This window comes from Chryseobacterium sp. YR221, assembly GCF_900176315.1.
In the GTDB taxonomy this organism is placed as follows: Bacteria; Bacteroidota; Bacteroidia; order Flavobacteriales; family Weeksellaceae; genus Chryseobacterium; species Chryseobacterium rhizosphaerae.
Genome location: NZ_FWXM01000006.1, coordinates 288,358 through 400,815 on the forward strand (window position 1 = coordinate 288,358; position 112,458 = coordinate 400,815).

The 112,458-nt window shown below is 36.5% G+C and carries 95 protein-coding genes and 1 riboswitch (1 of these 96 only partly in view); of the genes, 55 read left to right on the forward strand and 40 right to left on the reverse strand.

Features of this window, described 5'->3' with window-relative positions; genetic code table 11:
* From B8967_RS18395 to B8967_RS18410, 4 genes are all read left to right on the forward strand, one after another.
* Positions 1-249, forward strand: partial view of a thiamine phosphate synthase gene (locus B8967_RS18395; protein ID WP_084087045.1) — the 3' end only. 378 nt of this gene lie to the left of the window's left edge; 249 of the gene's 627 nt are visible here — the last part of the coding sequence; its start codon lies beyond the left edge, outside the window; the stop codon is at positions 247-249.
* Positions 250-320: 71 nt separating this feature from the next.
* On the forward strand, positions 321-1,097 hold the full coding sequence (locus tag B8967_RS18400) for a thiazole synthase (RefSeq protein WP_047491694.1): 777 nt from the start codon (positions 321-323) through the stop codon (positions 1,095-1,097).
* Between the two features lie 9 nt (positions 1,098-1,106).
* A complete protein-coding gene (thiH, locus tag B8967_RS18405; protein WP_084087047.1) occupies positions 1,107-2,225 on the forward strand; it encodes a 2-iminoacetate synthase ThiH in 1,119 nt (372 codons plus the stop codon).
* A 25-nt stretch (positions 2,226-2,250) separates the two neighbouring features.
* A complete protein-coding gene (locus B8967_RS18410) occupies positions 2,251-2,961 on the forward strand; it encodes a HesA/MoeB/ThiF family protein (protein ID WP_084087049.1) in 711 nt (236 codons plus the stop codon).
* A 167-nt stretch (positions 2,962-3,128) separates the two neighbouring features.
* Here the strand turns inward: B8967_RS18410 and B8967_RS18415 are convergent, their stop codons facing one another.
* Entirely contained in the window at positions 3,129-5,345 is a 2,217-nt protein-coding gene (locus B8967_RS18415) for an outer membrane beta-barrel family protein (protein ID WP_084087051.1), read from the reverse strand.
* Positions 5,346-5,465: 120 nt separating this feature from the next.
* Positions 5,466-5,563, forward strand: a riboswitch (SAM-I-IV-variant riboswitch).
* Between the two features lie 291 nt (positions 5,564-5,854).
* On the opposite strand from B8967_RS18415, the gene B8967_RS18420 reads away from it, so the two are divergent.
* Positions 5,855-8,599, forward strand: coding sequence for a TonB-dependent receptor plug domain-containing protein (locus tag B8967_RS18420; protein WP_084087053.1), 2,745 nt, complete (start codon positions 5,855-5,857; stop codon positions 8,597-8,599).
* 65 nt (positions 8,600-8,664) lie between these two features.
* Here the strand turns inward: B8967_RS18420 and B8967_RS18425 are convergent, their stop codons facing one another.
* Positions 8,665-10,788: an outer membrane beta-barrel family protein gene (locus tag B8967_RS18425; RefSeq protein ID WP_084087055.1), complete on the reverse strand. Its 2,124-nt coding sequence runs from the start codon at positions 10,786-10,788 to the stop codon at positions 8,665-8,667.
* Between the two features lie 177 nt (positions 10,789-10,965).
* Between B8967_RS18425 and B8967_RS18430 the strand changes: the two genes are divergently transcribed.
* Together B8967_RS18430 and B8967_RS18435 are read left to right on the forward strand one after the other, a co-directional pair.
* Positions 10,966-11,994, forward strand: a complete 1,029-nt coding sequence (locus tag B8967_RS18430; protein WP_084087158.1) for a sensor histidine kinase — start codon at positions 10,966-10,968, stop codon at positions 11,992-11,994.
* Complete coding sequence (locus B8967_RS18435) at positions 11,981-12,658, forward strand: LytR/AlgR family response regulator transcription factor (protein ID WP_084087057.1); 678 nt, start codon at positions 11,981-11,983, stop codon at positions 12,656-12,658. Before B8967_RS18430 ends, B8967_RS18435 begins: the two co-directional genes overlap by 14 nt.
* A 50-nt stretch (positions 12,659-12,708) precedes the next feature.
* Here B8967_RS18435 and B8967_RS18440 read toward each other — a convergent pair whose 3' ends face one another.
* Positions 12,709-14,976, reverse strand: a complete 2,268-nt coding sequence (locus B8967_RS18440) for an aconitate hydratase (protein ID WP_047492335.1) — start codon at positions 14,974-14,976, stop codon at positions 12,709-12,711.
* Between the two features lie 310 nt (positions 14,977-15,286).
* Positions 15,287-18,067 (reverse strand): bifunctional aconitate hydratase 2/2-methylisocitrate dehydratase, encoded by a 2,781-nt coding sequence (locus B8967_RS18445; RefSeq protein WP_084087059.1) that lies wholly within the window; start codon positions 18,065-18,067, stop codon positions 15,287-15,289.
* Between the two features lie 302 nt (positions 18,068-18,369).
* Between B8967_RS18445 and B8967_RS18450 the strand changes: the two genes are divergently transcribed.
* From B8967_RS18450 to B8967_RS18490, 9 genes are all read left to right on the forward strand, one after another.
* Entirely contained in the window at positions 18,370-19,140 is a 771-nt protein-coding gene (locus B8967_RS18450) for a WG repeat-containing protein (RefSeq protein WP_228406252.1), read from the forward strand.
* A 265-nt stretch (positions 19,141-19,405) separates the two neighbouring features.
* The gene (locus tag B8967_RS18455; protein ID WP_084087063.1) at positions 19,406-21,541 is read left to right on the forward strand and encodes a TonB-dependent receptor; all 2,136 of its coding nucleotides are present in this window, start codon (positions 19,406-19,408) and stop codon (positions 21,539-21,541) included.
* Positions 21,542-21,770: 229 nt separating this feature from the next.
* On the forward strand, positions 21,771-22,523 hold the full coding sequence (locus B8967_RS18460; RefSeq protein ID WP_047492347.1) for a hypothetical protein: 753 nt from the start codon (positions 21,771-21,773) through the stop codon (positions 22,521-22,523).
* Positions 22,511-23,053 (forward strand): acyl-CoA thioesterase, encoded by a 543-nt coding sequence (locus B8967_RS18465; protein ID WP_047492349.1) that lies wholly within the window; start codon positions 22,511-22,513, stop codon positions 23,051-23,053. Before B8967_RS18460 ends, B8967_RS18465 begins: the two co-directional genes overlap by 13 nt.
* A gap of 183 nt (positions 23,054-23,236) precedes the next feature.
* Positions 23,237-23,518: a GxxExxY protein gene (locus B8967_RS18470; protein ID WP_084087065.1), complete on the forward strand. Its 282-nt coding sequence runs from the start codon at positions 23,237-23,239 to the stop codon at positions 23,516-23,518.
* Between the two features lie 46 nt (positions 23,519-23,564).
* Positions 23,565-24,494, forward strand: coding sequence for a 2-hydroxyacid dehydrogenase (locus B8967_RS18475; protein WP_084087067.1), 930 nt, complete (start codon positions 23,565-23,567; stop codon positions 24,492-24,494).
* Positions 24,495-24,622: 128 nt separating this feature from the next.
* The gene (locus B8967_RS18480) at positions 24,623-25,885 is read left to right on the forward strand and encodes a serine hydrolase domain-containing protein (protein ID WP_084087069.1); all 1,263 of its coding nucleotides are present in this window, start codon (positions 24,623-24,625) and stop codon (positions 25,883-25,885) included.
* Between the two features lie 25 nt (positions 25,886-25,910).
* Positions 25,911-27,683: an Ig-like domain-containing domain gene (locus B8967_RS18485; protein ID WP_084087160.1), complete on the forward strand. Its 1,773-nt coding sequence runs from the start codon at positions 25,911-25,913 to the stop codon at positions 27,681-27,683.
* Positions 27,684-27,687: 4 nt separating this feature from the next.
* Positions 27,688-28,146: a heme-binding domain-containing protein gene (locus tag B8967_RS18490; RefSeq protein WP_052188702.1), complete on the forward strand. Its 459-nt coding sequence runs from the start codon at positions 27,688-27,690 to the stop codon at positions 28,144-28,146.
* Positions 28,147-28,324: 178 nt separating this feature from the next.
* Here B8967_RS18490 and B8967_RS18495 read toward each other — a convergent pair whose 3' ends face one another.
* The 5 genes from B8967_RS18495 to B8967_RS18515 all read right to left on the reverse strand — a co-directional run bounded on the left by B8967_RS18495 (position 28,325) and on the right by B8967_RS18515 (position 32,632).
* Positions 28,325-28,837 carry an NUDIX hydrolase gene (locus tag B8967_RS18495; protein WP_047492358.1) on the reverse strand — a complete coding sequence of 171 codons (513 nt, stop codon included), beginning with the start codon at positions 28,835-28,837 and terminating at the stop codon, positions 28,325-28,327.
* A gap of 42 nt (positions 28,838-28,879) precedes the next feature.
* Entirely contained in the window at positions 28,880-29,794 is a 915-nt protein-coding gene (xerD, locus tag B8967_RS18500) for a site-specific tyrosine recombinase XerD (RefSeq protein ID WP_047492361.1), read from the reverse strand.
* A gap of 6 nt (positions 29,795-29,800) precedes the next feature.
* A complete protein-coding gene (locus B8967_RS18505) occupies positions 29,801-30,223 on the reverse strand; it encodes a deoxycytidylate deaminase (RefSeq protein ID WP_047492363.1) in 423 nt (140 codons plus the stop codon).
* Positions 30,224-30,271: 48 nt separating this feature from the next.
* Entirely contained in the window at positions 30,272-31,039 is a 768-nt protein-coding gene (locus tag B8967_RS18510) for an enoyl-CoA hydratase/isomerase family protein (RefSeq protein ID WP_084087162.1), read from the reverse strand.
* A 105-nt stretch (positions 31,040-31,144) separates the two neighbouring features.
* A complete protein-coding gene (locus B8967_RS18515; RefSeq protein ID WP_047492364.1) occupies positions 31,145-32,632 on the reverse strand; it encodes a catalase in 1,488 nt (495 codons plus the stop codon).
* Between the two features lie 133 nt (positions 32,633-32,765).
* Here B8967_RS18515 and B8967_RS18520 point away from each other — a divergent pair, with 133 nt between their 5' ends.
* The 9 genes from B8967_RS18520 to B8967_RS18560 all read left to right on the forward strand — a co-directional run bounded on the left by B8967_RS18520 (position 32,766) and on the right by B8967_RS18560 (position 40,464).
* Entirely contained in the window at positions 32,766-33,716 is a 951-nt protein-coding gene (locus B8967_RS18520; protein WP_047492366.1) for a LysR substrate-binding domain-containing protein, read from the forward strand.
* A 228-nt stretch (positions 33,717-33,944) separates the two neighbouring features.
* Positions 33,945-35,225, forward strand: coding sequence for a methionine adenosyltransferase (metK, locus tag B8967_RS18525; RefSeq protein ID WP_047492368.1), 1,281 nt, complete (start codon positions 33,945-33,947; stop codon positions 35,223-35,225).
* 82 nt (positions 35,226-35,307) lie between these two features.
* Positions 35,308-35,799: a hypothetical protein gene (locus B8967_RS18530; protein WP_047492371.1), complete on the forward strand. Its 492-nt coding sequence runs from the start codon at positions 35,308-35,310 to the stop codon at positions 35,797-35,799.
* A 196-nt stretch (positions 35,800-35,995) separates the two neighbouring features.
* Complete coding sequence (locus tag B8967_RS18535) at positions 35,996-36,586, forward strand: RNA polymerase sigma factor (RefSeq protein WP_047492373.1); 591 nt, start codon at positions 35,996-35,998, stop codon at positions 36,584-36,586.
* Between the two features lie 202 nt (positions 36,587-36,788).
* The gene (locus tag B8967_RS18540; RefSeq protein WP_084087071.1) at positions 36,789-37,484 is read left to right on the forward strand and encodes a YjjG family noncanonical pyrimidine nucleotidase; all 696 of its coding nucleotides are present in this window, start codon (positions 36,789-36,791) and stop codon (positions 37,482-37,484) included.
* Positions 37,485-37,648: 164 nt separating this feature from the next.
* Positions 37,649-38,098 (forward strand): PepSY-like domain-containing protein, encoded by a 450-nt coding sequence (locus B8967_RS18545; RefSeq protein ID WP_084087073.1) that lies wholly within the window; start codon positions 37,649-37,651, stop codon positions 38,096-38,098.
* Between the two features lie 34 nt (positions 38,099-38,132).
* Positions 38,133-38,339: a PepSY-like domain-containing protein gene (locus B8967_RS18550; RefSeq protein ID WP_179140085.1), complete on the forward strand. Its 207-nt coding sequence runs from the start codon at positions 38,133-38,135 to the stop codon at positions 38,337-38,339.
* Between the two features lie 170 nt (positions 38,340-38,509).
* Positions 38,510-39,181: a response regulator transcription factor gene (locus B8967_RS18555; RefSeq protein ID WP_047492385.1), complete on the forward strand. Its 672-nt coding sequence runs from the start codon at positions 38,510-38,512 to the stop codon at positions 39,179-39,181.
* Positions 39,181-40,464 (forward strand): sensor histidine kinase, encoded by a 1,284-nt coding sequence (locus tag B8967_RS18560; protein WP_084087077.1) that lies wholly within the window; start codon positions 39,181-39,183, stop codon positions 40,462-40,464. The genes B8967_RS18555 and B8967_RS18560 overlap by 1 nt, the downstream gene beginning before the upstream one ends.
* Before the next feature lie 74 nt (positions 40,465-40,538).
* Here B8967_RS18560 and trpS read toward each other — a convergent pair whose 3' ends face one another.
* The 8 genes from trpS to ileS all read right to left on the reverse strand — a co-directional run bounded on the left by trpS (position 40,539) and on the right by ileS (position 48,216).
* On the reverse strand, positions 40,539-41,507 hold the full coding sequence (trpS, locus tag B8967_RS18565) for a tryptophan--tRNA ligase (protein WP_084087079.1): 969 nt from the start codon (positions 41,505-41,507) through the stop codon (positions 40,539-40,541).
* A gap of 182 nt (positions 41,508-41,689) precedes the next feature.
* Positions 41,690-42,331: a SanA/YdcF family protein gene (locus B8967_RS18570; protein WP_084087081.1), complete on the reverse strand. Its 642-nt coding sequence runs from the start codon at positions 42,329-42,331 to the stop codon at positions 41,690-41,692.
* Between the two features lie 13 nt (positions 42,332-42,344).
* Positions 42,345-43,178: a GNAT family N-acetyltransferase gene (locus B8967_RS18575; RefSeq protein ID WP_228406253.1), complete on the reverse strand. Its 834-nt coding sequence runs from the start codon at positions 43,176-43,178 to the stop codon at positions 42,345-42,347.
* A 30-nt stretch (positions 43,179-43,208) separates the two neighbouring features.
* On the reverse strand, positions 43,209-43,847 hold the full coding sequence (locus B8967_RS18580; RefSeq protein WP_047492398.1) for a lipoprotein signal peptidase: 639 nt from the start codon (positions 43,845-43,847) through the stop codon (positions 43,209-43,211).
* A complete protein-coding gene (locus B8967_RS18585) occupies positions 43,847-44,041 on the reverse strand; it encodes a DUF2683 family protein (protein WP_047492401.1) in 195 nt (64 codons plus the stop codon). The genes B8967_RS18580 and B8967_RS18585 overlap by 1 nt, the downstream gene beginning before the upstream one ends.
* Before the next feature lie 16 nt (positions 44,042-44,057).
* Positions 44,058-44,303, reverse strand: coding sequence for a DUF6576 domain-containing protein (locus tag B8967_RS18590; protein ID WP_047492404.1), 246 nt, complete (start codon positions 44,301-44,303; stop codon positions 44,058-44,060).
* Between the two features lie 78 nt (positions 44,304-44,381).
* Positions 44,382-44,762, reverse strand: a complete 381-nt coding sequence (locus B8967_RS18595) for a TraR/DksA family transcriptional regulator (protein ID WP_002983772.1) — start codon at positions 44,760-44,762, stop codon at positions 44,382-44,384.
* A 58-nt stretch (positions 44,763-44,820) separates the two neighbouring features.
* Positions 44,821-48,216: an isoleucine--tRNA ligase gene (gene ileS / locus B8967_RS18600; protein WP_084087083.1), complete on the reverse strand. Its 3,396-nt coding sequence runs from the start codon at positions 48,214-48,216 to the stop codon at positions 44,821-44,823.
* 428 nt (positions 48,217-48,644) lie between these two features.
* Here ileS and B8967_RS18605 point away from each other — a divergent pair, with 428 nt between their 5' ends.
* From B8967_RS18605 to B8967_RS18615, 3 genes are all read left to right on the forward strand, one after another.
* Positions 48,645-50,333: a M23 family metallopeptidase gene (locus B8967_RS18605; RefSeq protein WP_047492411.1), complete on the forward strand. Its 1,689-nt coding sequence runs from the start codon at positions 48,645-48,647 to the stop codon at positions 50,331-50,333.
* 84 nt (positions 50,334-50,417) lie between these two features.
* Positions 50,418-51,710: a flexirubin biosynthesis putative acyl-CoA ligase FlxY gene (locus B8967_RS18610; protein ID WP_047492413.1), complete on the forward strand. Its 1,293-nt coding sequence runs from the start codon at positions 50,418-50,420 to the stop codon at positions 51,708-51,710.
* A 71-nt stretch (positions 51,711-51,781) separates the two neighbouring features.
* A complete protein-coding gene (locus B8967_RS18615; RefSeq protein ID WP_084087085.1) occupies positions 51,782-52,390 on the forward strand; it encodes a hypothetical protein in 609 nt (202 codons plus the stop codon).
* Between the two features lie 33 nt (positions 52,391-52,423).
* Here B8967_RS18615 and B8967_RS18620 read toward each other — a convergent pair whose 3' ends face one another.
* Positions 52,424-53,680, reverse strand: a complete 1,257-nt coding sequence (locus tag B8967_RS18620) for an NAD(P)/FAD-dependent oxidoreductase (protein ID WP_084087087.1) — start codon at positions 53,678-53,680, stop codon at positions 52,424-52,426.
* Positions 53,681-53,777: 97 nt separating this feature from the next.
* Here B8967_RS18620 and hutH point away from each other — a divergent pair, with 97 nt between their 5' ends.
* The 9 genes from hutH (at position 53,778) to B8967_RS18665 (ending at position 65,117) form a co-directional block, all read left to right on the forward strand.
* Positions 53,778-55,298 (forward strand): flexirubin biosynthesis tyrosine ammonia-lyase FlxA, encoded by a 1,521-nt coding sequence (hutH, locus tag B8967_RS18625; RefSeq protein ID WP_084087089.1) that lies wholly within the window; start codon positions 53,778-53,780, stop codon positions 55,296-55,298.
* Between the two features lie 81 nt (positions 55,299-55,379).
* Positions 55,380-56,111 carry a flexirubin biosynthesis SDR family reductase FlxB gene (gene fabG / locus B8967_RS18630; protein ID WP_084087091.1) on the forward strand — a complete coding sequence of 244 codons (732 nt, stop codon included), beginning with the start codon at positions 55,380-55,382 and terminating at the stop codon, positions 56,109-56,111.
* 1 nt (position 56,112) lies between these two features.
* On the forward strand, positions 56,113-57,333 hold the full coding sequence (locus B8967_RS18635) for a beta-ketoacyl-[acyl-carrier-protein] synthase family protein (RefSeq protein ID WP_047492434.1): 1,221 nt from the start codon (positions 56,113-56,115) through the stop codon (positions 57,331-57,333).
* Between the two features lie 4 nt (positions 57,334-57,337).
* On the forward strand, positions 57,338-57,592 hold the full coding sequence (locus B8967_RS18640; RefSeq protein ID WP_047492437.1) for an acyl carrier protein: 255 nt from the start codon (positions 57,338-57,340) through the stop codon (positions 57,590-57,592).
* A 132-nt stretch (positions 57,593-57,724) separates the two neighbouring features.
* Positions 57,725-58,609: an LpxL/LpxP family acyltransferase gene (locus tag B8967_RS18645; protein WP_047492440.1), complete on the forward strand. Its 885-nt coding sequence runs from the start codon at positions 57,725-57,727 to the stop codon at positions 58,607-58,609.
* Positions 58,610-58,744: 135 nt separating this feature from the next.
* Entirely contained in the window at positions 58,745-60,262 is a 1,518-nt protein-coding gene (locus tag B8967_RS18650; protein ID WP_084087093.1) for a phytoene desaturase family protein, read from the forward strand.
* 12 nt (positions 60,263-60,274) lie between these two features.
* Entirely contained in the window at positions 60,275-61,960 is a 1,686-nt protein-coding gene (locus tag B8967_RS18655; protein WP_084087095.1) for a C45 family autoproteolytic acyltransferase/hydolase, read from the forward strand.
* Positions 61,957-62,322, forward strand: coding sequence for a hypothetical protein (locus tag B8967_RS18660; protein ID WP_047492443.1), 366 nt, complete (start codon positions 61,957-61,959; stop codon positions 62,320-62,322). Before B8967_RS18655 ends, B8967_RS18660 begins: the two co-directional genes overlap by 4 nt.
* Positions 62,323-62,483: 161 nt before the next feature.
* On the forward strand, positions 62,484-65,117 hold the full coding sequence (locus B8967_RS18665) for a T9SS-dependent M36 family metallopeptidase (RefSeq protein ID WP_084087097.1): 2,634 nt from the start codon (positions 62,484-62,486) through the stop codon (positions 65,115-65,117).
* A 60-nt stretch (positions 65,118-65,177) separates the two neighbouring features.
* Here the strand turns inward: B8967_RS18665 and B8967_RS18670 are convergent, their stop codons facing one another.
* From B8967_RS18670 to B8967_RS18750, 17 genes are all read right to left on the reverse strand, one after another.
* Positions 65,178-66,347, reverse strand: coding sequence for a DUF2062 domain-containing protein (locus tag B8967_RS18670; RefSeq protein WP_084087099.1), 1,170 nt, complete (start codon positions 66,345-66,347; stop codon positions 65,178-65,180).
* A gap of 4 nt (positions 66,348-66,351) precedes the next feature.
* Positions 66,352-66,828 carry a hypothetical protein gene (locus tag B8967_RS18675; protein ID WP_047492450.1) on the reverse strand — a complete coding sequence of 159 codons (477 nt, stop codon included), beginning with the start codon at positions 66,826-66,828 and terminating at the stop codon, positions 66,352-66,354.
* A complete protein-coding gene (locus B8967_RS18680) occupies positions 66,825-67,205 on the reverse strand; it encodes an ApeI family dehydratase (protein WP_081989131.1) in 381 nt (126 codons plus the stop codon). The genes B8967_RS18675 and B8967_RS18680 overlap by 4 nt, the downstream gene beginning before the upstream one ends.
* A 4-nt stretch (positions 67,206-67,209) precedes the next feature.
* Entirely contained in the window at positions 67,210-67,806 is a 597-nt protein-coding gene (locus B8967_RS18685) for an outer membrane beta-barrel protein (RefSeq protein ID WP_084087100.1), read from the reverse strand.
* 4 nt (positions 67,807-67,810) lie between these two features.
* Entirely contained in the window at positions 67,811-68,452 is a 642-nt protein-coding gene (locus B8967_RS18690) for a flexirubin biosynthesis protein LolB2 (RefSeq protein WP_084087101.1), read from the reverse strand.
* A complete protein-coding gene (locus B8967_RS18695) occupies positions 68,418-69,044 on the reverse strand; it encodes a flexirubin biosynthesis/transport protein LolA2 (protein ID WP_047492453.1) in 627 nt (208 codons plus the stop codon). Before B8967_RS18695 ends, B8967_RS18690 begins: the two co-directional genes overlap by 35 nt.
* A complete protein-coding gene (locus tag B8967_RS18700) occupies positions 69,037-69,792 on the reverse strand; it encodes a polysaccharide deacetylase family protein (RefSeq protein ID WP_084087103.1) in 756 nt (251 codons plus the stop codon). The genes B8967_RS18695 and B8967_RS18700 overlap by 8 nt, the downstream gene beginning before the upstream one ends.
* 195 nt (positions 69,793-69,987) lie before the next feature.
* A complete protein-coding gene (locus tag B8967_RS18705; protein WP_084087105.1) occupies positions 69,988-71,049 on the reverse strand; it encodes a beta-ketoacyl synthase N-terminal-like domain-containing protein in 1,062 nt (353 codons plus the stop codon).
* Positions 71,046-72,245, reverse strand: coding sequence for a beta-ketoacyl-[acyl-carrier-protein] synthase family protein (locus B8967_RS18710; RefSeq protein ID WP_047492462.1), 1,200 nt, complete (start codon positions 72,243-72,245; stop codon positions 71,046-71,048). The genes B8967_RS18705 and B8967_RS18710 overlap by 4 nt, the downstream gene beginning before the upstream one ends.
* Before the next feature lie 76 nt (positions 72,246-72,321).
* Entirely contained in the window at positions 72,322-72,579 is a 258-nt protein-coding gene (locus tag B8967_RS18715; RefSeq protein WP_084087107.1) for a phosphopantetheine-binding protein, read from the reverse strand.
* A gap of 80 nt (positions 72,580-72,659) precedes the next feature.
* Positions 72,660-73,199, reverse strand: a complete 540-nt coding sequence (locus B8967_RS18720; protein WP_084087166.1) for a beta-ketoacyl-[acyl-carrier-protein] synthase family protein — start codon at positions 73,197-73,199, stop codon at positions 72,660-72,662.
* 10 nt (positions 73,200-73,209) lie between these two features.
* The gene (locus B8967_RS18725) at positions 73,210-74,343 is read right to left on the reverse strand and encodes a beta-ketoacyl synthase N-terminal-like domain-containing protein (RefSeq protein WP_084087109.1); all 1,134 of its coding nucleotides are present in this window, start codon (positions 74,341-74,343) and stop codon (positions 73,210-73,212) included.
* Positions 74,340-74,768, reverse strand: coding sequence for an acyl-CoA thioesterase (locus B8967_RS18730; protein WP_084087111.1), 429 nt, complete (start codon positions 74,766-74,768; stop codon positions 74,340-74,342). The genes B8967_RS18725 and B8967_RS18730 overlap by 4 nt, the downstream gene beginning before the upstream one ends.
* Before the next feature lie 53 nt (positions 74,769-74,821).
* Positions 74,822-76,090 (reverse strand): ABC transporter permease, encoded by a 1,269-nt coding sequence (locus tag B8967_RS18735; RefSeq protein ID WP_084087113.1) that lies wholly within the window; start codon positions 76,088-76,090, stop codon positions 74,822-74,824.
* On the reverse strand, positions 76,077-76,835 hold the full coding sequence (locus B8967_RS18740) for an ABC transporter ATP-binding protein (protein ID WP_047492478.1): 759 nt from the start codon (positions 76,833-76,835) through the stop codon (positions 76,077-76,079). The genes B8967_RS18735 and B8967_RS18740 overlap by 14 nt, the downstream gene beginning before the upstream one ends.
* Before the next feature lies 1 nt (position 76,836).
* A complete protein-coding gene (locus B8967_RS18745) occupies positions 76,837-77,832 on the reverse strand; it encodes a BtrH-related acyltransferase DarH (RefSeq protein WP_047492484.1) in 996 nt (331 codons plus the stop codon).
* Between the two features lie 56 nt (positions 77,833-77,888).
* Entirely contained in the window at positions 77,889-78,293 is a 405-nt protein-coding gene (locus B8967_RS18750) for a flexirubin biosynthesis protein DarG (RefSeq protein WP_084087115.1), read from the reverse strand.
* A 379-nt stretch (positions 78,294-78,672) separates the two neighbouring features.
* On the opposite strand from B8967_RS18750, the gene B8967_RS18755 reads away from it, so the two are divergent.
* Entirely contained in the window at positions 78,673-81,585 is a 2,913-nt protein-coding gene (locus tag B8967_RS18755; protein ID WP_084087117.1) for a M16 family metallopeptidase, read from the forward strand.
* Between the two features lie 420 nt (positions 81,586-82,005).
* Here the strand turns inward: B8967_RS18755 and B8967_RS18760 are convergent, their stop codons facing one another.
* From B8967_RS18760 to B8967_RS18780, 5 genes are read right to left on the reverse strand one after another with little or no spacing between them, the layout of a single operon-like run.
* Entirely contained in the window at positions 82,006-82,449 is a 444-nt protein-coding gene (locus tag B8967_RS18760; protein WP_047492491.1) for a hotdog family protein, read from the reverse strand.
* Positions 82,450-82,454: 5 nt separating this feature from the next.
* Positions 82,455-82,886 (reverse strand): hotdog family protein, encoded by a 432-nt coding sequence (locus B8967_RS18765; protein ID WP_084087119.1) that lies wholly within the window; start codon positions 82,884-82,886, stop codon positions 82,455-82,457.
* A complete protein-coding gene (locus tag B8967_RS18770; RefSeq protein WP_047492497.1) occupies positions 82,886-84,025 on the reverse strand; it encodes a dialkylresorcinol biosynthesis protein DarB in 1,140 nt (379 codons plus the stop codon). The genes B8967_RS18765 and B8967_RS18770 overlap by 1 nt, the downstream gene beginning before the upstream one ends.
* 1 nt (position 84,026) lies before the next feature.
* Entirely contained in the window at positions 84,027-84,941 is a 915-nt protein-coding gene (locus B8967_RS18775; RefSeq protein WP_084087121.1) for a hypothetical protein, read from the reverse strand.
* A gap of 42 nt (positions 84,942-84,983) precedes the next feature.
* Positions 84,984-88,637: an MMPL family transporter gene (locus tag B8967_RS18780; RefSeq protein ID WP_084087123.1), complete on the reverse strand. Its 3,654-nt coding sequence runs from the start codon at positions 88,635-88,637 to the stop codon at positions 84,984-84,986.
* Positions 88,638-88,832: 195 nt separating this feature from the next.
* On the opposite strand from B8967_RS18780, the gene B8967_RS18785 reads away from it, so the two are divergent.
* The 17 genes from B8967_RS18785 to B8967_RS18865 all read left to right on the forward strand — a co-directional run bounded on the left by B8967_RS18785 (position 88,833) and on the right by B8967_RS18865 (position 112,092).
* Positions 88,833-89,843, forward strand: coding sequence for a hypothetical protein (locus B8967_RS18785; RefSeq protein WP_084087125.1), 1,011 nt, complete (start codon positions 88,833-88,835; stop codon positions 89,841-89,843).
* The gene (locus B8967_RS18790) at positions 89,840-90,979 is read left to right on the forward strand and encodes an EpsG family protein (protein WP_228406254.1); all 1,140 of its coding nucleotides are present in this window, start codon (positions 89,840-89,842) and stop codon (positions 90,977-90,979) included. Before B8967_RS18785 ends, B8967_RS18790 begins: the two co-directional genes overlap by 4 nt.
* 303 nt (positions 90,980-91,282) lie before the next feature.
* Positions 91,283-94,648, forward strand: coding sequence for a T9SS type A sorting domain-containing protein (locus tag B8967_RS18795; RefSeq protein WP_179140086.1), 3,366 nt, complete (start codon positions 91,283-91,285; stop codon positions 94,646-94,648).
* Positions 94,649-94,923: 275 nt separating this feature from the next.
* The gene (topA, locus tag B8967_RS18800; RefSeq protein WP_084087129.1) at positions 94,924-97,485 is read left to right on the forward strand and encodes a type I DNA topoisomerase; all 2,562 of its coding nucleotides are present in this window, start codon (positions 94,924-94,926) and stop codon (positions 97,483-97,485) included.
* Positions 97,486-97,643: 158 nt separating this feature from the next.
* On the forward strand, positions 97,644-98,714 hold the full coding sequence (locus tag B8967_RS18805; protein WP_084087131.1) for a formimidoylglutamase: 1,071 nt from the start codon (positions 97,644-97,646) through the stop codon (positions 98,712-98,714).
* A 3-nt stretch (positions 98,715-98,717) separates the two neighbouring features.
* Positions 98,718-99,719 carry a glycosyltransferase family 2 protein gene (locus B8967_RS18810; protein ID WP_084087133.1) on the forward strand — a complete coding sequence of 334 codons (1,002 nt, stop codon included), beginning with the start codon at positions 98,718-98,720 and terminating at the stop codon, positions 99,717-99,719.
* Between the two features lie 110 nt (positions 99,720-99,829).
* Positions 99,830-100,948 (forward strand): glycosyltransferase family 4 protein, encoded by a 1,119-nt coding sequence (locus B8967_RS18815; protein WP_047492511.1) that lies wholly within the window; start codon positions 99,830-99,832, stop codon positions 100,946-100,948.
* Positions 100,949-100,986: 38 nt separating this feature from the next.
* The gene (locus B8967_RS18820) at positions 100,987-101,859 is read left to right on the forward strand and encodes a polysaccharide biosynthesis/export family protein (protein WP_374726280.1); all 873 of its coding nucleotides are present in this window, start codon (positions 100,987-100,989) and stop codon (positions 101,857-101,859) included.
* A gap of 4 nt (positions 101,860-101,863) precedes the next feature.
* Entirely contained in the window at positions 101,864-104,365 is a 2,502-nt protein-coding gene (locus B8967_RS18825) for an exopolysaccharide transport family protein (RefSeq protein WP_084087136.1), read from the forward strand.
* Positions 104,366-104,578: 213 nt separating this feature from the next.
* A complete protein-coding gene (locus B8967_RS18830) occupies positions 104,579-105,469 on the forward strand; it encodes a type IX secretion system protein PorG (RefSeq protein ID WP_047492521.1) in 891 nt (296 codons plus the stop codon).
* Positions 105,470-105,474: 5 nt separating this feature from the next.
* Complete coding sequence (locus tag B8967_RS18835; RefSeq protein WP_047492522.1) at positions 105,475-106,224, forward strand: isoprenyl transferase; 750 nt, start codon at positions 105,475-105,477, stop codon at positions 106,222-106,224.
* A 28-nt stretch (positions 106,225-106,252) separates the two neighbouring features.
* The gene (gene bamA / locus B8967_RS18840) at positions 106,253-108,796 is read left to right on the forward strand and encodes an outer membrane protein assembly factor BamA (protein ID WP_047492525.1); all 2,544 of its coding nucleotides are present in this window, start codon (positions 106,253-106,255) and stop codon (positions 108,794-108,796) included.
* 8 nt (positions 108,797-108,804) lie between these two features.
* Positions 108,805-109,353, forward strand: coding sequence for an OmpH/Skp family outer membrane protein (locus tag B8967_RS18845; protein WP_047492528.1), 549 nt, complete (start codon positions 108,805-108,807; stop codon positions 109,351-109,353).
* A 73-nt stretch (positions 109,354-109,426) separates the two neighbouring features.
* Positions 109,427-109,930, forward strand: coding sequence for an OmpH/Skp family outer membrane protein (locus B8967_RS18850; RefSeq protein ID WP_047492530.1), 504 nt, complete (start codon positions 109,427-109,429; stop codon positions 109,928-109,930).
* A 70-nt stretch (positions 109,931-110,000) separates the two neighbouring features.
* A complete protein-coding gene (locus B8967_RS18855) occupies positions 110,001-110,486 on the forward strand; it encodes an acyl-CoA thioesterase (RefSeq protein ID WP_084087138.1) in 486 nt (161 codons plus the stop codon).
* A gap of 43 nt (positions 110,487-110,529) precedes the next feature.
* On the forward strand, positions 110,530-111,393 hold the full coding sequence (rfbD, locus tag B8967_RS18860; protein ID WP_047492537.1) for a dTDP-4-dehydrorhamnose reductase: 864 nt from the start codon (positions 110,530-110,532) through the stop codon (positions 111,391-111,393).
* A gap of 12 nt (positions 111,394-111,405) precedes the next feature.
* Positions 111,406-112,092, forward strand: coding sequence for a hypothetical protein (locus tag B8967_RS18865; RefSeq protein WP_084087140.1), 687 nt, complete (start codon positions 111,406-111,408; stop codon positions 112,090-112,092).
* Positions 112,093-112,458: the final 366 nt, after the last annotated feature.

Below are 112,458 nucleotides of genomic sequence, written 5' to 3' on the forward strand. Positions count from 1 at the left end.
AGGTTTACAGCTACCAAAGAAAAACTGAGCCCTGTTCTGGGCTTTGAAGGATATCAGAAGATCATTGATCACCTGAAAGAAAGATCCTTAGAGATTCCTAAAATATTTGCCATTGGAAGTGTTACCCTTGAAGATATTGTGCCATTACAGCAAATCGGGATTTATGGGATTTCCGTTTCAGGAAAGATCACAAAACAACCATCTATTATTAACACATTAAAAAAGGCAATGATATACAATTGCCAGTAACGAAACTTTTAGACAAGTAAAGAAAAGTCTAAAATAAAGACTGTACTTCTTGGGAAAAATAAATAGAGAATATGAATAATCAAAAATTGATAATAGCAGACAGGACCTTTGAATCAAGATTGTTTTTAGGAACAGGAAAATTCGGAAGTCTTAGAGATATGACATCATCTGTTGTCGCTTCAGGAACAGATATGGTGACCATGGCATTGAAAAGAATTGACGCGCAGTCGGCAGAAGACGATTTGCTTGAGTCATTAAGAGAAACCCATGTTCATCTCCTTCCTAATACTTCAGGGGCCAGAACGGCAAAAGAGGCCGTATTAGCAGCCCAATTAGCGAGAGAAGCACTGGAGACCAATTGGGTGAAACTGGAAATTCATCCTGATCCCAAATATTTGCTGCCTGATCCTATTGAAACCTTGTACGCTACGGAAGAGCTTGCAAAACTGGGATTTATAGTGATGCCTTATATCCATGCAGATCCCGTTTTATGTAAACGTCTTGAAGATGCCGGAACGGCCGTGGTTATGCCTTTAGGAGCACCTATCGGAACCAATAAAGGGTTAAGAACATTAGATTTTTTAGAAATTATCATCAGCCAAAGTAATGTACCCGTTGTTGTAGATGCAGGAATAGGAGCACCTTCTGACGCTGCAAAAGCAATGGAAATGGGGGCAGATGCCGTTCTTGTGAACACGGCTATTGCTGTAGCAAGAAATCCGGTTAATATGGCAGTTGCATTTAAAGAAGGGGTTATTGCCGGAAGAAGAGCCTTTGAATCCGGATTGGGAGCAATTGCCGATCATGCAGAAGCATCAAGTCCTCTTACTTCCTTTTTATTTGAATAAAATCATGATATGAAAAGCTTTAAAGATGTTTTTGAACAATTTCAATGGGATGAGGTAAAGAATAAGCTTGAAAAAGTAAGTCTGTCTGATGTTCAAATCAGCCTTCAGAAAAAAAATAAAACCCTTGAAGACTTTCTGAACCTGCTTTCTCCGGCTGCCGCTTCAGAATTGGAACAGATGGCGAGAATGACACAGGTGCTAACCCAAAAACGTTTTGGGAAAACCATTCAGTTATATGCGCCCCTGTATCTCAGCAATGAATGTCAGAATATCTGTACCTATTGCGGCTTCAGCCTGGATAATAACTTAAAGAGGAAAACACTATCCGATACAGAACTCATGGTAGAGGCTTCGGTACTGAAGTCTATGGAAGTGAATCATATATTGCTGGTAAGTGGAGAAGCTAACAAAATAGTGGGGGTTCCTTATTTTCAGAATGCGGTCCGTTTATTAAGACCACATTTTTCCAATATTTCCATCGAAGTACAGCCTTTAGCAGAAGAGGAATATAAACTTTTGCATGAAGAGGGAGTCCATTCGGTATTGGTATATCAGGAAACTTATCATCAGGAAGTATACAAAGAATACCATCCGAAAGGAAAGAAATCCAATTTTGATTTTCGTCTGGATACCCCGGATAGAATAGGGAGGTCAGGTATTCATAAAATAGGACTGGGAGTACTGCTAGGGCTGGAAGATTGGCGGGTAGACAGTTTTTTCAATGCATTGCACATAGATTATCTTCAGAAGCAGTACTGGAAAAGTAAATTTTCAGTTTCATTTCCCAGACTGAGACCCGCAGAGGGAATTATTGAACCCAATTTTATAATGGAAGATAAAGATCTGCTTCAACTGATCTGTGCCTACAGAATATGGAATGAAGACCTTGAAATCTCAATCTCTACCAGGGAAAATGAAGTTTTCAGAAATAATATTGTGTCTCTGGGAGCTACCGCGATGAGTGCAGGATCCAAAACCAATCCCGGAGGATATTCTGTGGACAAAGAATCTTTGGAACAGTTTGAAACCAGTGATGAACGGAGTATGGAGGAGATCAGGAATATGATTAGAAAATCAGGCTATGATCCTGTCATGAAAGATTGGGATTCCATATATAGCGGTGTTTAAATGGTAAATATGTTAATGACCAACGATGAAAAACGAAGATACATTTGCGAGGTATAGCCGTCAGATCTTTATTGAGGAAATAGGACTGGAAGGACAGAAGAAAATAATGGCTTCAAAAGTTCTTGTCATAGGAGCGGGAGGTCTGGGAAGTCCCATTATCCAATATTTGGCTGCCGCTGGAGTAGGTAGTTTAGCTGTGATGGATTTTGATCATCTGGAGCTTCATAACCTAAACCGGCAGGTAATCCATAATGAAAATAATATGGGAATGCCTAAAGTAAAAAGCGCAGAAATATTTGTGAAAAACCTTAATCATCAGGTAGCGTTTATGGGGATCAACGAGAAAATTAATGCTTCAAATGCAGAACATGTGCTGTCCCAATATGATGTAGTAGTAGATGGTTCTGATAATTTCTCAACAAGATATCTGGTGAATGATACCTGTGTAAAGCTGGGAAAAACATTGGTCTATGGAAGTATTCTTGGATTCTCAGGACAGCTGGCGGTATTCAATCATAAAGGAAGCAAAAACCTGCGCGATCTGTTTCCGGAACCTCCTTTTGATGAAGATATGCCGGATTGTGACAGCCTTGGAGTGTTGGGTGCTTTACCGGGAATCGTTGGAAGTATGATGGCTCTTCAGGTTCTGAAAATAATCAGCGGGCTTCCCGTGAATCTGAACCAGCTAACACTCATTGATACATTGGATTGGAGGTTTCAAACACTGGATTTTTAGAAATGGGTCTTAGTTCATTGAGCAATAAAATATCATTTCCATTGGCTTCATTCTAAACTTAGATTTCCACAAATCTTACAGATACCTGTTGTATCACGTAAAAAGCAAAAAGTAGATAAAAAAAGACAGTGAAATAATCACTGTCTTTTAATTTTTAACAAATTTATTTATTGTCCCTGCTGCATGACACCGGTATCTTCTTTTTTAGTTTGGTTTAAGATATTGGGATCTTCTTTTGCCAGTTTGTTTCTGGTAGGAATTTTATAATTGATTGAAAAACCGAAGTTTCTTGAATCATATTTAGATCGTATCATCACCCTTTCTCCCTCAGGTGGGCTGGAATAAGCCTGCATCACCTGGCTGTTGAAAATATCATTAGCAAATATGGAAACCGTAAGGCGCTTGTCCAAAAACTTTTTAGTCAGTGTAATATTAAGGGAGTTATTGAACGGTTTGTCTGCTGTAAAATAGAAATATCCTCCTTTGGGTGTTAAATAGCTGTAATTAACATTCATATTGATTTCCTTAGGAAGGATAATTTGAGTCATCACATTAAAAATCCAGAACCCTTTATTGTTGAGGTTTTCAATGTCATGTTTCTGATATCCTGCATACAGATACATAAAGTTGATTTTATCAGGATTAAAATTAAACTTCATGATTTCACTTATCGGTTTGCTGAATATCATAAAAGGAATAGGAAGACCTACATTGAAATTGTGGATTTTCATATTAGAAATATTAATCTGCTCATTGTACAGATTTTTACCGTCTTTTCTGATAATCTGTGCTACCTGGTTGCTTGCCGAACTTACACTATAGCCGATAAATGCATAATCAAAAGCAGAAACCTTAAGCTCATAGTTATCAAAAATGGTCGGCTGAAGATTCGGGTTACCTGTTATTTGGGTATTGGGACCTGCAAATGTGGTATTGTTGGGGTTAAGAGCAGAAATACTTGGTAAACTGATTTTTCTGTTATAGTTTGCCGCAACATACACCTGATTCATCATGCTATACTGAATGCTGGCATTTGGGAAAAACTTAAACTTATTAAAAGGAATTAAATCATCCTGAACAAGCTTTTTATCTTTGTTAATGTATCTTGTTACTCCGGAAATATCATAGTTTTCAGCACGTCCTCCTAATGTAAAATCAAACTTCTTAAGTTTTGCCTGAAATTCTAAATAGGTAGATGCGGTTTGTCTTTGATATTCTAAATTAGTCAATCCAAAGCTTTTAGTATCATAATCCTGTCTTTCATATAACCCTCCTGCACTTAGCTTTCCACCATCAAGAAGTTTAATGGGTTGTGAGTAATCAACTTTGAAGTTGGCTATTCTCATATCCGATTTGTTGTTGAGAATATCATTCCCTCCTACATAGCCAAAAGGTTTCCCATTTTCTGTATAAAAACCTTCCCGAAAGAAATTATCCTGAGAAAACTTGGTATCAGACTTTGTATAGCCAAACTGAAAATCCAGCTTTTGGGACTTGTCTGCAAAACGCTTTTGATAGGTCACCACAGCTTCTTGTCTCAGGCTGTTGGTACGTGCTGCATCAAAAGCATCAAATTTAGCTTCTTTATAAACATCAGGATCCTGGCTGACAAGGAGATCAGCAAGACCATTACTTAGAGTATAGTTATCATTATTATTGTGGTAAATGTCGTAGTTAAGCAATAATCTGTCCTGCCCAAGCTCAAAGGTTACCCCTGATTTTGCAAAATATCCACGGGCATATCGGTCTGTATTTCCAGACAGAAGGTTGTCCTGCTGAGTATTAAGCATACTTTCACGATAGTTTTGGCCAACATTAAGCTGCCATCCGAAGAGTTTATTTCTGGCGTTGAGGTTAATTGAGTTAGTTACCCTGTTTCTATACTTATCATAGTTTGTGAACGTGTAATTCCCGGAATAAGTAGCTGTTAAGTATTTGTTGGCATTTTTATTCGTAACAATATTCATGATGGCTCCTCCGGAGGTTGCCGGAAATTCTGCGCCCGGTTGGGTAATCACCTCAATTTTCTCTACAGAATTGGCAGGCATGCCTTCAAGAAATGAGTTTAATTCATTAGAAGTAATGTTTAAAGGTCTTCCGTTAAGATAAACATCCAGCATTTTTCCCTGATACATCATTCCCGCGATGTCTGTAGCTACAAGTCCCGGAAGTTTTTTAATCCCTTCCAATACATTCCCGTTGTTGAGCTGAGGCTGTTCAGAGAAATCAAAAACAGTACGGTCTGCTTTTTGTTCAACTGCTTTTTTAGTTTTGGTGATCACTACACCGTCAATTTGTTTTTCTTTAGGCTGGTTATTATTTTTTTCCTGAGAAAAAATTAAAACCGAGCTTACAAGTGATAAAGCGAATACAGTTTTTTTCATAATGTTTTTTACTACTATTCCGTTAGACGCTCAAAAGGAGAATTTGTTACGATAAAATGATGGAAATTAATTTTTTATGTCAAATATTTTTTTATTTCTGAAATAATTATATCTTTGCCAGGTAATTATCAAGAATCTCTAGATGGGATAGCAACCTGCAAAAACAAGCAAGGTGCTGCAATCGATAAGCCGGATCTTCCGGAAAAAATGTTTATCATTCTATCATTTCTCCCATCTTGAATTTTTGTTTTAAAGTTAAAATCAATGTTTAAAGACACGGGAAATCTCATTACGCATGTCAATTTTTATTCCTCAGATTATGAAGACGGGCTTCATTATTCTGATATCTTCTCATGCCATTTCTACATGGGCATGTATTGTTGTTGCTAGCCTTTTCCATTTCTAAAAAATAATACTAACATTTCAAACATTTATGCTAACCTTAAAATTTAAGGTTACAGGATTTGTAGTGCTCAAAAGTAGATCCTCACAACAAAAAAATAAAACACATGTATCATTTCAATAAAAAAATCCTTATCACTTCAGCTGCCTTTATTACAACATTTTATTACGCGCAGTCTGATACAGTACAGTCCAAAAAAATAGACGATGTGGTAATCCTGGGATCACGAGGTTCCGGAAGATCATTAACTGATACTCCGGTTCCGGTAGATATCATTAATATTTCAAAAATTCTAAAACAAAGTCCTGTCAATAATATCAGTCAGGCTTTAAACTATATCGTTCCCTCATTTTCATCTACTTCACATACCGTTAATGATGGTACTGATTTCGTGGATCCTGCCCTTTTAAGAGGTTTGGGTCCGGATCAGGTTTTGGTGTTGCTAAACGGAAAAAGACGATATCAGTCTTCTTTGATTAACGTAACACTTACTCCGGGAAGAGGTTCTGTAGGAACCGACCTTAATGCAATTCCTGCTTTTGCTTTAGATAAGATAGAGGTGCTAAGGGATGGCGCTTCCGCTCAATATGGATCTGATGCCATTGCCGGTGTTGTTAACCTGGGGCTGAAAAAAAGATTGGGACTTTCCGGACAGGTATTTTTAGGAGGATATGCTTCACCTGTTGCTAATAATTTTTCGGGAGGAGTTGACGGGCAGACCATTTCTGTGGATCTTAATTACGGAGCAAAAATCGGAAAAGCCGGTTTTTTTAATATTACAACCTCCGCACAATACCGCGATCCTTATTCCAGAGCAGGTGTTCGGGAAGGAGATATTTTCAATGCTTACAACGCTGTCAATTACAGAGCTTTGCAGGATGGTGTTAATATTGATGGGCTGTATAAGAATATCAAAAACACGTCCAATACCCAGCAGATCATCAGTACCATTAAACAATATGCAACAAAAGTTGATTATTTCTCCTCCGGTTTTCAGTCTCAGATTTCCAATGCAAACAGTATTTCTGACCTTCAGGGGCTATTAGGTGGTGATTTTACCAGTCAGGAGCTTGCTTACAGGGGACTGGAAAGAAAAGACTTCAGTCTTAGAGCCGGGCAGTCTAAATTACAGTCGGCACAGCTTTTCTTTAATTCTGAAATACCGGTTAATGACGATTGGAAAGTCTATTCTTTTGGGGGATACAGCTACCGTCTTGGAAATGCTGGTGGTTTTTATCGTCTTCCAAATAACGAAAGAAACATCAATGCAGTTACTCCTAATGGATATCTGCCTCAGATTGAAGCGACAGTGAATGATTATTCCCTTGCAGCAGGAATTAAAGGAAAATGGAATGGCTGGAACGTAGATTTCAGTAATACATTTGGGAAAAATGCCTTTAGCTTTGGTGTTGTGAACACCTTTAATGCCTCTCTGACAGACTATTCTCCAAGAAGTTTTGAAGCTGGAGGATCTGAGTTTTCACAGAATACGGTCAATCTTGATTTTTCGAAGAAATATAATGTATTGCATGGCCTTAACCTCGCGTTTGGAGGAGAATACAGATATGAAAACTACAAAGTAAACGCCGGAAAGGAAAACTCTTATGCTTCTTATGATATTTTTGGGAATGTGGTTACTGCCAATACACCTGAAAATGAAAAAGTAACAGACTTTTTTGGAAATATAAGACCGGCAGGAGCTCAGGTTTTTCCTGGTTTCAGTCCTGAAAATGCTGTTTCCGGAAGTCGGAATAGTGTAGCGGCCTACGCTGATGTGGAGCTTGAAGTAACAAACAGATGGTTACTGGAAGGTGCTCTGCGCTATGAAAACTATTCAGACTTTGGATCTACATTTAATTATAAGCTGGCAACAAATGTAAAACTGGCACCCAATTTCAATTGGAGAGGTGCCGTGTCTACAGGATTTAGAGCACCCTCTTTAGCTCAGATTTATTACAGCTCTACTTCCACATTGATTCAGCAAGGGAAAACAACACAGGTAGGTACTTTCAGGAATAATTCTGAGGCAGCACAGGCTCTTGGTATTCCAAAATTAAAGCAGGAAACATCACAATCCTACAGTACGGGAATTACATGGAGAATTCCGGCATTAAGCCTGGCATTCACAGCCGATGTATATTATATAAAAATAAAAGACAGGGTAGTCCTTACGGACCTTTTCTTCCGTCCTAATGGTAGCTTTACCCCAGGTTCAGATCAGGCAGTTCTTCAGGATGCTTTTGACGTGGCAAGAGCAAGCGCTGCTAATTTTTTTGCCAATGCTGTGGATTCTCAGACAAAAGGACTAGATATTACAGTTTCTCAGACTTCGAAAATTTCATCAGGTGTTTCCCTGGAAAATAATTTGGGCATCAACCTGAACCAAACCAAAAGAATTGGAGATATCCACGCATCCCCGAAATTAGTAAGCCAGATAGATAATTATTTTTCTGAGCCGAACAGAGTCTATTTCGAAGAGGCTGTACCCCGGATAAAAGCAACATTATCCAATACCCTGAAATTATCAGACTTTAGTCTTGTACTTCGAAATTCTTTTTTCGGTAAAGTGACAGATGCAGATGTTGTGGATGCCAATTTTGATGGCATCACAGAAAGTGGGGAGCATTTTGTATTAAATAGCCGCTTTGTGACGGATCTTTCGGTGGGTTATGATTTTAATAAGAATATTTCAGCAACCATTGGAAGTAATAATCTCTTCAATATACTTCCTTCCAAAAGCCCTAATATAAGCTCATTAACGGCAGATAATCAGTTTGTTTATTCCAGACAGGTTTCTCAGTATGGTATCGGAGGACGCTTTGTGTTTGCGAGAGTAGAATTTAAATTTTAAGCAGAAGACAGCAAAAGCAGAGACTTAATCTCTGCTTTTTTGTTTGAATAAACAGGTGGATTTCATTATTGTGCCCGGTTTTTTTCTTCAAAATTAATTTTTCTCTCCTCATTTTTCAGCTTCTGGTTGCCGAAATTATAGGTGATACTTAAGGTCAGCCTTCTGGCGTCCCAATAATTATTGAAAGACTGTGTATTATCGGAGAAATACATATTGGCTTTATATCCGGATTGTTTAAAGATATCACTTACCGAAAGGTTAATCTGCAATGCTTTTTCTGCAAAGCTCATTTTTATTCCGGCATCAGCACTGGCCCTGTTTCTGACGGACATATACCCATCCCTTGATGGAAGATTATGCCAGTAATTTAAAAACAGAAAAAACGTTTTGGCTTTATTGAGTCTGAAAGTATTGTTGGTAGAATAATAGAAGGCTTGCCCACTTTTAGGGACGGCATTGAATTGGGTAATCTGGGTTTCATTATAGCTGAAGGATGCAGAAAGATTGCTTTCCCAGATTTTGAAAAAAGTATCTGTATAGTTAAGATTGATCCCATAATTGTTTTGATTGTAATAATTTTGATAAGTACTGGTTAGCTGGATTCCATCTAAAAATGTGATCTGGTCAAAATTATTCAAGGTTCTCTGGTAGTAGAGATTAGCTGAGAATTTATTTTTAAAGATATAATTGACTTCAATATTATGGTTGAATGAAGGCTGGAGGCTTGGATTTCCGGTATAATAAGTATTTGGATTGGAGTACCAGCGGAAAGGATCTAAAGCCCGGAAATAAGGGCGGTTAATCCTTCTGGAATAGGTAAGACTGAATTGATGGTTAGCATCAGCCTTATAAGAAATATAGGCAGTGGGAAATAGTTTTCCATACCTATTGTCAGACTGAGACTCTGTGGTGGGTGAAAATCCTTTTGTATCGGTATATTCGTAACGTAGGCCTATTTTTGCAGACCATTTTTCACCAAAATCTTTACTTGCACTGAAGTAACCTGCATAATTTTTTTCATTATAATTAAAAAGATTGCTTTTTTTCGGGTCAATGGTATAATTTCCACTGATCATATTATAATACTCAATAGCTGAGTTGTTCGAAAACTGGCTGTACTTGGTACCGGCTTCAACTTGAATATTTTTAAGATTTAAAGTCAAATCAGCCTGTCCGGAATAGATTTTATAGTCCACCGAAGATAGATTTCTGACCATTTGTTCTGAATGATCTGCCATATTTATGGTTTTAAAATTGACCTGAGTATCCGGAAGGTTTCCATAATAATTAGCTCCAAAACTCAGCTTATGATCTCCTAGCTTTTGATCAAAATAAAGGTTCAGCATTTGGGAAGTAAAATCAGAACGGTGTTTAGAATCAGTTTGGGTCTGGAAGTTTAGAGTGTCGTCGGTAAAGTAGTTTTGCCCCGAATGAATATCCATATTGGAGTGTCCTTTCAACATATCATAAACCATTCCTATATTGGATTTTTCGGATAATGAGTAATCCAGTGTCGCATTAAACCCAAGTCCATCATTCATATCCCTTCTGTCATCTCTGTTAACCGAAGAACTTTTTCCCATAACCTGATAATTTTCTACAGAACGTTTTTCTTCATCAAATCCCTGTAGTTTTATTGCTGCTTTTGATTTTTCATTCTGATAATTAACCCCTGCCACACTCCCAAATCCGGCATAGGTTTTTTGTTTATAATACGTGGTCAGATAACCGTTCCATCCAAGAAGTTGATTTTTTTTTAAAACAATATTAATAATCCCACTATTTCCCTGAGCTTCATACTTTGAAGGCGGAGTAGTGATGACTTCAATTTTCAGAATGTTCTCAGAACGTAAGTTTCTTAAATAATTGATGAGTTCGGTACCGGAAAGGTTAAGCATTCGGTCATTAACCATAACAGAGACTCCATTTTTGCCGGCAATAGAAAGAAGACCTTTATCTTCATCCACTTTAAGAAAAGGAGTTCCTGCTAATACTTCTGTTCCTGAGCTTCCCTGAGATAGCATAGAGTTTTGAACATTATAGACAAGACGATCTACTTTACGTTCTACCAAATTTTTTTTAGCGTTTACCGTAACCGTTTCGATCTTTTTTACCATTGCAGAGTCTTTAGTCTGCCCTACCGCAAAAGAATAAAATAACACTGAGATATAGAAAATAGTTCTTTTCATTGTATGTAAGAGAGGTTTTATTACAGCTCTGGGACAAAGGTATAAGGTGGATATTCTTGTAAAAACAGGGATTAGACGAAGGCTTGTTTCATGGGTGTGAAAATAGTTTTATCGGAAAAAAAGAGCCTTTCATCGAAAACTGTAGATAAATTCCTTGGCGGAGCTTTATATTTGAGTATGAAAAAACAGCAAATTATCTGGCTTCAGATTATCTATTGGAGTTTTGATTTTTTTGGAACGGTTATTACTCCTAATTTCTTTTTTCCGGAGAGAAGCAGCTATGAAGTAAGTATTCTCAGGATTACTTTTTTTATGGTAAAGATTCTGAGTTTCTATATTTCATATATATTTATTTTCCCAAAGTTCTTCAAGCTGGATAAGCTTTACTCAGCTGTAATAGTTTTTGTATTGACTCTTCTTTGCTTTGCAGGACTGCGTTATATTCTTGAAGAAATAATTTTGCAGGAGATCGTTGGATTTCGAAACTATGGTGAGGGAACAGGACTTACGTACTATTTTTTTGATAATATTTATAGCAGCTCTCTCACCACTTTCATAGCAGGAATTTTATGGATATTAGAGAAATACGGGGTGGCTGAAAATGATAAAAAACGACTCCTGATAGAGAAGAAACAAGCAGAACTTCAGGCATTGAAAACACAGATCAATCCCCACTTTATTTTTAATTCTTTAAATAATATTTACTCCCTTGTTTATCAGAATTCAGATAAATCATTACCCGCAATTGAAAAGCTGAGTGAGCTGCTCAGATACAGTACGAAAGATCTTGAAAAAGATGTGATCAGCCTGGATAAAGAAATTGGATATATTGAGAGCTTGATCGGGCTCGAAAAACTGAGAATAAAAAACGCTGAAATGCTGGTTTTCGAAAAAGATATCACCCATCCAAAACTCAATATTTCTCCTATGCTCTTGGTTCCATTTGTAGAAAATGCTTTTAAACATGGTGATTTCAGAGATAAAGGTTTTGTTCTGAAAGTTTCCGATAAAAACCGAAGCCTTCATTTTTCTCTTCACAATTTTAAAAATCAAAGGATGAAAGATACAGCGTCTGGGATAGGTATTGAGAATGTGAAAAAGAGACTGGAAATTCTTTATCCTCAGAAATATGAACTGAATATAAAAGACTCAGAAACAGAATTTATAGTAGATTTAAAGATTGATTTACGAGATGAATACAATTAAATGCGTCATTGTAGATGATGAGCCCTTGGCCATATCTCTCCTTGAAAACTATATCCGGAAGATCCCTTTTTTTGAACTGGTATTTTCTACTGAGAATCCTATATTGGCTTTGGAATATATTAAAGATAATGATTCTGACCTTATTTTTTTAGATATCCAGATGCCGGAGCTTACAGGGATTAATTTCATGAAAATTGTGGGATCCAGGCAAAAGTATATTTTAACTACTGCTTATTCGGAATATGCACTGGAAGGATACGAGCATAATATAATTGATTATCTGCTGAAGCCTGTTTCTTTTGACCGGTTTCAAAAAAGTGCCCTAAAAGCCAGAGAACGTTTCTCGGTTAATGAGGAAACAGATTCCCATTTCTTTGTCAAATCTTCCGGACAGCAACATCGTTTGCTCTTTAATGATATTCTTTATATTGAGAGCATTAAAGACTATGTAAATATCAGGACAGAGGATGAAGAATATATTGTTCTGGACACGCTTAAATCAATGGAAAATCAACTTCCTGATCAATTTATACGCATTCACAAATCCTTTATCATAAATCTGGATAAAATAAAAAGCATAGGAGCAAAAAAGGTGATGCTTTCTAAGCAGGAAATTCCAATTGGAGATATCTACAGAGCTAACCTTTTGGATAAACTGAAATAAAAAGACGGCTTCAACAGAAGCCGTCTTTTATATTAATCTAACAAGTAATCTTAATTTTCCTGTTGCTTAATCAGGTTCAGTGCAGAACCAGCCTTAAACCACTCGATTTGTTGATCATTGTATGTATGGTTGGCCATAATAATATCTTTAGTTCCGTTAGCATGAACGAATTCTAACGTCAATTGCTTGCCTGGAGCAAACTGATCAAGATCTAAGAAATTAACTGTATCATCTTCTAAGATTTTGTCATAATCAGCCTCATTAGCGAAAGTTAATCCAAGCATACCTTGTTTCTTAAGGTTGGTCTCGTGGATTCTCGCGAATGATTTTACCAGTACGGCTTTTACACCCAGGTGTCTAGGCTCCATGGCAGCATGTTCTCTTGAAGAACCTTCACCATAGTTTTGATCCCCTACAACAATAGTTGGAATACCTGCTGCTTTATAAGCTCTTTGTACAGCCGGAACTTCACCATATTCACCGGTGATTTCGTTTTTCACGTGGTTCGTTTCCATGTTGTAAGCATTTACAGCTCCAATCAACATGTTATTTGAAATATTGTCAAGGTGACCTCTGTATTTCAACCATGGTCCAGCCATAGAAATATGGTCGGTCGTACATTTTCCGAAAGCTTTGATCAATACCTTAGCCCCTTCAATATTTTTACCGTCCCAGGCAGGGAATTCTTCCAATAGCTGAAGTCTGTCTGAAGTAGGGCTTACATTGACCACAATACCGGATCCATCTGCTGATGGAGCCTGATAGCCATTGTCATCTACTGCAAATCCTCTTGCAGGAAGCTCAGAACCTTTAGGCTCATCAAGTTTTACCTGCTCACCGGCTTCGTTGGTTAACGTATCAGAAATTGGGTTGAAGTCTAATCTACCGGATATTGCTACAGCAGCTACCATTTCTGGAGAAGCTACAAAAGCGTGAGTATTTGGGTTACCGTCAGCTCTCTTTGCAAAGTTTCTGTTGAAAGAATGGATGATAGAGTTTTTCTCACCTTTATCAGCTCCTTCTCTGTCCCATTGTCCGATACATGGTCCACAGGCGTTCGTGAAAATTCTTGCGTTTTCAAATTTTCTGAAAGAATCTAAGAAACCGTCTCTTTCAGCAGTAAATTTCACCTGCTCAGAACCTGGGTTGATCCCTAAAATAGCCTTAGGTTTTACACCTTTTGCTACCGCATCTTCAACGATAGAAGCAGCTCTTGATAAATCTTCATAAGAAGAGTTGGTACAAGAACCGATAAGAGCCCATTCCACTTCTATTGGCCATCCGTTTGCTTCAGCTTTAGCTCTGAATTCAGCAACCGGAGTTGCCAGGTCCGGAGTGAAAGGTCCGTTTAAATGAGGTGTTAATTCAGAAAGGTTAATTTCTATTAATTGATCAAAATATTGTTCTGGGTTTGCATAAACTTCAGCATCCCCTGTTAAATGTTCCGCAATTTTATCAGCTGCATCTACAACGTCCTGTCTTCCTGTTGCAGTCAGATATCTTCTCATAGAATCATCATATCCGAAAGTGGAAGTTGTAGCGCCGATTTCAGCACCCATGTTACAGATAGTACCTTTCCCTGTTGCAGAAAGAGATTCTGCACCTTCACCGAAGTATTCTACAATACATCCTGTTCCTCCTTTTACAGTAAGGATTCCGGCTACTTTCAGGATCACATCTTTTGCAGAAGTCCATCCAGACATTTTACCCGTCAGTTTTACCCCGATAAGTTTAGGCATTTTAAGCTCCCATGCCATTCCCGCCATTACATCTACTGCGTCAGCTCCTCCTACACCGATGGCAACCATTCCAAGACCTCCTGCATTTACGGTGTGTGAATCTGTACCGATCATCATCCCTCCCGGGAAAGCATAATTTTCCAATACCACCTGGTGGATAATACCAGCTCCGGGCTTCCAGAAACCAATTCCGTATTTATCACATACAGAACTTAAGAAGTTGAATACTTCAGAGTTTTTGTTGATTCCTTCCTGCAAATCTTTATCAGCACCTACTTTCGCCTGAATAAGGTGATCTGCATGAGCCGTTGACGGGACAGCTACTTTCGCTTTTCCTGCCTGCATGAATTGCAAAAGTGCCATCTGTGCAGTTGCATCCTGCATGGCTACTCTATCTGGTGCAAAGTCTACATAAGAGTTTCCTCTTTCATGTGCCTGTGTAGCATTTCCTTCCCAAAGGTGGGTGTAAAGGATTTTTTCTGAAAGGGTAAGAGGTTTTCCCACGATCTGTCTTGCTGCTGCAATTCTTTCAGGGTAACGCTCGTACACTTTTTTGATCATATCAATATCAAAAGTCATATCTAAATTTAGTTTTTGTTCTTTTTCTGTTAATGTTTCTTTCTCTGATTTTGAGAGATAAAAACCGTTCTACAAACACATCAAAAAATGTTCCTATAATCTATAAATGAGCATACTTTTGATGATAAATCAAGAGATTTTATAACTTTCAATTTAAGAAAAAATAGAATTTATTTTGTTGATTTTCTTGAAAAAAAATTGTATTACCCTTAAAATGGAAGTATTCTAAACAAAAAATTGAAAGATTTTAAATCCTTACAGGACCAAAATCTTTCAATTATATAATTTTTAAAGCTATTGTTATACTTTATTAATGACCTACCTGAACCAACTCCTTGATTGGAGGGGTAAACTTAGTAAGATCAATACCTTCAACGGCTGCTTTATATTCATCTATATTAGGAATACGTCCGATAATAGCTGAAAGAACAACAACCGGAGTGGATGCAAGTAATGATTCTCCTTTTTTACGTTCAGAATCTTCAACCACTCTTCCCTGGAAAAGACGGGTTGACGTTGCCAATACAGTATCTCCTTTAGCAGCTTTTTCCTGGTTACCCATACAAAGGTTACATCCAGGACGCTCAAGATACATTACGTTTTTGTATTCCGTACGAGCTTCACCTTTAGGAGCTTTATCATCAAATTCAAAGGCAGAGTATTTTTCTAACAATTCCCAGTCTCCTTCTGCTTTTAATTCATCGATGATGTTGTAAGTAGGTGCTGCCACTACAAGAGGAGCATTAAATTCTACTTTACCTTGTTGTTTTTCAATATTTCTAAGCATTTGAGAAACAATTTTCAAATCTCCTTTGTGAACCATACATGACCCCACAAAACCTAGATCTACTTTTTTCTCACCTCCATAATATGAAAGGTCTCTGATGGTATCGTGAGTATATCTCTTGGAAACATCATCATTGTTTACATCCGGGTCAGCAATCATTGGTTCAACGATTACATCAAGATCAACCACTACTTCAGCATAATATTTAGCATTAGCATCAGGAGTTAAAGCTGGCTTTTCACCAGATCTGATCTCTGCAATTCTCTTATCAGCTTTATTAATTAATCCCTGAAGAACTTGGTTATGATTGTCCATACCTTTATCAATCATGATCTGGATTCTGCCTTTTGCAATTTCCAATGATTCGATTAGGGTATTGTCTTCAGAAATATTGATAGAAGCTTTTGCTTTCATCTCTGCAGTCCAGTCTGTAAATGTAAATGCCTGGTCAGCAGGAAGCGTTCCGATGTGAACCTCAATGATTCTACCCTGGAATACGTTTTCACCTCCAAACTGCTTAAGCATTTGAGCCTGAGTTGCATGAACAACATCACGGAAATCCATATGCTCTTTCATGTCTCCTTTGAAAGTTACTTTTACAGATTCAGGAATTGGCATAGATGCTTCTCCGGTAGCCAGTGCAAGAGCCACTGTTCCTGAGTCAGCTCCAAAAGCAACACCTTTGGACATTCTTGTGTGAGAATCCCCACCAATAATGATTGCCCATTCGTCTACTGTAATATCGTTAAGAACTTTGTGAATTACGTCGGTCATAGCATGGTATTCCCCTTTAGGGTCACGGGCTGTGATCAATCCGAATTCGTTCATGAATTTCATTAGTTTAGGGATATTTGCCTGTGCTTTTTTATCCCATACTGAAGCTGTGTGACATCCTGATTGGTATGCACCGTCAACAATTGGAGAAATTACTGTAGCCGCCATAGATTCAAGCTCCTGAGAAGTCATAAGACCTGTTGTATCCTGAGATCCGACGATATTAACTTCTACACGAACGTCTGAACCAGCATGTAGTACTTTTCCAGGTGTTGTTCCTACAGCATTTCTATTGAAAATCTTTTCTACGGCTGTAAGACCTTGTCCTTCGTGAGAAATTTCTTTTGACGGAGCAAAAACAACCGGAGCTTCAACTCCTAAAAGCTGTGCTGCGAATGTCTGTAATTTTTTACCAAATACGATAGCGTAAGATCCTCCAGCCTTAATGAATTCCATTTTCTGAGGGGTCAATGCCTTAGAAATGTCAATCAGCTCCTGATCTCCGTTATATAATTTTTTCTCTTTTATATTAATCGTAAGTACAGTTCCTGTAGCAACAGAGTAAGCCTCTTCAAGGATCGGCTCCCCATTTTCATTACGAATCGGGTTTCCTTCTGCATCCAGTTTTTTCACCCAGTTTTTAAGGTCGATACCGATACCACCGGTAACATCAACTGTGGTAAGGAAAATAGGAGAAATTCCGTTTGTTCCTCCAACAATAGGAGCGATATTTACAAATGGAACATAGGGACTTGCTTGTTTTCCTGTCCAAAGAGCTACGTTGTTTACTCCGGACATTCTCGATGACCCTACACCCATTGTTCCTTTTTCAGCAATAAGCATAACGCTTGCGTCAGGATGTTTAGCCTGTAAAGCCTTGATTTCTTCCTGAGCCTGAGGGGTGATCATACACTTACCATGAAGTTCACGGTCTGATCTGGAGTGCGCCTGATTTCCCGGAGATAATAAATCCGTTGAAATGTCACCCTCACCGGCAATAAATGTTACCACTTTAATTTCTTCAGCTACTTCCGGAAGCTTAGTGAAAAACTCAGCCTGTGCATAGCTTTCCAGGATTTCTTTGGCGATTTCGCTGCCACTGTTGAATGCTTCTTTCAGACGGTTAGTATCCGCTTCATAAAGGTAGACTTGTGTCTTAAGAACTTTAGCCGCTTCTTTGGCAATAGCGGCATCATTACCTAAGGCAAGGTCCAGTAATACTTCAATAGAAGGACCTCCTTTCATATGAGATAACAATTCAAAGGCGTAAGCCGGTGATATTTCTTCTACTACGGATTCACCTAGAATGATTTCCTTTAAAAATTTTGCTTTAACACCTGCTGCACTTGTTGTTCCAGGTAAAGTGTTGTAAATGAAAAATTTAAGAGAATCTGTTCGATCTGCATTACCTGAATCTTTAATCTGTGCAATGATTTCGCTTAGTAATTCAGCACCATCAATTGGCTTTGGATGAAGCCCCTGGTTTTTTCTTTCTTCAATCTCTTTGATGTAATCCTTATAAATATTCATAATAGAAGTCTTTCTCTTTTAAAGGTAGATATATGAAACAGTTGTTAGTACTGTCACTTCTTTTTACCGGTCTTTATAAATAACATTTTGAGTTCCCGCATTTTGAGTGTAGGGTATGATCCGGAGAAAAGTAAGTATAATCTACAATTTTTTTAAAGTTTTAAAATTATCAAACAATTCAAAATGTTCCCCAAAATTACGAAATTTTACTATTTTATGGGAATGAAATTATTTAGATTCTTTATAAATATGAATTTGATAAATTCTATATTTGGCCGTAATTTTGCAGACAAATGACGAATATGAAAAATATCCTGAATGTTTTGTGCGTTTTTATTTCGATTTTCATTTTCTCACAGACTAAATCTGTGAAGAAAGTGCCGGTTAAAAATATTGCGAAAACCACGGTAAAGAAAGGGCGTAAAGTATCTAAACCTAATTCTGATCTGGTAGTTATTAATGAGAACCTGCCTCTTCTTATTCCAAAAAAGAAAGAAGATAAGTTTGGATATGTCAACCAAAAAGGGAAATTTATTATCCAGCCGGAATATCATATTGCCGTATTTTTTTATGAGGATTGTAATCTTTTGAACTCCCCGAATGAAAAAATCAGGAAATTCGGGACAAAAAACTATGCCACAGTAGAAAAAGATATGATTTCTTACCGGGTTGATGTAAAAGGAAAAAGAGTCTATCAGTTCAAAGATGCAGATCTTGGAAAATGTAAGTTTGGAGACTACAAGCAGCAGCTATTTCAGGCCTATGTTCTGAATGGATTTTACGGGATCATTGAAAAAGCAAAATTCGTCAATGCGGCAGATTACAGAGATTATCAGATTTACCCTCAATATCAATACCTGTACATCATGGAGGGTGATGATGTGGCAGACCCCATGATTGTGGCTTCCCAGAATGATAAATTTGGTGTGATAGATGTAAATAATAAAGTGATTGTTCCTTTCGAATATTCCAATATAAAAAGAAATTTCAGCTGGAAGCTGGGTAAAATGTTTGAAGTAACCAAAGATGGCAAAGAATATTACTATATTGACTCAAATAACAAAACCTACTAGAGATGAGCCATGACTCATTACTTGCCGATCACCCCTATTTTGTAAAATAAAAAACTTAGTATCCCGCCACCAGACCCCATTCCTACATCTCATATATTTTTTGTAATTTCGCGGCTGAAATAAAGGGGTGCTTTAACAGGCTGAGATTATACCCAATGAACCTGGAACAGGTAATGCTGTTTAGGGACACACCGACTGTTGTAAGTCGAAATGTATAATATCTTATCGATCCCCTTTTATTCATTAAATGTTAAAGATTTATAGAATGAAAGGATTATTTTTTTTAGGGCTTACCGTAGGCTCAGCAGCCTTTATGCAGGCTCAAAATAAAGACTCTCTTAAAACAAGGGAGATTGAAGGGGTTAGCTTTACCAAAAGACTTCCGGTTGCGAAGGAAATTATTAATGTCCAGAAAGACTTAGACGGGAAAAACCTTGGGCAGGATCTTCCTATGCTTTTAAAAAATCAAACTTCTGTTATTTCGACTTCAGATGCTGGTAACGGTGTAGGCTATACTGGCCTTAGAATTCGTGGAGTAGCAGGAAGAGGGATTAATATCATGATGAATGGTGTTCCTTTTAACGATTCAGAAAGTCAGGGTGCATTTTTTGTGAATGTTCCGGATTTAACGAGTTCTGCGTCACAGATTGTTATTCAGAGAGGGGTAGGAACTTCCAATAATGGAGTTTCATCATTTGGAGCCAGTATCAACGTGATCTCAAAAGATCCGGAAGAGAAGTTTTATATTAAAACGGATGATAGCTATGGTTCGTTCAATACCTATAAATATTCAGCTGAGGTTGGAACCGGAAAGTTCTGGAAAGACAGGCTTTCTGTGATGGGGAGATATTCTCATATCCATTCTGACGGATATATTGACAGAGCTTCAGCGAATCTGGATTCTTATAATTTTACTGCTTTATTTGAAGAAGGTAAAACAAGATTACGATTGATGGCTTTCGGAGGTAAGGAAAGAACTTATCAGGCCTGGAATGGTATTGATAGAGAAACCTGGGAAACCAATCCAAAGTACAATAGCTCAGGGGGATATAAAGACCTTTTTACCGGAGAAAAGAAATTTTATGATGGTGAAACGGATAACTACCGCCAAAATCATTATCAGTTTCTGTGGGAGCAGAAGTTTAATGATATCTGGAGCTTAGAAACGACTTTGCATTATACCAGAGGAAAAGGATATTACGAAAATTATAAAAGAGTAAACGAAGGAGATAAGGAATCTACTCATTATGCCGACTATAATCTGGAAGTTCCTATCGTCAACGGGGTAGCTGTTGAAAAAACTGACTTTATCAGAAAAAAATGGTTGGATAATCATTTCTATGGTTTGGTTTCTACATTGTATGGGAAGTTTGAAAATATTGATCTTAACTTCGGAGTTGTGGCTAACCAATATTATGGGAAGCACTATGGAACGGTAACGGGAGTTTATTTTCCACAGATTAATGATTATGAGTATTACAGAGGTCGTTCCGTGAAAAATGAAGCAGCAGGATTTGCAAAAGCTTTGTTGAAAGTAGAGGATTTCGAATTCTTTGGAGACTTACAGCTGAGAAGTATTCATTATGATACAAAAATTATCCTTAGCGGGGATGGAGAAGGAGGGAATATAAAGAAAAACTGGTTGTTTTTTAACCCTAAGGCTGGGGTAAATTATAAAATAGGAAACGGAAAAATATTCCTGTCCTACGCCCATGCCCACCGGGAGCCAAACAGGGACGACCTGCTTGCGGATCAAAATGTGAAAGCTGAAAAACTTCACGATATTGAAGCTGGTCTGGAAAAACAGTTTGGATTTTTATCATTGACAGCCAACTTATATTATATGTATTATGTCAATCAACTGGTTTTAAATGGAGAGCTTAATAACGTAGGAGCATTTATCAGAACAAACTCCGGAAAAAGTTACAGAAGGGGAATTGAGCTTGGTGCTTTGGCAAAACTGTCAAAACAATGGGAGATCTCAGGGAATGTAAGCTTGAGCCAGAACAGGAATCAGGATTTTAATATTAAAAATGAAGGGGTGCTTAAAAACCTGGGAAATACACAAATTTCCTTTTCTCCGGATGTAGTGGCTAACGTCGGATTGAAATTCAGCCCATCCAAGAGCTTCCAGTTTGCTTTAATGAATCAGTATGTGGGAAAACAGTATCTGGATAACACAGAAGATAAAAACTTACAGCTTAAAGATTATCTGCTGACAGATTTTAATGCGGAATACCAGTTTAAAATTGCTAATAATGACATTGCATTGAAATTATTGGTCAATAACCTGTTTAATAAAAAATATGTCAATAACGGTTCTGTGTATGAAGGAACACCTTATTATTTTTCACAGGCAGGAACAAATTTTATGTTTGGAATAAGCTGGAAAATTCAATAATTTGTAAAGATTTATGATAAAAAAAGTATAGAATCAAATAGTGATTTATATTGATCATGTAATTGATTTTGAATCTTAATACTATTTGCCTTTTTATAGTTAAAGGGGATTATAGGTAACATTATCGCTATTTTAATAGATAATAAGCAAAAGACTGTTTCGGCAGTCTTTTTTTATATAAGATTAAATGTCTTAAAAAGTCATGAAAAAGTTATAAATTTGCTGCCAAATGAATATTTCAGCATATATTTTAGAATACTTGAAACAATTTGGAACTGCTACAGTTCCAGGCTTTGGCGTGTTTTCCCTGAAAAATTCTAAGGCCATTATTAATTCTGAAAACGGAAGTATTCTTCCGCCAGCCAGTCAGATTGATTTTACCATAGATTATGAAGTACAATCTGAAGAATTAACTGCTTTTATAGCCGGACAAAAACAGATGTCTCTGGAGGCTTCCCGAAGCGATCTGAAGATACAGACTGATTTTTGGAAGAAAAAGCTACAGGCAGAACAGATTCTTGAAATTCAAAATCTTGGAAACATCTTCATTGAAGAAGGGCATACCCATTTCAAAGGAAAAAGAATAGAATCAGGACATCCCGATTTTTATGGATTAGAAGAAATACGATTTTCAGATATCAATAATGGAGAGAAAGTTCATGCTTCAGAAAACAGGGAAAAGGATTATAAATTCAAGAAAACAATCCTATGGACTTTTTTGCTGATTATTCCGGTGGCAGGAATCCTATACCTGGCCTATGCTAAACAGGAGTTTATTTTTGGAAAGAAATCCTTTAATAATGTTTCCGTACAGACTTCTACCCATAGAATTGTGAAAGATACGGTAAAAGTAGTGGCCCATACACCGGACATGACCGTTTCAGATTCTCTGAAAAAAGATTCATTAGTAAAACCTGCCGTAAAAGGAACAAAACCTGCTCCGGCTGCCCGAAACAACACTAAGACTAGATGGCAAAAATAAAAAAAGCGTCAGAATCTCTGACCATTATGACTAACATTGTTCTTCCGAACGAAACAAATTCTTTAAGAAACCTTTTTGGTGGTGAGCTTTTAGCAAAAATGGACCGTTGTGCGTCTATCTCAGCAGCAAGACACTGTGAAAGAAGAGTGGTAACAGCTTCTGTAAACCATGTTTCCTTTAATCACCCAATTCCGGAAGGTGGAGTAGTAGTGCTGGAGTCTAAAGTTTCCAGAGCATTTTCCACGTCTATGGAAGTATATGTCGATGTATGGTTGGATGACCCTATCAACCAGAAGAAGATTCATACCAATGCAGGTATTTATACCTTCGTTGCTGTAGATGAATTTAACCGTCCTATTCCTATCCCGGAGATGGTTCCGGAAACAGAGGAGGAAAAAGAAAGATTTGCTGCAGCATTCCGTAGAAAAGAACTTTCTTTAATTCTATCCGGAAGAATGAAACCTCTGGAATCTGTGGAACTTAAAAAGTTATTTCAGGAACCACAAGAGCCAAAGAAGGACAAAAAATAAATAAAACACCAATATCACAAATGCCCGGCACAAATTCTCACAAATGATTGGTGTCGGTTAAGATGAAAAATTAGTACAAATGGATATTTCTGAAAATGATATATCAAGAATTGTTTACGAAGCAGGATATCTGGTTCATAAAACACTAGGCTCGGACTTTTAGAAAGTGCATATGAAGAATGTATGTTTTATGAACTGAATAAGCATAATCTTCTTGTGGAAAAACAAAAGCCAATGCCTTTGATTTATGATGAGGTAAAATTGGATGTAGGCTATAGACTCGATTTTCTGATACAGAAAAAATTGGTGTTAGAAGTAAAGTCGGTAGAAACCTTAAATGATGTTCATTTGGCTCAAATACTTACCTATCTTCGGCTGAGTAACTGTAAACTTGGAATGTTGATTAACTTTAATACTCTTCAATTTAAAAACGGAGTAAAAAGAGTGATCAATGGTACATTATAATCTGTGTTATTTGTGAAAAATAATTTGTGTCATTCGTGTTTAAGCTATGAAAATACTTCTTTTAGATAAAAATCACCCTCTTATTACCGAACAGCTTCTGGCAAAAAACTTTATATTGGAAGAAGATTTTACTTCTTCTTATGATGAGGTTTGTCATAAAATTGAACATTATGATGGTATTATCATCAGAAGCAGAATTCCATTAGATAAAAATTTCCTTGAGAAAGGTAAGAACCTGAAGTTTATTGCAAGGGTAGGAGCCGGAATGGAGAATATTGATATTCCTGTTGCTGAAGCATTGGGAATTCAGCTGATCAACTCTCCTGAAGGAAATAGAGATTCTGTTGCAGAACATGTAGTAGGAATGTTGCTGGTTATAATGAACAGATTGTTTATTGCTTCTCAGGAAGTAAAGAACGGTGTCTGGAAACGTGAAGAGAATAGAGGGGATGAATTGCTGGGGAAAACAGTAGGTCTTATAGGATACGGAAATATGGGAAAAGCTACTGCCAAAAGATTCTCAGGTTTTGGTTGTAAAGTGATTTTTCATGATATCCTTCCGGGGCTTTCTGATGAATTTGCTACACAGGTCACTTTAGAAGAACTGAAGCAGTCTGCGGATATTTTAAGTCTTCATATTCCTCTCACTTCACAGACTCATTATCTGATTGATGAAGCCTTTATTGCTGAGATGAAAAATGAGTTTTATTTTGTGAATACCGCAAGAGGAAAGAATGTAAAGACTAAAAGCTTAGTAGAAGCTTTGAAATCCGGAAAAGTGAAAGGAACCTGCCTGGATGTCCTGGAATATGAAAAATCCTCTTTTGAAAATATAGAAACGGAGAATGAAGATTTAAAATTTCTTCTCGAATCAGAAAAGACGATTGTAACTCCTCATATTGCCGGCTGGACTCATCAGAGTAAAGAAAAGCTGGCACAATTCATTGTAGATAAAATAATAGCCGCTTTTGGCTAGCAAAATAAAGAATCAGTAAATTTTCCTATTTGCTGATTCTTTCGTTTATGTTAAATAATTCATAATATCACTCTATATTTATTATTTTTTTTTGAGTTTTATTAAATTGCCGCTCATTTTTGAATCTCATGAAGACGCGTAATTTTGTATTTATTTTAACTGTTCTTTTATCCCTATTTTCCTGTAAAAAAAAGTCTGAAGCCCAAGAAAATTCAGCGGAAAATACGACGAATCTCCCTAACTACGGAAATGTAGATCTTGGGAAAATTTTTACCCAAACAGACAATCAGGTTTTAGATAAACCAACCACGATAAATTATATAGATCAGTATTACAAAAAGATATGGGATGGAGGAGATCTTAGTGGCGGAATACTTGTGGCGAAAGGCGACGAGATTTTATACGAAAATTACAGAGGTTTCGGAAGAGAAGGAAACCAGATGCCTATAGATAAAAATACACCTTTGCATGTGGCATCGGTATCAAAAACATTAACGGCAATGGCGATGATGAAGTTGGTGGAAGCAGGGAAAATAAAGCTTTCAGACCATCTGAGCCAATATTTTCCAGGATTTCCATATCCTAATGTTACTATTCAAACCTTACTGGATCAAAGAAGTGGACTTCCGAAGTACGAATATTTTATTACCAAAATACAGCCTGCACCGGCTGAACTTTCCAAACCATTTATTACCAATCAGGATGTTCTGAATATGATCATCAAGTACAAACCGGATCTGGCAAGAGATACAGATACAGGATTCATGTATTGTAATACGAATTTTGCTTTATTGGCTTTGTTGATTGAAAAAGTGACGAAAACTCCGTTTCCTCAGGCTATGAAAGAAATGGTGTTTACGCCGTTAAAAATGACCAATTCTTATATTTTCCAGGAAAAAGACATTCCTACGGCGGCACAGTCGTTCTATTATGGAGGGAGTAAGCTATATCCTTTAGATAGGTTGGATCTTATTTACGGAGACAAAAATGTATATACTACACCAAGAGATTTATATAACTTCTCAAAAGCCATGTTCTCAAAAGATTTCCTAAAGCCTGAGCTGATGCAGATGGTATTTACCCCGTACAGCAATGAAAAATCGGGAATGAATAACTACGGATTAGGGTTTAGGATGAAAATTTTTGACAACGGTGAAAAACTAACCTATCATAATGGGTGGTGGCATGGCAGCAATTCCGTATTTGCTCACCTTCTGAAGTCTAAAGTTACTATTGTAGCCATTGGTAATAAATATTCAAATAAAGTATATACAGCGCTTGCATTATCCGGATTATTTGAGGATTTCCCTTTACAGAAAGATAAGCTTCACTCGGTAATGAACGACAATAAAGATACTTTGAATTCAGGACATGAAGTTTTTGGAGAATAATGTTTACTTTTGCTTAAACATTTTCATGAAAAGGTTTCTTCTATTATTCGTTATCTGTTTTCTTGTTCATTCGTGTGCAAGAGTAGGCTCTCCTGTTGGAGGTCCGAAAGATACTTTGGCCCCTAGATTTTTAAGTTCAAATATTGATACCACAAGAATCAATGTGAAAAAAGATATTCACGAGCTCCGCCTGGATTTTGATGAATATGTAACATTGAAAGATATCAATAAGAATCTGATCATTTCGCCACCTATCAAGAATATAAAGCGAATTCTTCCTTCCAATATTGCCAATAAATTTGTTCTGATCCAATGGACAGATACTTTACAGGCCAATACCACATATAATTTCAATTTTGGAAATTCAATTGTAGATAATAATGAATCCAATCCACTTCGGTATTTTAATTTTGCTTTTTCCACGGGCGACAAATTGGATGATTTGTATGTAAGTGGTGAAATTAAAGATGCTTTAGACATCAAAAAGAAAACAGGAAGTACTGAAAACAAATTGGTGGTCGGGCTTTATCAGGTGAAAGATACCATGAATTATAAGCAAAAGCCGTACTATATCACCAAAGTGGACGATGATGGATATTATGAGATGAATTACCTTTCTCCGGGGAAATATAAGATTATAGCCTTTGCAGATGAGAATGGAAATTCTGTGTATGATCCGGGAAAAGAGAAAATAGGATTTCAGAAAGAAACTGTAGAAGTTGAAAAATCTGTTTCAGGATTAAACTTAAAAGTATATCCTTCTAAAAAGCCATTGAAATATTCTGAAATGAAAGAGGTTCCGGGAGGAATTCTTATGATATTTGATGGGCATCCGGATGATGTGAAAGTAACATCGCTGAATGACAAACTTAAAGATATAAAAGTAACACACAGCCCAAAATCAGATTCTGTGAAGATTTGGTTTGATGCTGTGAAAAATAATGTAGGGCAGGAGACCACAGAAAAACTGATGTTTACGCATGATAAAGGTCCGAAAAAGGACAGTGCCTATACGGTTTCCTTATTTTACAAATACAATAAGAAAAATGTAATGGATCTCAACAGTGATAACGGAGGAGGTTCATTAGCTCCAAAAACTGACTTCAAGATTTCCTCCAATTATATCATTGACAAGATTGACCCGGCAAAGTGGGTACTGAAAAGTGATAGCTTAACTACTCAGGAATTTACAGCCAAAATCTCCGAAACCAATCCGTATCAGATATTAATTCAGTCTGACTTCGTGAGCGGAAAAAAATATCAGCTTACGGTTCCAAAAGAAACTGTATCATCGTTCTATGCTAAAAATACACAGTCAAAACGTTTTGATTTTGATGTCGCTAAGGTAGACCAGTTCGGTAGCCTGGAATTTAATATTCTGAATGCGCCATCTTCCAGCTATTGGATTCAGCTTCTTGACTCTTCTGAAAAAGTAGTCTACCAGAGATATACCAAAGGAGATAAAGTGAAATTTGATATTCTGAAACCTGATGAATATATTGTAAGAATATTGGTAGACAACAATGAAAATAAATATTGGGATGAAGCTGATTTTGCTACCGAAACCTTTGCTGAAGATGCCTATATTTTCTATAAAAAAGTTGTGATAAGAGGACTGTGGGAAACAAGAGAAGAATGGGACCTGAAAGATACCAGAACGCTTGATAATCCTAAAGGAGCTGTGTCTCCTGCTGTGCCTGCAGGTACGCCTGAAGCTGACGAAAAGAAGGAAGCGTTAGAGCAGAGCGTAAAAAAAGAAATTAAATCTGAGAATGCCGTTCTAACTCCGGTAAAGTAAACGTATGAAAATCGCAAAAAAAATAGTCTTTTGGAGTTTGGTGGCCTTTGCCCTGGTTCAGTTTATTCCTATTGACAGAGTAAACAAACCGGTAGATTCAAAAGTAAACTTTGTAGATTCCAGGAAAGCTCCGGAAAAGATTCGAACATTACTTAAGGGAGCATGCTACGATTGTCATTCCAACGAAACCATATATCCTAAATATGCTTATATAGCCCCTGTTTCATGGTCTGTAAAAAGCCATGTAAATGAAGGCCGTCAGCATCTTAATTTTTCTGTTTGGGGTACCTATAATAAGGAATTAAAAGAGAATATGCTTGACAGGTCTATTGAGGCTCTTAAACATAAAACAATGCCGATGCCTGGTTATATTGTGTACCATAAAGAAGCAAATCTTTCGGAAGCAGAAAGATCACTGTTGATTCAGTACTTTGAAGAAATGCTGAAGACTAAAACGTATTGATTTTAATAGAAAATTTCGATATTTTCTCTCTGTTTTTTCTGTTGAAAACAAATGAGAACCACTTTCAGGAACGAAGCAGACTGTAAAAGTAATCCTCTGCACGAGATCCGAAAAATCTGTAAGAACATAAAAAAAACTCCCGCAGATTTAAAATCTGCGGGAGAATATATTACAAAAATTATTTCTTTATATAATCTTCAAAAAACCTCTTCTGAGAATCAAAAGCAATATCATCAAGGTTAAGCTCCTTTAAAGGAATCCATACCGCTTCTGATATTTCTGAAAGCTCAAGGCTTACCTCAAATTTTTCCGAAACATTATACTCATAAAAAAGATCAATCGTGTTATAATCAATTTCTTTATATTGATAAACGTTTGGAAGGCTGGTAAGATATTTTAAGTTTGAAATATTGATACTAAGCTGAAGTTCTTCAAAAAGCTCTCTTTTGCAGGTTTCTTCTGCGCTCTCTTTAGGGTCGACAAATCCTCCGGCCAGATCGAGTTTTCCCTTTTTAGGGTCTCTGTTTCTTCTGGTAAGGTAAATTTCGTCACCACATCGGATCACTACAGCTACAGCGCCTGCTACATTATTATACAATCTGAAGTCACATTCAGGGCAGCTCCATTTCTTTTCACCATCCCAGTGTAAAGATTCTTTGCCACAGCTAGGGCAATATTTCAATAATTTCATCTGTTTATAATTACTTTTTTAAAGTTCAGATGGAACTTCATTTCATTGAGTAATATTAATATTTCTCGGGTGATAACTCAAAATAACATCCCTCAATTCTTCAGTTTTTAAATGAGTGTAGATTTCCGTCGTTGTAATACTGGAATGTCCAAGCATTTCCTGAATATAACGCAAGTCTGCTCCATTCTGAAGCAAGTGTGTTGCAAAAGAATGTCTGAAGGTGTGTGGAGATATCTTTTTGTTAACCCCTGCCTTATCCGTAAGTTCTTTGATGATAAGAAATACAATAACCCTTGACATCGAGGTGCCACGGCTGTTCAGGAACAGTGTGTCTTCATATTTCTTATTGATTTTACCTTTAGAACGTACTTCTTTGATATAATTTTCCAGTAATTCAGCTGTATAATCAGCCAGTGGAACGAAACGGGTTTTGTTTCCTTTTCCATGGACTTTGATATATTGCTCTTTAAAATTGATATTGGATATTTTCAAATCAATAAGTTCAGAAACACGGAGTCCGCAACCATAGAGTACCTCAATGATACAGTTGTTCCTTTTCCCCAGGTCTGTATTGATTTCAATAGCCGCAATAATTTTGTTGATATCAAGCAGGCTTAAAGTGTCTGGTAGATAGAGTCCTAGTTTAGGACCTTCGAGTAACGCTGCGGGGTTGTCTTCCCGGAATTCATCCTCAAGCAGAAATTTAAAGAAAGCCTTAATAGAAGAGATCCATCTTGCTTGAGATCTCTCACTGAATTTCTGTTTAGAAAGATTGAAAATGTATTCCTGCAGGTTTTCGTAACCGATAGAATCTGGACCGACGTTTGCCAGATCTTCTTCTGCGTAATCTTTTAGTTTTTTAATGTCCCGAACATAGGCGTCGAGCGTGTTGTCTGAAAAATTTCTTTCGAAGCGAAGAAATATTTCAAAATCTTTGATCTTTTCATCCCAAGTCATTTGTGCTTATTTTTTTAGTTCACAGTCCGATATTTGTTCTATTTCAATACCATGGTTTTTCAGGAACGAGATGCCGTCTTCATCCGAATACTCATTAATATACACCAGTCTTGTAATTCCTGCCTGCAGGATTAGTTTACTGCATTCTTTACAAGGCGACAGCGTTAGATATAGCGTTGCCCCTTTTGCAGACTGAGTGGAAGCTGCCAGCTTTAATATAGCATTAGCCTCCGCATGCAGTACATACCAGTGCGTTTTCCCCTCTTCATTTTCACAGCAGTTCTCAAACCCCGAAGGAGTTCCGTTGTAACCGTCTGAAATAATCATCCTATCTTTTACGATAAGAGCTCCCACCTGTTTTCTCTTACAGTAGGAGAGTTTTGCCCATTCCTGAGCCATTTTTAGATAAGCCTTGTCAAACTTATTCATACCGCAGCATTAGTTTTTTCGAAATAATTGGATTAAAAGCTTGAAAGTTTAGAAGTTTGGCTTTCTTTTCTCTAGGAAAGCACTTACTCCTTCTTTCTTATCGTCCATTTCAAAAAGCTCCCCGAAATACTTGATTTCAGTTTCAAAACCTTTCTCCGTATCAGATAAATTCACGGCGTGGATAGCCTTAGATATTGCCATTGGTGAATTGTGGGCAATAATGTTCGCTAATTCTTTCGTTTTGGTTAATAATTCGTCAATAGGGTATACTTCATTCACCAGTCCGATTTCTTTTGCCTTTTGAGCAGGAACCATTTTGGCTGAGAAGATCATTTCGTTGGCAATACCTTTTCCGACAAGCTTAGGAAGCCTTTGTGTTCCTCCGTATCCCGGGATTAATCCCAGCGTTACTTCAGGAAGACCCAATCTGGCGTTTTCCGATGCATATCTGATGTGGCATGCCATAGCAAGCTCTAAACCTCCTCCCAATGCAAAACCGTTAACGGCTGCAATGACAGGTTTAGACATATTTTCAATTTTGTTAAACAGTGAATTTTGTCCGTTTCGGGCAAGCTCTTCAGCTTTTTCTTGTCCAAACTCGCTAAATTCTTTGATATCTGCACCTGCTACAAAAGACTTCTCACCACTTCCCGTAAGGATAATAACCCTGCAGGAATGGTCGGAATTAAGTTCGTCCATTGCTGTACTGATCTCCTGAATAGTTTTTGCATTTAATGCATTTAAACTCTCAGGTCTGTTTATGATAATGATAGATACTTTATCTTCTTTTTTTAATAATATATTTTCGTAACTCATTTTTCCACTTTGAAATATCATCCTCTGCAAATTATGAATTTTTTACAAAAAAAAGGAAAAAATATTATTTTTTTTTCCTTTTTTTTAATTTATTGTTCAATATGATTATTTGGAATGATTCATCATATTTGCATCGATATTGACATTTAATTGGGAAGCCACTCTCATGCCAAGTTCGATATTAGCCCTAAAAAAGTGACATAATTGCCTGTTGATGATCTCTTCTCCCTTAGGTCCTGATATCCCTTTCATGCTTCCTACGATGTTGTTAATCAGGTGTTCTCTGTCTTCAGCGTTCATTGCTTTTGAATAAAGAAGCCCTGGCTGAGTATAATGATCACTGTCGTTTTCATTTCTGTTATAGTTGGCCACATGGGCGCTATCTAATTCATACTCATAGTTCTTATAAGATGGATCAGGCGTGATGTCATCAAAACTGTTGGGGTGATAATTAGGTTTATCCTGATACTGGCTTGAATCTGCCATATAGCCATCTCTCTGATAATTATTAACCGCAAAAGGACATCTGTTCACCTCCAGCTGATGGGCATTTACTCCCACTCTGTATCGGTGAGCGTCAGGATAAGAGAACAATCTTCCCTGAAGCATTTTGTCCGGTGAAAAGCTGATCCCGTTTATCAGGCTGCTGGGAGAAAACGTAGACTGCTCAACATGGGCAAAATAATTGACAGGAACTTCATTGAGTTCCATTTCACCTACTTCAATAAGAGGGAAGTCATCATGGAACCAGACTTTAGTAACATCAAAAGGATTCCATCTGAAATCTTTTGCCTGGTCTTCTGTCATCACCTGGATATACATAGTCCATTTCGGGAAATCTCCATTCTCAATAGAATGGCAAAGATCTTCCTGTGCAAAGTCAGGATTTTCTCCTGCCATTTTTACAGCTTCCTCATCCGTGAAGTTTTTTACCCCCTGCTTTGTTTTGAAATGGAACTTTACCCATACTCTTTCATTCTGCTCATTGATCATAGAAAAAGTGTGAGATCCGAAACCATGCATATGTCTGAAACCATAAGGGGTTCCTCTGTCTGACATTAAAATAAGAACCTGATGAAGAGATTCCGGGTTGAGACTCCAGAAATCCCACATCATAGTGGCACTCTTTAAATTGGTTTTAGGAAGTCTTTTTTGAGTATGTATAAAATCCGGAAATTTCTTGGCATCCTTAATAAAGAAAACAGGAGTGTTGTTCCCTACAAGATCCCAGTTTCCATCTTCTGTATAAAATTTTAAAGCAAAACCCCGTGGGTCTCTTGCCGTATCTGCACTTCCTTTTTCTCCTCCTACCGTAGAAAATCTGGCAAACATCCTGCATGAATTGCCTACTTTTGAAAATAGCTTTGCTTTTGTATATTTACTGATATCATGGGTTACGGTAAAGGTTCCGTAAGCTCCGCTTCCTTTAGCGTGTACAATTCTTTCAGGTATTCTTTCCCTAACGAAATGAGCAAGGTTTTCCTGAAGAACAAAGTCTTGCAGCAATACCGGGCCTCTTGGTCCTACCGTCTGGGAATCCTGATGCTCAAAATAAGGCGTGCCGTTACTTAACGTTAATTTTTTAGAATCCATATATCGATGATTTGAATAATTGTTTTCTTATTTTCTAAATACCACTGTAAAGGTAGTGAATATCAAATTTACTTGAATTTTTAATTGCTAATAGCAAAAACATTATATCTTTGTAATAGATAATATTAATCAAATGAACATTCAGCAACTGGAGTATCTTATCGCTGTTGATAAGTATAAACATTTTGGTAAAGCAGCCCAGGCATGCTTCATTACCCAGCCTACCTTAAGTGCCATGATACAGAAATTTGAGGATGAACTGGATGTGAAGGTTTTTGACAGAACTACACACCCGATCCGTACTACAGATGTAGGGCTTCAGATCATTGATCAGGCTAAGGTTATTATAGAATCTGTCAATGAGCTGAAAAACAAAGCGAATCTTTTGAATAATATTTTAGGAGGAACCATCAACCTGGGGATTATCCCAACTGTTTCTTCTTTTATTCTGCCTACGGAAATCTTTAAATTTTTGGAGGATAATCCTAAAATTCAGATGAATGTAAAGGAGATGACAACGGATAATATTATCAAGGCGTTAAAAGCAGGGGAACTGGATGCCGGAATTATTTCAACTCCTTATGATACCGCTGATGAGTTTTATCAGGATTTCTTATTCAATGAAGAACTGATGATCTATAGCTCCAATACTGAAGCGAACAAAAAGAATGCTTATATTATTCCTGAAGACCTGAATGTAGAAAAAGTGTGGTTACTTGAAGAAGGAAACTGCCTTAGAAATCAGTTCGAAAATATTTGCCACCTGAAAGAAAATACATTAAAGCCTAAAAACTTGGATTTCTTAGCTTCCAATATCCAGACTTTGGTACATATGGTAGATAAAGTAGGAGGGATTAGTATTTTACCGGAACTGGCCCTGAGTCAGCTTTCAGAAGAGCAGAAAAAAAATGTCTTCAGATTTAAGAAGCCATTCCCATACAGAGAGATCAGTATTATATATTATAAGCCGACCTTTAAACAAAAAATTATTGACGAATTATCACATTCTATCAAAACTTCTTTAGAGCTTAAATTGAACTATCATGAAAGTCCTAAAGAATTTGTAAGCATAAAGCCACAATAATCAGAATGTTCTAAAATGATATAAGTCATTAATTTAAACAAAATTATAATTAGTAAACAAAATTTTTGAGTATTAGAAAAATAGTGCTTAAATTTGCTGACGTTTACGACGAGGAAAAATTTGACCTGATTGCAACCTCTATAAAAAAATGCTAAAACAGTATTCTTTTTGGGCAATTTTATTCTTATTTTTCTTCAAAATTTTTTAATCTAAAAAACAAAGAATAATATGTCTTATTTATTTACATCTGAATCTGTTTCAGAAGGACATCCGGATAAAATCGCCGATCAGATTTCCGACGCATTAATCGACCACTTTTTAGCATACGATAAAAGTTCAAAAGTTGCCTGTGAAACTCTTGTGACGACAGGGCAGGTAGTATTGGCAGGAGAAGTAAAATCCGATGCCTACCTTGATGTTCAGACAATTGCCAGAGAAGTAATCAATGGAATTGGATATACAAAAGGGGAATATATGTTCAATGGAGATTCTTGTGGAGTGATCTCCGCCATCCATGAGCAGTCTCCCGATATCAACCAGGGAGTAGACAGAGCTGTAACAGATGAGTCTTTCGAAGCTAAAGCTAACGCACAGGGAGCTGGTGACCAGGGGATGATGTTCGGTTATGCAACTAATGAAACGGCAAACTATATGCCTCTTGCTTTAGATTTAGCTCATACAATCCTTAAAGAACTTTCCAATATCAGAAGAGAAAATAAAGAGATCCCTTATCTTCGTCCGGATGCAAAAAGCCAGGTAACTATTGAATATTCTGATGATCACAAACCAATCAGAATTGATTCTATTGTAGTTTCTACGCAGCATGATGACTTCGGAACTGAAGAAGAAATGCTGAACAAGATCCGTGAAGATATCAAGAATATCCTGGTACCTAGAGTGGTTGCACAGCAGACTGAAGAGATCAAAGCTTTATTCAACGATCAGATCAAATACCATATCAACCCGACAGGTAAATTCGTTATCGGAGGACCTCACGGAGATACCGGTCTTACAGGTAGAAAAATCATTGTAGATACTTACGGTGGAAAAGGAGCTCACGGTGGTGGTGCTTTCTCTGGAAAAGACCCTTCAAAAGTAGACAGAAGTGCTGCCTATGCAACAAGACATATTGCTAAAAACTTAGTAGCTGCTGGTATTGCTGACGAAGTTTTGGTACAGGTTTCTTATGCAATCGGTGTAGCAGAACCTTGTGGATTATATATTAATACCTATGGAACTGCAAAAGTGGATCTTCATGATGGCGAAATTGCTAAAAAAGTTTCAGGAATCTTTGATTTGAGACCTTATGCTATTGAGCAGAATCTAAAATTAAGAAACCCTATCTATTTGGAAACGGCTTCTTACGGTCACATGGGTAAAGATCATTATGTAGCTGATAAAACGTTCAATAAGGGACATAAGAATGAACTTACGCTGAAAGATCTTGAATTCTTCACGTGGGAAAAATTAGACAAAGTAGAGGAAATTAAAGCCGCTTTCGGAATTTAATTTTTTCTTTACCATAATAAATGACTGCTTTATCTTTTGATAAGGCAGTTTTTTTTAATTTTACACTTTAATTAATTGAAAGATGATGAATTTTCGAACTGCAGTTGCTGTACTCTCCCTGTTTTTTCTAAGCACATTAGTAAAAGCCCAATATACCATGCATAAAATGATCAGTGTGGGATATACCTACCAGAATCAGAGTTTTGGGGAATTAGGAGGTAAATTGCTTTTCCTGAAAAATGATGATGTAATTTATAGATTAGGCGGTTCTGCGCTGATGGGAGTTGCAGACTCCAAGTTTGCTATTATGCCAAAGTTGCAGGCTGATGTACTGCTCAATTTTGCAAAAAATGTTGACTTCTACCATTCTTATTATTTTTTAATGGGTGCAGAGGGAACAAATAAATATATTGCTCCGAAAATTGGAGTTACCTTATTTGGAATGCTGGATCTTACAGGAGGGTATGCTTTTCCTATCGGAGACGCCCGTTTAAACGGAAAAGAAATGAAAGGGTTAAATATTAATTTTACATTAAATATCCCAACTGTATTTATTCATGACATGTTTAAGTAACTTTTTTTAAATTTTTCTTGTGAAAATTTAATAATAAGTTAACAGTTATTAAAAAATGATTATATTTACATCATAATATAATTGTGCCGCCTATTGAAGAGACTCTACTCTAGAAAACTGTTTTGTATATACAGCAAAAGCCAGATGAAATATCTGGAGGAATACCTGTCTACAAATATTTATATTGAGAAGAGTTATGAAATCAAAATCGGATAGTTTACTAATTTCATTGTACCAGAAAGGTGATGAGGAAGCGTTATCGACCCTCATTCATCGCCATCAGAGAGAACTGTTTACATTCATTTTTTACAAAATTAATGATGAAGATTTAGCCAACGATATTTTTCAGGATACATTCATGAAAATCATCGTTATGCTGAAAGAAGGACGCTATAACGAAGAAGGGAAATTTATTCTTTGGGCAAAAAGAATCTCTCACAACCTGATCATCGATCATTTCAGATCTAAAGCAAAAAACATTAAAGTTTCAGAAACAACTTTTGAAACCGACGAATATTCTATTTTTGATTTAATACGGGAACCTTCGGAAAATATTGAAGATCAGCTTGTAACCAATCAGATCCAGGAAGATCTGTTGAGAATGCTGCAATTCCTTCCCCAAAACCAGCAGGAAGTGATCAAACTGAGGTTTTTTGACGGTCTGAGCTTTAAAGAAATTGCAGATCATACTGATATGAGCATTAATACTACCTTAGGCAGAGTAAGATATGCATTGATTAACCTGAGAAAAATCATGGATGAAAATAATATAATCTTAACCAGATAGATAATATTTCGTGAAAATTCACGTTTTAAGGAAAACATACTTCGCCTATGAAAAAAAATGATTCCTTAAAAGTGAAAACTTTGAAACCTAAAAAACAAACCATTGATTTTTTACTCAATTTTTCTAAAAGCCTTGAGGTGGTGAAAAGTAAGAGTAAAAATTATACGATCTTAAAAAATTAAAATCACTAACTTTGTGCTGTATGAAAATGCAGCACGTTTTTTTTGATCTGGACAATACGCTCTGGGATCACCGCAGAAATGCCTACCTTACCATCAAAGACCTTTTTGAAGATCAGGAGATTAACTCAAAGTATAATATTGACTTTGAGGAGTTTCACTCTGTTTATCATGATATCAATGAAGACCTCTGGGAAAAAATCAGAGATGGAATTGTTGGCAAAGAATATTTGAGAGAACACCGTTTCTATGATTCCTTCAAACATTTTGGAGTAGAAAACAAAGAACTTTCCAATTATTTTGAAGAAAATTTCCTGGATAATATTGTTGGATATAATGAATTGGTAGAGGGTGCCGAAGACATTCTTGAATATTTAAAAGCAAAGAATTATAAGCTTCATATTATTTCTAATGGTTTTCAGGATGTAACGGAAAGGAAGTGTACCTTATCGGGAATTGCTCCTTATTTTGAAACGATTACCAGTGCAGATTCTATAGGGGTAAGAAAACCTAATCCTAAGATTTTTGAATACTCTCTGGGGCTTTCGGAAGCTAAAAAAGAGGAAAGCATCCTGATTGGTGATGACTGGATTGCGGATGCTATGGGAGCGAAAAATTTCGGCATGGATTCTATTTTCTTTGATGTTTATAAAGAAGATAAGAAAGAGGCCGGGTTAAAGGCCATTACCCACCTTCAGCAAATCAAAGAATACTTATAAAATTTCTGACCGTAAGGTCTACAACAAAATAGAGTTAAACCATTGAGAAATCATTTCTTAATGGTTTTTTTTAGCTCCAATTTTTGCTGCATTTCATTTTTCCCAATTCTTTCCTAAATTGATTTGGACCTTTGCTTCATAATAATAACGAAAAACTTAATGTTATGAAAAATGTAAAGAAAATCACCGGAGTATTTATTTTTATCTTCATGTTGGCAGGAGGCTTTATTTCTGCACAGGACAGAGCGATCCAGGTCAATCAATTACCTAAAACGGCAAAAACCTTTCTTGCTGTCCACTTTAAAGGGATACCTGTAAGTTCAGCGATTGAAGACAGAGAGATCTATGGAGTGGATGAATACAAAGTATACCTGAGCAATGGAATGAAAATGGAATTTGACAGTAATGGAAACTGGAAAGAGGTAGATGGTAAACATCAAAAGTTGCCTTATGGTTTTATTCCTTTATCCATCAGAAATTATGCAACCCGTAATTTTCCGAATACGTCCATCATTAAGGTAGAAAAAAAGAGATGGTCCTATAAAGCGGAGCTTTCCAACGGCCTGGAGCTGGAATTCGATAAAAACGGAAATTTTAAAAGAATTGATGACTAACAGGTCATTACATATAACACCAAAATTTAGGAATATGATCAATTGGAATATCATAAGAAATACTGGAAGAGAAGTTTCTTCCAACAAGATTAGAAAGAGTATTGTGTCTTTTATAACAAGACATCATCCGTGCAGCGTGGTAAGCTCTATTGAAAAAAAATATAATGCTTATAAAATTCACCTGATGAGTGGAATATGTCTCGTTTTTGATGCAGACGGACGTTTTGTAAAAATGAACTAGTTGTTAAAGAAAAGAAGCAGGGAGCCGGGAGAAGAAAGGTGTTACTCCTTTACAATTAATAGAAAGTAATCATTGCCGGATACAGGCAAGTAACTTCCGGCTTCCCACCTTATAATTTCATATATTTGGTATAAGTTTTAACCGTTCAGCAGAGCGCAAATCAAAGCAGAATGAAGATTTTAATAGTAGAAGATGAACCGGCCATAAAGGATACTGTACAGAAATTTCTGGAAGCGGAACATTTTATTGTAGAACATGCAGATACATACAGCTCGGGCCTTGAGAAGATTATTTCCTACGAATATGATTGCATTTTGCTGGATATTATGCTGCCGGACGGAAGTGGGATAGACCTGCTGAGAGAAATAAAAAAAATGCATAAAAAAGATCCTGTCATCATTCTGTCGGCGAAAGATTCAGTAGATGATAAAGTAACAGGATTGGAGATAGGGGCGGATGATTATCTTGCCAAACCTTTTCACCTGGCAGAGCTTATGGCAAGAGTAAAGTCTGTGATCAGGAGAAATAACCAGGATGGGGAAAACAGTATTACATATAAAAATATCAGTATTGATCCCGATCTCAGAAAGGTGATGATAGGAAAGGAGGAACTTGTGCTGAACCGTAAAGAATATGACCTTCTGTATTACTTTGTTATTCATCCTGAAAAAACCTTACAGAAAACTACATTGGCTGAAGCGATCTGGGGAGATTATATAGATCAGGCAGATAGTCTGGATTTTATTTACTCGCAGATTAAAAATCTCCGCAAGAAGTTGAAAAATCTGAATGCTGAAGCTGATTTTCAGGCGGTATATGGGATAGGCTATAAATTTATCTGATGAAAGTTTCATTAAAATATTACACGATAAAATACCTTATTATGATCCTTCTGCTGATTATTGCAGTTTGGGCCGGGTTATTTTATGCCTATATCCTGGATGAAGTTCATGATAATGTGGATGATGGGCTTAGGGACAGAAAAATACAGATCATTAAAGCAGTATACCTGAATCCCCAGTTATTGAAGAATAATGATTTTGGTTTTAATGAATTTAAGATTAATCCTATTACTGCCGGAGAATATAAAAATAAAAGCCGCCTCTATAATAAGATGTATTATATGGAGTATGACGATAAAGATCAGCCTTATCGTGTGCTTGAGGCAGACTTTATCGACCAGTATAAGATGAATCAGAGGCTTGTGATAAGAACTTCTACCGTAGAAGAAGATGAGCTGATCTATGACCTCACAACAGCCTTAATTGTTCTCTATATTGTTTTGGTAATAAGTATAGTTGTTGTCAACGGATATCTGCTGAATAAAGCGATGCGCCCATTCTATTTAATTTTAGATAAACTTAAAAAGTACCAGTTTGGGATTCCCGCGGAACAGGAGAATAAAGAATATATCATTAAAGAGTTTGAGGAGCTGAATGTTGAAATTAATGAAATGATTGAGCGTAATGAGCTTGTTTTTTATCAGCAGAAACAGTTTATTGAAAATGCCTCCCACGAACTTCAGACCCCACTTGCCATAGTTATTAATAAAATAGATCTCCTTATTCAGAATGATGACCTCGATGAAAAGAATCTGAATTTTCTCACCGGAGTAAAGAATGACCTGAGAAGGATGGTAGGGTTAAATAAATCTTTATTAATGCTTTCCAAAATAGAGAACAGCCAGTTTAATAAAACCGCAGGAGTAGACTTTAATGCTTTGATCGGCAAGCTGGTTCAAAATTATGAAGACTTTATAGAGTTTAAAAAAGTAGATGTCAATATCATAGAAAAAGGAAGTTTTGAAGCTGATTTTAATCGCGACCTTGCGGATATTCTGTTGTCTAATCTTCTTAAGAATGCCATTAAATATAATAATGAAGAAGGTACATTGAATATTATGATTGAGGATGACAGGATTACATTTCAAAACAGTGGAGCTGCCGTGGGATTAGATCCATCCAGGATTTTTGACCGTTTCTATAAACAGAGTTCCGATCACACCTCTACCGGCTTGGGGCTGTCGATTATTAAAACCATTATCAAGCAGTATCCCGGTTGGGACATTGTTTATAAGTTTGAAGATAAAATGCATTACTTTATACTTGAGAAAAATAAGATCTGAGAATATAATAGACAGCATCATGAAAAGAGAAAGCCCTTCAATTTGAAGGGCTTTCTTATGTTTGAAACTTAGAATTAAAATCCTAAGCTTGTTCTTACTCTTTTAATAGTTTCCAGTGCCACAGGTCTTGTTTTCTCTGCACCCTGCTGTAATTTTGCTTCCAGTTCGTCCAGATTATTCATATAATAAGCGAATGTTTCTCTTTCTTTGGCAAAACGAACTAAGATCAAATCCAACAATTCTTTTTTAGCATGTCCATATCCGAAGTTTCCGGCAAGGTATTTAGCTCTTAATTCCTCAGTTTGCTCAGGAGTAGCAATAAGTTCATAAATCTGGAATGTCTTGTCTGTTCCAGGGTCCTTAGGCTCTTCCAACGATTTAGAATCCGATTCAATACTCATCACCTGTTTTTTCAGTTCCTTTTCAGGGAGAAAAACATTGATGATATTTCCCATAGATTTAGACATTTTACGGCCGTCAGTCCCGGGAACATATTTTGTGTCTTCCTGAAGTTCAGATTGAGGTAAAACAAAAACTTCACCCATTTGATTATTAAACCTCGAAGCTACATCTCTGGCAATTTCCAAATGCTGAAGTTGATCTTTCCCTACAGGCACAATCTCTGCATCATACAGCAGGATATCTGCAGCCATCAAAATAGGATAGGTAAACAGCCCTGCATTCACGTCCTGAAGACGGTCTGCCTTATCTTTAAATGAATGGGCCAGTGTTAATCTTTGATAAGGAAAAAAACATGATAAATGCCAAGATAGTTCACAGGTTTCAGCGATATCACTTTGTCTGTAGAAGAATGTTTTTTCAGTATCTAATCCACAAGCAAGCCAAGCCGCAGCAATCTCGTAGGTATTTTGTCTTAACGTCTGCGCATCTTTTATCTGGGTAAGCGTATGAAGATTCGCGATAAATAAAAATGATTCATTTCCTTCCTGCTTAGAAAGTTCAATAGCAGGAATAATTGCCCCAAGTAGGTTTCCAAGATGGGGGGTTCCGGTGGCTTGAATGCCGGTAAGAATTCTTGACATTTGTTTACAATATTTTAAAATTAATGAATTGCAAATTTACGAGGTTTGGTGGGATAATGGGTAAAAAAGATTAAAAGAATCAAGAATCAAGAATCAAGACTTGTTGTTACAATTCAGTGGGGAAGAGCTTAGAGCTCCTCCACATATCAATTCTTCTATTAGCGTTACCAAAATTTAAGATCTTATGGAATTAAAATCTTCTCTCCCCCAAATTTCGGTTCCACTCCGAAAAGCAGATCCCAATAGACTTTGGCTTTTGCAATATACTCCCGCATGTTGGTTTTCAGACCTACATACTTATTGACATCTGCAGCATTATATCCAAATGCTTCCATGCCATTTTTTCTGGCCAGGAAAACAGCTCTTTCATTATGAAACTTTTGGGAAATGATCACCAGCTTTGTCTGTCCGAAGATGTCTTTAGCCCTTACTACAGAATCCAAGGTTCTGAACCCGGCATGATCCATAATGATTTTATCCTGTGGAATCCCCTGATGCATTAAGGTCAGCAGCATATCTTCCGGTTCATTATAATCTTTGGTGCTGTTGTCTCCACTTACAATGATGTATTGGATTTTTCCACTCTTATAAAGATCTGTAGCAGCTTTAATTCTATTGTAGAAATAGGCATTTGGCATTCCATTGCTTAATGTTTTTCCGGTTCCCAGAAGTAATGCTGTCTTGGTTTTGGGTACATCGGCAATAGTGTAGGATACAAAAGCTTCACTTTCCTTTTTTATACTGTAGTTGGCCCAAAATATAAAAGAAATGATGAGTATTGATATAATTAAGACTATGGATAATAACTTTTTGAAGATCTTCATTGGTCTAAATCTATTAATTGCTTAGTCGGTAAAATGGAATTTCTAATGATGGTTCGAAACCAAGTTTTTGAGCAAGATTATAAGATTCTTTATTTTCTAATTTGCATGCCCATACAGGTTCAAAATTATTTTTAATAGCGTACTCAAGAAGAGCCAAACAAACCATTTCTGCAAAACCTTTTCCCCGGAAATCTTCTGCTGTTTCAATACCAAACTCCAATTGGTTGCCCTGAATGCAGGCAGAATAAGCAGTAGAAGCCGGCTGGTTTTGATACAAAAGACTAAAACCGACTCCATTATTCAAAAAATCTTGTTCATTCTTCCAAAAATAATGAGGAATAACACTTCCTTTCATATTGCGGAAAATCACGCTGTCTGTTCTTACTATTTTCACATCGTCAGAAGGGAAAGATGTTTTAATGTCTCTGTACTTCTGTGGATTAAATTTAAAATTGACACGGGTGTTGAGCTCTATAATGCCATGGTTAAGCTGATTTTTGTTATCGCTGGAGCGTATGATGCAATCTTTATAAAGTTCTGCTAATACGGGATGCCATGCGTTAGGATAAGCCTGCATCCATTCAAAATGATTTCTGATATTACCGATATTAAGAGAATATTCTTTAAAATCAGCGTTGAAAGATTCATTATTATGGGCCCCCAATAGCAAAGTCATTCCATAAGGGTGAACTATATAAAAGGTGTTGGGAGTATCAATGTTGTCCACATATATTTTCCCTTTTATTTTTTGCTGTATTATATCCTGTGCAAAAAGTGTATTGATAGTGACCTTTTCGAGGGGCTCGGTAACTTTGTAATAATGATTTTCAGCTAATAATTTCATCATTTGGAATTTTATGATGATAAAGGTAACGACTTAAAATTCAAGACCATTAGGAAAAGCTTTTTTTCTGAAGATCAATAATAAGGCAGCTCCTACGGTAATAGCAGAATCAGCCACATTGAAAATATACTTGAAGAATTCAATATGTTTTCCGCCAATCAAAGGGATGTTTTCCGGAACATACCAGTCTACCAGTGGGAAGTGAAGCATATCAACCACACAGCCTTTCATGAAAGTGGAATATCCCTGGCCAAAAGGAACAAACTTAGAAATTCCGCCATATCCCAGCCAACGATCAATGCTTTGATCATAAACCGTTCCGCTGTCGAAGATCATTCCGTAAAACATGCCATCGATAATATTTCCGATAGCTCCGGCAAAAATAATAGACATAGGAATCAGAAGATAGTTTGAGGCTCCTTCTTTCAGCCATTTTTTAAACATATATACCATTCCTCCAATTAGGAAAAGTCTCAGGATAACCAGAAAGTATTTTCCGATGATCCCTCCAAAGTGAAACCCATAAGCCATCCCGGGATTTTCCACAAAGGTCAGTTTGAATCCGGGAAGAACAGTCACGCTGTCATCCAGATTAAAATGGGTTTTAATATAAATTTTAGAAGCCTGGTCAATTAACAATACCAAAAATGTGATAGCTAATATCTTTTTCATTACAGTCCTTTAGGTTTTGGCGGTTTTGAAGCTGTTTTTGCATTTTTATTATCGCTCGCTTTCTTAATCACTTTCTGTCCATTAAATGAACTTTTCACATGAGCCTTTTCAAATTTAATGTTCATTTCTTTTAAAACGCCTTTCAGAGCGCTGAGCTCCATTGCATTTTTTGGGTGTACGATGATAGATTCCATTTCTTATATTTAAATGTTACATTTTGGACAATTCGTCAAGTCTTTTTCTTTCTTTTGGAGAAAGATCATTAATTCCGTTTTTGCCCATCTTACTCAAAAGCCTGTCGACTTCTTTTTCCCTTTCACGTTTATCGGAATTAAACTGATCATCTATCGTGTAATTTGTATGTTTATCGGGAAAGATCCTTTTTTTGATCCATTCTCTGTTGAAAAACAATAAAACTCCTACGACGATAATTACTAAAATTAATAATTCGTTCATGGGTATACATTAAAAATTAGGTTTATAAAGTATCCGTGAATACAATATAAACCCAATATTATTTTACAAACCTTACGGTTATTTTTGCATGTTTTTCGCTTCGATGCTCAAGGTAGCGTGAGGAACGGCTAAAAGTCTTTCCTTAGGAATAAGCTTCCCTGTTACTCTGCAAACACCATACGTTTTATTTTCGATTCTGATTAAAGCATTTTTAAGATCACGCACGAATTTTTCCTGTCTTCCTGCCAAAATAGAGTTTTGCTCCTTACTCAATGTTTCTGCTCCTTCTTCAAAAGCCTTGAAGGTAGGTGAAGTGTCATCTGTCCCATTATTCTGGTCATTGATGAAACTTTCTCTGATGAGCTGAAGATCTTTTTCTGCTTTCTCTATTTTTTCTTTTATGATTGCCTTAAATTCCTGTAAATCAGCATCGCTGTATCTAACTCTTTCGTCTGACATATTCTTTCTCTTTTTTAATAAAATTATGAAATGGATTTTGAAATACAATAACTACATGTTAATTTTTTTCGATATTTATCTTAAAACTAACCTCATCTATTTCGATTTCGTTAAAATTTGAAAGTGAAGATACAATTTCTATTTTATTTGACAAGACTTCAGAAGAAATATATTCCTCATTTTTCTTAACATTTTCAATGTAAGGAGAATTCTCCTCAATGAAGATATTAATTCTGTCTGTCAGCTCAAAATTCTTATCTTTTCGCAGGTTCTGAATTCTATTGATGAACTCTCTTGCGATTCCTTCAGATTTTAACTCATCTGTTAATGTCAAATCTAATGCCACAGTTGTTTTTCCATCAGAGGTTACCGTCCATCCCGGGATATCTTTTGTTGAGATTTCCACATCATCTAATGTGATCTCATATCCCTGAATATCAAGCTTCCCTTCTCTCTCAAGATCTGAAATCTGTTCTGTACTAAGATTGCTGATTTCAGCCCCTACTACTTTCATGTCTTTTCCTAATTTAGGACCTAGTGCTTTGAAGTTGGGTTTTATCTGTTTTACAATTAAATGAGATGCTTCTTCAGCATTGATTAACTGTAATTCTTTCACATTTACTTCCTGCTTGATCAGATCGGCAACTGCTAAAATCTGTTCCTCTGTTTTAGAGTCCAATACAGGAATTAATACTTTTTGTAATGGCTGACGTACTTTTACGTTCTCTTTCTTTCTTAAAGAGAAAACCATACTGGTAATATTCTGAGCCAAATGAGTTTTTTCAACCAAATCCTGATCGATTAAACTTTCATTTGCAACCGGGAAATCCGTTAAATGCACAGATTCGCAGTTTTCTTTACCTGTTACTTTATTTAAATCCTGATACAACTGATCCATAAAGAACGGAGCAATAGGTGCAGATAGTTTCGTTACTACCTCCAGACAGGTATATAAAGTCTGATAAGCAGAGATTTTATCATCCGAATATTCTCCCTTCCAGAAACGTCTTCTGCATAATCTTACGTACCAGTTACTTAAGTTGTCATTCACAAATGTGCTGATCGCTCTTGCTACTCGGGTAGGTTCATAATCTTCATAGAATGCTTTCACCTCTTTGATCAGAAGGTTTAGCTCAGAAAGGATCCATCTGTCTATTTCAGGACGGTTTTCCACTTCTTTCTCTGAATAGTTGAACCCATCAACATTCGCATATAATGCAAAGAATGAATACGTATTGTACAGTGTTCCAAAGAACTTTCTTCTTACCTCATCAATTCCTTCAATATCAAATTTCAGGTTTTCCCAAGGATTGGCATTGGAGATCATATACCAACGGGTAGCATCAGGTCCATATACAGAAAGTGTTTCAAATGGATCCACTGCATTTCCTAAACGTTTTGACATCTTCTGTCCGTTTTTATCCAGAACAAGACCGTTACTCATTACGTTTTTATAGGCTACAGAATCAAAAACAGCTGTTCCGATAGCATGAAGTGTATAGAACCACCCACGGGTCTGATCAACACCTTCAGCAATAAAGTCAGCCGGGAAAGCTTTATGATTGTCTATTAATTCTTTATTTTCAAAAGGATAATGCAGCTGTGCATAAGGCATCGACCCTGAATCAAACCAAACGTCGATCAAGTCGCTTTCACGCTTCATTGCTCTTCCGGAATCAGAAACCAACACCACTTTGTCAACCACATTTTTATGAAGATCAACCAGTTCATAGTTTGATTCAGACATATTTCCAACAACAAAACCTTTGAACGGGTTTTCAGTCATTAATCCTGCTGCAATAGACTTTTCAATTTCGTTGTAAAGCTCTTCTACAGAACCTATGATTTTCTCTTCTTTCAGATCATCCGTTCTCCAGATCGGTAATGGAATACCCCAATAACGTGAACGGGAAAGGTTCCAGTCGTTTACATTTTCAAGCCAGTTGGCGAAACGTCCCTCTCCGGTAGCTTTTGGCTTCCAGTTGATCTCTTTGTTCAGGTTTACCAATCTGTCTTTTACAGCGGTCATCTTTACAAACCATGAGTCTAATGGATAGTATAATACCGGTTTGTCTGTTCTCCAGCAATGCGGATACGAGTGGACATATTTCTCTACTTTGAAGGCTTTGTTTTCTGTTTTCAACAGAATGGCAAGCTCTACATCCCAAGATTTTTCAGGAGCAGTCCCTTCATCGTAATATTCGTTTTTGATATACTTTCCAGCATAGACTTCAGGAACGTTTTCTCCTTTGATGAATCTTCCCTGCAAATCTACCAACGGTACAAGGTTGTCATTTTCATCCTTTACCAACATCGGCGGAATTTCAGGCTGAGCCATCTTAGCAACCCTCGCATCATCAGCACCGAAAGTAGGTGCCGTATGAACGATACCTGTACCATCCTCTGTTGTTACAAAGTCTCCCAGGATTACTCTGAAAGCATTTTCAGGGTTGTCATTAGGGGTAAACCAAGGAACTAATTGCTCATACCTTGTATCAACAAGCTGTTCTCCTGTAAATTCTTTTAAAACTTTAAAAGGGATGACCTTGCTTTCCGAAGTATAGTTCGCGAAATCCTCATCAGTTCCCTCCGTATATTTTTTACCGAAAACCTTAGGTAATAAAACTCTTGATAAGACTACTGTTACAGGTTCAAAAGTATACTGATTGAAAGTTTTCACTACCACATATTCAATATCTCTGCCTACTGTAAGTGCTGTGTTGGATGGCAATGTCCATGGAGTAGTTGTCCATGCCAGAATATGTACATCTCCGTCAACATCACTGAATAAAGCAGATGAATCTTTCTTTACCTTAAACTGGGCTACAATCGTGGTATCTGAAACATCACGATACGTTCCCGGCTGGTTCAGCTCGTGGGAAGAAAGCCCTGTTCCTGCTTTTGGAGAGTAAGGTTGGATGGTATACCCTTTATACAACAAGCTTTTGTCATATAATTGTTTCAATAACCACCAAACGGTTTCCATATATTTTGACTTGTACGTGATGTACGGATCTTCAAGATCTACCCAATACCCGATTTTTTCAGTAAGGTTATTCCATACATCCGTATAACGCATTACTGCTTCACGGCATGCTTTATTGTAGTCTTCAATAGAGATTTTTTTGCCAATATCCTCTTTCGTAATTCCTAATTCTTTTTCTACACCCAGTTCCACAGGAAGACCATGCGTATCCCAACCCGCTTTACGGAAAACCTGTTTACCGTTTTGCGTTTGGTAACGGCAGAAAATATCTTTCAATGCTCTTGCCATTACGTGGTGAATTCCAGGCATACCGTTTGCTGAAGGCGGACCTTCATAAAAAACAAACTCAGGATTGCCCTGACGAATCTCAACACTTTTACTGAACGTATTATTCTGTTTCCAAAATTCCGCTACATTGTCGGCTATGTCAATAAGGTTGAGGTTTTTGTATTCTTTAAATTGGCTCATTGTAAATATCTCAATATCGTTGATTAATTAAGTCTGCAAATTTACTAAATTTTGTCGGTTTATAATATATGTTTTATTTTGATATCATCTATTAAAAAGTTCAATTTCAGAAATATAAATGAAGGGTAAGCATGAAAGTGAATGGTGAATGGTGAATAAGTGAGTTTTTCCGTCTTTTTTTACAATAAAATTTCACCGTCCTTATTCGGTAGAATTGGGCTTTGGGCAACCTAAAATGTAAATTACTCCAGCCATCGGATTTAACCCAAATGTAAATATGATCTATTTCAGATCGTTCAGATTTTTATTCACATGATCTTTGAAAATCCAGATATATCTCCGGTTAAAAATAAAATCTACAAGAAGAAAATAGCACAATCATTGCTTGAAATTCCGTATATTTAAATAGATCTAAACCCAAATGCTGTATGAAAATTTTTTATAAACTGATGCTGATTGTTTGTTTCATCAACAGCTTCTCTACCCAGGCTCAACATAATTATCCACAAAACTACTTCCGCAATCCCTTAAACATTCCCATGCAGTTGGCTGCCAATTTTGGAGCAGTCCGGGCTAACCATTTTCATATGGGCTTGGATTTACGGACGAACAGTAAAGAAAACCTGCCGGTAGTGGCAGCAGCAGACGGTTATGTAAGCAGGATAAAAGTGGAACGTTATGGTTTTGGGAATGCAGTCTATATTACCCATCCCAATGGATATACCACAGTGTATGCCCACCTGAATAAATATTTTGACAGACTTGATGAGTATGTAAAAGAAAGACAATATAAAGATGAAAAGTGGGAGCAGGATATGACATTTCAGCCGGGGCAGTTTCCTGTAACAAAGGGGCAGCTTATTGCTTTGAGTGGAAATACAGGAGGTTCCGCAGGGCCCCACTTACATTTTGAAATAAGAGATACCAAAACGGAAGAATGTCTTAATCCTCTGCTCTTTGGTTTTGCCATTCCGGACTCTGTAGCTCCCATTATTAGTGGGCTGTACTGGTATGATAGAAGCTTCAGTACTTATGAACCGGGAGCAAACGGAGTCGCTGTAAAGAAAGCAGGAAATATATATACAACGGATCTTGTCACGGTAAATTCACCGATGATCAGCTTTGCGGTTAAAGCGGTGGATAAGGCCAATCAGGGATTTAACCTTGGCGTTTACCAGGCAGAATTAGTAATGGACGGTAAGCTTATCTATAGTTTTTCCATTGATAAAGTGAGCTATGATGATACCCGCTATCAGAATGGCTGTATAGATTACACCAAATTCATCAGGGACAAAATGAATATCCAGCATTTATCTGTTTTACCTGGAATGAAATTACAGAACTACAGCCTTCCCAACTTATCGGGAGTTATTAATCTTCAGGATAAAGAGGTCCATCATATTGAGATTATTTTAAAAGACGTGAATGGAAATACAAGCCGGTTGGCAACAAAAGTGCAGCTGAATAATAACGGAAATAGTATTTCGTCTACCAGTACAACGATAAAGCCAAATGAAGGAAAAACAATGACCACAGAACATGGGGAAATAGTTTTCAGTAAAAATGCAGTGTATGATGCAGTGAATTTTAACATGTATGAAAAACCAAACGCTGAGGAAAATGGAGTTTCCAATACAATAGTGCTGCATCATCCCTATGTTCCCATTCATGACAAATATACATTGAAAATAAAACCCAACAGGAAATTAACCCAACAGGAAAAAGATAAAGTGGTTATGTTGCTGGATTATGGAAGTGATAAAGATGCTGTAAAAGGAAGTTGGACCGGAGATTGGGTACAGGGGCAATTTAACAGATTGGGTACTGTGCAACTGATCGTAGATCATAGTTTTCCATCTGTTATGACGGAGTGGAAAGATGGAGCACTCATAAACACCGGGACTTTACGTTTGAAAGGAAATACAAAAGTGGGTGACATTGTTTCATTTAGAGCTGAGCTTGATGGAAAGTGGCTTAGATTTGCACGGGTAAAAGATTATTTTGTTTATACCTTCGATGAAAAGTGCCCCAAAGGATCTGGTGAACATACTTTAAAAGTAACTACAGTCAATACTGCAGGAAATACCAATACACAAACTTTAACGTTTCAGAGATAAATCAATGGAGGATACTAATCTTTTAATCTTTTCATGTTTCAATCTTTTATTTTTAAATAAATTTGTCTTCTAAAATTAAAATCATTGGAATTTCATCCATCCATCGAACAGTCATCCATTCAGGAAATTAAAAAGTTTCAGGAGATAAAACTTCAGGAGCTATTGGTTTATCTTGAAAATAATTCACCTTTTTATCAAAAACTATTCAAAGAAAATGATATTCATATAAAGAATATCATCACCCTGGAAGACCTGCAGAAAATCCCTACGACCACAAAAAATGATTTACAACAGCATAATCATGACTTTTTCTGTATCCCTCCGGATAAAATTGTTGATTATAGCACTACCTCAGGAACACTGGGAGATCCAGTGACATTTGGACTGTCTGACAGTGATCTTGAGAGGCTGGCTTATAATGAAGCGATCTCTTTTGCCTGTGCAGGAATTCAGAAAGGAGATGTGGTACAGATGATCACAACCATTGACAAACGCTTTATGGCTGGTCTTGCCTACTTTTTGGGTTTAAGAAAAATGGGGGCAAGCGTTGTGAGGATGGGACCAGGAATTCCGGAACTTCAATGGGATTCTATTTTTAGGTACCAGCCTAAGTACCTGATTACTGTGCCTTCTTTTTTGCTGAAAATGATTGATTATGCCGAAAAACACGGTCTTGATTATAAAAATTCCAGTGTTTATGGTGCTGTCTGTATTGGAGAAAGCATCAAAAACCAGGATTTTACAGATAATATTCTTTCTCAGAAAATCAAAGAAAAATGGAATATCAATCTTTTTTCAACCTATGCATCTACTGAGATGAGTACAGCTTTCACGGAATGTGAGTTTCAGATTGGTGGACATCATCACCCTGAACTTATTATTACAGAAATTCTGGATGATCACGGAGATCCTGTGGAAGAAGGAGAAAGCGGTGAGCTTACGATTACTACGTTGGGGGTAGAAGCAATTCCTTTGTTGAGATTTAAAACAGGAGATATTGTAAAAGCTCATTATGAGCCATGTCAGTGTGGAAGAAATACCATGAGATTGGGTCCTGTAGTTGGCAGAAAGCAACAGATGATTAAATATAAAGGGACAACATTATATCCCCCGGCCATGAATGATATTCTGAATGATTTTAATGGTATTCTTTGTTATCAGATCGTTATTCAGGCTAATGAAATAGGACTTGATGAAATTATAATCAGGGTAAGTACAGAGGAAGAGAATGAAAACTTTGTACATGAAGTAAGAGATCATTTCCGGGCAAAACTTAGGGTAAGTCCAAAGATTGAAATGGTAGATTTTGAAATATTATCCAAAACGGTTTACCATCCAAATAGCAGAAAACCAATAACTTTTATTGATTTAAGGTAATTTGAGTTTCAGCATTAAAATAATTCCTTTTTTATGATATATTTGGTGGCTTAAATTTAATGCTACTAACTATGAAAAAATTATTATTGCTGGGGTTCATGGTGATGATTACAATGGCTTTTGGACAGGACAAAATGAAAGTCATTTCAGGGAGTCTCGGCTTATTAAAAGATCAGACTGAAGTAAATGTAGAACTTCTATTTGAGAATGTATTATTTATGAAAGAAAATATTACAGAAGCTCAATATCTTGAAAACAGGAAAAAACAAGTCTTGGAAAATCCTAAAAGAGGAGAGGAAGCGTGGAAGAAGTGGATTGCAGAATGGGAGAAATATAAAAAAGAAGACTATATAGATTATTTTGCGAAAGGGCTTAATAAATCTTACAAGAATATTTCATTTAAAAAAGACAGCTCCGCAAAATATACATTAATAGTGGAACCCAAATGGATTTTCCCGGGCTGGCATGCCGGACTTACTGCCATGACAGCAGAGATAACCGGTACTATAAAACTGGTGGAAACCACTAATCCCTCAGTTGTGTTAGCGAAGGTAGAACTTAACAAGTTTGATAAATTTGTCAATAATGAAGAATTCGTGATGGAATATGGCAGGATTGCTGCTGCCTACGAATCTGCCGGAAGGTATTTGGGCAAAGAGATTAAAAAAACTTTAAAATAAAAATAAAAACGGTCTGAATTTCAGACCGTTTTTTTATTGTTGATTTTGCTGTTCCTGTTTTTCCTGTTTGATGAGGTTGGCAAGATTCTTAATCACAGTATCATGTTTTTTTACAAACGGATTGTCCTTATTCCATACATATCCTGCTAACACGGCACATATTTTTTTCTTGACATCGGGATTTTCCGGTTGGTGGAAGAATAATTCCTGAAGATTACCTGTATACCATTCCTTTACATAGGTGGTGAAAACATCTACACCATATAAGATATAATCTGTATATTCTGTTTGCCAGTTAATTTTTTCTCCGTTCAGCTGTCTTACAGCTAATTTTGCGGCAAGCATTCCCGACTCTGTGGCAAAAGCCATTCCCGATGAGAAAACCGGGTCAAGAAACTCAGATGCATTACCCGTTAAAGCAAACCCATCTCCAAATAAACTTTTTACCGAACATGAATAATCTTTCAGATGTTTTGGCTCAAAGAGAAAATCTACCTCTCCAAAACGTTTTACATAATAGTCAGATAGAGAAATTGCTTTTCTTAACGCTTCAGCAGGATCTCCGTTTTCAGACAATTTATCAATATATTCTGTAGGACCTACAATTCCTACACTTGTGTTCCCGTTAGAAAAAGGAATGACCCAAAGCCATACCTCTGTTTCAATGATGTCGAAAGATATTAATGTTCCCTCTTCGCCCTCTTCTCTGTTGGTATCCTTTACATGAGAAAAAATAGCAGAATGGGGAGATAATTTTGAAGGTTTTTCAAGATCTAGTAAGCGGGGAAGTACTCTTCCGTAACCGCTGGAATCTATAACAAACTTGGCGTGGATCTCTTTTGTCTCTCCGTCTTTGTTTCGGACTGTGGTTACTGAATCCGTACCGTCAAATCTGATAGCAGTAACCTCTGTCTCAAACTCAAGGTCAATTCCTTTATTAATGACCTCCTGAGCCAGGGTATGATCAAAATCAGCTCTCGGAACCTGCCAGGTCCAATCCCAGCCTTCTCCGAATTTATCACTAAAATCAAAAATGCAGACCTCGTCTCCGCGAAGAAAACGTGCACCCAGTTTTTTTTCAAAGCCCATTTTGTCCAATGCAGGGAAAAGTCCGGCTTCATCAAAGTGGTCCATGACCCTTGGAATCAAGCTTTCTCCAACTACCAGTCTTGGGAATTTTGTCTTTTCAACCACCTTTACGTTGACATTATTCTTCTTAAGGTATGAAGAAGATACGCATCCGGAAGGTCCAGCTCCGATTACAAGAACGTCAACAAATTCTTTGCTCATCTTGATTTTTTATTTTAATAATAACTTCTATCTTTGCCGCAAAATTAGTGACAAATAATTAATATTTTACAAAATTATCAACTATTACTTTTGATTAATGAAAATAAATAACTTTTTAGGACTGAAAGATTTTCAAAAAATTATCATTGAAAATGAAAAAATTGAACTGGATGAATCACTTTTATCAAGAGTCGATACAAGCTTTCAATTTTTAAAGGAATTTTCAAAAAATAAAGTAATATATGGAGTAAATACGGGTTTTGGTCCGATGGCTCAGTTTAAAATCAGTGATGAGGATACCCTTCAGCTTCAATATAATTTAATTAGAAGTCATTCTTCGGGAATAGGAAATCCCTTACCGGCACAGGAAGTGAAAGCCTGTATGCTGGCAAGGCTGAATACCCTGTCTTTAGGAAATTCCGGAGTACATCAGTCTGTTATTTATCTTCTTCAGGAATTGATCAACAGGGATATTACCCCTTTGATTTTTGAACACGGTGGAGTAGGAGCAAGTGGAGATCTTGTACAGCTGGCACACCTGGCTTTAGTACTGATTGGTGAAGGAGAAGTGTTTTACAAAGGAGAAAGAAGATCTACAAACGATGTTTTTGCCATTGAAGGACTTGAACCTATCAAAGTGGAGATCCGTGAGGGGCTTGCTTTAATGAACGGAACTTCCGTAATGTCGGGTATAGGGATTGTCAATGCCTATAAAGCGAATCAGCTGACTGATATTTCCATTAGACTTTCCTGTGCAATTAATGAGATTGTTCAGGCTTATGATGATCATCTGTCTGAAGCTTTGAACGGCACAAAAAGACATTATGGTCAGCAGAAAGTGGCAGAAAGAATGCGTACACATCTTGCAGACAGTAAACTGATCAGAAAAAGAGCAGACCATCTTTATACTCACTTTGAAGAGCAGGAAAAAGTATTTAAAGAAAAAGTTCAGGAATATTATTCTTTACGATGTGTTCCTCAGATATTAGGTCCTGTGCTGGACACCTTGGAGTATACAGAAAAGGTGCTTGAAAATGAAATCAATTCTGCCAATGACAATCCGATTATCAATGTTGAGGATCAGCATGTTTACCACGGTGGAAATTTTCATGGAGATTATATCTCTTTAGAAATGGACAAACTTAAAATTGTGGTAACCAAGTTGACCATGCTTGCAGAAAGACAGCTGAACTATCTTTTAAATGCGAAGATCAACGAAATTTTGCCTCCTTTTGTAAATTTAGGTAAATTAGGTTTCAATTTTGGGATGCAGGGAGTACAGTTTACGGCAACTTCTACTACAGCGGAAAGTCAGATGCTGTCAAACCCTATGTATGTTCACAGTATTCCTAATAATAATGACAATCAGGATATTGTAAGTATGGGAACCAATGCAGCTGTGATCTGTAGAAAAGTAATTGAAAATGCATTTGAAGTACTGGCGATAGAGGCAATTACTATAGTTCAGGCAATTGAATACCTAGGTTTTCCGGATGAGGTTTCATCATCTACAAAAGAGCTTTATGATGAGATCAGAAAAATTATTCCTGCGTTCTCAGATGATATGGTGATGTATCCATATTTAGAGAAAGTAAAGATGTATTTAAAAGCAATGTAATTATTTACCGTAATGAATTGTCTTTAGATTGAGGAGTATAAGCTAACTTAAAAAAAACTAAAACGAAATAAACACTAACGCATGAAATGTGCAATTGTAACAGGAGGCTCCAGAGGAATCGGGAGGGCCATCTGTATAAAACTGGCTGAAGAAAAAAACTATCATATACTGATCAACTATACCTCTAATGAGGCTGCAGCTAAGGAAACATTGACCAAAGTGGAAGAACTTGGTTCTACAGGAGAAATTCTTAAATTTGATGTAGGAAATGCGGAGGAAACACAGAACGTCCTTACAGAATGGCAGGATACAAATCCTTCTGCTGTAGTAGAAGTGATTGTAAACAATGCCGGAATCACCAGAGACGGCCTGTTTATGTGGATGCCGAAAGAAGACTGGAACAGTGTGATCAATACAAGCTTAAACGGGTTTTTCCATGTGACGAATTTTTTTATCCAAAAACTGCTTCGTAATAAATACGGAAGAATCATTAATATGGTTTCGGTTTCCGGGGTAAAAGGAACAGCCGGGCAAACCAATTATTCGGCAGCAAAAGGGGCTCTGGTAGGAGCTACAAAAGCGCTTGCCCAGGAAGTGGCGAAAAGAAATATCACTGTAAATGCTGTGGCACCGGGTTTCATCAAAACAGATATGACCCAGGATTTTAATGAAGACGAGCTTAAAGCGATGATTCCTGCAAACAGATTCGGAGAAGCAGAAGAAGTAGCTGATTTAGTAGCATTTTTAGCTTCCCGAAAAGCATCCTACATTACAGGAGAGATAATTAATATTAACGGCGGAATTTATTCATAAGATGGAAAATAGGGTTGTGATTACCGGAATGGGAATTTATTCCTGCATCGGGACGTCTTTAGAAGAGGTCAGGGAATCCCTATATCAAGGAAAATCCGGTATTGTTTTAGACGAAGACAGAAAAGACTTCGGTTTCAGATCAGGCCTTACAGGGGTCGTTCCAAAGCCGGATTTGAAAAATCTTCTTAACAGACGCCAGCGTGTAAGCATGGGAGAAGAAAGTGAGTATGCTTATCTTGCCACCATTGATGCTTTGAAGCAGGCGAATCTTGACGAAGCTTTTTTAGATACCCATGAAGTTGGGATTTTATACGGAAATGACAGTGTATCTAAGGCAGTAGTAGAGTCTATTGATATTGCCCGGGAAAAAAAAGATACTACATTGATGGGATCGGGAGCGATCTTTAAATCAATGAACTCAACAGTGACGATGAACCTTTCTACGATTTTCAAGTTGAAAGGAATTAATCTTACCATCAGTGCTGCCTGTGCAAGTGGGTCGCATTCTTTGGGGCTGGCCTTTATGATGATCAAGAACGGTTTTCAGGATATGATCATCTGTGGAGGAGCACAGGAAACCAATAAATATTCAATGGCAAGCTTTGACGGGTTGGGAGTATTCTCAACACGGGAAAACGAACCTGCAAAAGCATCAAGACCTTTTGATACAGATAGAGATGGCTTAATTCCCAGCGGAGGTGCAGCCACTTTAATTGTAGAAAGCTTAGAATCAGCACAAAGAAGAGGCGTTCCTATCCTTGCTGAAATTATAGGCTACGGCTTTTCTTCAAACGGAGGACATATCTCAACCCCTAATGTTGATGGACCGGCTTTAGCTATGGGCAGAGCTTTACAGCAATCCGGATTAGCTGCTTCAGATATTGATTATATTAATGCTCATGCTACCTCTACTCCTATTGGGGATGCTAACGAAGCAAAAGCAATTTATGAGATTTTCGGAAGTGAGGTTCCCGTAAGTTCTACTAAATCCATGACGGGACATGAATGCTGGATGGCAGGTGCAAGTGAAGTTATTTACTCTATTCTGATGATGCAGAATGATTTTGTAGCTCCTAATATAAATCTTGAAAATCCTGATAATGAGGCTCAAAGGATAAATTTAGTCTCCAAAACAAAAAATCAAAAAATTGATGTATTTTTGTCGAATTCTTTTGGGTTTGGGGGAACCAATTCTGCATTAATAGTTAAAAAATTTGATTAAAAACATGGAAAGGGAAAAAATAGTGGCCATTGTTAATGATTTTCTGGTAAATGAATTCGAGGTAGACGGAGACGAAATCAGTAATGAGGCCAATCTTAAAAGTACATTAGGCTTAGATAGTTTAGATTATATTGATATGGTTGTGGTGATTGAATCTAATTTCGGAGTGAAATTAGGAGAAGCAGATTTCAAAAAAATGGTGACATTTGATGACTTCTATACAACCATTGAAAATAAGATTGCTGAGAAAAAAGCTTAATTACCTAGTATTGAGTAGATCTTTATTCTTTACAATAATACCCATATAATAATGTGACAGTATACCAATGCCGGACACATTTAATACAATAATTGTTGCGCTGGTATACGGTTACATTGGTAAACAATATTTATGAACAAGTGGAAAGGTAAATCTAAAGGAACGGTATCAGGATACAGAATATTCGTTTGGTGTATTAGAAATATCGGAATCAGAAGTTCATATTTTGTCCTATATTTTGTGGCTGCCTATTACTTTCTGTTCCAGAAAAAAAGCAACCGATATATTCTTTATTATTTTCAGAAAAGACTCAACTACGGATATGGGAAGGCTTTGCGCTCCATATTTCACAGTTACTTCACTTTTGGAAAAGTACTGATTGATAAAACGGCTATTTCTGCCGGACTACGAGAAAAATACACCTATGAATTTGATGGTATTGAAAACCTCAGAAGCCTTTTAGCCGCTAAAAAGGGAGGTGTTCTGATCAGTGCCCATATCGGTAATTTTGAAATTGCAGAACATTTCTTTGCAGATATCGATTTCGACTGCCAGATCAATCTGGTGACTACAGATCAGGAAGTTACCGTGATCAAAGAATACCTGGAAAGTGTTGCGGTAAAAGAAAGTTCCATTAAATTTATTTATGTCAAAGAAGATATGTCGCATATCTTTGAGATTAATCAGGCATTGTCAAATAATGAGTTGATCTGTTTTACCGGCGACCGTTATTTTGAAGGATCCAAATTCCTGGAAGCCGAGTTACTTGGGAAAAGTGCGAAATTTCCGGCAGGCCCTTTTCTTATTGCTTCGAGATTAGGAGTACCTGTGGTGTATGTTTATGTAATGAAAGAAAATAATCTTCATTACCATCTCTATGCAAGACTTGCTCAGAATATTAAAAACAGGGATTCTCAGGGACTTCTGCAGTCTTACGTTCAAAATCTGGAGACCATGGTCAGAAAATATCCGCTCCAATGGTTTAATTATTTTGATTTTTGGGATGATGTTGATTAATTTTTCTATTTTTATCCCTGAAAACTAACAAAAACTGAAACCATTTAGATTAGCCTGTCTATGGATCTTTAAAAGACCGAAGACAGATCACCTCTTGATGAGCAGTCTTAATTTCTAAATTAAAGCACATTCTCCTTGAAGAAAGAATATGACATACTTGTAATCGGCAGCGGATTGGGAGGTCTTGTTTCGGCTCTTATTTTGGCGAAAGAAGGGCTTAAAGTATGTGTATTGGAGAAAAACAATCAGTACGGAGGTAATTTACAGACTTTTTCACGGGATAAACTCGTCTTTGATACGGGAGTACACTATTTGGGAGGTCTTTCCAAGGGGCAAAATCTAAATACTTTTTTTTCCTATCTGGAAATTATGGATGATCTGGAGCTGCAGCGAATGGATGAAGACGGATATGACAGAATCTCCTTTGGTAAGGACGCTATTGATTACCCACATGCTCAGGGATATCAGAACTTTGTTGAGCAGCTAGCGGTCTATTTTCCGGACGAAAGAGAAAATCTTGAAAATTATTGTGAAGAAATTCAATATGTGTGCAGCCAGTTCCCAAGATATAATGTCGTGGGAAAAGATAATTATAATGAAGAAATACTGCATCTGAATACCCGAAGATTTATAGAATCAGTTACTTCAGATAAAAAACTGCAATCGGTTTTATTAGGCTCTAATTTCCTTTATGCCGGAGATTCTGAAAACGTTCCTTTTTATGTTCATGCTTTAACTGTAAATTCCTACATCCAGAGTGCGTACAAATGTATAAAAGGAGGAAGCCAGATTTCTAAATTATTGATCAGAAAACTTCGTCAGTATGGGGCAGATATTCATAAACATGCTGAGGTGACCGGCTTTATTTTTGATGACAATAATGTACTGACATCAGTGAAAACAGCTTCCGGTAAAGAATATACGGCAAAAAAAATAATTTCAAATATTGAAATCCGCTCAACCATCAAATTAATAGGAGAAGAGCGATTAAAAAAATCCTTTCTCAACAGAGTTTTAAGCTGGCAGCCTGTTTCATCATGTTTCAGTGTATATTTGGTCTTAAAGCCAAATACTATTCCCAATTTTAATTATAATGTATACCACTATTCCTCCGAGGAGCTGGTGTGGAGTGCCTTCCGTTACAGGAAAGAAACATGGCCGGAAACCTATATGCTTTCATCGTCACCCTCCAGGCATTATCCTGAGTTTGCAGAAAGTCTGACAGCTATTTCCTATATGGACTTTGATGAGGTTAAAGACTGGGAAAATACATTCAATACAGTGGCTGATGATCATGAAAGGGGAGAGATGTATGAGCAGTTTAAGCTGGCGAAAGCAGAGCAAATGCTTGATGCCCTGGAAAAGAAAATTCCTAACCTTACACATGCTGTCAAAAAAATATATACTTCTTCACCGTTGTCTTATCGTGATTATATCGGTAGTTTTGAAGGAAATATGTACGGTTATATGAAAAACTCTGAAAACCCACTTAAAACAATGGTTTCTCCACGTACTAAAATTGACAATCTGTTTCTGACAGGTCAGTCTGTGAATATGCACGGAATTTTAGGGGTAACCATCGGAGCTTTCAATACCTGCTCTGAAATTTTAGGTAAGGAAACTATAGACAGACATTTAAATCAAATGATGTAATAAGAACCCAACGTGAAAAAAACTGATACCAATTCTCTGATCTATAAAAGACTTTTTCTGTATTTTCTTTTTTGCTGTATCCTGATTTCATGTGGGGTATCAAAGTCTGTTCATCACCTTCCTGATGTAAAACAATATTCACTGGAGATTCCAAACGTACATAGAATAAATGATACGACCTTTAGCTATAAACATAATTATCTGACTAAAAATAAACAGCAGCTCTGGGAGCTTTATATAACAGGGAATCCACTTCAGTTAGGGTATAATAATGGGGCCTTAACACAAAATCTGATGCAGAAACAGGAAGGGATTTTCTTTTCAAAAGTGGAGGGGTTTGTCCCTTCAAAATTCCGACAGAAAATATTGAGAGGCTTTTTAAAATGGTACAACAGAAAAATGTATCTTAATGTAAGAGAAGATTATCAGGCTGAACTGTATGGATTATCACAGTATTCATCAGATCAGTATGATTTTATTGCCCCAAAATACTTACGGAATCTTTACCTGCATGGAGCACACGATATTGGGCATGCTATGCAGGATCTGGCCATGGTAGGCTGCTCTTCACTGGCTGTCTGGAATGAAAATACAGAGGACGGAGATCTTCTGATAGGAAGGAATTTTGATTTTTATGTGGGTGATGATTTTGCAAAAAATAAGTTGGTGGAATTTGTGAAGCCGGAAGAGGGAATTTCTTATATGTCAGTAAGCTGGCCGGGAATGATAGGAGTGGTTTCTGGAATGAATAAAGAAGGAATTACGGTGACCATCAATGCGGGGAAATCAAAAATTCCTTTAACAGCCAAAACCCCTATTTCCTTGGTAACAAGAGAGATCTTACAGTATGCCAAAAATATAGATGAAGCCATTGCTATTGCCAGAAAGAGAAAGGTTTTCGTTTCAGAATCTATTTTGGTCGGTAGTGCTCATGATAAAAAGGCTGTAATCATTGAAGTGTCGCCCAAAAACTTTGGAGTCTACAGCGTGCAAAATACAAGCAAGGTCCTTTGCACTAATCATTTTCAGTCTGAGGCCTATAAAGATGATACAAGGAACCAAAAGCATATCGAAGAAAGTCATTCAGAATATAGGTACGAAAAGCTGCAGGAGCTTCTTCAGGAAGAAAAAAAGCTTACCCCGGAGAAAATGGCTTCTATTTTAAGAAACAGATCAGGGTTGCAGGGTGAAAATATCGGTTATGGTAACGAAAAGTCACTAAATCAGCTGTTAGCTCATCATGCGGTTATATTTTCTCCTCAGAAAAAATTGGTTTGGGTCTCTTCCAACCCATATCAGCTTGGGGAATTCGTATGTTATGATCTTAATGCAATATTCTCGGATAATGGGTTGCAGCATAGCGACCTTTCAAAATCACAGCTTAATATCGGGAAGGATCCCTTTGTAGAGTCTCAGGAGTTTAAAAACTATGAGGAATACAGAGTGGTGAATACAAAAATAAGTGATGCAATTCAAAACCGTGAGTTTCTTACAGATAACTATATTGCCCGCTATCATTCCTTAAATCCCGATTTTTGGAAAGGATATTATATGGCTGGAAAATATTATTTTTACATGAAAGAGTATTCCAAAGCAAAGGCGGAATTTGAAAGAGCCTTAACAAAAGAAATTACAACAGTACCCGATAGGAAGGACACTGAGAAATTTCTGAAAAAAACTTTAAAGAAACTGAAATGATCCCGAAATATATAAAAGTCTTATTCTGTATTCCCTTTGTTATTATTCTGTGTTATTCCGTCTATCTTTTCTCAGTGTATAGCTCGGTTCCGGAAATTATACCAATTCACAGCTATGGAGGGAGAAAAGATGAGTATGGGAGTAAAATATTTCTGTTTTTACCGGTAGTATTAAATCTTATCATTCTCATCTTTACCGGGCTGATTATCAGGAGGCCGGATAAGATTAAATTTACTTTTGAGATCAATGAAAATGACCGTGAAAAAACCTATCATACGGTTCAGATGATTTTAGTAATTCTTTCGATATTTGTCACAATCATGATGAGTCCTCTATCGTTTTTCGATGTTGTTTATCAATAGTTTATTTTGATTTAAATCATTATTTTTCTGTAAAAACAGGCTTTAGTTGTGTTTTAATCAAGTGATTTAATAGTTTTTTTGAAAATTATGTAACATTTTTATGGTTTTTTCTACTAACTGGTGAAATAATATATATTAACATCGGTTAAAAAGTAAAATCAATGAAAAAAATTCGACTTAGTGTTAAGTTTTTATTGCTTTGTTCTTTCTTTGGCTTTGGAGCAGTTTCTGCTCAGAAGTATGAACAAGTAATAAAAGATTATGTTAATTCTGAAAAAGGCTCTTTCCAAAGAGTTGATGAAAAACTTAAAGTTTTTAAAGTAATCAATGTAGATCCGTCTACTAGTTTGAAAGGTGAGGTTGTAGGAATACAGCAAACCGTAAACGGTATTCCTGTATTTGGAAGCTCGGCAAATGTTCTGGTGAGAGAAGGTAAGGTGTTGAGCTTTGCGGATACTTTTGTTAAAAACATTGCAGGGATCAGGGGAAGCGAAAGCTCTAAAAAAGATACTTTTATTGCAGAAACAGCTAAAAAGTTTAATAGTCTCCAAACAGTAAAAAATAGCGAAGGAAAAGAAGAGCCAATAAAAGCCAATGCGGTTTATTTTGCAAAGGGAGGGTATTTACTACTTGGGTATCAGTTTTATATTGAAGAAAAAGCAACCAGCAACGTATGGAATGTTGTTGTAAGCACAGAAGACGGTTCTGTTCTATACCAGGAGAATACAACGCTCTCCTGTGATTTCCATACAGATGCATTTGAACAGCTGCCTCAAAGCTTGTCGCCGGCTATTCAACCTGCAGGAGCTCCGCTTAATACGGCAGGTGTTTCACAGCAGCAAACCAATTTTGTTTTAGCTCCTGATAATGCGTCTTATAACGTATTTGCATTTCCTGTTGAGGCACCTACTTTTGGAGGCAGAACACTGCTTACCAACCCTTGGGATCTGACAGCCTCTCCTGAGGGATGGCATTCTGACGGTACTAATCATTATACCATTACAAGAGGTAATAATGCCTTTGCCTATACTGATGAGGCTAATACAAATGCACCACAGTTTTCACCTGACGGAGGAGCTGCACGAGCTTTTGATTTCCCAGTGGACGTGACGTTAATGCAACAAAACTATACCTCTGCAGCAGTTACAAACCTGTTTTACGTTAGCAATAAAATGCATGATGTATTTTATAAGTTCGGATTTACAGAGACTGCAAGAAATTATCAGAAAAATAATTTTGGAAAAGGAGGTACCGAGAATGACCCTGTTTTGGCAGAATCAAGAGATGGCAGTGGTCTGAATAATGCTAACTTTAATCCGGGAGTTGACGGAACCAGCGGAAGAATGCAGATGTATCTTTTTGTTCCCAATGGAGCAAGATATCTTTATTATAATGCACCTACCAATTATGTAGCAAGAACACCGGCAGCCGGAACAGCTAATTTTGGTCCACAGCTTATCGGTGGCACACCGGTAACCGGTGATTTAGCTCTTTCTGTACCGGCTGATGCCTGTACAGCTGTAACAGCAGGAAGTCTTACAGGGAAAATAGCTGTTGTAAATGCGGCAGGATGTAATTTTTCCGTTAAAACCAAAAACCTTCAAAATGCAGGAGCAGTAGGGGTTATACAATATCATCCAAGCAGTGATCAGCCCGTAGGTCTTGGAGGAACTGATAATACGGTTACAATTCCTACCATTATGGTTGGAAAATCAGAAGGGCAGTTTTTAGTCAATGATTTGAATAATGGTATTGTAGGTAACGCTACATTGAAGACAGAGGCAGTTTATAGAGATGCAAGTTTAGATAATGGTATTATCAGTCATGAATATGGACATGGAATTTCTAACCGTCTTACAGGAACAGGAAGTTCTTGTCTATCTTATTTCACATCCAACGAGCAAATGGGAGAAGGATGGTCTGATTTCTTTGCATTGATGTTAACTACAAAGCCAGGAGATAATGCTTCTATAGCAAGGGGTGTGGGAACATTCTCTTCAGGAGAAACAACAACCGGAGCAGGGATAAGACCAGCCAAGTATTCTCCGGATTTTGCAATCAATAACTATACTTATGGACGTACCAATGGAATGAAGGTTAATGGTAGCATTAGCGGAATTGCAGTTACCGTACCGGATGTTCATAGTATCGGATTTATCTGGGCTTCCATGTTATGGGATCTTAACTGGAAATATGTTGAGAAATATGGATACAGCAGTGATGTGCTAGCTGATCCTAACAGTGGAAGTGCAAAAGTTCTTCAGCTGGTAATGGATGCTCTTAAATTACAGCAGTGTAATCCTACCTTTGCACAGGGAAGAGATGCTATTCTGGCAGCCGATCAGGCAACAACCAATGGAGAGAATAAATGTATGATCTGGAGTGTATTTGCTAAAAGAGGATTAGGGGTGAATGCATCGGCAGGTACTCTTAACGGCTTGGTGATTGGGGCTAATCAGCCTTTACCGGATATCAATGATCAGGTAGAAGATTTTACAGTACCTGCAGAATGTGCCAACCTTGCGGTAAAAGAGGCTTCTGTTTCTAAAGGTATTTCTATCTATCCAAACCCGGTAAAAAGTGAATTTACGATAAGAATACCTGATGGAATGAACGCATCAGGAATTACTACCGTGTCTATTTATGATTTTACAGGAAAATTGATGACTACGGAAAATATCAATCTTAATAAGCAGACTAAAATCAGTGCTGATAAGTTGATCAACGGAGTATATATTGTAAAAATCAAAAATAACGCAATTGATTATTCACAGAAGATTATTGTTTCAAAATAGAACAAAATACTATACTGTAAACAGCCCTGAAATATTGTATTTCAGGGCTTTATTTTTTATTTAGGACTCCGGATTCAGTTTGCTCAGAAACAGGAAAGTGATTATTCCTGAGATGGCAGATAATGCTGTGCTTAAGATAAAACTCCCGATGACATATTGAAGGAGATTATTCTTGATCAGTTCAAAGTTTAAATCCTGGTTTAGGATATTGCTGTCACCCTCTACAAATGGGGCGCCCAGAAATAAAGACGCGGCAATGATTAAAGGAATAAAGGGAGGGAGGCTCACATTGGAAGCGATGAATGCAAGAACTTTATTCAATTTGAAAAGAACCGATAAGCTAATTACAAGAAGGGTCTGGAACCCCCAAAAAGGAGAAAGCCCGATGAAGACTCCAAGTGCAATGGAAAAAGCTTTTGTACGGTTGCTTCCATCGCTTTCTAAGACATCTTCCTGAATGAATCTTTTAAAACTTTTTTTTTTGAAATTATTAATGAAGTTTCGCGGAATAATGTAAATCAGGGTAATCGTCACCAGAATTGTATTCAGGATACTGATTCTTGTGAAATCCTTGAACGGTCTGAAATGGGAAACCCGCTCAGCAGGGTCATACAGAACTTTTATAGGAACATTCTTTACCGGAACATGTCTCCATGCGGTTCTTACAATGATTTCAATCTCAAATTCAAATTTGGGAGTAAAGTATTTCTTTGGAACTTTATGTAAGGGATAAAGCCTGTAACCGGATTGGGTATCTTGCAGTTTAATTCCGGTCTCAAACCAAAACCAAAAATTGGAAAAACGGTTTCCAAAACTACTTTTCTTAGGAATACCGTCCTGAGACATATTTCTGTTCCCGATGAGTAATATATCTTCTTTTTCCTGAAGTAGCGCTTCTACAAATACCGGAATATCATCCGGATAGTGCTGTCCGTCTGAGTCGATGGTGATGGCATAATGGCATCCTGATTCTTTAGCCTTTCTGAAACCTGTTTTTAATGCATTTCCCTTGCCTTTGTTCTGAGGTAAGGTGATGACAGTTAATTCAGGATATTGAGAAAGGATATTCGGTGTAGAATCGGTAGAACCGTCATTGACAATAATAATACTTCCGGTGTAGCTGAGAACGCCGTCAATTACCCTTTTCAGAGTTTTTTCATTATTGTAGGTAGGTATTAAAATGCAGATCTTCTTTTCGGAAATTGCATTTTGTACTTCAGCAAGGGACATGGTTTTATTTTAAAGTGGCTCTTTCTGCTCCGGTAATGGTTTTAGACTGCATAGCAAACCTTTTGATATAGTTTTTCAGGGCTGTATTCTGTTTGCTGTAATTATTCAGAAGGAAGGTTTTGTCTTCTTTCAGACTGCCGCGGTATCCTACTATTTTGGGAATGTTTTCCTGAACGCTTAACCTGATCAGACGCAGTTCTGCATTATTAGGATTGCTTTTGATGATGCTTTCAAGACTTGTCGCTCCAGTTTTTACCAAAGATTTTCTATTTCCTTTAGAAACTTTAGCTTCCATGATTTTAGCTGCCGCCTTATATCCTAAAGTTACCGCATCAGAGCCGGATTGCTTTTCTGCAGTATCAATAAAATTTTGGGTATTGGCATTAGATTCGTTGGCTTTAGCATAGCTGTTTCTCACCGTTTCCAGATCAGACTGGAAGAAAAAAATAAATGCCGCTAAGAAGGATAAAATAAGTTTCATGACGTCAATTTTTTATAGCTTACAGACATCTTTAATGCAATAGTCTCGCCAAAAGAAGTGATATTTTTTACTTTAACATCTTCTCCGTTTTCATCAATATCCAGCTGAAGTTTTAAATCAGGAGTTTCAAAAGGATTGATAATTGCCATGAATTTAACGTTGGATGCTGTTTTTAAAAATAATTTTGAACCCACAAATTCTTCAGTGAGTTCCTTTACAATCTGCATCATACATACTCCAGGTGTCACAGGGTTTCCCGGAAAATGTCCCTTGAAAATATCATGATCTTTGTTTAAGCTGATATCAGCAATAAAACTTCCGTTTTCTGTTTTTTCGTATGACTGTAATGTATAAAAATCTGTAAGAATGGTCTGCATGATCTTATTTTTTAAGATTAAAAGTATAATAAACTCCAGTCTGGAATGTTACATTGGTGTGATCGTTATATACATGCACAAATCCTTTTTTGATTCGGGCTTCTACTCCGATATTTTTTGTGATGTCGTATCCGGCACCGAGTAATATTCCTAAATCTACACCAATAGGGGAAGGGATGTTTTTGCTATCGGTAAGAAACTCTAAAGTGGGTCCGAAATGGATATTAAATTTATCGAAATAAAATTTATTGACAACCGCCGCGCCCACATAAGAAAGATCGACTGTTTTTGTTTCTACACCGGGGTTTTCGCTTTCAAACTTAGCGCCCTGGCGGGTATAATAAAGTTCCGGTTGAAGAGCATAGAATTTAGCGAAACGTATATTGGCCTGAAAACCGATATAAAAGTCGACTTTTGACTTTATATCAAACTTATCGGCTCCGTACTGATAGTAGCTTTGGTAATCATTGTACCAATAGTTAGTCTGGCCGTCAGAAAGGTGTGAAATATTGGCGCCCAACCTTATTCCCGGGTTGAAAGTTACCTGTGCAAAAGACAACCCTGAAAGGAGTCCAATAAATAAGAAATATAATTTTTTCATGAGGTTAATCTGATTCCGTCTCGGTTATTTGAACTAGTTTTATATTGATCCTAAAATCCTTGTGCTGCAGGTTTAGGCTGTCCGCGAAGATATGCTTTTTTGCCTCAAAAGTAAAATCGATTTTTTCTTTATTATTCCTGGTATAGATGATTTTTTTCAGCAATCCGCTTTCTTTATCGAAAAATAAATAATAGCCTTTATGATCGTTTTTTGACAGGTAAATTCTGGCGTCTTTATTCTCAAAACTTTCATGGATTGGATATTGCTTTTTCAAAAGTTCCCGAAAGTCGTTTTTTAGAAAATTGATGACCACTTTTTTGTCGAGATCCGGAAGAACATAATTTAGTTTAAAATCATCCTGTGAAATCTCAAAATCAATCAGCTTATTTCCAAAATCTGAAGTTAATGCGACACGGTGTGTCGTCTCACTCAGTTTTTTGATGATCAGAATGCCGCTTACATGATTTTTGTAAATGTCCATCTGGCACTTGTACACATAATCTTCAGGAGAAGAAAAGTAAAGATTCTCCACAGTTTTCTTGGATTCAGAAATAGGTTGTACATCCGTAAGCTGATAAGACTTACAGGAAAGAACCCCTATTGACATCAGGCTATAAACTAAACTCAGACGCAGGAATCGAAGCATTGATCTTGGTATTTTTGAAAACAATATTGGTAGTATCTCCTGAGGCTTCTGTCATATTAACCTGGGAAACCGTTGACTGGTTCTTTGGGAAATACAGTTCAATCTGTTTGATATACTTCAAAAGCTGAGATGTTTTAGGAACGAATTTCGCAATATTGTAATTTCCGCTTTTAAAATAAGTTACAGTGAATTCAGGATCACTGAACATGGTTCCATTCGAGCTTCCTACAATAAGTTTATTGATCTTTTCAAATGTTTTGCTTTTTGCATCTACAGAGGACTTTTTCCCCTGATCATTGATGAAGATCTTATTGTTTTTAAATACAATGCTGTATTGATAAGGCTTTGTATATTTCCAGCTCAACATATTCGGGGTCTGTAATGACATTTTTCCGTACGTAACGATGTTCTTATCCAAAAAGTCCATTTTTTTGGTTTGGGTGAAATCGCTTTGCAATGTTTTGATCTCTTTGGTTTCTGAGGAAACTTTGGAGACAAATGCTTTTGCTTCAGCTCCGGACATTGCCGTATTTTGAGCAAAAAAGAGACCGGATATTAATAAAAATGCTCCGAAAGCAATATTTTTAATCATTTTTCTTTGAATTTGTAATTGAGTCTATGGTAAAAGTAGCATACTTTTTATCTTCCAAAAATACTAATAAATCTACCAGTACACGGTAAGTCTTTTCCGATGTATCGTGGAGAAGGATGATACTTCCTTTTTGTAAGCCTTTTGTTATTCTTCTGTAAATTTTCTGTTCATTATCAATAACGGTATCTAAAGACCGGACATTCCACCCTATACTCTTTTTATGGGTTCTTTTAATAGCTTTTGCAATATTGGGATTGGTAACCCCGAAAGGAGGTCTGTACAACTCCGTTTTTATATTTCCGAGTTTGGATATCACGTCGTCGCATTTTTCAATTTCCTCAATCATTTTAGAAGCAGACAAAAAGCCTGTCGAGTTAGAATGAGTCAGCGTGTGATTTCCAATGGTATGACCTTCTTCAATGATTCTCTGAAAGGTTTCCGGATGTTTTTCAATCTGTTTTCCAATACAGAAAAAAGTGGCCTTTATCTGATGTTCTTTTAAGAGATCTAAAAATTGGGGCGTAAATTCCGTAGGACCATCATCGAAAGTAAGGGCAACTTCTTTAGCTCTTGTCCGCTTATGGGTGATACTGTTGACGAAATATCCCAGTTCAATATGGAAAGAACCCCAAACAACTACTGCAGAAAAAGCCAGAAAACAAGCTATATATACCCAAAAGCTTCCATGAAACGCATAAATAAAAACGTTACAGAAAAGGTAAAATAGAATGAAGAAATAGTGTTTCATCGTTCGTTGTTTTAAAATTGAACAGGGAAATGAGAACCTGTTTTACCTATATTATTGCATTGACTGTGCCATTCCGGAGGAATAGGAACTGATTAATTCAAATCATTAGTGTTTAGATTTTTTACACCTCACCTCATCCTGCTCTGAATGCTAAACAAAAGAGTATTATTATCTGTTGGTTTGTCTTTTTGTCAATTACACTCTTTCCAGTAATACCAAACTATGATCATGCCCTGCCAGATGATTATATAAAAGTATGTTTTTCACTTCACTTTTTGTATTTCCGTTGATCATCATCACTTCCGGAATCTGTTGTTCTTTAAGAATATGACAGGCTAAAAAAGTTGAAAAACCACTGGCTGTATTGAATTCTCCACTTAAATGTTTGTAATAGAGTAAAGCTGAAGCTGGAAATATATTCATAGCTTCTGTATAATATACATCAGATGTTGCAGCTCCGCTGAAACCTAGAATAACTGCATCGATATCACGGGCTGAAAGATTGTTTTTCTTTAGAAAATCCTGAATAAAATCCTGAGTTTCATTTAATTCTAATGTATTGATAATCCGAATGTCTGTAAGCTTTGCATAAGAAGTTTCAGTCTTATTTTTTCCTACTACAAAAAAACTGGCTCCTTCGCCCCAGATTACTCCATCAGTTGTGGAATGTAAATAATCTGCAGGAAGATCTTTTTCTTTTTTAATGATGTTGTGCAGGCAGTAGAGTTCCATCGTTCTGCCGGTCTGTTCATCGGTAGAGCCTACCAGGATATTTTCGGCTTCTCCATCTTTGATCTGAAGCTGAGCATCCAGTAATGAAAACTCCAGAGATGAAGAGGTATTTACATAGGTGAAATTATAAGCATGGCACTGCAGTGCTAAAGCAATTTGCCCTGAAACTGTATTATGGGTAGACTGGATAAAGAATGTAGGCGTTAAAAACTCCTCATTATTATCAATTACATTTTTCAAAAACTTTTCAGAATCCTGAGAGCAGCCCATTCCGGTTCCTACAATAATAGCATCCGGCTGTGTGATTCCTGCCTCCTGTAATGCATAATGTGAAGCAACGGAACTCATTTTTACTGTTTTAGACATTCTTCTGATCATAGCAGGAGGAATGAATTCTTTGTAATTAGGTTCTATCGCTTTTAGTATTTGTACTGAACTTTCAGGACTAAGATTCTGTAGGATGTTTTCGTTTAAAGTGTCCTGAACAGATATGCAGGATGCACTGTTGATGTAAACGGAACTCATGATTTTGAGAATATTAAGGTTGAACAGTTTCCTCCAAATCCAAATGAATTGGAAAGTACATGATTGATATCCTTCTTTTTAAGTTCAGTGACAGGTGTTAAGTCAAACTCTGCCATTTTCGTTGTAAAATTAAGATTCGGAAAAATGAGACCATTTTGCATTGCTAAGATTGAAAAAACAGCTTCGATCCCGGCAGCGGCGGCCAGAGTATGTCCTGTAAATGCTTTTGTTGAACTGAATTCAGGAACCTGGTTTTCCCCAAAAATTCTGATCATAGCAATTCCTTCTGATAAATCATTATTAGGAGTTGCGGTTCCATGAACGTTGATATAGTTAATGTCTTCTTTAGCTAATCCCGAGATCTTGAGAGCCTGCTGCATGGCCAGAAATGCGCCCTGTCCGTTTTCTGAAGAAGCTGTCTGATGATGGGCATCATTAGCATTTCCATAACCGGAAAGGTAAGCAAGAACTTTTTTATTTTCTTTTTTTACAATTTCCTCAGATTCAAGCACCAAAAAAGCGGCTGCCTCTCCTAAGTTTAATCCTTTTCTATCATTGTCAAAAGGAGTATTATAAGAATCTGTAAGAATCATCAGCGTATTGAATCCATTCAAAGTAAATTTTGAAAGAGAATCGGTACCTCCCACGATGACACGGTCTAAAACTCCGTTTTTAATCAGCTTGGCCCCCATCATAATGGCATTGGCTGCAGATGAACAGGCGGTACTGATGGTAGAAACCATGCCTTTCAATCCCAGATAACCCGCAATAGCCAATGAGGAGTTTCCGGCATCATGAGCATCAATATATTTTTGCTTTTCAGGAAAGTTTTCATAAGAGTAGAAATACTTTTCAGTGATATCCATTCCCCCTACACTGGTAGAAGAAATCAATCCGGTTCTGTATCCGTTGATCTCTGAAATTCCGGCACTTTCTATCGCTTCTTTTGCGGCAACCATTCCTAATAAAGAAGTTCTTGTTACATTATTGTCTTCATCAAGCTGAAGCTTTTGTATAAGTTCTTCATTAGATAACTTTACTTCACCTGTTTTAATCGCTCCGGCATGACGGGTTTCAAACATCTGGATATCTGAAATTCCGTGCTTCCCGGATTGTAGTGAAATAAAATTTTCCTCCACATTGTTTCCAATAGAGGAAATGATGCCCATTCCTGTTATGGCAATTTTTTGGCTCATTTTAGTAAGTACTGTAACAATGTAAGAGTTTACCAATTATTGGTACATTGTTACACCGTTAGATTGTTGTATTAGTTTATTTTGTTCTGTTGTTTTCGATAAATTGAGCCATAATATCGATAGATTGGAAAATTTCCTTTCCTTTTTTAGGATCAGCTAATTTTATTCCGTAATCTTTATCAAGAAGAACGATAAGTTCCAAAGCATCGATAGAATCAAGTCCCAATCCGCCTCCGAATAATGGATCTGTATCTTTGATTTCGTCTACAGAAACATCTTCAAGGTTAAGAACTTCAATAATTTTGTGCTTCAATTCAGTTTTTAAGTTTTCCATAATTATATCATTTATCAGTTTACCAATGTACCAGTTTACCAATAATTGTTACATTGCTACACTGTTATATTGTTACTTTTTTATAAGGTTAGCAAATATACAAAAGCTTTGTAATTTTCCTGAAACAATTCAACCCAGCCACATAATACTTTATCTGCTTTTCCGGACCGGAGGAGCTGCTCCGAATAATTGTTTAAAAAATTTTCATCAAATTCATCCAAAACAAAAAAAGCATTCTCCGTCTGCATTTTGTGTTTGATACTGATTTCACCTACACAAATATTGGGTAAGGTATAAACAAATACTGCAGGACTTGGGAAATAATTTTCCTGGGAATTAATACTTTCCTGATATTTGAAATCAGTGTCAAGACTGGATGATTTGTTGGCAAGAACCAGAGCGGTCCGGCTATGATCCCCGTCTTTCAATATCATTTCAGCAGCAAGGAAGGCCAGTTTACTTAGACTGTCCATTTTGTGGAACTTAGGATAGTTCAGCTCCAGATTTTTATAAGCTTCTTTGGCAAATTCCGGGAATGTATTGCTTTCACTTTCAAAAATAAGGTTTCCATCAACGGTTATTTTTGAATTTTCTATGGTACAGGCAGTTATTTTCTTCATCATATTCATTTTAACATTTTTCCAATACCACTGCGGCATTACATCCTCCAAATCCTGAAGCTGTTTTCAAAATATATTGAATGGTTGCAGTCTGATTTTCTTTGATAATATTCAAGGGTTGGGATATTCCCATTTCTTCAAAATTCTTAGACGGAAGTAATGTATGGTGGTGGGCACTCTCCATTGAAATAATGCTTTCCAGCAATCCGGAAGCTCCAAGACAATGTCCGTAATATCCTTTCATACTGTTTAGCGGAGCATTTTGAAGTTCCATCCTGTTGAATGCAATAGCTTCCATTTCATCATTGTACAGGGTAGCTGTTCCATGAGCCGAAATAAAATCAATATGTTCTGAAGAAACCTTTGCTTCTGCCATGGCATTTCTGATACTGGCATACAGACCGTCTCCGGTTCTTGAAGGTCCTGAAATATGATTGGCATCATTCACCGCGGAGTCTCCTGCCACTTTAAATCTGAATTTCTCAGTTTCAGAGGGAGAAGAGGTAATATATACCGCAGCTCCGGCTTCTCCGATATTGATTCCGTTCCGGTTTTTGTCATAAGGCTTGCAAGGTTCTGTGCCAATGGCCTGGAAAGAATTAAAACCTGAAATCACAAATTCTGTAATTTCATCTCCTGCGATCACAAAGGCATCCTTATATTGTCCTGCCTGAATCATATTTTTGGCAACAGCGATAGCCATTACTCCGGATACACAAGCGTTGGAAACAACAATAGGCTTGGCCTTAAACCCAAAAAAATCTGCAATTTTCTGTGCTAACACAGCAAGGTAAGCACCTTCGGGTAAAACAGTCTGATTTTTTAATAAACTCACATTTCCTTTTGTAGTGGAAAGGATAAGTGCCGTGTCTGCTGTGACAGGATGGCTCTCTATCAAAGGTTTCAAGCTTAGAAGGATCATCTTCTCCAGCCTTGTGAAACTTTGATTTTCAAAGTTTTTACTGAATTCTTCGTTCAGTTTTTCAGAATCAATCATAGAGGCGTAAACAGCTTCCTGATTTTCTGTAATTTTATGTAGTGCTACTCCTGATTTCCCTTCTAACAGTGAACTCCAGTTGGAATTTACATTAAATCCAAGGGGAGTAACGCAATTATAATCTGTAATAAAAATTTCCTTCATCATGATAATCCCATTTTATCTTTCCAGGTTTGAAAAAACTCAGGATTGTAAAGACATAAATTTCCTTCGCTGTCCAGGAATACCTGGATAGTTTCTCCACTGCAAACCAATTTATCTTCCTGGTTGAAAAGCTCATACCTGTAGATCAGCTTGGCTGAAAGCGTATTGATAAATGTAGTGACAATTCTGAAGGTTTCACCATATTTTAAAGGAAGAAAATGCTCACAGGTACTTTTTACAATAGGTGTTACAAATCCTGCTTTCTGAATATCAAGATACGTAAGACCATGCTGACGGCCAAAAGCTTCTCTGCCATCTTCAAAATAAACAATATAATGACCGTGCCAGACAATTCCCAGTGGATCCGTCTCATTGAACCGTACTCTTACTTCTTCAGTACAGGTTAATATGTTTTCTTTAGACTGCATTTTTGTTTTCTTCCTATATTTTTTTGTTTTTGTGGGGTAAGGAAACTCCTGGCTTAAACATTATGGAGTTTTCTTTCATAAAAAATGGATATGGATATGGTGACAAGGTAAAATACAAATAAAAATATTAATTCTTTAGCAATTCCCCCAATTCCGCTGTTCCTTAAGATAATGTCATAATAAGCATTCAGTCCCCAGTTCATAGGAGAGAACTTGGCTACGGTCTGCATGAATTCAGGCATTAAAAATACGGGAACCCATATTCCTCCGATAGCGGCCAACACAACAACCGAAGTGGCTCCAAAAGGTGCCGACTGCTCCTGAGTATCCGCTATGGTGCCCAGCAAAACGCCAAATCCAATGGCTGCAAGCCCTGAAAACAAGGTTACCGTAATAAGCTGAAACATTTTTCCGGAAACATCAAATGCCGGAAGATCCATATAAGGGAAAAGATATATTCCTACTGCTACCATCAGTAAAAACTGGATGATGCAAATGATAAGATAGGTAAATGTTTTTCCTAAAATATGAACGAAATAGGGAGTAGGGCTTATTCTTGCCCGTACGCTGGTTCCCTGGCTCTTTTCTTTTACCAGATTGATAGAGAGCGGAACAACGATGAAAAAGATGGCAAAAAGAGCCCATGCAGGAACATTATGCTGAACGGAATTCGGCATCACATCCATTTTTCCTTTCTTGGGTGTAATCTCTTTAAAGCTGATCAGATTTTTATTCTCACTGAGATTCTCTGTTGTTCCCAGCTGATCCTGGAATGCTTTATAAATCTTTTTATTCTCGATTTCAAAAACCATCTTGTTGACAGAATTCATAACCGAATTTTTGAACCCGGCATTGGTAGCAGGATCAAAGTATAAGTGAATTTCTTTTGTTTTTGAATCCGTTTTTTTGACTGCTGCAGTATCCGTTTCCAATCCAAATGAACTTACAATGGTCTGAACTTTTGAATCAATATTGGTATTGAGGTCTTTAGTCAGATTTTCAGGAATGACAATAGCCATCTGATACTCTCCGGAGAAGACTGCTTTCTGAGCCGATTTTTCGTTGAAATTGGTCAGTAGTTGGAATGTTTTGCTGTTTTCCAGCTCACCTTTTATACTCTTGGAAACCTCTGACTGATCATTGTCAATAAAAATAATAGGGATTTTTGAGCCTTCAAGATTTTTAAAGGTGGAATCCTGAATCAGGGTAATGGTAACAATTAAAAGCAAAGGCATCACAAAAATGATGACTATTCCTCCGATATCTCTTTTCAGGAGAAGAATTTCCTTAATAAAACTCCTCCACAGTTTATACAACAACATCTCTTAATTCTTTTCCGGTTAATGAAATGAAAACATCCTCCAGGTTTTCGGCGTGAGCAATTTGGGAAACCAGTTCTTCCGGGGTTCCTACTGCATGAATCTTTCCTTTATCAATGATGGCAATTTTCGTACAGAATTCTTCGGCCTCTGAAAGGTGATGTGAAGTATAAATGATACAAGTCCCGTTTTTATTCAGTTCCTGAAGAAAATCAATAATCACTTTTTTGGATTGAACATCAACTCCTACCGTAGGTTCATCCAAAAATAAAACTTTCGGGTTATGAAGTGTTCCTGCGATGAGGTTACAACGGCGTTTCATTCCTCCGGAAAACTGCCCTACCTGTTTATCGGCAAATTTTGAAAGGCCCATAATTTCCAGAGATTCATCAATGGTTTGGGTGAGCTGCTTATGTTTTAACCCATACAGGCTTCCGAAAAACATGAGATTTTCTCTTGCTGTCAGAGTGGGATAAAGTGCGTATTCCTGAGGAACAATACCAATGATCTGTCTGATGGTAGAGTTATCCTTCTGAGGAGATAATCCGTTGATCAGAAATTTCCCGGAAGTAGGTTTGATGAGCCCCGAGAGCATGGAGATCAAAGTGGTCTTCCCCGCTCCATTAGGTCCAAGAATTCCATAGATTTCATTTTTGCCAATATTCAAAGAGATATCATTGACAGAAAATTCATCGGAATTTTTGTATTTTTTATATAAATTTTTAACCTCAATCATATTCTCTGCCATATCAGATTGCTTTTCTCAGTTTTTTATAGAAAGCTTCTTCCAGATCTGCAATGTGAAGCATCGTTTTTGAAAGTTCGTTGTAGATATTGCTTTTTGAATTTCTGTTTTTATACACTCTGGCAATGTCTACGGCAAAGTCTCTCCAAAGGTCACCAATCGCTGTAATTTCCTGCGATAGTTCTTTCAACTGGTCATTTTTGAGGATTACTGCTGCTTCCTGAAGAAAGGCTCCATAAATAAATCTGAAACCACCTCCGCCGGTTCCTATTTCTTCCTGCATTCTGATCAGCTGCCCCAGATAATGATTGGTTACCTTCGTTCCTTTCTTTTCTGCCCATTTAGGGATACTTTTGGCTACCCATCTCATGGCTTTTACTCCAATAAGCGGTACCGGTGCCAGCATATTTTTACAGGTATCCTTAATTCCTTTTTTTATCGCTTCTTCAAGATTGATATTTTCAGGAACATAAATAGGGTAGTACATATGTCCTTTTGGGGGAAGGGCTCCCTTTGCATATCTTACTTTTTCCAGTTCGGCTTCAGAAAGTGAAGTGACATAATCCATGACAGGATCACTGATCAGGAATTTTCCGTCTTCTTTACCATATACCACAAGGTTGTGGGCATTGAAGTGGAATTTATATTCTTCAGGGAAGTAAGTAAGGTTGAAGACTCCTACCTGTAGTCCTGTAGGGATATTTTGCTCAAGATTTTTTTCCAGTGCTTTTTGAGCATCCTGAGGATTGGAGAATTTTTCTCTCTTGATTTTAATTCCCAATCTTTTGGCTGCTTTGCTGAAAATAGCACCGGGCATCGGACGATAGCTGAAGCCAGGCGCAAAATTCACCTTTAAAAAGGGAAGGTACACGAAAAATAATCCGGAACCTATTCCGAAGATCATAGGTTCACTTAGTTTCAGTCCTTTATTAAGCAATAGATTAGAAGCAACACCGTTTTCGCAATGCGCAGTCTGATGGTGTTCAAAGTTTAATTTCATTTGTAGCTTTTATCTTTTTCATTGGTTCAATGGAATTCTGCATAGACTGCTTCCATTTATTTCCCATCGAAGTTTTTTAATTCATCCACTGAAATTCCAAATGCGTCAGCATATTTTTTCAGTGCAGTTTCGCTTAGTGTTGTAAATATTCTGGGCTTAAAATGTCTTTTTACCCTCCATTGCCACATGCCTACATATGAGGCAAGTACTCCAAGATCCATTTTATTCAGTTCCATAAAATAGACGATGGGACTTACGGTATTATTGGCAACGTTTTGCTTGGCTTCCTCAATTCTTTCATAAATGAGTTCCATAGATTCATCCAAAGCAGCTTTCTTTGCATCCCAGCCTGTGCTGTTTGCCGTAGTATAATTGTTGTTTTCATCCGTTACATACAGAACTTCTGTCATATTCGCGGATTTCAGATTACTTTCGTCTTGGGGCAGGTCTTGTTTTTTCATCTAAATAATATTATTTTTTAGATTCCAGATGAAAAATGGTTCACCTGTTTTGATTTTTTTAATCAGTTGGCTAAAATAGTGAAAATACATTATATGTAAATCATATTAAATTTTGAGGAGTTATTGTCTTGAAAGATAGGGTGTATGGGTGAATAGATGGGTGTTGTTTATCAGGTTGGATCGAGTCTGTTTTTAGCCTTACTGCTTTATTAGATCTACATACCAGTATTTTATTTTTAATCGAAAATAATACCACCTTATCCAACCATAGAGTGCTATTATTTGCTTTGTAATGGATTTGCTGTAACAAGTGTATTATATAATAAGACTAATGTTTTTGAGAAATTTGATTATAAAAATTAATTATTAAATACCAACTATGAAGAAATTTTTTATTTCTGTTTCGCTTTTCTGCATGTTAAGTGCGATGGCGCAGAAATTCGAAACACAAAAGCTTACGGATGCTCAAGGGTATACCTATGAAACGGTAAAGAATGATCAGGCCGGTGTAAGAGTATATACTTTGAAAAACGGGCTGAAGGTGTATCTTGCAAAAAATGAAGATGCTCCGAGAATTCAAACCTATATTCCTGTAAGAACAGGATCCAATAATGATCCAAGTGATAATACAGGATTGGCCCACTACCTTGAACATATGGTCTTCAAAGGTACATCCAATCTTGGAACTCAGGATTGGGTAAAAGAAAAGGCTTTGCTACAGCAAATCTCTGATCTTTACGAGCAGCATAAAGCTGAAAAAGACCCTGCGAAAAAGAAAGAACTTTACAAAAAGATAGATGAGGTATCCCAGGAGGCTTCAAAATATGCTATTGCCAATGAATATGACAAGGCCATCTCTTCACTGGGAGCAACTGGTACCAATGCTCATACCTGGCTGGATGAAACTGTTTATAAAAACAATATTCCATCCAATGAACTGGAAAAATGGCTGAGAGTAGAAAAAGAGCGTTTTTCAGAATTGGTGTTGCGTCTGTTCCATACAGAACTTGAGGCTGTGTATGAAGAATACAACAGAGCTCAGGACAATGACGGACGTCTTGTGAACTATGCTTTAATGGAAGCCCTTTTCCCTAAACATCCGAACGGGCAGCAGACAACGATCGGAACTTCAGAACACCTGAAGAGCCCTTCAATGGTTGCGATTCATAAGTATTTTGATACCTACTATGTTCCTAATAATATGGCTGTAGTATTGGTGGGAGATATTGATTTTGACAAAACTATAAAATTAGTTGATCAATATTTTGGTGCTTTCAAATACAAAGATCTTCCGATGAAAAAAATGGTAACGGAAGAGCCTATGACAAAAGTGGTTTCCAGAACTGTAAAAAGCCCGTCCACCCAAAGAATGACCATGGCATGGAGAACAGATTCTTACGGAAGCCAGGAAGCCAGACTTGCAGACGTTGTTGCAGAAATCTTAAGCAACAATGGTGATGCGGGATTAATTGACCTTAATATCAATCAGAAACAAAAGACTCTTGGAGCGGGGGCTTATGAATCACCATTCAAAATGTATGGTTTGTTTGCACTGAGTGTTACTCCTAAAGAAGGACAAAGCTTTGATGAAGCTAAAAAGTTGTTGCTTGATCAGCTTGACCTTGTGAAAAAGGGACAATTCCCCGACTGGATATTCAAAGCTATTGTAAATGATAAGAAAGTTCAGCGTATGAAAGGCTGGGAAACAGCAGACGGATTAGCTACAGAGCTTTACGGTTCTTATATTAAAGGAAGAACATGGGAGCAGGAGCTGGATGAGATCAATGAGTATGAGAAGATCACAAAAGCAGATGTGGTTAAGTTTGCCAATGAGTTTTTTAAAGATAATTACGTAGTAGTTTATAAAGAAAAAGGAGTCAACGATAAGCTTGTACGGGTAGAAAACCCGGGGATTACTCCCATTAAACTGAACAGAGAAGTTCAGTCTCCTTTTCTTAAAGGTATTTTAAATACAAAAGTAGCCGAAATCAAGCCTGAGTTTATTGATTATAAGGCAGCGATTCAAACCTCGCAAGTCAAAGATAAGACGGTAAGCTTTGTGAAAAATAAGTATAATGAAATTGCTCAGGTAAGTTATGTTTTCCCTTTCGGAACGGATAATGATAAAGAACTTTCTATTGCAGGAACTGTTTTTGGTTATCTTGGTACAGATAAATATACTCCCGAGCAGTTAAAAGAAGAATTCTATAAATTAGGAATCAGCAACAGTATAAGAACTTCCAATGATCAGATGATCGTTACTCTGACCGGTCTTGAAAGCAATATGAAGAAAGGAGTAGAGCTGATGAATCATTGGATGACGAATGTAAAAGCAGATAAAGCAATATACAGTCAGACTGTGAAAACGATCCTGGAGGCAAGAGCTGTAGGAAAGAAAGATAAAGGGAGAATCATGGCTGCTCTTTCGAATTATGCCAAGTATGGTAAGGATTCAAGAATGACGGATATTGTTTCCAAAGATCGTCTTGAGGGTATAGATGTTACAGAGCTGATGAAAAAAATTAAAACGCTGAATCAGTATCCTTATCAGATATTCCTTTACGGGCAGGATCAGACAGGTCTGGAGAAAGCGGTGAAGCCGTATGTCGTTAATACAAGTCTTCAGCCTGCAAAAGCTAAAGAATATACGGAACCAGCTACAACAGGAAAGGTGTATTTCACCAATTACGATATGGTTCAGATGGAGATGGCTAAAGTAGCAAAAGGAAGTACGGTAAACCTTAGCAACTTTGGAAAATCAAATGTCTTTAATGAATACTTCGGAAGAGGTCTTTCTTCAATTGTTTTCCAGGAGATCAGAGAAAGTAAATCTTTAGCCTATTCAGCCTATGTTTCTTATGGTAATGCATCAGAAAAAGGACATGCAAATTATATTACCAATTATATCGGAACACAGTCTAATAAGCTTCCTTTGGCTGTAAGTGCAATGAACGATCTGATGGCAGAATTGCCACAAATCCCGGCACAGTTTGATAATGCAAGAGGTTCTGCCCTGAAGCAGATTGCTTCTAACAGAGTAAACAGAACGAATATCTTCTTTAGCCAGCTTGCGCTGAAAAAATTAGGTATTGATTATGATATCAGAAAAGATACTTATGCAGAAATCCAGGGGCTGACACTGCCTCAGCTTACAGGATTCTACAATACAGAAGTGAAACCTGTACAGTATAATACAGCGATCATCGGTAAGAAGGAGAACCTGAATATGGAATCGATCAACAAAATGGGTGAATTCCAGGAAGTGTCTCTTGAGGAGATCTTTGGGTACTAATCTTTTTGGATTGATATAATAAAAAAGTGAGGCAGGAATGTCTCACTTTTTTATTGTTCATATGAGCTTGTTTGTGATGATGCCGGTTTCACGGATTTATATAATGTTTCACGTGAAATACATCAGTGTGATATTTTTTTTATCAAAGCATGGGTTGGTTTTCTTACGATGTAATTGTTTGGATAATATTGTTTTATGGTTTTGTTCTGGAGAAGATGTTATCTTTTTAACTCTGTATTTTTCAGATTTTATTGGCAATTTTATTACGTTGTAAACAAAATATATTACCAGTTGAGCGGTTGAAATCGGAATCTGAACGGAGACCTGGCAGGCTATGAAAGGAAATAAGCATTTTACTACTGTAAAAAACAAAAGCTGTACGTTGCGGTACAGCTTTTTGTTTTTATTTTGAATTGATTATTACGATTTGACCTCCTGAATAAAAAGGCTGATATCAGCTCTGATTAATAATTCATCATGATTGAAAGTTTCACAGAAGATATGGCAAATATTTTCAAACTGAGAAACAAGCGAGGCTCTTGAAATAATTTTATCCCCTACTTTTGGAAGGGCAAAAACCTCAATTTTTTTGATATTGGTAATAAAGCCGATCACTTTTGTATCTGCTTCAGGGTTTTCGAAAAAACTCTGTCCAAGGATGGAAGAACAGGTTTGCGCCAGATTTTCAATAAGCCCGGCTTCAACGAATTCATTGTTATGAACAAAGATATTCTCTTCTTTTATTTCAAAGGAAGTCACAACTTTTTCTTTGGTTAATTCCAAGATATGATCAGCCATCAACATCGGTTCACGATGAGGCAGAAAGTTGTGTATATTGATCATTTGGTCTTCCCTGATTTCCATTAGACTTATTTTACAGCAGTTTTCATTTGAGATTTTGCTATCACATCACCATTTAATCTGGTAACGATATCTACAAGTGTTACTCCCATTACTTCATTAAGAATGGTAACTTCTGAGATAAGACGATCTCCGGTTTTAGGCAGTACCTCCGCTTCAAAGGATTTTATAGCTCCAATATATCCTGTAGGAGCTTCTTTCCCTAGCAGGAAATATTTATAACCTGTGTGTAATGCAACACTTTGTGCCTGATGTTCTATCATACCTGAAGCCTGAAAAACTCCGTTCTGAACAAAGATGTTGTCTTCTTTTATTTCAAATCCGGAAATCAGATGGTTTTCAGAGTATTCTGTAAGCTCATGTACCATTACAAAAGGGAATCTTTGTGGAATAAGGCTTTCTACAAAATCTTTGTCGGATGTTGGCAGTCTGTTCTCCATTAGCAAACAGTTAATAAGGCACAAGAATAGGCAAATCTTCCACTTTCAGGAACGCAAAGAAGTACTTTCTCTCCTTTTTTCAGTTTGCCGGAATTCATGATTTCTTCCAAGGCAATGAAAATAGAACCTGCTCCAATATTTCCGACATCGGAAAGGTTGTAGAACCATTTTTCCCAAGGGAAATCCATTCCTTTTTTCGCAAACTCATCTTTTAAGCCTTCTTTAAAATAACCTGAAGAAATATGGGCCAAAACATGGTCTATTTTTTCAGGATCTAAATTATGTTTGTCAAAAGAAGATCTTAAACTTTCTGCTCCTTTTACCAGAATATATTTATCCAGGATTTTAGTATCTTGTTTCAATGCAAAGATAGATTGCTTTAACCACTCGTCAGATGAATAATCTGCCCATGATTTTAAACTTCCGTCTTCCTGTTTTTCGCATCCTGCATACATACATGCTTCAATTTCATGAGCGTAGGAGTAGAAGTCGATGAAATCTATTTTTAAAGAGATCTGATTTTCTCTGGGTTTATTTTCTAACAGGAAAGAACCTGCCCCATCAGAAAGCATCCATCTTAGGAACTCTCTTTTGAATGCGATGATAGGTCTTTCTTCCAATAATTTTAAATTTTCAGCTTCATGGTTGAATTTATCAGCAGTCATCCATGCAGACATTCTCTCAGAACCCGCACATACAGCACTTTGGTGTACACCGGCTTTTACAGAAAGGAATCCGTAGTTAAGGGCATTCATCCCGGAATTACAAAGACCTGTAGCGGTATTAATCTCAATAGATTTTCCGATATTCAGCTCGCCATGAACCATAGAAGCGTGTGAAGGCTGCATTTGGTCCGGAGAAGTAGTTCCCACAGATAATAATTTCATATCTTCCTTTTTGAAATTTTCATCAAAAAGCCCTTCGATTGCCTTTGCTGTAATCTGCGCATTGGAGTGCGTAGGATTCCCTTCTTTATCTAAAGCGTAATATCTTGTTGTGATTTTGTTATTTCTTAAAATAAGTGTTCTTGCTTTAGAAGGCGCATCATTGATCAGACCGAGATAGGTCTCCATTTCATCATTCGATACCGGCTCATTGGGTAAGTATGTTGATGCTTTTGTTATAAATACGTCGTACATTCTATTTTAAATTAATTCCTTGTAAATATCTTTTTTGCTTTTGTCTTTTAAACCAAAATATAGGGGTTGTAAGCAGGTGTAAGACCAAAACGATTGGTGAGATAATCCATATCGCTGCCATCAAATATACCTTAAAGAATTTTATCAGCAATGGGCGTTTCTCTTTTTTCTTTATAATCAGATTAGACCATACGGTGAAAATTTTATTTCCTACCTTTTCTACCCGTACCAGAAACGGACGGATTTCAATGGCCCCGTTTTTTACCAGATCCGGTTGTAAATTCACCAGATCATTATCTTTAAAGTGATTTTTGATGATCTCTCCATATTTTACAGACCCTGTAATCTCTTCTTCAGAAATGCCGGCTGCGGGAAGAATTCCCGACTTTTCTTTCTGGCCTGTTGTCAGCCATCGTAAGATAGTCAGTACACTGGTATAATTATCATGTCTGTCTACCAGGGCTATATTTCCAACGAGTTTTGCTTTTAAGTCTTTTAAATAGACCTTAAGTTTCTCCTGGGAAAGCATCCACATATTTCTTGTTCCGGAAATGGTCACCACAGGGGTATCCCTAAGAATCTTCTCTGCATACCCACTTTTAAGGAATGAAATAATAGGAATAGAAGGCGTTAAATACCATACCTGATATCCGAATAAGATGAGGTCGTATTTTGTATTCAGAACTTCTTCCGATGGAGGGAGTATTTCTTTAGGGATCTGAAGATAAGACTCCGGAAAGGTATTGAAAAAAACATCACCTGGCCAGGGGAAAGGAAAATCTTCCTTCAGCTTAATATTATAATAGGTAATATGATATTCTTCCTTCTGAGCTTCAAAAGGCCTGGCAATATTTCTCACAATATCCTCCAGTTGGCCGGTTTGTGAATAATATATTACAAGTATGTTTTTTTTCATTACTATTTTTTAACGTTTACAAAAATATGTTTTTCATATTTATTATTCAGCTTTAAATACTTTTAATGAGTCAGAGCTGAATTTTAATGTATAATTTTCGTTTTTAAATGAGGTATTATTTATATTAACAAAAATGATAATCTCCGGAAGGACCTGGATGTTATTCAGTGAAAATCCTTCATCAGAAATAAGCAGTACATCCATCTTTTTATTAACTTCCGCAAGATCTTGTATATAGTGAAGCTTCCTGTTTTTCACCAGATAAGATTGGGCGGCAACTTCTCTTTTTTCCTTGTTTTTAATGAATGAGAAGACTTTTCTGCTTGCCTGATAAAGTACCAGTAAAGCATCTTTTTGCCCAAAATCATTTGCTATATGCAGAATGTTGGCATCTTTAGAAATGTGGTTGTTGAGTTCAAAATAAACAGATTTATAGGTGTTGAAATCTTTTTTTACCTCTTGTACTACATCGGTGTCTTTATATAAGTAGCTTAGGAGTAATTTCTTTTTAAAATAATTCTCATCTTCAAGTTCTTCTCTAAGCTTGGCAAATTCGTTCCTGAAGTAAGCATTGATCTTTTTTGTTCTTTCAGAATAGGTAGTTCCGAAGCTTGTATCGTCTTTGCTAATTCTGTTTCCTACCTTTACAGTAATGCTTCCGTCATAAATAATGAAATCTCCTTTCGGTAGTACCTCAGAATTTCCGTGAATATAAAGGGGTAGGATATCTAAGCCAAACTGTTCGGCAAGATAGAAGGCTCCTTTGTGGAATCTTTTGACATCATGGGTATAAGAACGTTCTGCTTCAGGAAAAACGACAAGAGAATACCCCTGATTAACCTTTTCTTTCAGTTTTTCCATTCCATTTTCAATACCCTGGGAAACGGGATAGAAGCCTAATGCTTTTACCAGCTTTCCAAATACAGGAGATTCATATACCCAATCATTGACCAGGTAAATAATTTTGTGAGTAGCCATAGCAATAGCCAGGGTATCTAAAAAAGAAGTGTGATTGGCAATGATCACTGCCGGTTTACTGAAATCTTCAGAGGTATTTCTGATGACTTTTTTCCTGACAAAAGGATTTGAATAAAGCACCGATGTTAAAAACCGGGCTAAGATCAGTTTTATAATATCTAAGGTTTTCCCCTTAGCATTTTTTACGAAAAAACTTCCGAAAGCTGAAAATAACAGTCCTCCCAATCCATAATATAAAAATGATAAAAATGAATTAAGGAATAATCTGAATGTAATTGGAGAAAGTCCCTTTTTGGTTCTGTTGGTAATTAAGAGCCTGAACCAGAACGGATATAACGTGGAGGTAATGATAATCACAGAGAACATCCCGATTAAAGCAACCAATGCTAAAGAATGTAATGCCGGATGTTTGGCAAAAATCAGGGATCCAATAGAAAGTATCGTAGTGAACACAGCCAGAATAATTGATGTTCTGTAAGTTGGAAGTTCATTTTTCCCTGTAGTATGCTCTTTTTGCATAGCCTGTGTGAGGAAGATACTAAAATCATCACCTACCCCGAAGACCAGGGTACATACCACTGTACTGAATATATTGAGTTCCAGACCTAGAAAATAAAGGATTCCAGCAGTAACAATTCCAGTTAAAACAATCGGAAACATGGTAAGAACGGTCAGTTCAAAATTTCTGAAGAAAACAATAATGGTTAAAACGATCGCTAAAAGAGAATAGTTGATTAAAGTACTGAAGTCCCTTTTTAACAGACCAAGAAAATTTTCGTTCATTTGCTGACGGTCAATGGCGAGAGCATCGTGTTTCTTTTCAATATCTTTAATGAAAGCATCTCTTTTGTTTTCGTCTACCTTTACAACATTTGAGACAGTGTAAAAACCGTTTTCGTTGCTTAAGAATTCTGAAATCTGTAATGCTTTTACACTTTCATAGTCTTTCAATCTTAAAACCGAATATTTTTTATGTAAAACCTTATTGAAATTATCAAAAGCTGAACTGTTGAATCCAAATTTGTTTCCATTGCTGATCAGTTCAGAAATGGTGTTGTTCTTTTTAGCAGTATCCCAGAAACGTTCCCATTCGGCCAATTTCTTTTGTTGATCTTTTTCAGAAAGGACAATGTTACCAATTGAATTGTAGCTTAAAATTTTCCCTTCTTTCTTCTCTTTTTCAAGGAATTGATTCAACTTTGAATTTCTGGCCAATGCTTCTTCTTCGGAGTTTCCGTATGAGATTGTGTAGATCGACTTTGAAGTGATATCAGAAAGCTTTTGAAGTTTCGCTTCACTTATTTTCAGTTCTTTCGGGATATAATTCAAATCACCGATATCTTCATTGAAGCCTACATGTCTGAAGCCAAATAAACAGGCCAGAATAATTAAAGAACAGCCAATAATTAAGGGCTTGTTTTTTTCATATGGATATGAACCAATTCGGTCTATAAAATTTGTATTGTGTTTTTCCGATGTTTTTTTAGGCTTATAAAGCTGAGGTACGATGATCAATGCACTGACGGAAGATAAAATAACGGTGATGGCAGCAAAAAGCCCCAAATCTTTTAATGCTTCAGAGCGTACAAAAACCAGACATAAAAAAGAAACAGCAGTGGTTGCACTACTAAGAATAATGGGTTGTGTAATCTCTTTATATAGCTCCTCAATATTATTATTGTGTTTATAATGAGTGAGGATATGCAGGGCATAATCAATGGTAATACCAATAAGAATAGCGCCTACACTTAATGAAATGGCTGAGATTTTATCCTTGATAAAATATAATATTAATAAAGCGAGTAGCACAGAAAATACTGTAGGTAGAAAAACAATAATAGGGGTAAAGACATTTCTGAAATAATAGATCAGCAGGACCAGAAGTACCGTCATTGAAATGATGACCGTATTCTGAATATCTTTTTTGATTTGCTGGGCATTGGCCACTGCAATAACCGGAGATCCGAAATAACTGATTTCAGTTTTGCCTTTGAACTGTTTATTAATATCTTCCCTTATCGTATTGAGTTGATTCACAAAAACTTCGTTGCCTTTGGTGTCATTGCTTTTATTCCTGGGATCAATAAACAGTAAGAGGTTCTTACCATCTTTGGTAACGATATAGCTGTCTTCAAGTTTGAAATCTTTACTGATGTTTAAAGCATTCAGTTTTTTGATCCCCAAAAAAGTAAGTCCCAAAGGATCTTTTTTGATAAATTCTTTGGTAACAAGACTTGTAGGAGAAACCAATGATATATAATTGTTCTCCACCTGCCGGGCAATACTGTCTTTCTGAAGTTTTTGTCCTATTTCCTTATAATCATTCTCATTCAGAAACAGAGGGAGGTTCTGATTGACAAAATCAAATGTTTCCGAAATTTCATTGTCATTTACTTTGCCCTGAACCGAACCAATGTATTTTTGTAAAGGTTCAATTTTCTGTAAAAAGGTATCTGCTGTTTCAGAAAGCTGAAAGCTGTCTTCACCGGATTTATTTTCTATAATAACAATAATCTTATCTGAAAAGTTAAGTTGCTTAAGAACTTTTGCCGTAAGATCAGATTTTTCATTTTTAGGAATAATCTGATTGATGTCTTCTTCAAAGTTGATTTTTGAAGCGAAAAAAATACACAAAGCCGCGATTCCTAATGCACTCAATACAGCAATAGTTTTGTTTTTAGAAATCAGATAATATAAAAATATGAAAAAACGATGCATTACAATTAAAAGTCAAGTCTGCAAATTTAAATTTTTAAGTATTAGTTCAAAATAATTGAGGGATAAGTTTTGTCTGAAAATCAATAAAATATTCTAGGCAGAATGAAAAAATATTCTACTTTTGCAAAAGTTCCCCTTTAATGAAATGTATTTTAAACCACAATTATTATTAAAAAATAAGAATCTGTTTTAGATATGTTGGAAAAAAATGATGAAAAAATAAACGGATTTCTATTTGTGATAGTACTTCCGCTTCTGCTGTTTGCCATGTCTTATTATGGGTTTGAATCTTCCTATACAAGGTTGAAAACATCAGAAAAAACTCCGGAATTTTTATTTTCCTCTGTATATGCTTATAGGGTGATTCCTAATTATCTCAGTGTACAGATGACGGATGTGATGTATTATCTGATCAATGGACCTTTTTCCTTCTTTAAAGATTTTCTGTCTAAGAATGGAACACCATTTTATCATGGCCTTTTTCTGATGAACAGTTTTTTCTTTATCCTCTGTTCGGTTCTTATTAATAAAATGCTTCAGTTTAAAACGTTGTTTTCTGATGTTAATCAAAGAAGGGTCATTCATTTACTTTCAGTTTTTTTCATTGTTATCACTCAATATGCACCTACAAATTGTGATACTATTGCCTTATTTTGTTACTTATCAGGTGTTTTTCTTACGTTGAAATATCTGCATACACAGCAAAAGGGGTATTATGGAGGTTTAGTCGTCCTGATCATTATTTCCACCTTTGTAAGGGAAACGGCATGTCTTAATATTGCTTTTTTTGCGGCGGTTTTCTTTAATGTGAAAGACGTCCAGGAAAAAAATTACCAATTTGTATGGATAATAATTCCATTGGTTGTTGCTTTTCTGGTTCCCTATCTCGGATTAAGAAAATTTATTACAACAGAAGAAACAACCTTTGTAGAAGGTTTTTATATAGACAGAAACTTTTCAAGTCCGTTTAATCTGGCGGGATTGGTTTTTGCAGTCATCGTTCTTTATTTTATATATAGGCTTTGTACCGTTAGAGAAAACAGGTTTGTATTTGGCAAATATCTTTTCTTTTCACTGCCTTATCTTATTATGATTACCTTAGTCGGATTGTTTTGGGAAGTGAGACTCTTTCTTCCTTTGATTCTGACCGGGATTATCATAACATTTCACCAGTTTAAAAAAACAGCAGAGATTCAGTTAGTATGAGTTTATTACATCCATATTATATTATTGCAATTATATATATGCTGTTCTTCAGTGTTCAGGAGGTATATGGTAAAAAAGTAGATAAAAAATGGTTTTGGTTCCTGGGTATTTATCTGATTATCATTGCCGGGCTTCGTGATAATGTAGGGCCGGATTATGGTAGTTATCGGGGGATTTATATTTATTCCGATACGAAAAGCTATTACAGTATCTTTATGAAGATGCTCCATTTGAAAGGGCCGGATACCCTGGATGTAGAATGGCTCTATACATTGATTAATAAGATATTGCTGAATGTATTTAATGCCCCTTTTTATATTGTTACCTTTGTTATAGCCATTTTTGCAATAAGCTTTAAGATAGAGTATACAGAAGACAATACTTTTTACCCCTTTACCTTTACCCTGTTTATGTTTATTCCAAACTTCTTCATTGGAGAAAGTGGGCAGATAAGACAAAACCTGGGTACCTTTATCGTCTATTTTGCAATACGCTATATCAAAGAAAGAAAACTGTGGCATTACCTGTTCTTTATATTTTTAGGATCGGGAATTCATAGTGTATGTTATCTGTTTTTACCCATGTATTGGCTGGCCCGGGTTCCTCTGAACAAGACCGTTATGCTGATTATGATCATAGGTTCCGTCTTTCTGTCGCCCTTTGAAATCTATAGGGTCTTTGGAGATTTTTTGAATGGAATGACGGAAGAAAGTACATTGGTAGAAGGGTTTAACGGATATATGGATGAGACTGTACAAAGATTGAATGGGGGTATTGGTATTCCGGAAGCAATGATGGCAATTCTTACCTTTTTCCTCTTTGTTTTTGATACCAAGATGAAAGAGCTGTATCCTTACTACGAATACCACCGGAATTATGCCGTGGTAGGAATCTGCTTCTACTTTATTTTCAGGAACAATCCTATATTCTCATCCCGTCTTGCGGGAGCATTTATCGGGTTTTCATATATTATAATTCCTAATGCAATGTATGTGGTCTCGGCCAGGGTTAAAAATATGATCTATGCATTTATCATTGCTTTGGTAGTATTCAATTTTATTGTTTTTGCATCCTTTAATAATATAAAAGCGGGAAGGTTCTCCATAGATTTATATAAGAACCATATTCTTCCTTAGAAAATATTCAAAAAATTTAAGAAAAAGACAGCTCACGAAGAGCTGTCTTTTTTGCAATATAATATCTCGTTATATAAGAATAGTGAGTTTTTAGCGGTAATTGATTTATTTTTAATTATTTTTATTTTAATTAAAATATGGTATGCTTATTTTTAAATTAAATCTGTTTTTTTTGATGTAGGCTTAAAAATTGTATTTCTGTAGTACACACAAAACCAGAATATGAAACGTTTAGTAAAAAAATTAGCAGCAATTTTTTGCTTAGTGTCGATTGGTCTCTGTTTTAAAGGTAACATAATGTCCATGAAGGATTTTTCTTCAATTGGATATAGCGTAAACGTTTTGACTGCGAAGGAGTTGGATTCGTTGAATAAGCCTCAGAATAATCCTGGTTTGATTGTTATTCCTGACTGGAAAAAGGCACCTAACAGCTATTATTTTGATCCTGCTCAAAGTATTGACGGTTTGTTTATTCCTGTAAGAAAAGCTTATGCTATGTGGGAAGGTGATTCTTATATTAAAGGAAACGGAATTCCTGGAGGGACGGTGACAGCAGATGTGCTTTGGGAAGATGTGCATGGTTTGATTAAATCAGGAGTAGCCTATGCTTTAGAAATTTCGGGATCAGGGCAGGATGCGAAAATAAAAGTTCCCGTCAATAAGACTAAAAAAGGAAATGCAGTTATTGCTTTCAGGGTGAATGGAGAAGTCTACTGGAGCTGGCATGTATGGGTTACCGATGATCCTTCCAATGGCTCATCTTATAAAAGTTTTGAGAACCTTCAAAGGCTAAGATCAGACGGGAGTATTGAGCTTATTCCCGATTTTGAGTGGAAATGGATGGATAGAAACCTGGGAGCTCTTACCAGTTCTATTACTGCATCGGATTGGAACAGAAGCAATGGATTGCTTTATCAATGGGGAAGAAAAGACCCTATTCCACCCCTGGTAACAAGAGGGAATGATTTCTATGAAGCATCAGGATCTATAGGGCGGGTAAGACATAGAGCGGCAAAAAATTTCACCAATGCGGTAAGTATTGATGACCTTACGAAAGTGGTACTGCTTTCTGCAGCAGAGGTGACAAATAACATCAGGCTTTCTGTAAAAAATCCTTTGAGCCTGATCTATATTAATAAGAATGATAATTCCGGGCAGGCCTATTACAATAATGACGTCAATCTTCCTGTAAATTGGTTTGGTCGAACTTCTGATTTACCTGATAACAGGCTCTCGGAACTTAATCTTTGGTCTGATAATTCACAAGGGAAAATTGCGGAAGGCTATAATAACGACAGCAGTGCCAAGCCATATAGAGATAAATCCCCATATGACCCTTGTCCGAATGGCTGGCGTATTCCGTCTATGCTTGTTGCCAATCTTGGATCTTCCTCTTATATAGATGATATCAGAGTAGATTTTTCCCCTTTTGGAGTTAAAACCAATATAGGAAAAAATGCTTTCGAAGCCAATAAATACCACATTATAAAACCGACAGACGCAAGTGTTCCGGCGTTTATGACCGGTTTTAAGATCTACCCGAACTGGGGATTTGATCTCTCAAGTGTTAACGGTTATGATATGGGAGTATTTCCGGGGACCGGGCAACTCATCAGGAATGCTCATTTAGGGCAATATAGTGATCAGCATCATACTGCATTATGGACGGCTACTATGACCAGGCATTTTGATACTTCTCCTTCAGTTAGTGTCAGGGGCTTAACGATGATTCCGGATAAAGGACAACCTGATGTGCCCGATCCGGGTTATCCCAATATCCGGGGAAGATATTTTTATATGCCCATGTCCGGAATGTATACTTCAGATGCCAATGGATGCCGATGTATAAAAGACCCGTTGTATAAGATCAATGATTATGATTTTCCAACGGAATATATACCTGCTGCAGTGCCAGATTACAAAGAAGGAATCAATAACCCTAATACCTATCTGGCTACAAAAAGTACACAGCCCTATACTGTGGAAATTCCTGTCAGTAAAGCTTTCTCGGTGCAGAGTCAAGTGCTGAATAACCCCAATATATTGATTTCCTCAAGTTTTAATAATCTGAAAGCCAATGTCCTCTGGACTACCAATGTCAACCTCATTAGCAGTGTTTCCATGGTCAACCCATCTCCGTCTACACTTCAGGATATCAGATTTTCACGCATATCAGTAGAGATACGGCCTAACCAGAGTGGAAATGCAGTTATAACGCTACATAATGGAAGCATTACAAACCCTGTATACTGGAGCTGGCATATCTGGATTACGAATACTCCTGTGGTTTCTTACGCGTATACAACAGAGCTGCCGGTCAAAGAAGCCGTGAATTATGTAAATTATGTAAACAAAGCAGATATCGTACTGATGACTGAATTTCTGGACCGGAATATAGGTGCTTTGTCTGCTTTTCCCAATGTTGAAAATCCGTTAACTCCTACTGCTGCTGAGCTTTCAGAGATAAGAGCATCTACAGGATTGCATTACCAATGGGGAAGGAAAGATCCTTTTCCTACATTTCAATATGCGGATAACCGAGCCTCTTTCAATGTATTTTTAGGGAAGGTTCAGGATAATGGCAGCATTTCATATACTACACTTTCAGCTGCAACCTATAATAACCTTTCAGTAGGATATATAGTTCCTTATGATACATATGCTCCCGCTTCGGGTATTCAGGGAATAGATAAACCGGTTGATAAAGTGAATAAAATAATATCTTATTCAGTGCAGAACCCTTTGGCTTTTATGATACCAAGTACCTTTTCACCATTTAACAGTGCGTCGCCCAACTATACCAATGGAACAGACTGGGTTGCTAATGAACCCAATCTTGCTCCTGAAAGATGGGGAAGAGGCGGAGGGAAATCTCCTTTCGATCCATGCCCTGAAGGATGGAGAATTCCGGATCTTACCAGTGTAGCGCTGGTTTCCGGACAGGATTTTGGACAGACTCCATGGTATAAAAAGGATAAAAATATAGCGACCTCCTATAGTATTGTGACCGACTATAAGGGAATTCGTGTGAGAAATCCATCTACCACTTCTACAATCGGGTATCAGTTTTTAGATAATACGTATAGCATTGGAAATTATCCTGACTCAGGTTCCCGGGCATTCAGAAATGTTGTAGGTAATCAGTCTCCACAAGGAACTTTTAATGTGGTGAATTTTCAGTATGCAGGAATATGGACGGATGCACTGGCTTCAAATTATCTGGGAAGAGCTGTTAATGTATTATTTGATGCGGCTTCTGCTGCCAATCGCCTGATAGCCTTTCATGATAATAATGATCCGTATTTTGGAATGGGCTGCCGGTGTGTAAGAATTAAATATAATGCTTTTGGAAAAGAAGAAGGACCTGCTTCCAAATTTGTAATCACTGCGCTGAGGAATGGTATAGGAAGTCACGTGGGGTTCAGTACTATAGAGCTTAAAACGGAAACCAGGCATATTTCAGTGTTTCCCAATCCTTTTAAAGATATTCTTTACCTTAAAGAATCTGAAAATAAGGACTATACCTATGAAGTATTTGATGTTTCCGGAAGGCTTGTGAAATCGGGGAAATTTGAAAATAAACAAACAGATCTTTCCTCTTTAGTTCCGGGAGGATATTTAATAAGAATAAATAATTCTGAGGCTGTTGTGAAAATTATAAAAAGGTAAACCTGTAGTAATAGAGCTAAAAAAAGCAGAATAAATAGGTTTATTCTGCTTTTTTTGGAGAATACATATATTCTGTGTCTATAACAGTTGATGAAAAATTCTATATCCCTTAAGATTGATAAGTTGGTAACATGCTAAAACATACAATATAAAGGACTTGATTAGTCTGAAGAGATTTGTCATCATGCGCGTTTAAGAAATCTAATTGTCAAATTAAACGAATAGAACAAAAAGTATATAATAAAAAAGCTTTACTTTTGCAAAAAATTTTTAGAATGTCGAAAAATTTAGTAATCGTCGAGTCCCCGGCAAAAGCAAAAACTATTCAGAAATATTTAGGAAAGGATTTTGAAGTGAAATCCAGTTTCGGTCATATCCGGGACTTACCTAAAAAAGGTATGGGAATAGATCTTGCCACATTCAGTCCCGATTACGAAGTTTCTGCAGATAAAAAGAAATTGGTGACAGAATTAAAAGCTGCAGTAAAGAAGGCCGAAATGGTTTGGCTGGCTTCCGATGAAGACCGCGAAGGAGAAGCTATTGCCTGGCACTTAGCAGATGAGCTAAAGCTGAAGCCTGAAAACAGAAAAAGAATTGTTTTCCATGAGATTACTAAAAATGCCATTCTAAAAGCAATTGACAATCCCAGAGATATTGACCAAAACCTGGTGAATGCTCAGCAGGCAAGAAGAGTACTGGATAGAATTGTAGGTTTTGAAATGTCTCCTGTTTTATGGAAGAAGGTAAAGCCGGGATTATCTGCAGGAAGAGTTCAGTCTGTAGCGGTAAGATTAATTGTTGAAAGAGAAAAAGAAATCCGAGAGTTTGTCCCAAAAGCAAGCTTTAAGCTAGACGGAATCTTCCTGAATAATACAGAACAGGAAATTGCTGCTAAGCTGAAAAAAGATTTCGAAAAAGAACAGGATGCAGAAAAGTTCCTTGAACAGGCAAAAACTACAGAATTCAAAGTACTGAATGTGGAAACAAAACCTGGTACACGCTCTGCATCTGCTCCGTTTACCACTTCTACATTACAGCAGGAAGCTTCGTCAAGATTAGGATATAATGTGACCAATACCATGCGTCTGGCACAGAGATTATACGAAGAGGGATACATTACCTATATGAGAACTGACTCGGTAAACCTTTCTCAGGAAGCTATTGAAGGAGCTAAAAAACAAATCATATCAGAATACGGAGCAGAATATTCTTCTCCAAGAAATTATACTACAAAATCAGCATCAGCACAGGAAGCTCACGAAGCGATCCGTCCTACGGACTTTGGAGTGAAAAGTATAGGTGATGCACAGTTGAGTAAGCTATATCAGTTGATTTACAGAAGAACGTTGGCTTCTCAGATGTCTAATGCTAAAATTGAAAAAACGGTAATCGAAATCGGAAATGCATCTTTACCACATCATTTTGAAGCACAGGGAGAAGTTATTATTTTTGATGGTTTCCTGAAAGCTTATGGTATTGTAAAGACGGAAGATGAAGATGATGAGAACAACGAAAAGTTATTGCCAAAAGTAAAGGTGGGTGAAATACTAAGCTATAAAAGTATTACTGCCACAGAAAAGTTTACAAGACCGAGTGCAAGATATACGGAAGCCGGTTTGGTAAGAAAACTTGAAGAATTAGGGATTGGGAGACCTTCTACCTATGCTCCTACTATTCAGACGATCCAAAATAGAGAATATGTGGACAAGCGTGAGATTGAACCACAGACCCGTCAAGTGATTAAAATGTCTTTGGTAAAAGATAAAATCAAAAAAGTAGTTCTTGACGAGAAATTTGGTGGTGATAAAAATAAATTCATTCCTACAGATATTGGAGAGGTTGTTAATGACTTCCTGACCGATAACTTTAAAGAAATCTTAGATTATGGTTTCACGGCAAGGGTAGAAGAGAGTTTTGATGAAATTGCAAGTGGTGATCAAAAGTGGAAAGAAATGATGACCAATTTCTATTCAAAATTCCACCCAAGAATTGAAGATGTAGAAGAAAATGCTGACCGTGCAACTGGAGACAGATTATTGGGAGTAGATCCTAAAACAGGTAAAAATGTTCACGCCAGAATTGGAAGATTTGGAGCGATGATCCAGATTGGAGAAACTGACGATGAAGAAAAACCAATCTTTGCTTCATTGATGACCGGCCAAAATATAGCCACGATTACTTTTGAGGAAGCTATAGAATTGTTCAAATTACCTTTTGATTTAAATGAATTTGAAGGGCATGCTGTTTCTGTAGGGGTAGGAAGATTTGGACCTTATGTAAAATGGGGTGATACTTTCATCAGTATCCCTAAAGGTGAAGATCCTTTATCTGTGAGCCAGAGCCGTGCAGAGGAAATTATCAACGAAAAGAAAAAAGCCGATGCGCCGATTGCCACTTATAAAGGGGAACCGGTGACCAAAGGAGCAGGAAGATTCGGTCCGTTTATCAAATACAAAGATATTTTCATCAATGTTCCGAAGAAATATAATTTTGACAACCTTTCTCAAAGCGATATCAATGAACTGATTGATGCTAAGCTGGAAAAAGAAGCGAACCGTTATATCCAGCAGTGGGAAAAAGAAAAAATATCTCTTGAAAATGGAAGATGGGGGCCTTTCATCAAATTTGGAAAAGCAATGTTTAAAATTCCAAAGAAAAACGATGATACAAAATATGATGCTGAAGAATTGAAGGACATTTCTCTGGACGAGGTGAAAAAATGGATTACCGCTCAGGATAAAAATGCCTTTGCAGAAAAGAAAAAACCTGCTGCCAAAAAAACTGCCGCTGTAAAGAAAACAGCAACAGCTAAAAAGCCAGCAGCTAAAAAGAAGTAATATTAAAATAATAATACAAAGCCGTTAACAAATAGTGTTAACGGCTTTTTTTATGAATAAAAGCACTAAAGAGGTGAGGAGTTGCTATGGTTTTTTTTGTATGTTTGTTAGATAAAGCAATTAGTAAATTATCACCTTATCAAATTTTTTGAATTAATATGGATTTTGAAGACTTTATCATTTCACCAAGAAATTTCAAAGCAGAAACCTGGCAGATTGGAAGTCGAATTACAAAAGATATAAAAGAGGACAGTATTGTACTTTTATTTGTATCAGATTACAGAGGAGCAGGCGGTGAAGCAGAGGTACAGGATTTTACAGCAGTAAGAAAGGAGTTTTACAAACTTTCTCAGCTTGATTTTGAAATTCCTATTGTAGATCTTGGAGATTTGGTTTCAGGGAAATCTGTTCAGGACACCCATTACATTTTACAGGAAGTTTTGTCGGCCTGTCATTATAAAAGAGCGATTCCTGTCATTATAGGAGGTTCCAACGACTTTGCCTTTTCTTTATTTTCTGCATTAAATTTTCATCAGAAAAGTCTCAATTTTACCCAGATCAGTAATATGATTTCCCTTAAGCAGGGAGAAGAAATTAATGAGTATACGTTTTTAAGCAAAATTTTTGGAGCAAAAAATTTTTCTATTAAAAATTACCACCATTTAGGATATCAGAAACATTTAAATGAAATAGATTCTGTTCGGCTGATTAAGGAAGTAGAATTTGATATTATCCGTTTGGCTGAAATGATGAACTCTACTGAAAAGACAGAGCCTTTCTTCCGAAGAGCAGATCTTGTAACTGTAAATTGCGATGCTATTGAAAGTTTCAGTGAGCCTTTTTCTATGAATCCTCAGGTGAACGGGTTGAATAGAAGAGAAATTTGTGCCTATATGAAAGAAATAGGGCTGAGTGAAAATCTGAAATCTGTAGGAATCTTTAATTATAATATCTATTCTGAAAATCAACTGAATCACCAGTTACTAGCTCAAATGCTCTGGTACCTGACTGAAGGTATTAATATTCAGAGATCACATCCGAAAGAAAGACATCATGAAATATTCTATGTGTTGGTTGATGACAGGCAGTATGCTTTCAAACGGGATACTTTCAGTAATTTATGGTATTTTGGTGAGGATGAGAATATAGAAAACTGTATTCCGTGTTCCCGGAAAGATTTTGATGATGCCAAAAAAGGCTGGCTGAATGCAAGGCTGACGAAAATTTAATGTATGATAAATACTCTTTCAAAAGTTTCCATCATTGTTCCTGTGTATAATGTCGAAAATTATTTGACAAAATGCCTCGACTCTTTGGTTAATCAGAGTTTTCAAAACATTGAAATTCTTGTGGTGAATGACGGCAGTAAGGACCGTTCTGAAGATATTATTAAAGAATATTCTCAAAAATATCCTGAAAAAATCAAAACTTTCACTAAAGAAAATGGTGGGCTAAGTGATGCCCGTAACTTCGGACTTGACAGGGCAACAGGTGATTATATTGGGTTTGTGGACAGCGATGACTATGTTACAGAAACAATGTTTGAAGAAATGCTTCTTCTGGCAGAAAAGCATCAGGCTAAAATGGTGATCTGCAATATCCAAAAAGTAGATCAGAATGGAGGAATTACCCAGAAGCTGACCCAAATACCTCATATGCCTGAGGAGATAGACCTTGAAAAAAACTTTTCTGTTTTTTCAGATATCAGCTATTTTGCCTGTAACAAATTGTTTAAAAAAGAACTCTTTCATCAGAAAAGATTTAAGAAAGGGGTGCACTTTGAAGATATTCAGCTTATTCCACAGCTTTTGCTAGAATGCAAAAAAATTGCTCAAACTCAGAATTACCATTATCAGTACCTTGAGCGTACGGACTCCATTACAAAGACCCATACTGAAAAAGGACTTGATATGCTGAAAGCAGTAGCAGATGTTGAAAATATCTTTAATGAATCACAATACACTCATAAAAGAAAAGAGCTGAAAAATTTTCAGATTTTTGAAGGAGTTTATTCATTTCTGGCGTATCTGGCATTCGTTAAAAAAGATGAAGTGTTTTATGAAATGGCTGAACAACTGGATGTTTTCATGAAAAAAAGACATATAAAAATTCAAGATATATTGAACTATAGTCGTTTTGGTAAGAATTATCTTTTATCTTTGCCAGTGAAAAAAAAGATTTTTTATCTGTTATTTTTTGCGGGGCAGAAGAAACTGATAAGAAAATTAATGTAAACACAAATGTAAGTACTATTGTTTCGGATAGTAACGTTATGATGTAGATGATTCGTTATATCTATATGATGATTTTTCAAACGAGGCATGAGTAACTGAATAAGAAAAAAATGAAAAATTTTGAATTGTTCTTAAGCGGATCGGGGATACCTATTTTCTATGTGAAGATAGGTTTAGGCTTTATATTCTCCTTTTTAATCACTTTTTTTTCTGTACCTACCATTGTAAAGATTTCAAGAAGAAAGAATCTGATGGATGAACCCGGAATAAGAAGTTCACACCTCAGAAAAATTCCCAATCTTGGTGGTATAGCAATCTTCTATTCCATAGGAATCTGCGCTTCTATTTTTGCCTACGAGCTGTTTGATCTCTATAAGTTCTTATTTGCATCATTAATTATCCTGCTGTATGTAGGGGTAATGGATGATATTGTCGTGATGAGAGCTTATAAAAAGCTTGTGGCGCAGGTAATTGTATCTTCATTGGTTGTTATTGGATCAGATATCAGAATCCGAAGTTTATTTGGGATATTTGGAGTGTATGAACTGAGCTACTTCGTAAGTGTTGTATTCAGTATTATTACTTTCATTGTTCTTATTAATGCATTCAACCTGATAGATGGTATAGACGGCCTTGCAGGAGGATATTCTGTGATTTGCAGTGCCTTGTTCGGAATAAGCTATTACAGACTTGGGGAATATAATTATCCATTGGTTATCTTATCCGTTGTGATTATAGGAACTGTTTTGGCATTTCTATATTATAATCTCTCAAACTATAGAACCAATAAAGTATTTATGGGGGATACAGGCTCTATGTTGCTAGGTTTTTTACTGGCATTCACATCTATTTGTTTTATTGATATTTTTATTGATAAAAAGTTGGTAGATGTACCAAGGTATCACCTACAATCTGCACCTGTTGTAGCTGTGGCTATTTTGATCCTGCCTATTGTAGATACGTTAAATGTAATTATGATAAGACTTTACAATAAAAAGTCACCCTTTGATGCAGATAAAAACCATATTCACCATAAGCTGCTGAAACTTGACCTTACCCACAGGAGATCAACCTTCTATATCATTCTTTACTATCTGATGATTGTAGGAATTGCTTATTATTTAAGACATATGAATGTAAATCTACTGCTACTGGTTATTATTTCACTGGGCTTTTTGGGAGCTTATTTACCGGATTTATTGTATCGGTTAAGAAATAACAAAAATTAACAATTTAATCTTTACTTTTGTAAACATATTTTAACATGATGAAGAACTTTAAGTATTTATTTTTAATATTACCCTTTTTAATTACTTCCTGCATCACAACAAAGGATGTGCGATATTTACAGCCAAGTGAGAGTCTTGTCATAAACGAAGAAGGTCTTGTTCCCTACAATATCCCTGTTTATAGGATTACTAAAAATGATATCCTCAATTTAAACATCGTTACCACTCCTAAAGGAGATGCTGCCCAGTTTTATTCTGCCTATAATGCTTCCGGGGGAGTTGGTATCCCCGTTTTGAATAATGCCGCTTCCGGAGTAGGAAGGGCCAGCGGAGCAATTGGAGAAGGTGCCAGTTTTGCAGGAAATACAAACTTTTATTTTAATGGTTTAAAAGTAGACTCTAATGGTGATATCAATGTTTTTGGAGTAGGCTACGTAAAAGCTGAAGGAAGGACTTTGGATGATATAAGCAAAGAAATTCAAGGAAAAGTAAATGAAAACTTTCAGGATGGTAAATCTGAAGTAAGATTAAATACGAACGGAATTACCTACTATATTCTTGGAGACGTAGAAACTACCGGTATTTCAGGTGAAAAAGTGGCTCATAAAAATACAATGACTATTACCGAAGCTTTAGCCATAAATGGTGGACTGAATAGAACAATTGACCGGAAAAATATTGTAATTCATAGAAAATTGCCGGAAGGAATTAAAATTGCTAAAATAGACCTTACCCGGGAAGATCTTATGAATTCTCCTTTTTATTATGTGCAGAATGGAGATGAAATTTATCTGAACACGAGAAAGAAAAGCTTGAACGGATTCGGAAAAGATCCTATTCAGACACTACTTACCAGTGTGACGGCAATTACAACTGCATTGACTTTATATACAATCCTACAAAAACTTTAATCCTATGATTCCAGGAAAAGACGATAAAGTAGGAAGAAACGACTCCTCAAAAGAAAAGTATGGGGTGTTTGCGTTATTTGATATTGAACATTTTGTAAGAAGAATACTTAAAAACTGGTATTGGTTTGTATTTATGCTGTTTATTGGATATGCCATTTCTTGGGTATACAGTAAATATTACGCGCAGAATATATTTGCATCAGATATATCCTTAAGTACTTCAAACAATACTGCCAGCTTTTTACAACCCACTCAGGCAAGCCAGTCCATTAATTTTATCTGGGGGCAAAATGGTAACCAGGACGGAATATTTTTAAAGAAAATGCTTTTATCAAGATCTCACAATGAGTTTTTGGTAAAAGAGCTGGATCTGTTTGTTAATTATTCTACCAAAGGGCTTATAAAGTCTACCTATTTGGACAAAGATGACTCTCCAGTATTTCTTGAGATTGATAAAAAACATCTTCAGCAGACCCATTACCCAATTACACTAATCCCAAAAGGAAATGGAACATATGAGGTAGTTCTTCCGGAAGAAGGAGAATCTACCAACTTATACAGTTACGAAGCCGAAAACTTTCAGGCCATCAGACCTTATACCAGACCTGCTAATAAAATTATCAGGATAAATGAATGGTATAATTCTCCTAACTTAAGATTTAAGCTGGTTCAAAACTCGGTAACTCCTAAAATCAAATTTGAGAATATTATTATTAATCTGAATACTGTCAATGAAAGTGTTAATGATATTGTTTCTACAATTGCTGTAGATTTCGATAAAGAAATCAGTACGATAATGGTTATTGTAAAGAAAGGGTACAACCTGAACAGTACTGTAAACTTTCTTAATAAATCTGTGGCTGAACTTCAGAAAAAAAGACTTGCTGATAAAAATATAGTGAACAAAAACACGGAAGCTTATCTGCAGGGAAATTTAAGTAATATAAGAAAGAAGTTAGATTCAAGTGCTAACGTGCTTAATTATTTAAAGACATCAGAGAAACTTTATAATATTAAAGACAGGGATGAGAAGTCTCTCGATAAAATAAAAGAGCTTGAATCCAGAAAAGCTGATCTGGTTAGTAAAATCAGTTCACTCAATACAATTAAGAATACCCTTCAATCCCAGGATTTCGACAAAATGATCGGAACTAATGCAGCAGGCTTCGAGGATGGTATGTTCTCTGCTTCTGTTACCGAACTGAAGGCTTTATATACTAAAAGATCAGAAATGGCTTTAATTTATAAAGCGAATTCTGAACCTATGAAAGAAATCAACCGACTTATTAATGAGTCGAGAATGGGGGCATCAAATAGTCTGAGAAATTATTATACTAAATACTATGATGAGATCAATAAAATTGATCGGGATGTCTCAGATGCCAATTCAGATCTTGCTTTATATCCTGAAAAAGAAAGAAAATATCTGGATGCAGAACGAGGGTATAATATGATAGAATCTACTTATAACAGTCTTTTGGGAAGGCAGAATGATACACAGATGAGAATGGCGACCAACCAGTCTGATATTACGGTTATTGACCCTGCTAAGAATTTAGGACAGAACCCTATCGCTCCCAATATAAAACTGACTAAGATTATTATTATATTAGGAATGTTACTTCTTCCTCTTTTATTTATTTTAATAGGAGAACTTCTGGATAATAAGGTGAGAAATATTAAAGAACTATTAAGCGCCACTAAGATTCCATTACTGGGTGTTATCGGAAATAATAGTAACGAAAATATGCTTACCGTTTTGGAACAGCCAAAATCATCAGTTTCAGAAGCGTTTAGAGGAATAAGAGCGAGTATGAGGTTCTTAATGAATAATGAAGAAGAAAAAGGGAAGGTGATATTGGTGACTTCTTCCATTGGTGGAGAAGGAAAGACTTATGTTTCTATCAATTTAGCTTCTGTAATTGGTCTGAGTGACAAAAAAGCAATCCTCCTGGGAATGGACCTTAGAAAGCCTAAAATCTTTGGTGATTTTAAAATTGACAATAAATATGGGATTTCAAACTACCTGACGGGAGAAGTAGAAATAGACCAGATTATCAATAAAACGAGAATCCCAAATCTGGATGTAGCGACCTCCGGACCCATCCCGCCAAATCCTTCTGAACTTTTAATGAGCCAGAGAAATATTAAATTTTTGGAAGAACTAAAGGAAAAATATGATTTCATTATTATAGATTCTCCGCCGGTAGGTCTGGTTGCAGATTCTTATGAACTGATGAAATATTCTGACGCCAATATTTATGTTGTTCGTCATGAGTATACCGAAAAATATATGCTTAAAATGATTACCGATAAGTATCATAATAATGAAATTAATCATCTAGGGCTTATTTATAATGATTATAATACAAAACAAGGTTACGGCTATGGTTATGGCTACGGTTACGGCTATGGGTACGGTTATTTTGATGAAGATAAAAATTATAAAGAACCATTGTTGATCAGGATAAGGAACAAAGTACAGACAATGTTTAATAAAAAATAGAGCTTTAAACCCTCATATAATGGGGGTTTTTCTATATATTATGTATTTTCAATCTGTGAAAAAAAGAATATTTTTGCCACTTTATCGTTTACTTTATAACAAATTATGTTTTTTTGTTTATTTTTAACTAAACATTAAGATTATCATTAATATAAAAATGTTTTATATTTGCAAAAATTAAATTTTAAAATAACCATAAATCCATATTCTTTTATGAATAAAAAATTATTGTTTAGCTTCCTTGCTCTCCTTGGAGTAGTAAGTGTTAAGGCACAAAGAAACGAATTGGGGATTCGTCTAGGTATGAGTAACCTAGTGGGAGATGTAGGAAGTACGAATTATATTTTACAAAAGCCGTTGGATTTAAATAAAGTTTCAGATTGGGGATTCCCATTTTATGGAGGATTATTATATAGATTTAATTTTAATCCGCACCAGACTGTTAGATTGGACTTAGGGTATAACCAGATTCAATTTAGCGACAAGGTTGCGAAAGAAGAATACAGAAAAAACAGAAACTCATTTGGAAAGAATAATGTGTATGAAGCAAGCTTAATGTTTGAATACAACTTTTTTCCAATAAATAACGAGCAGATAAGCATGGTAAGTCCATATATTTTCGGAGGTATCGGAGCTTTAATGTTTGATGCTCCTAAGGCTACTCTTATGAATGATTTCAGAAGAGATGCAGATGGAGTAGCACAAGCTCCTATCAATGAATTGGACTTTAAAACTTCCACAGAATATTCATTAGGAAAAAAAGTTACAATGCATATTCCTTTTGGTGTTGGTTTGAAATATAAATTTAACCATTCTTGGGCTATATTTGCAGAGGCTACATTTAGATATACATTGACTGATCAGCTGGATCATAGCAAAGTGCTTTCTAAAGATATCAAAGCTTCTTATAATGCAGATATTTTAGACCCTACCACCGGAGGTTCATTATTGCAGTCAGGAAACTATTATGCTGTTGCTAAAGAAAGAGAGGAGGAGTTTATTAAAAAAAGAAATATTGGAGATGATAGATCTAATGATTGGATGAATACTTTCAGTTTAGGACTGACTTTTTCATTCGGAAGACCTCCATGTTATTGTGATTAATTAATATGTCGTTGATTAAAGATAAAATAAATTCTGAGAATTTACCGAAACACGTGGCTATCATTATGGATGGCAATGGAAGATGGGCAAAATCTCGTGGCGAAGAAAGAACTTTCGGCCACAAAAATGCCATTAATGCTGTAAGAAATGCCATTAATGCATGTAATGAGATCAATATTCCCTATTTAACTCTTTATACGTTCTCTTCAGAAAACTGGAGTCGTCCTGCTGAAGAAGTAAATAGCCTTATGAATCTACTGGTTGAGACTCTACTGCTTGAGGCAGAAGAGATCTTCAGTAAAGGATTAAGGATGCATGTTATAGGGAATTTGGAAAAACTGCCTACATTAGTAAGAGAACAATTGCTGCGTGTGGTAGAACTTACAAAAGAAAACACAAAAGGAAACTTAGTATTGGCTATAAGCTATGGTTCACAAAATGAAATTTTGAACGCCATAAAGAATATAAGTTCTGATGTAAAAGAAGGAAAAGTAGAGGTAGAGAATATTGATGAAAAATTATTCGAAAACTATCTGTATACAAAGGACTTTCCTCCTGTAGATTTGCTGATAAGAACCAGTGGAGAAATAAGAATAAGTAATTTTCTTCTTTGGCAGATCGCCTATGCAGAATTACAGTTTTTAAATGTTCTATGGCCGGATTTTACCAAGGATATCTTCTTCCAGTGTATTGTGGATTATCAAAACAAAGAAAGAAGATACGGATTAACCGGTGAGCAACTAACAGGCCAATAAAATTTTAAGAAAAGAAAGACTCGATAAAATGAAGTTTAGACTATTACCCATCATTATGTTTGCTGCTTCTGCGCATTTTTATGGACAAGTAACTCCACAGGATAGCACAAAAGTAAACAATGCTGTGCATGCAGAAAGTGAAGTAGGTACTTATACACTTAAAGACATTGTTGTAGATGGGGTAAAAAAATATACACCAGCTCAAATCTTACGATTTACAGGATTATCCAAAGGAGAAAGTGTTGACATTCCGGGGCAAAAAATCAGCAATGCTGTTAAAAAGCTATGGGATACGCAATCTTTTTCCGAAGTGGAAGTTTACGTTCAAAGTATTGAAGGGCAAACTGTAATTCTTAGATTCTATCTGGAAGACCTTAAAGAGCTTGGAGAAGTTAAATTCAAAGGGAAAGGAATCGGTAAATCTAAAAGCGAAAAACTCGCTAAGGATAATAATCTGAAACCGGGAACTAAAATTACCCAGAATTTAATCTCAAGTCTTAAAACAAACATCCCAAAAGACTATATTAAAAAAGGTTTTGCAGATGCTAGAATCAACATTGAAGATAAAGTCAATGCAGGAGACCCTGCATTAGTAGACTGGACGATCAATGTAGATAAGGGTAAAAGAATAAAAATTGATCATATTGAATTTGAAGGTAACGAAAGTGTTACAGACAGTAAACTTAGAAATAAGGCCTTCAAAGAAACTAAGCAAAAGCGTTTTGGTATCGGAGGAATTTTGAAGTCTTCAAAATTCATTGAAGATAAATACCAGGAAGACAAGCGTGGCCTGATCAATTATTATAACTCCTTAGGATACAGAGATGCGAAAATCGTTTCAGATTCTGTATGGAGAAATAAGAGAAATAATTACGAAATCAATGTAAAGTTGAATGAAGGTAAAAAGTATTATATCGGGGATGTTACATTCACTGGAAATACTGTGTATCCTACAGATTACTTACAGAGATTGTTAGGATATAAGAAGGGAGATATTTACGATGCAGTAGGATTCAACAAAAAAGTTGGAGAAGATGGTGGTAAAGAAGATGATTCAGATATTAAATCTGTATACATGAATAATGGATACCTTTTCTCTAATGTAACCCCAATAGAAAAATCCGTAACAGGAAATGCCGTTAATCTGGAAATCAGAATTACCGAAGGAGAACAGGCTACATGGAATAAGGTAACATGGCAAGGGAATACCACAACCCATGACCACGTTGTATTGAGAGCTTTAAGAACAAGACCTGGTGACCTTTTCAAAAAGACAGAAATCAAAAGAACGTATTTTGATCTTGCCGGGATGTCTTTCTTTGATCCACAACAGATCGGACAGGACATTCAGCCTAACCAGCAGGATAATACTGTAGATGTTAACTGGAAGCTTGTAGAAAAAGGATCTTCTCAGGTTCAGCTGCAAGCGGGATATGGTGGTAACAGCTTTATTGGTACTTTAGGATTGACGTTTAATAACTTCTCCCTAAAGAATTTCCTTAAATTTAAAGACTTTAAACCAGTACCTCAGGGGGACGGACAGACATTATCTATCCAAATGCAGGCAGGACAGTATTTCCAAAACTATGGTATTTCATTTACTGAACCATGGTTATTCGGAACAAAACCAACTGCACTTTCTGTAAGTTTAAATAACTCAAGAGTAAGATACAGCGATACGGTAGGAAACTCACAAAAGTTAAATATCTTCTCGGCATCTGTTGGATTAAACAGATATTTGAACTGGCCTGATGATTACTTCTCATTGTATACAGGTATTCAGTTCCAAAAGTATAACTTCAGTAATTATCCTTTCCAGTTTGGAGATACTACAGAATATTATGGAGATGCTAATAACTTTAGTATCAATGTAGGTTTGAGCAGAAATTCAGCGGGTATTGACCCTATTTTCCCTACAACGGGTTCTAATATTGAACTTTCTGCAAAGCTGACCCCTCCATATTCATTGTTTGGTAATAAAGATTATTCTACAATGGCAGCCATCGATAAATATAAGTGGATGGAATTCTATAAAATTAAGTTCAAGGCAGATGTATATAATGAAATTGCCGGGAAGCTAGTTTTAAGATCTTCTGCTGAAATGGGATTCATGGACGGTTACAACAGTAATTTAGGGGCTCCGCCATTTGAGAGATTTTATATGGGAGGAACCGGTCTTTTCGGAGGTAGATATGATGGTCGAGAATTAATCCCTTTAAGAGGTTATGAAAATGCTTCTACCTATGGGGGAGATGCTTCCCAGGGAGACATCACTCCAAAAGGAGGTGGAACAATCTATAACAGATTTACTTTAGAATTGAGATATCCGATTTCAATGAATCAGACAGCTAAGATTTATGCATTGACGTTTGCTGAAGGAGGTAATGTTTGGAATTCTTGGGGAAATTATAATCCTTTCCAGCTGAAGAGATCAGTAGGAGTAGGGGTAAGGGTTTATATGGGAGCATTTGGATTGATTGGATTTGATTTCGCTTATGGATTTGATAAGACAATTTCCGGAACAGACCCATCAGGCTGGAAGACTCACTTCTTGATGAACCAAACATTATAATTATAAATATGAAAAACTTTAAAGTAACTTTCACATTCGTATTGCTTTTATTGTTTGGGCTTAATAATGCTCAAAAAATAGGAGTGGTGGATACTGATTATATTTTAAATAAATTACCTCAGTATAAAGAAGCCGAAGCAAGATTAAACTCACAGATCGATACATGGCAGTCAGAACTTCAAAATCTGCAATCAGAGTATGAAAGAAAGAAATCTGCATTTGAAAGTGAAAAAGTATTATTGATAGGAGATCAGTTAAAGCTAAGAGAAAAAGAAGTAGTAGATCTTGATAAGAATGTTAAAACAACTACCAGTCTTCGTTTTGGCGCCAATGGTGAAATTACAAAGCTGAGAACAAATCTTGTTTTACCGTTCCAGGATCAGATATGGAATGCTATTAAAACAATGTCTGAGAAAAATGGTTTGGGCATAGTTCTTGATAAAAGCAATAACATTAGTGTTATTTTTCTCCAGAAAAAATATGATTTTACAGACAAGGTCTTAGACATTTTGTTGAAAGGAACTGATAAGAAAGAAAAAACGAATAGCAAAAAATAAAAATTAATTATCAAATTAACTTTTGCTTAAATTTGAAGTCTAAAAACAAATTAAATTATTTATTATACCAGTTATGAAAAAATTAAGTGTATTATTTGCAGCAGTAATGATGGTTGTATCAGTAGGTATGGCAAAAGCTCAAAAAATTGCTACTTTAGATGTGATGGGAGTTCTTAATGCAATGCCTGAAAAGAAAAAAGCAGATGCTGATATCAAAACATTCTTGGATACTAAACAAGCTGAGATCAAGAAAAAAGCTGATGCAGGGCAAGTAAAACTAAAGCAGTATACTGAAGAAGCTCCTAAAAAGACTGCAGACGAAAACAAAGCTAGAGAAGCTGAATTACAAAAAATTCAGGAAGAAATAGCTCAAATGCAGGATAAAGCTCAAAAAGATCTACAAGCAAAACAAGATGTAGCTTTCGCTCCTATTGAGAAAAAACTAAATGATGCAGTAGAAAAAGTAGCTAAAGCTAGCGGATATGATTATATCATGGATGCAAATTCAGCAGCATTTGTTTACAAAGCAGGAGCAGATGCTACTGCAGCTGTAAAGAAAGAATTGGGAATTCAATAATTTCTGCGAATTAACAAAGATTTATAAAACTAACCGCCTCTTTTAGAGGTGGTTTTTTTATTTTTGCGGAATGGAAAAAGAAGTATCAACCACGGTTAAAGTTAGATTTAGTGATTGTGACCCAATCGGACATTTGAATAATGTAAAATATTTGGACTATATGTTCAATGCAAGAGAGGATCATGTAGAAACATTTTATGGATTTACCTATGAGGAATATACTAAACAGACTGGCTGTACTTGGATCGCAATTCAAAATGAAATTGCCTATTTAAAAGAAGTAAGATACAATACCCAGGTTGTAATAAGCAGTAAAACAATAGAAATACAGGATAGAACAGCTAAAGTAGAAATTCTGATGAAAAGCTTGGACGAAAAAACCGTTCATGCTGTGCTTTGGGTAACGGTTATTTATTTCAATATTAAAACCAGAAAATCAGAAATTCATCCTGAAGATATCAAAGAGACATTCCATAAGTTTTATGTAGATTTAGAGCAGAAAGACTTTCAGCCAAGAGTTAAATTCCTGAGATCTCAAAACGCAAGGAATTCTTAAAATTGAGGATTAATCTTTTTGTTAATTTAAAATAATAATATAAATGAAGAAAATACTAGTAGTAGGAAGCAATGGACAATTAGGAAATTGTATTAGAAAAATTGCTCCCGATTTTGAAAATACATATGAATTCTTATTTACAGATTCAAAAACCTTAGATATTACAAACGAAGAGCAGGTTAATGACTTTTTTTACGATAACAAGCCTGACTATTGCATCAACGCTTCAGCTTATACAGCGGTAGACCTGGCAGAAAAAGAGAAAGAAAAAGCATTTGCTGTAAATGCTGAAGGGGTAGCTCATCTTGCTCAGGCTTGTACAGACTATAAAAGTATATTAATTCATGTCTCTACAGACTATGTTTTTGATGGAGATACAAATCTGGCCTATTCAGAAGATGATTTTACAAGCCCTATTGGGGTATATGGTCAGTCAAAAAGAAAAGGAGAAGAGCTTGCTTTGGAAATTAATCCCCAAACTATTGTTCTGAGAACATCCTGGCTGTATTCAGAGTTTAATAAAAACTTTGTGAAGACCATGCTGAATTTATTTTCTCAAAAAGATGAGTTGGGTATAGTTGCCGATCAGTTTGGGCAACCTACCAATGCCAATGACCTTGCTGAAGCAATAATGAATATTATTGAATCTCCGGTGAAAACTTTTGGTATTTTCCACTTCTCAAACTATCCGGAAACAACATGGTTTGAATTTGCCAAAAAAATTGCTGAGTTTTCAAAATCGTCAGTAAAACTAAATCCCCTGACAACAGATCAATACCCAACTCCGGCAAAAAGACCGGTAAGAAGTACCATGTCATTGGATAAGATAGAAGAAACTTACCATATAGAAGCTAAACATTGGGAAAATAGCCTGGAAGAATGTGTAAGCATACTTTCACAACAATAATTTATAGAGTATATGAAAAATCTAGCAATCATCTTTTCTATATTGTGCTTCCAGTTTTGGAATGCACAAAATGTTTACCTGATTAAGGTAGAAAAGACAAATGATAACCAGGATAAATTTCTATACCGGAAAGATGATACCCTATCAGAGACGATTTATTTAGGAGAAGTAGAAGTTCAGGGGTTTTCAAAAGATGACGCTGGAATTTTTTCATTGGTGTATAAAAAGGCAAAAGAGATAGGTGCTAATGCATTTGCACTAAAACCTTTTGAAAATGTTGATGGAACTGCTCAGCCCTTTAATCCAGCCAACTATAAAATTGCGCTTTATTATACACCCAAAGAAAAATGGGTAGGGAAGGACGGTATGCTGTATGTATTTGCTTCCTCAGAGAAAGCTCAGAAGATTAGTGTTAATCAGAAAAACTATACCTTACAACCCCGGACATTTATCAAAGTAAAAATTGTTCCCGGGGAAATCTATACCGTTTCAACGAAAAAACTTTTGGGTTCCACGATAAAAGTTCAGCCAAAAGATAATAAGGATAATATGTATTTTCAGATTTCATCTTTGAAAGTTAAATCAGATACTTCCGGAAATGGTGGTTTGAATCTTAAATCTGGTGATGTGCATGGTTTGGAGAAATCTTATGCTGAGTTCCTAAGCCTTATTTATAAAGATGATACACCATTAAAATAAACAATATCCTATTTAATTCCTGTTTCTAAATACTGGAAGGCGAAATTTTATATCTTGTTTAAAATTTTTAACCCTGCGCTCCAGTATGTTAGATTTAAATATTACATAATTGTAAATTTAAAGTTAAATAAACTTGTTTGGTATAGGTAAGTTGGCTTACCTTTGCCCCACTGAAAAACGAAAGAGACTCAGTAAGCGCAGAAGAGCTTTTAGCTAAGCAGAAACGACATACTCAAAAAGATAATAATTCTAAAAAACACGTTCAAAACTTTTTAAAAATAAAAGTTGCGAAAGTGAAAAAGATTTGTATCTTTGCAGTCCCAATATGGGAGCGCAGGAGTAGATGGATTGAGGGTTTAGAGAAGG

Excerpts from the sequence above, each read along its gene's own strand:
- B8967_RS18400 (WP_047491694.1), top strand. The coding sequence starts at position 321 with ATGAATAATCAAAAATTGATAATAGCAGACAGGACCTTTGAATCAAGA.
- thiH (WP_084087047.1), top strand. The coding sequence starts at position 1,107 with ATGAAAAGCTTTAAAGATGTTTTTGAACAATTTCAATGGGATGAGGTA.
- B8967_RS18410 (WP_084087049.1), top strand. The coding sequence starts at position 2,251 with ATGAAAAACGAAGATACATTTGCGAGGTATAGCCGTCAGATCTTTATT.
- B8967_RS18415 (WP_084087051.1), bottom strand. The coding sequence starts at position 5,345 with ATGAAAAAAACTGTATTCGCTTTATCACTTGTAAGCTCGGTTTTAATT.
- B8967_RS18420 (WP_084087053.1), top strand. The coding sequence starts at position 5,855 with ATGTATCATTTCAATAAAAAAATCCTTATCACTTCAGCTGCCTTTATT.
- B8967_RS18425 (WP_084087055.1), bottom strand. The coding sequence starts at position 10,788 with ATGAAAAGAACTATTTTCTATATCTCAGTGTTATTTTATTCTTTTGCG.
- B8967_RS18430 (WP_084087158.1), top strand. The coding sequence starts at position 10,966 with ATGAAAAAACAGCAAATTATCTGGCTTCAGATTATCTATTGGAGTTTT.
- B8967_RS18435 (WP_084087057.1), top strand. The coding sequence starts at position 11,981 with ATGAATACAATTAAATGCGTCATTGTAGATGATGAGCCCTTGGCCATA.
- B8967_RS18440 (WP_047492335.1), bottom strand. The coding sequence starts at position 14,976 with ATGACTTTTGATATTGATATGATCAAAAAAGTGTACGAGCGTTACCCT.
- B8967_RS18445 (WP_084087059.1), bottom strand. The coding sequence starts at position 18,067 with ATGAATATTTATAAGGATTACATCAAAGAGATTGAAGAAAGAAAAAAC.
- B8967_RS18450 (WP_228406252.1), top strand. The coding sequence starts at position 18,370 with ATGAAAAATATCCTGAATGTTTTGTGCGTTTTTATTTCGATTTTCATT.
- B8967_RS18455 (WP_084087063.1), top strand. The coding sequence starts at position 19,406 with ATGAAAGGATTATTTTTTTTAGGGCTTACCGTAGGCTCAGCAGCCTTT.
- B8967_RS18460 (WP_047492347.1), top strand. The coding sequence starts at position 21,771 with ATGAATATTTCAGCATATATTTTAGAATACTTGAAACAATTTGGAACT.
- B8967_RS18465 (WP_047492349.1), top strand. The coding sequence starts at position 22,511 with ATGGCAAAAATAAAAAAAGCGTCAGAATCTCTGACCATTATGACTAAC.
- B8967_RS18470 (WP_084087065.1), top strand. The coding sequence starts at position 23,237 with ATGTTTTATGAACTGAATAAGCATAATCTTCTTGTGGAAAAACAAAAG.
- B8967_RS18475 (WP_084087067.1), top strand. The coding sequence starts at position 23,565 with ATGAAAATACTTCTTTTAGATAAAAATCACCCTCTTATTACCGAACAG.
- B8967_RS18480 (WP_084087069.1), top strand. The coding sequence starts at position 24,623 with ATGAAGACGCGTAATTTTGTATTTATTTTAACTGTTCTTTTATCCCTA.
- B8967_RS18485 (WP_084087160.1), top strand. The coding sequence starts at position 25,911 with ATGAAAAGGTTTCTTCTATTATTCGTTATCTGTTTTCTTGTTCATTCG.
- B8967_RS18490 (WP_052188702.1), top strand. The coding sequence starts at position 27,688 with ATGAAAATCGCAAAAAAAATAGTCTTTTGGAGTTTGGTGGCCTTTGCC.
- B8967_RS18495 (WP_047492358.1), bottom strand. The coding sequence starts at position 28,837 with ATGAAATTATTGAAATATTGCCCTAGCTGTGGCAAAGAATCTTTACAC.
- xerD (WP_047492361.1), bottom strand. The coding sequence starts at position 29,794 with ATGACTTGGGATGAAAAGATCAAAGATTTTGAAATATTTCTTCGCTTC.
- B8967_RS18505 (WP_047492363.1), bottom strand. The coding sequence starts at position 30,223 with ATGAATAAGTTTGACAAGGCTTATCTAAAAATGGCTCAGGAATGGGCA.
- B8967_RS18510 (WP_084087162.1), bottom strand. The coding sequence starts at position 31,039 with ATGAGTTACGAAAATATATTATTAAAAAAAGAAGATAAAGTATCTATC.
- B8967_RS18515 (WP_047492364.1), bottom strand. The coding sequence starts at position 32,632 with ATGGATTCTAAAAAATTAACGTTAAGTAACGGCACGCCTTATTTTGAG.
- B8967_RS18520 (WP_047492366.1), top strand. The coding sequence starts at position 32,766 with ATGAACATTCAGCAACTGGAGTATCTTATCGCTGTTGATAAGTATAAA.
- metK (WP_047492368.1), top strand. The coding sequence starts at position 33,945 with ATGTCTTATTTATTTACATCTGAATCTGTTTCAGAAGGACATCCGGAT.
- B8967_RS18530 (WP_047492371.1), top strand. The coding sequence starts at position 35,308 with ATGATGAATTTTCGAACTGCAGTTGCTGTACTCTCCCTGTTTTTTCTA.
- B8967_RS18535 (WP_047492373.1), top strand. The coding sequence starts at position 35,996 with ATGAAATCAAAATCGGATAGTTTACTAATTTCATTGTACCAGAAAGGT.
- B8967_RS18540 (WP_084087071.1), top strand. The coding sequence starts at position 36,789 with ATGAAAATGCAGCACGTTTTTTTTGATCTGGACAATACGCTCTGGGAT.
- B8967_RS18545 (WP_084087073.1), top strand. The coding sequence starts at position 37,649 with ATGAAAAATGTAAAGAAAATCACCGGAGTATTTATTTTTATCTTCATG.
- B8967_RS18550 (WP_179140085.1), top strand. The coding sequence starts at position 38,133 with ATGATCAATTGGAATATCATAAGAAATACTGGAAGAGAAGTTTCTTCC.
- B8967_RS18555 (WP_047492385.1), top strand. The coding sequence starts at position 38,510 with ATGAAGATTTTAATAGTAGAAGATGAACCGGCCATAAAGGATACTGTA.
- B8967_RS18560 (WP_084087077.1), top strand. The coding sequence starts at position 39,181 with ATGAAAGTTTCATTAAAATATTACACGATAAAATACCTTATTATGATC.
- trpS (WP_084087079.1), bottom strand. The coding sequence starts at position 41,507 with ATGTCAAGAATTCTTACCGGCATTCAAGCCACCGGAACCCCCCATCTT.
- B8967_RS18570 (WP_084087081.1), bottom strand. The coding sequence starts at position 42,331 with ATGAAGATCTTCAAAAAGTTATTATCCATAGTCTTAATTATATCAATA.
- B8967_RS18575 (WP_228406253.1), bottom strand. The coding sequence starts at position 43,178 with ATGATGAAATTATTAGCTGAAAATCATTATTACAAAGTTACCGAGCCC.
- B8967_RS18580 (WP_047492398.1), bottom strand. The coding sequence starts at position 43,847 with ATGAAAAAGATATTAGCTATCACATTTTTGGTATTGTTAATTGACCAG.
- B8967_RS18585 (WP_047492401.1), bottom strand. The coding sequence starts at position 44,041 with ATGGAATCTATCATCGTACACCCAAAAAATGCAATGGAGCTCAGCGCT.
- B8967_RS18590 (WP_047492404.1), bottom strand. The coding sequence starts at position 44,303 with ATGAACGAATTATTAATTTTAGTAATTATCGTCGTAGGAGTTTTATTG.
- B8967_RS18595 (WP_002983772.1), bottom strand. The coding sequence starts at position 44,762 with ATGTCAGACGAAAGAGTTAGATACAGCGATGCTGATTTACAGGAATTT.
- ileS (WP_084087083.1), bottom strand. The coding sequence starts at position 48,216 with ATGAGCCAATTTAAAGAATACAAAAACCTCAACCTTATTGACATAGCC.
- B8967_RS18605 (WP_047492411.1), top strand. The coding sequence starts at position 48,645 with ATGAAAATTTTTTATAAACTGATGCTGATTGTTTGTTTCATCAACAGC.
- B8967_RS18615 (WP_084087085.1), top strand. The coding sequence starts at position 51,782 with ATGAAAAAATTATTATTGCTGGGGTTCATGGTGATGATTACAATGGCT.
- B8967_RS18620 (WP_084087087.1), bottom strand. The coding sequence starts at position 53,680 with ATGAGCAAAGAATTTGTTGACGTTCTTGTAATCGGAGCTGGACCTTCC.
- hutH (WP_084087089.1), top strand. The coding sequence starts at position 53,778 with ATGAAAATAAATAACTTTTTAGGACTGAAAGATTTTCAAAAAATTATC.
- fabG (WP_084087091.1), top strand. The coding sequence starts at position 55,380 with ATGAAATGTGCAATTGTAACAGGAGGCTCCAGAGGAATCGGGAGGGCC.
- B8967_RS18635 (WP_047492434.1), top strand. The coding sequence starts at position 56,113 with ATGGAAAATAGGGTTGTGATTACCGGAATGGGAATTTATTCCTGCATC.
- B8967_RS18640 (WP_047492437.1), top strand. The coding sequence starts at position 57,338 with ATGGAAAGGGAAAAAATAGTGGCCATTGTTAATGATTTTCTGGTAAAT.
- B8967_RS18645 (WP_047492440.1), top strand. The coding sequence starts at position 57,725 with ATGAACAAGTGGAAAGGTAAATCTAAAGGAACGGTATCAGGATACAGA.
- B8967_RS18660 (WP_047492443.1), top strand. The coding sequence starts at position 61,957 with ATGATCCCGAAATATATAAAAGTCTTATTCTGTATTCCCTTTGTTATT.
- B8967_RS18665 (WP_084087097.1), top strand. The coding sequence starts at position 62,484 with ATGAAAAAAATTCGACTTAGTGTTAAGTTTTTATTGCTTTGTTCTTTC.
- B8967_RS18670 (WP_084087099.1), bottom strand. The coding sequence starts at position 66,347 with ATGTCCCTTGCTGAAGTACAAAATGCAATTTCCGAAAAGAAGATCTGC.
- B8967_RS18675 (WP_047492450.1), bottom strand. The coding sequence starts at position 66,828 with ATGAAACTTATTTTATCCTTCTTAGCGGCATTTATTTTTTTCTTCCAG.
- B8967_RS18680 (WP_081989131.1), bottom strand. The coding sequence starts at position 67,205 with ATGCAGACCATTCTTACAGATTTTTATACATTACAGTCATACGAAAAA.
- B8967_RS18685 (WP_084087100.1), bottom strand. The coding sequence starts at position 67,806 with ATGAAAAAATTATATTTCTTATTTATTGGACTCCTTTCAGGGTTGTCT.
- B8967_RS18690 (WP_084087101.1), bottom strand. The coding sequence starts at position 68,452 with ATGCTTCGATTCCTGCGTCTGAGTTTAGTTTATAGCCTGATGTCAATA.
- B8967_RS18695 (WP_047492453.1), bottom strand. The coding sequence starts at position 69,044 with ATGATTAAAAATATTGCTTTCGGAGCATTTTTATTAATATCCGGTCTC.
- B8967_RS18700 (WP_084087103.1), bottom strand. The coding sequence starts at position 69,792 with ATGAAACACTATTTCTTCATTCTATTTTACCTTTTCTGTAACGTTTTT.
- B8967_RS18705 (WP_084087105.1), bottom strand. The coding sequence starts at position 71,049 with ATGAGTTCCGTTTACATCAACAGTGCATCCTGCATATCTGTTCAGGAC.
- B8967_RS18710 (WP_047492462.1), bottom strand. The coding sequence starts at position 72,245 with ATGAGCCAAAAAATTGCCATAACAGGAATGGGCATCATTTCCTCTATT.
- B8967_RS18715 (WP_084087107.1), bottom strand. The coding sequence starts at position 72,579 with ATGGAAAACTTAAAAACTGAATTGAAGCACAAAATTATTGAAGTTCTT.
- B8967_RS18720 (WP_084087166.1), bottom strand. The coding sequence starts at position 73,199 with ATGAAGAAAATAACTGCCTGTACCATAGAAAATTCAAAAATAACCGTT.
- B8967_RS18725 (WP_084087109.1), bottom strand. The coding sequence starts at position 74,343 with ATGATGAAGGAAATTTTTATTACAGATTATAATTGCGTTACTCCCCTT.
- B8967_RS18730 (WP_084087111.1), bottom strand. The coding sequence starts at position 74,768 with ATGCAGTCTAAAGAAAACATATTAACCTGTACTGAAGAAGTAAGAGTA.
- B8967_RS18735 (WP_084087113.1), bottom strand. The coding sequence starts at position 76,090 with ATGTTGTTGTATAAACTGTGGAGGAGTTTTATTAAGGAAATTCTTCTC.
- B8967_RS18740 (WP_047492478.1), bottom strand. The coding sequence starts at position 76,835 with ATGGCAGAGAATATGATTGAGGTTAAAAATTTATATAAAAAATACAAA.
- B8967_RS18745 (WP_047492484.1), bottom strand. The coding sequence starts at position 77,832 with ATGAAATTAAACTTTGAACACCATCAGACTGCGCATTGCGAAAACGGT.
- B8967_RS18750 (WP_084087115.1), bottom strand. The coding sequence starts at position 78,293 with ATGAAAAAACAAGACCTGCCCCAAGACGAAAGTAATCTGAAATCCGCG.
- B8967_RS18755 (WP_084087117.1), top strand. The coding sequence starts at position 78,673 with ATGAAGAAATTTTTTATTTCTGTTTCGCTTTTCTGCATGTTAAGTGCG.
- B8967_RS18760 (WP_047492491.1), bottom strand. The coding sequence starts at position 82,449 with ATGGAAATCAGGGAAGACCAAATGATCAATATACACAACTTTCTGCCT.
- B8967_RS18765 (WP_084087119.1), bottom strand. The coding sequence starts at position 82,886 with ATGGAGAACAGACTGCCAACATCCGACAAAGATTTTGTAGAAAGCCTT.
- B8967_RS18770 (WP_047492497.1), bottom strand. The coding sequence starts at position 84,025 with ATGTACGACGTATTTATAACAAAAGCATCAACATACTTACCCAATGAG.
- B8967_RS18775 (WP_084087121.1), bottom strand. The coding sequence starts at position 84,941 with ATGAAAAAAAACATACTTGTAATATATTATTCACAAACCGGCCAACTG.
- B8967_RS18780 (WP_084087123.1), bottom strand. The coding sequence starts at position 88,637 with ATGCATCGTTTTTTCATATTTTTATATTATCTGATTTCTAAAAACAAA.
- B8967_RS18785 (WP_084087125.1), top strand. The coding sequence starts at position 88,833 with ATGTTGGAAAAAAATGATGAAAAAATAAACGGATTTCTATTTGTGATA.
- B8967_RS18790 (WP_228406254.1), top strand. The coding sequence starts at position 89,840 with ATGAGTTTATTACATCCATATTATATTATTGCAATTATATATATGCTG.
- B8967_RS18795 (WP_179140086.1), top strand. The coding sequence starts at position 91,283 with ATGAAGGATTTTTCTTCAATTGGATATAGCGTAAACGTTTTGACTGCG.
- topA (WP_084087129.1), top strand. The coding sequence starts at position 94,924 with ATGTCGAAAAATTTAGTAATCGTCGAGTCCCCGGCAAAAGCAAAAACT.
- B8967_RS18805 (WP_084087131.1), top strand. The coding sequence starts at position 97,644 with ATGGATTTTGAAGACTTTATCATTTCACCAAGAAATTTCAAAGCAGAA.
- B8967_RS18810 (WP_084087133.1), top strand. The coding sequence starts at position 98,718 with ATGATAAATACTCTTTCAAAAGTTTCCATCATTGTTCCTGTGTATAAT.
- B8967_RS18815 (WP_047492511.1), top strand. The coding sequence starts at position 99,830 with ATGAAAAATTTTGAATTGTTCTTAAGCGGATCGGGGATACCTATTTTC.
- B8967_RS18820 (WP_374726280.1), top strand. The coding sequence starts at position 100,987 with ATGAAGAACTTTAAGTATTTATTTTTAATATTACCCTTTTTAATTACT.
- B8967_RS18825 (WP_084087136.1), top strand. The coding sequence starts at position 101,864 with ATGATTCCAGGAAAAGACGATAAAGTAGGAAGAAACGACTCCTCAAAA.
- B8967_RS18830 (WP_047492521.1), top strand. The coding sequence starts at position 104,579 with ATGAATAAAAAATTATTGTTTAGCTTCCTTGCTCTCCTTGGAGTAGTA.
- B8967_RS18835 (WP_047492522.1), top strand. The coding sequence starts at position 105,475 with ATGTCGTTGATTAAAGATAAAATAAATTCTGAGAATTTACCGAAACAC.
- bamA (WP_047492525.1), top strand. The coding sequence starts at position 106,253 with ATGAAGTTTAGACTATTACCCATCATTATGTTTGCTGCTTCTGCGCAT.
- B8967_RS18845 (WP_047492528.1), top strand. The coding sequence starts at position 108,805 with ATGAAAAACTTTAAAGTAACTTTCACATTCGTATTGCTTTTATTGTTT.
- B8967_RS18850 (WP_047492530.1), top strand. The coding sequence starts at position 109,427 with ATGAAAAAATTAAGTGTATTATTTGCAGCAGTAATGATGGTTGTATCA.
- B8967_RS18855 (WP_084087138.1), top strand. The coding sequence starts at position 110,001 with ATGGAAAAAGAAGTATCAACCACGGTTAAAGTTAGATTTAGTGATTGT.
- rfbD (WP_047492537.1), top strand. The coding sequence starts at position 110,530 with ATGAAGAAAATACTAGTAGTAGGAAGCAATGGACAATTAGGAAATTGT.
- B8967_RS18865 (WP_084087140.1), top strand. The coding sequence starts at position 111,406 with ATGAAAAATCTAGCAATCATCTTTTCTATATTGTGCTTCCAGTTTTGG.